General features: G+C 43.5%; 103 protein-coding genes, 1 tRNA gene, 1 rRNA gene and 1 riboswitch (1 of these 106 only partly in view). Of the genes, 27 read left to right on the plus strand and 78 right to left on the minus strand.

The genetic code is table 11. From position 1 onward, the window contains the following. Window positions 1–104 precede the first annotated feature (104 nt). The 14 genes from ENLAB_RS07600 to pth form a co-directional block, all read right to left on the minus strand. Window positions 105–177, minus strand: a tRNA-Ala gene (locus ENLAB_RS07600). A 76-nt stretch (window positions 178–253) separates the two neighbouring features. Then, window positions 254–1,813: ribosomal RNA gene (locus ENLAB_RS07605) — 16S ribosomal RNA — on the minus strand. Between the two features lie 662 nt (window positions 1,814–2,475). After that, complete coding sequence (lysS, locus tag ENLAB_RS07610; RefSeq protein ID WP_244353312.1) at window positions 2,476–3,969, minus strand: lysine--tRNA ligase; 1,494 nt, start codon at window positions 3,967–3,969, stop codon at window positions 2,476–2,478. A gap of 96 nt (window positions 3,970–4,065) precedes the next feature. Continuing rightward, on the minus strand, window positions 4,066–5,079 hold the full coding sequence (gene dusB / locus ENLAB_RS07615; RefSeq protein ID WP_077452381.1) for a tRNA dihydrouridine synthase DusB: 1,014 nt from the start codon (window positions 5,077–5,079) through the stop codon (window positions 4,066–4,068). After that, a complete protein-coding gene (gene hslO, locus ENLAB_RS07620) occupies window positions 5,080–5,961 on the minus strand; it encodes an Hsp33 family molecular chaperone HslO (protein WP_244353314.1) in 882 nt (293 codons plus the stop codon). Between the two features lie 142 nt (window positions 5,962–6,103). Next, window positions 6,104–8,212, minus strand: coding sequence for an ATP-dependent zinc metalloprotease FtsH (gene ftsH / locus ENLAB_RS07625; RefSeq protein ID WP_244353316.1), 2,109 nt, complete (start codon window positions 8,210–8,212; stop codon window positions 6,104–6,106). A 73-nt stretch (window positions 8,213–8,285) separates the two neighbouring features. After that, window positions 8,286–8,831 carry a hypoxanthine phosphoribosyltransferase gene (hpt, locus tag ENLAB_RS07630; protein WP_005230750.1) on the minus strand — a complete coding sequence of 182 codons (546 nt, stop codon included), beginning with the start codon at window positions 8,829–8,831 and terminating at the stop codon, window positions 8,286–8,288. Window positions 8,832–8,850: 19 nt separating this feature from the next. Beyond that, window positions 8,851–10,251 carry a tRNA lysidine(34) synthetase TilS gene (tilS, locus tag ENLAB_RS07635; RefSeq protein WP_244353318.1) on the minus strand — a complete coding sequence of 467 codons (1,401 nt, stop codon included), beginning with the start codon at window positions 10,249–10,251 and terminating at the stop codon, window positions 8,851–8,853. 100 nt (window positions 10,252–10,351) lie between these two features. After that, window positions 10,352–10,795 (minus strand): S1 domain-containing RNA-binding protein, encoded by a 444-nt coding sequence (locus ENLAB_RS07640; RefSeq protein ID WP_005233352.1) that lies wholly within the window; start codon window positions 10,793–10,795, stop codon window positions 10,352–10,354. Between the two features lie 74 nt (window positions 10,796–10,869). After that, the gene (locus ENLAB_RS07645) at window positions 10,870–11,316 is read right to left on the minus strand and encodes an FtsB family cell division protein (RefSeq protein ID WP_086291578.1); all 447 of its coding nucleotides are present in this window, start codon (window positions 11,314–11,316) and stop codon (window positions 10,870–10,872) included. 83 nt (window positions 11,317–11,399) lie between these two features. Further along, window positions 11,400–11,666: an RNA-binding S4 domain-containing protein gene (locus ENLAB_RS07650; protein ID WP_005230745.1), complete on the minus strand. Its 267-nt coding sequence runs from the start codon at window positions 11,664–11,666 to the stop codon at window positions 11,400–11,402. Then, the gene (locus ENLAB_RS07655; protein WP_244353320.1) at window positions 11,653–13,284 is read right to left on the minus strand and encodes a putative polysaccharide biosynthesis protein; all 1,632 of its coding nucleotides are present in this window, start codon (window positions 13,282–13,284) and stop codon (window positions 11,653–11,655) included. The genes ENLAB_RS07650 and ENLAB_RS07655 overlap by 14 nt, the downstream gene beginning before the upstream one ends. Before the next feature lie 15 nt (window positions 13,285–13,299). Continuing rightward, complete coding sequence (gene mfd / locus ENLAB_RS07660) at window positions 13,300–16,818, minus strand: transcription-repair coupling factor (protein ID WP_077452387.1); 3,519 nt, start codon at window positions 16,816–16,818, stop codon at window positions 13,300–13,302. Between the two features lie 11 nt (window positions 16,819–16,829). After that, window positions 16,830–17,390, minus strand: coding sequence for an aminoacyl-tRNA hydrolase (gene pth, locus ENLAB_RS07665; protein ID WP_081119262.1), 561 nt, complete (start codon window positions 17,388–17,390; stop codon window positions 16,830–16,832). 355 nt (window positions 17,391–17,745) lie between these two features. Here pth and ENLAB_RS07670 point away from each other — a divergent pair, with 355 nt between their 5' ends. The 3 genes from ENLAB_RS07670 (at window position 17,746) to ENLAB_RS07680 (ending at window position 20,852) form a co-directional block, all read left to right on the plus strand. After that, complete coding sequence (locus ENLAB_RS07670; RefSeq protein WP_081119261.1) at window positions 17,746–18,729, plus strand: L-lactate dehydrogenase; 984 nt, start codon at window positions 17,746–17,748, stop codon at window positions 18,727–18,729. Window positions 18,730–18,998: 269 nt separating this feature from the next. After that, a complete protein-coding gene (locus tag ENLAB_RS07675) occupies window positions 18,999–20,396 on the plus strand; it encodes a L,D-transpeptidase family protein (protein ID WP_086291575.1) in 1,398 nt (465 codons plus the stop codon). Window positions 20,397–20,552: 156 nt separating this feature from the next. After that, complete coding sequence (locus tag ENLAB_RS07680) at window positions 20,553–20,852, plus strand: hypothetical protein (RefSeq protein WP_194195615.1); 300 nt, start codon at window positions 20,553–20,555, stop codon at window positions 20,850–20,852. Window positions 20,853–20,915: 63 nt separating this feature from the next. On the opposite strand, the gene ENLAB_RS07685 is transcribed toward ENLAB_RS07680, so the two are convergent. Beyond that, on the minus strand, window positions 20,916–21,284 hold the full coding sequence (locus ENLAB_RS07685; RefSeq protein ID WP_077452389.1) for a winged helix-turn-helix transcriptional regulator: 369 nt from the start codon (window positions 21,282–21,284) through the stop codon (window positions 20,916–20,918). Between the two features lie 97 nt (window positions 21,285–21,381). On the opposite strand from ENLAB_RS07685, the gene ENLAB_RS07690 reads away from it, so the two are divergent. The 3 genes from ENLAB_RS07690 (at window position 21,382) to ENLAB_RS07700 (ending at window position 23,272) form a co-directional block, all read left to right on the plus strand. Then, on the plus strand, window positions 21,382–22,260 hold the full coding sequence (locus ENLAB_RS07690; protein WP_279612849.1) for an aldo/keto reductase: 879 nt from the start codon (window positions 21,382–21,384) through the stop codon (window positions 22,258–22,260). Between the two features lie 39 nt (window positions 22,261–22,299). Then, window positions 22,300–22,782 (plus strand): VOC family protein, encoded by a 483-nt coding sequence (locus ENLAB_RS07695; RefSeq protein WP_005233337.1) that lies wholly within the window; start codon window positions 22,300–22,302, stop codon window positions 22,780–22,782. A 160-nt stretch (window positions 22,783–22,942) separates the two neighbouring features. Continuing rightward, window positions 22,943–23,272 (plus strand): SdpI family protein, encoded by a 330-nt coding sequence (locus ENLAB_RS07700; RefSeq protein ID WP_244353324.1) that lies wholly within the window; start codon window positions 22,943–22,945, stop codon window positions 23,270–23,272. 33 nt (window positions 23,273–23,305) lie between these two features. Here ENLAB_RS07700 and ENLAB_RS07705 read toward each other — a convergent pair whose 3' ends face one another. From ENLAB_RS07705 to arcA, 8 genes are all read right to left on the minus strand, one after another. Then, the gene (locus ENLAB_RS07705) at window positions 23,306–24,001 is read right to left on the minus strand and encodes a YoaK family protein (protein WP_244353326.1); all 696 of its coding nucleotides are present in this window, start codon (window positions 23,999–24,001) and stop codon (window positions 23,306–23,308) included. Window positions 24,002–24,065: 64 nt separating this feature from the next. Next, window positions 24,066–24,581, minus strand: coding sequence for a VanZ family protein (locus ENLAB_RS07710; protein ID WP_081119254.1), 516 nt, complete (start codon window positions 24,579–24,581; stop codon window positions 24,066–24,068). Window positions 24,582–24,948: 367 nt separating this feature from the next. After that, window positions 24,949–25,452 carry an arginine repressor gene (locus ENLAB_RS07715; protein ID WP_244353328.1) on the minus strand — a complete coding sequence of 168 codons (504 nt, stop codon included), beginning with the start codon at window positions 25,450–25,452 and terminating at the stop codon, window positions 24,949–24,951. An 81-nt stretch (window positions 25,453–25,533) separates the two neighbouring features. Beyond that, entirely contained in the window at window positions 25,534–26,985 is a 1,452-nt protein-coding gene (locus tag ENLAB_RS07720; RefSeq protein WP_086291568.1) for a YfcC family protein, read from the minus strand. A 44-nt stretch (window positions 26,986–27,029) separates the two neighbouring features. Continuing rightward, window positions 27,030–27,719 carry a Crp/Fnr family transcriptional regulator gene (locus ENLAB_RS07725; RefSeq protein ID WP_096741861.1) on the minus strand — a complete coding sequence of 230 codons (690 nt, stop codon included), beginning with the start codon at window positions 27,717–27,719 and terminating at the stop codon, window positions 27,030–27,032. A gap of 42 nt (window positions 27,720–27,761) precedes the next feature. Further along, window positions 27,762–28,697 (minus strand): carbamate kinase, encoded by a 936-nt coding sequence (gene arcC / locus ENLAB_RS07730; protein WP_244353329.1) that lies wholly within the window; start codon window positions 28,695–28,697, stop codon window positions 27,762–27,764. Between the two features lie 17 nt (window positions 28,698–28,714). Further along, window positions 28,715–29,734: an ornithine carbamoyltransferase gene (gene argF / locus ENLAB_RS07735; RefSeq protein WP_244353330.1), complete on the minus strand. Its 1,020-nt coding sequence runs from the start codon at window positions 29,732–29,734 to the stop codon at window positions 28,715–28,717. Between the two features lie 19 nt (window positions 29,735–29,753). After that, window positions 29,754–30,977, minus strand: coding sequence for an arginine deiminase (arcA, locus tag ENLAB_RS07740; protein ID WP_200126665.1), 1,224 nt, complete (start codon window positions 30,975–30,977; stop codon window positions 29,754–29,756). A 391-nt stretch (window positions 30,978–31,368) separates the two neighbouring features. Here arcA and ENLAB_RS07745 point away from each other — a divergent pair, with 391 nt between their 5' ends. After that, window positions 31,369–33,174, plus strand: a complete 1,806-nt coding sequence (locus tag ENLAB_RS07745) for a M3 family oligoendopeptidase (RefSeq protein ID WP_194195619.1) — start codon at window positions 31,369–31,371, stop codon at window positions 33,172–33,174. A gap of 46 nt (window positions 33,175–33,220) precedes the next feature. Here ENLAB_RS07745 and ENLAB_RS07750 read toward each other — a convergent pair whose 3' ends face one another. From ENLAB_RS07750 to ENLAB_RS07790, 9 genes are all read right to left on the minus strand, one after another. Continuing rightward, entirely contained in the window at window positions 33,221–33,688 is a 468-nt protein-coding gene (locus ENLAB_RS07750) for a TspO/MBR family protein (RefSeq protein ID WP_096741865.1), read from the minus strand. A gap of 126 nt (window positions 33,689–33,814) precedes the next feature. After that, window positions 33,815–35,170 carry a PTS cellobiose transporter subunit IIC gene (gene celB / locus ENLAB_RS07755; protein WP_244353331.1) on the minus strand — a complete coding sequence of 452 codons (1,356 nt, stop codon included), beginning with the start codon at window positions 35,168–35,170 and terminating at the stop codon, window positions 33,815–33,817. A gap of 7 nt (window positions 35,171–35,177) precedes the next feature. Next, window positions 35,178–35,681, minus strand: a complete 504-nt coding sequence (locus tag ENLAB_RS07760; protein WP_244353332.1) for a hypothetical protein — start codon at window positions 35,679–35,681, stop codon at window positions 35,178–35,180. A gap of 15 nt (window positions 35,682–35,696) precedes the next feature. Beyond that, window positions 35,697–36,011 carry a PTS cellobiose transporter subunit IIA gene (locus ENLAB_RS07765; RefSeq protein ID WP_096741867.1) on the minus strand — a complete coding sequence of 105 codons (315 nt, stop codon included), beginning with the start codon at window positions 36,009–36,011 and terminating at the stop codon, window positions 35,697–35,699. Window positions 36,012–36,033: 22 nt separating this feature from the next. Beyond that, window positions 36,034–38,058, minus strand: a complete 2,025-nt coding sequence (locus tag ENLAB_RS07770) for a BglG family transcription antiterminator (RefSeq protein ID WP_244353333.1) — start codon at window positions 38,056–38,058, stop codon at window positions 36,034–36,036. Window positions 38,059–38,112: 54 nt separating this feature from the next. Then, window positions 38,113–38,430 (minus strand): PTS cellobiose transporter subunit IIB, encoded by a 318-nt coding sequence (locus ENLAB_RS07775; RefSeq protein ID WP_096741869.1) that lies wholly within the window; start codon window positions 38,428–38,430, stop codon window positions 38,113–38,115. A 314-nt stretch (window positions 38,431–38,744) separates the two neighbouring features. Then, window positions 38,745–39,569, minus strand: coding sequence for a glycosyltransferase family 8 protein (locus tag ENLAB_RS07780; RefSeq protein ID WP_244353334.1), 825 nt, complete (start codon window positions 39,567–39,569; stop codon window positions 38,745–38,747). A gap of 224 nt (window positions 39,570–39,793) precedes the next feature. Then, a complete protein-coding gene (locus tag ENLAB_RS07785) occupies window positions 39,794–40,315 on the minus strand; it encodes an NADPH-dependent FMN reductase (RefSeq protein WP_077452405.1) in 522 nt (173 codons plus the stop codon). A 35-nt stretch (window positions 40,316–40,350) separates the two neighbouring features. Next, complete coding sequence (locus tag ENLAB_RS07790; protein WP_244353336.1) at window positions 40,351–40,956, minus strand: NADPH-dependent FMN reductase; 606 nt, start codon at window positions 40,954–40,956, stop codon at window positions 40,351–40,353. 199 nt (window positions 40,957–41,155) lie between these two features. Here ENLAB_RS07790 and ENLAB_RS07795 point away from each other — a divergent pair, with 199 nt between their 5' ends. Both ENLAB_RS07795 and ENLAB_RS07800 read left to right on the plus strand, forming a co-directional pair. Continuing rightward, the gene (locus tag ENLAB_RS07795; protein WP_244353338.1) at window positions 41,156–41,968 is read left to right on the plus strand and encodes a winged helix DNA-binding protein; all 813 of its coding nucleotides are present in this window, start codon (window positions 41,156–41,158) and stop codon (window positions 41,966–41,968) included. 59 nt (window positions 41,969–42,027) lie between these two features. Next, window positions 42,028–43,779, plus strand: coding sequence for an ABC transporter ATP-binding protein (locus ENLAB_RS07800; RefSeq protein ID WP_244353341.1), 1,752 nt, complete (start codon window positions 42,028–42,030; stop codon window positions 43,777–43,779). A 54-nt stretch (window positions 43,780–43,833) separates the two neighbouring features. Here the strand turns inward: ENLAB_RS07800 and ENLAB_RS07805 are convergent, their stop codons facing one another. Continuing rightward, window positions 43,834–44,199 carry a hypothetical protein gene (locus tag ENLAB_RS07805; protein ID WP_081116429.1) on the minus strand — a complete coding sequence of 122 codons (366 nt, stop codon included), beginning with the start codon at window positions 44,197–44,199 and terminating at the stop codon, window positions 43,834–43,836. A gap of 163 nt (window positions 44,200–44,362) precedes the next feature. On the opposite strand from ENLAB_RS07805, the gene ENLAB_RS07810 reads away from it, so the two are divergent. After that, window positions 44,363–44,695 (plus strand): helix-turn-helix domain-containing protein, encoded by a 333-nt coding sequence (locus ENLAB_RS07810; RefSeq protein ID WP_005230670.1) that lies wholly within the window; start codon window positions 44,363–44,365, stop codon window positions 44,693–44,695. A gap of 5 nt (window positions 44,696–44,700) precedes the next feature. Continuing rightward, the gene (locus ENLAB_RS07815) at window positions 44,701–45,177 is read left to right on the plus strand and encodes an ImmA/IrrE family metallo-endopeptidase (RefSeq protein WP_034858679.1); all 477 of its coding nucleotides are present in this window, start codon (window positions 44,701–44,703) and stop codon (window positions 45,175–45,177) included. Window positions 45,178–45,246: 69 nt separating this feature from the next. Here ENLAB_RS07815 and ENLAB_RS07820 read toward each other — a convergent pair whose 3' ends face one another. From ENLAB_RS07820 to ENLAB_RS07840, 5 genes are all read right to left on the minus strand, one after another. Beyond that, window positions 45,247–46,059, minus strand: coding sequence for a metallophosphoesterase family protein (locus ENLAB_RS07820; RefSeq protein ID WP_244353343.1), 813 nt, complete (start codon window positions 46,057–46,059; stop codon window positions 45,247–45,249). A 4-nt stretch (window positions 46,060–46,063) separates the two neighbouring features. After that, window positions 46,064–46,846 (minus strand): phosphonate ABC transporter, permease protein PhnE, encoded by a 783-nt coding sequence (gene phnE, locus ENLAB_RS07825; RefSeq protein ID WP_200126667.1) that lies wholly within the window; start codon window positions 46,844–46,846, stop codon window positions 46,064–46,066. Beyond that, entirely contained in the window at window positions 46,843–47,622 is a 780-nt protein-coding gene (gene phnE / locus ENLAB_RS07830) for a phosphonate ABC transporter, permease protein PhnE (protein ID WP_010748971.1), read from the minus strand. Before phnE (ENLAB_RS07830) ends, phnE (ENLAB_RS07825) begins: the two co-directional genes overlap by 4 nt. Next, window positions 47,594–48,385, minus strand: coding sequence for a phosphonate ABC transporter ATP-binding protein (gene phnC, locus ENLAB_RS07835; protein ID WP_005230661.1), 792 nt, complete (start codon window positions 48,383–48,385; stop codon window positions 47,594–47,596). The genes phnE (ENLAB_RS07830) and phnC overlap by 29 nt, the downstream gene beginning before the upstream one ends. 160 nt (window positions 48,386–48,545) lie before the next feature. Continuing rightward, complete coding sequence (locus ENLAB_RS07840; RefSeq protein ID WP_016620312.1) at window positions 48,546–49,478, minus strand: phosphate/phosphite/phosphonate ABC transporter substrate-binding protein; 933 nt, start codon at window positions 49,476–49,478, stop codon at window positions 48,546–48,548. Window positions 49,479–49,674: 196 nt separating this feature from the next. Here ENLAB_RS07840 and ENLAB_RS07845 point away from each other — a divergent pair, with 196 nt between their 5' ends. Further along, window positions 49,675–50,346, plus strand: a complete 672-nt coding sequence (locus ENLAB_RS07845; RefSeq protein WP_005233292.1) for a cyclic nucleotide-binding domain-containing protein — start codon at window positions 49,675–49,677, stop codon at window positions 50,344–50,346. A gap of 187 nt (window positions 50,347–50,533) precedes the next feature. Here ENLAB_RS07845 and ENLAB_RS07850 read toward each other — a convergent pair whose 3' ends face one another. From ENLAB_RS07850 to ENLAB_RS07900, 11 genes are all read right to left on the minus strand, one after another. Then, a complete protein-coding gene (locus ENLAB_RS07850; RefSeq protein ID WP_244353346.1) occupies window positions 50,534–52,405 on the minus strand; it encodes a beta-glucoside-specific PTS transporter subunit IIABC in 1,872 nt (623 codons plus the stop codon). Window positions 52,406–52,542: 137 nt separating this feature from the next. Further along, entirely contained in the window at window positions 52,543–53,385 is an 843-nt protein-coding gene (gene licT / locus ENLAB_RS07855) for a BglG family transcription antiterminator LicT (protein ID WP_005233287.1), read from the minus strand. Between the two features lie 278 nt (window positions 53,386–53,663). Next, on the minus strand, window positions 53,664–54,569 hold the full coding sequence (gene rarD / locus ENLAB_RS07860) for an EamA family transporter RarD (protein WP_005230654.1): 906 nt from the start codon (window positions 54,567–54,569) through the stop codon (window positions 53,664–53,666). Window positions 54,570–54,892: 323 nt separating this feature from the next. Beyond that, the gene (locus ENLAB_RS07865) at window positions 54,893–57,508 is read right to left on the minus strand and encodes a calcium-translocating P-type ATPase, PMCA-type (RefSeq protein ID WP_220426987.1); all 2,616 of its coding nucleotides are present in this window, start codon (window positions 57,506–57,508) and stop codon (window positions 54,893–54,895) included. 146 nt (window positions 57,509–57,654) lie between these two features. Continuing rightward, window positions 57,655–58,002 carry a 2-dehydro-3-deoxyphosphogluconate aldolase gene (locus ENLAB_RS07870; protein WP_220426986.1) on the minus strand — a complete coding sequence of 116 codons (348 nt, stop codon included), beginning with the start codon at window positions 58,000–58,002 and terminating at the stop codon, window positions 57,655–57,657. A gap of 35 nt (window positions 58,003–58,037) precedes the next feature. Further along, complete coding sequence (locus ENLAB_RS07875; protein ID WP_244353347.1) at window positions 58,038–59,321, minus strand: SLC13 family permease; 1,284 nt, start codon at window positions 59,319–59,321, stop codon at window positions 58,038–58,040. A 109-nt stretch (window positions 59,322–59,430) separates the two neighbouring features. Next, on the minus strand, window positions 59,431–60,339 hold the full coding sequence (dapA, locus tag ENLAB_RS07880; protein ID WP_220426985.1) for a 4-hydroxy-tetrahydrodipicolinate synthase: 909 nt from the start codon (window positions 60,337–60,339) through the stop codon (window positions 59,431–59,433). A 103-nt stretch (window positions 60,340–60,442) separates the two neighbouring features. After that, complete coding sequence (locus ENLAB_RS07885; RefSeq protein WP_439711694.1) at window positions 60,443–61,624, minus strand: sialidase family protein; 1,182 nt, start codon at window positions 61,622–61,624, stop codon at window positions 60,443–60,445. A 43-nt stretch (window positions 61,625–61,667) separates the two neighbouring features. Then, window positions 61,668–62,699 carry a 4-hydroxythreonine-4-phosphate dehydrogenase PdxA gene (gene pdxA, locus ENLAB_RS07890; protein ID WP_439711698.1) on the minus strand — a complete coding sequence of 344 codons (1,032 nt, stop codon included), beginning with the start codon at window positions 62,697–62,699 and terminating at the stop codon, window positions 61,668–61,670. 25 nt (window positions 62,700–62,724) lie between these two features. Continuing rightward, window positions 62,725–63,882 carry an iron-containing alcohol dehydrogenase gene (locus tag ENLAB_RS07895; protein WP_244353348.1) on the minus strand — a complete coding sequence of 386 codons (1,158 nt, stop codon included), beginning with the start codon at window positions 63,880–63,882 and terminating at the stop codon, window positions 62,725–62,727. After that, window positions 63,876–65,126, minus strand: a complete 1,251-nt coding sequence (locus tag ENLAB_RS07900) for a four-carbon acid sugar kinase family protein (protein ID WP_201690543.1) — start codon at window positions 65,124–65,126, stop codon at window positions 63,876–63,878. The genes ENLAB_RS07895 and ENLAB_RS07900 overlap by 7 nt, the downstream gene beginning before the upstream one ends. A gap of 173 nt (window positions 65,127–65,299) precedes the next feature. Between ENLAB_RS07900 and ENLAB_RS07905 the strand changes: the two genes are divergently transcribed. After that, window positions 65,300–67,075, plus strand: coding sequence for a sigma-54-dependent transcriptional regulator (locus tag ENLAB_RS07905; RefSeq protein WP_220426983.1), 1,776 nt, complete (start codon window positions 65,300–65,302; stop codon window positions 67,073–67,075). Between the two features lie 166 nt (window positions 67,076–67,241). Here the strand turns inward: ENLAB_RS07905 and ENLAB_RS07910 are convergent, their stop codons facing one another. The 4 genes from ENLAB_RS07910 to ENLAB_RS07925 all read right to left on the minus strand — a co-directional run bounded on the left by ENLAB_RS07910 (window position 67,242) and on the right by ENLAB_RS07925 (window position 70,919). Then, complete coding sequence (locus ENLAB_RS07910; protein WP_244353349.1) at window positions 67,242–68,678, minus strand: MDR family MFS transporter; 1,437 nt, start codon at window positions 68,676–68,678, stop codon at window positions 67,242–67,244. Further along, complete coding sequence (locus ENLAB_RS07915) at window positions 68,675–69,115, minus strand: MarR family winged helix-turn-helix transcriptional regulator (RefSeq protein ID WP_005230651.1); 441 nt, start codon at window positions 69,113–69,115, stop codon at window positions 68,675–68,677. The genes ENLAB_RS07910 and ENLAB_RS07915 overlap by 4 nt, the downstream gene beginning before the upstream one ends. Before the next feature lie 150 nt (window positions 69,116–69,265). Next, window positions 69,266–70,252: a tRNA dihydrouridine synthase gene (locus ENLAB_RS07920; protein WP_015510528.1), complete on the minus strand. Its 987-nt coding sequence runs from the start codon at window positions 70,250–70,252 to the stop codon at window positions 69,266–69,268. A gap of 106 nt (window positions 70,253–70,358) precedes the next feature. Then, window positions 70,359–70,919, minus strand: a complete 561-nt coding sequence (locus ENLAB_RS07925) for an LOG family protein (RefSeq protein ID WP_200126671.1) — start codon at window positions 70,917–70,919, stop codon at window positions 70,359–70,361. A gap of 86 nt (window positions 70,920–71,005) precedes the next feature. On the opposite strand from ENLAB_RS07925, the gene ENLAB_RS07930 reads away from it, so the two are divergent. Beyond that, entirely contained in the window at window positions 71,006–71,347 is a 342-nt protein-coding gene (locus tag ENLAB_RS07930) for a MazG nucleotide pyrophosphohydrolase domain-containing protein (RefSeq protein ID WP_015510530.1), read from the plus strand. A gap of 149 nt (window positions 71,348–71,496) precedes the next feature. Here the strand turns inward: ENLAB_RS07930 and ENLAB_RS07935 are convergent, their stop codons facing one another. The 9 genes from ENLAB_RS07935 to ENLAB_RS07975 form a co-directional block, all read right to left on the minus strand. Beyond that, on the minus strand, window positions 71,497–72,510 hold the full coding sequence (locus tag ENLAB_RS07935; protein WP_086332738.1) for an ABC transporter substrate-binding protein: 1,014 nt from the start codon (window positions 72,508–72,510) through the stop codon (window positions 71,497–71,499). Next, window positions 72,503–73,285 carry an ABC transporter ATP-binding protein gene (locus ENLAB_RS07940; protein WP_010748955.1) on the minus strand — a complete coding sequence of 261 codons (783 nt, stop codon included), beginning with the start codon at window positions 73,283–73,285 and terminating at the stop codon, window positions 72,503–72,505. Before ENLAB_RS07940 ends, ENLAB_RS07935 begins: the two co-directional genes overlap by 8 nt. Before the next feature lie 4 nt (window positions 73,286–73,289). Next, on the minus strand, window positions 73,290–74,363 hold the full coding sequence (locus tag ENLAB_RS07945; RefSeq protein ID WP_005233272.1) for a FecCD family ABC transporter permease: 1,074 nt from the start codon (window positions 74,361–74,363) through the stop codon (window positions 73,290–73,292). A gap of 471 nt (window positions 74,364–74,834) precedes the next feature. Beyond that, complete coding sequence (gene ribH, locus ENLAB_RS07950; protein WP_244353350.1) at window positions 74,835–75,308, minus strand: 6,7-dimethyl-8-ribityllumazine synthase; 474 nt, start codon at window positions 75,306–75,308, stop codon at window positions 74,835–74,837. A 21-nt stretch (window positions 75,309–75,329) separates the two neighbouring features. Continuing rightward, window positions 75,330–76,541 carry a 3,4-dihydroxy-2-butanone-4-phosphate synthase gene (ribB, locus tag ENLAB_RS07955; RefSeq protein WP_439711695.1) on the minus strand — a complete coding sequence of 404 codons (1,212 nt, stop codon included), beginning with the start codon at window positions 76,539–76,541 and terminating at the stop codon, window positions 75,330–75,332. Then, window positions 76,519–77,106 carry a riboflavin synthase gene (locus ENLAB_RS07960; protein ID WP_008380232.1) on the minus strand — a complete coding sequence of 196 codons (588 nt, stop codon included), beginning with the start codon at window positions 77,104–77,106 and terminating at the stop codon, window positions 76,519–76,521. The genes ribB and ENLAB_RS07960 overlap by 23 nt, the downstream gene beginning before the upstream one ends. Next, window positions 77,091–78,167: a bifunctional diaminohydroxyphosphoribosylaminopyrimidine deaminase/5-amino-6-(5-phosphoribosylamino)uracil reductase RibD gene (gene ribD, locus ENLAB_RS07965; protein ID WP_244353352.1), complete on the minus strand. Its 1,077-nt coding sequence runs from the start codon at window positions 78,165–78,167 to the stop codon at window positions 77,091–77,093. Before ribD ends, ENLAB_RS07960 begins: the two co-directional genes overlap by 16 nt. Before the next feature lie 112 nt (window positions 78,168–78,279). Next, window positions 78,280–78,418: riboswitch (FMN riboswitch) on the minus strand. 193 nt (window positions 78,419–78,611) lie between these two features. Then, entirely contained in the window at window positions 78,612–81,260 is a 2,649-nt protein-coding gene (locus ENLAB_RS07970) for an HAD-IC family P-type ATPase (RefSeq protein WP_244353354.1), read from the minus strand. Window positions 81,261–81,605: 345 nt separating this feature from the next. Then, window positions 81,606–82,241 (minus strand): NAD(P)H-binding protein, encoded by a 636-nt coding sequence (locus ENLAB_RS07975; protein ID WP_244353355.1) that lies wholly within the window; start codon window positions 82,239–82,241, stop codon window positions 81,606–81,608. A 599-nt stretch (window positions 82,242–82,840) separates the two neighbouring features. Here ENLAB_RS07975 and ENLAB_RS07980 point away from each other — a divergent pair. The 4 genes from ENLAB_RS07980 (at window position 82,841) to ENLAB_RS07995 (ending at window position 88,033) form a co-directional block, all read left to right on the plus strand. Further along, a complete protein-coding gene (locus tag ENLAB_RS07980) occupies window positions 82,841–83,842 on the plus strand; it encodes a bile acid:sodium symporter family protein (RefSeq protein WP_244353356.1) in 1,002 nt (333 codons plus the stop codon). Next, entirely contained in the window at window positions 83,778–84,878 is a 1,101-nt protein-coding gene (locus ENLAB_RS07985; protein ID WP_244353357.1) for an iron-containing alcohol dehydrogenase family protein, read from the plus strand. Before ENLAB_RS07980 ends, ENLAB_RS07985 begins: the two co-directional genes overlap by 65 nt. Before the next feature lie 169 nt (window positions 84,879–85,047). Continuing rightward, window positions 85,048–86,931 carry a glycosyltransferase family 2 protein gene (locus tag ENLAB_RS07990; protein WP_244353358.1) on the plus strand — a complete coding sequence of 628 codons (1,884 nt, stop codon included), beginning with the start codon at window positions 85,048–85,050 and terminating at the stop codon, window positions 86,929–86,931. A 352-nt stretch (window positions 86,932–87,283) separates the two neighbouring features. After that, on the plus strand, window positions 87,284–88,033 hold the full coding sequence (locus ENLAB_RS07995) for a SagB/ThcOx family dehydrogenase (RefSeq protein ID WP_244353359.1): 750 nt from the start codon (window positions 87,284–87,286) through the stop codon (window positions 88,031–88,033). A 141-nt stretch (window positions 88,034–88,174) separates the two neighbouring features. Here ENLAB_RS07995 and ENLAB_RS08000 read toward each other — a convergent pair whose 3' ends face one another. Then, window positions 88,175–88,612, minus strand: coding sequence for a MerR family transcriptional regulator (locus ENLAB_RS08000; protein WP_005230594.1), 438 nt, complete (start codon window positions 88,610–88,612; stop codon window positions 88,175–88,177). 164 nt (window positions 88,613–88,776) lie between these two features. Here ENLAB_RS08000 and ENLAB_RS08005 point away from each other — a divergent pair, with 164 nt between their 5' ends. Together ENLAB_RS08005 and ENLAB_RS08010 are read left to right on the plus strand one after the other, a co-directional pair. Continuing rightward, the gene (locus tag ENLAB_RS08005) at window positions 88,777–89,517 is read left to right on the plus strand and encodes an SDR family oxidoreductase (RefSeq protein ID WP_008380252.1); all 741 of its coding nucleotides are present in this window, start codon (window positions 88,777–88,779) and stop codon (window positions 89,515–89,517) included. 362 nt (window positions 89,518–89,879) lie between these two features. Continuing rightward, window positions 89,880–90,086 carry a hypothetical protein gene (locus ENLAB_RS08010; RefSeq protein ID WP_008380254.1) on the plus strand — a complete coding sequence of 69 codons (207 nt, stop codon included), beginning with the start codon at window positions 89,880–89,882 and terminating at the stop codon, window positions 90,084–90,086. 65 nt (window positions 90,087–90,151) lie between these two features. Here ENLAB_RS08010 and ENLAB_RS08015 read toward each other — a convergent pair whose 3' ends face one another. From ENLAB_RS08015 to ENLAB_RS08035, 5 genes are all read right to left on the minus strand, one after another. Continuing rightward, window positions 90,152–91,468, minus strand: a complete 1,317-nt coding sequence (locus tag ENLAB_RS08015) for an MATE family efflux transporter (RefSeq protein ID WP_244353360.1) — start codon at window positions 91,466–91,468, stop codon at window positions 90,152–90,154. A 331-nt stretch (window positions 91,469–91,799) separates the two neighbouring features. Then, complete coding sequence (locus ENLAB_RS08020) at window positions 91,800–92,060, minus strand: metal-sensitive transcriptional regulator (RefSeq protein WP_005230585.1); 261 nt, start codon at window positions 92,058–92,060, stop codon at window positions 91,800–91,802. Continuing rightward, window positions 92,057–92,356 carry a rhodanese-like domain-containing protein gene (locus tag ENLAB_RS08025; protein ID WP_081119226.1) on the minus strand — a complete coding sequence of 100 codons (300 nt, stop codon included), beginning with the start codon at window positions 92,354–92,356 and terminating at the stop codon, window positions 92,057–92,059. Before ENLAB_RS08025 ends, ENLAB_RS08020 begins: the two co-directional genes overlap by 4 nt. Continuing rightward, window positions 92,349–94,007, minus strand: coding sequence for an FAD-dependent oxidoreductase (locus tag ENLAB_RS08030; protein WP_244353361.1), 1,659 nt, complete (start codon window positions 94,005–94,007; stop codon window positions 92,349–92,351). The genes ENLAB_RS08025 and ENLAB_RS08030 overlap by 8 nt, the downstream gene beginning before the upstream one ends. 2 nt (window positions 94,008–94,009) lie before the next feature. After that, window positions 94,010–94,324, minus strand: coding sequence for a rhodanese-like domain-containing protein (locus ENLAB_RS08035; protein WP_086316654.1), 315 nt, complete (start codon window positions 94,322–94,324; stop codon window positions 94,010–94,012). Window positions 94,325–94,748: 424 nt separating this feature from the next. On the opposite strand from ENLAB_RS08035, the gene ENLAB_RS08040 reads away from it, so the two are divergent. Beyond that, window positions 94,749–95,222 carry a DUF3955 domain-containing protein gene (locus ENLAB_RS08040; RefSeq protein ID WP_077454102.1) on the plus strand — a complete coding sequence of 158 codons (474 nt, stop codon included), beginning with the start codon at window positions 94,749–94,751 and terminating at the stop codon, window positions 95,220–95,222. Between the two features lie 60 nt (window positions 95,223–95,282). Here the strand turns inward: ENLAB_RS08040 and cls are convergent, their stop codons facing one another. Continuing rightward, window positions 95,283–96,812, minus strand: a complete 1,530-nt coding sequence (gene cls, locus ENLAB_RS08045) for a cardiolipin synthase (RefSeq protein WP_244353363.1) — start codon at window positions 96,810–96,812, stop codon at window positions 95,283–95,285. Window positions 96,813–97,161: 349 nt separating this feature from the next. On the opposite strand from cls, the gene ENLAB_RS08050 reads away from it, so the two are divergent. After that, a complete protein-coding gene (locus tag ENLAB_RS08050; RefSeq protein ID WP_077454100.1) occupies window positions 97,162–98,583 on the plus strand; it encodes a cryptochrome/photolyase family protein in 1,422 nt (473 codons plus the stop codon). A gap of 413 nt (window positions 98,584–98,996) precedes the next feature. After that, window positions 98,997–99,395 carry a YxeA family protein gene (locus ENLAB_RS08055; protein ID WP_325811560.1) on the plus strand — a complete coding sequence of 133 codons (399 nt, stop codon included), beginning with the start codon at window positions 98,997–98,999 and terminating at the stop codon, window positions 99,393–99,395. Between the two features lie 295 nt (window positions 99,396–99,690). Here the strand turns inward: ENLAB_RS08055 and ENLAB_RS08060 are convergent, their stop codons facing one another. From ENLAB_RS08060 to ENLAB_RS08085, 6 genes are all read right to left on the minus strand, one after another. Next, a complete protein-coding gene (locus ENLAB_RS08060) occupies window positions 99,691–101,139 on the minus strand; it encodes a helix-turn-helix domain-containing protein (RefSeq protein ID WP_244353367.1) in 1,449 nt (482 codons plus the stop codon). A 535-nt stretch (window positions 101,140–101,674) separates the two neighbouring features. Further along, a complete protein-coding gene (gene gad, locus ENLAB_RS08065) occupies window positions 101,675–103,069 on the minus strand; it encodes a glutamate decarboxylase (protein ID WP_220426970.1) in 1,395 nt (464 codons plus the stop codon). 29 nt (window positions 103,070–103,098) lie between these two features. After that, window positions 103,099–104,508 carry an amino acid permease gene (locus ENLAB_RS08070; RefSeq protein WP_244353369.1) on the minus strand — a complete coding sequence of 470 codons (1,410 nt, stop codon included), beginning with the start codon at window positions 104,506–104,508 and terminating at the stop codon, window positions 103,099–103,101. 25 nt (window positions 104,509–104,533) lie between these two features. Further along, the gene (locus ENLAB_RS08075) at window positions 104,534–105,175 is read right to left on the minus strand and encodes a hypothetical protein (RefSeq protein WP_244353371.1); all 642 of its coding nucleotides are present in this window, start codon (window positions 105,173–105,175) and stop codon (window positions 104,534–104,536) included. A 1,133-nt stretch (window positions 105,176–106,308) separates the two neighbouring features. Further along, entirely contained in the window at window positions 106,309–107,571 is a 1,263-nt protein-coding gene (locus ENLAB_RS08080) for a radical SAM/SPASM domain-containing protein (protein ID WP_244353372.1), read from the minus strand. A gap of 10 nt (window positions 107,572–107,581) precedes the next feature. Further along, window positions 107,582–108,850, minus strand: a complete 1,269-nt coding sequence (locus ENLAB_RS08085; protein WP_142425244.1) for a radical SAM protein — start codon at window positions 108,848–108,850, stop codon at window positions 107,582–107,584. A gap of 96 nt (window positions 108,851–108,946) precedes the next feature. On the opposite strand from ENLAB_RS08085, the gene ENLAB_RS08090 reads away from it, so the two are divergent. Both ENLAB_RS08090 and ENLAB_RS08095 read left to right on the plus strand, forming a co-directional pair. Then, the gene (locus ENLAB_RS08090; protein ID WP_244353373.1) at window positions 108,947–110,554 is read left to right on the plus strand and encodes an ATP-binding cassette domain-containing protein; all 1,608 of its coding nucleotides are present in this window, start codon (window positions 108,947–108,949) and stop codon (window positions 110,552–110,554) included. Between the two features lie 62 nt (window positions 110,555–110,616). Then, entirely contained in the window at window positions 110,617–110,775 is a 159-nt protein-coding gene (locus tag ENLAB_RS08095; protein WP_008380281.1) for a hypothetical protein, read from the plus strand. Window positions 110,776–110,905: 130 nt separating this feature from the next. Here ENLAB_RS08095 and ENLAB_RS08100 read toward each other — a convergent pair whose 3' ends face one another. Beyond that, complete coding sequence (locus ENLAB_RS08100) at window positions 110,906–111,358, minus strand: GNAT family N-acetyltransferase (RefSeq protein ID WP_244353374.1); 453 nt, start codon at window positions 111,356–111,358, stop codon at window positions 110,906–110,908. A 390-nt stretch (window positions 111,359–111,748) separates the two neighbouring features. Here ENLAB_RS08100 and ENLAB_RS08105 point away from each other — a divergent pair, with 390 nt between their 5' ends. After that, entirely contained in the window at window positions 111,749–112,168 is a 420-nt protein-coding gene (locus ENLAB_RS08105; protein WP_244353375.1) for a MerR family transcriptional regulator, read from the plus strand. A 75-nt stretch (window positions 112,169–112,243) separates the two neighbouring features. Next, entirely contained in the window at window positions 112,244–113,110 is an 867-nt protein-coding gene (locus tag ENLAB_RS08110) for an aldo/keto reductase (RefSeq protein ID WP_244353376.1), read from the plus strand. 1,193 nt (window positions 113,111–114,303) lie between these two features. On the opposite strand, the gene ENLAB_RS08115 is transcribed toward ENLAB_RS08110, so the two are convergent. Further along, on the minus strand, window positions 114,304–114,555 hold the full coding sequence (locus ENLAB_RS08115) for a hypothetical protein (protein ID WP_244353378.1): 252 nt from the start codon (window positions 114,553–114,555) through the stop codon (window positions 114,304–114,306). A 565-nt stretch (window positions 114,556–115,120) separates the two neighbouring features. Beyond that, window positions 115,121–115,343: the 3' portion of an acetolactate synthase AlsS gene (gene alsS / locus ENLAB_RS08120; protein WP_244353380.1), read on the minus strand. Its footprint extends 1,454 nt past the window's final position; 223 of the gene's 1,677 nt are visible here — the last part of the coding sequence; the start codon falls outside the window, past its right edge; its stop codon occupies window positions 115,121–115,123.

Consider the following 115,343-nt stretch of genomic DNA (forward strand, 5'->3'; position numbering starts at 1 on the left):
TTAAAAAACTCTTTTAACATTTCAACTCGGTGTGTGTTACTTGTTTTGATTTTTCTTCGATATCCAGTTTTCAATGAACAAAGCTTAACGACCATTGTCGTTAATGGAGCCTAGCGGGATCGAACCGCTGACCTCCTGCGTGCAAAGCAGGCGCTCTCCCAGCTGAGCTAAGGCCCCGGGTATTTACTTGAGAGTAGACCTCTCAAAACTGAACAAAGGCAAACGATGTGTAGTCTTCCGAAATATTCCTTAGAAAGGAGGTGATCCAGCCGCACCTTCCGATACGGCTACCTTGTTACGACTTCACCCCAATCATCTATCCCACCTTAGGCGGCTGGCTCCAAAAAGGTTACCTCACCGACTTCGGGTGTTACAAACTCTCGTGGTGTGACGGGCGGTGTGTACAAGGCCCGGGAACGTATTCACCGCGGCGTGCTGATCCGCGATTACTAGCGATTCCGGCTTCATGTAGGCGAGTTGCAGCCTACAATCCGAACTGAGAGAAGCTTTAAGAGATTAGCTTAGCCTCGCGACTTCGCAACTCGTTGTACTTCCCATTGTAGCACGTGTGTAGCCCAGGTCATAAGGGGCATGATGATTTGACGTCATCCCCACCTTCCTCCGGTTTGTCACCGGCAGTCTCGCTAGAGTGCCCAACTAAATGATGGCAACTAACAATAAGGGTTGCGCTCGTTGCGGGACTTAACCCAACATCTCACGACACGAGCTGACGACAACCATGCACCACCTGTCACTTTGCCCCCGAAGGGGAAGCTCTATCTCTAGAGTGGTCAAAGGATGTCAAGACCTGGTAAGGTTCTTCGCGTTGCTTCGAATTAAACCACATGCTCCACCGCTTGTGCGGGCCCCCGTCAATTCCTTTGAGTTTCAACCTTGCGGTCGTACTCCCCAGGCGGAGTGCTTAATGCGTTTGCTGCAGCACTGAAGGGCGGAAACCCTCCAACACTTAGCACTCATCGTTTACGGCGTGGACTACCAGGGTATCTAATCCTGTTCGCTCCCCACGCTTTCGAGCCTCAGCGTCAGTTACAGACCAGAGAGCCGCCTTCGCCACTGGTGTTCCTCCATATATCTACGCATTTCACCGCTACACATGGAATTCCACTCTCCTCTTCTGCACTCAAGTCTCCCAGTTTCCAATGACCCTCCCCGGTTGAGCCGGGGGCTTTCACATCAGACTTAAGAAACCGCCTGCGCTCGCTTTACGCCCAATAAATCCGGACAACGCTTGCCACCTACGTATTACCGCGGCTGCTGGCACGTAGTTAGCCGTGGCTTTCTGGTTAGATACCGTCAAGGGATGAACATTTTACTCTCATCCTTGTTCTTCTCTAACAACAGAGTTTTACGATCCGAAAACCTTCTTCACTCACGCGGCGTTGCTCGGTCAGACTTTCGTCCATTGCCGAAGATTCCCTACTGCTGCCTCCCGTAGGAGTCTGGGCCGTGTCTCAGTCCCAGTGTGGCCGATCACCCTCTCAGGTCGGCTATGCATCGTCGCCTTGGTGAGCCGTTACCTCACCAACTAGCTAATGCACCGCGGGTCCATCCATCAGTGACGCAAAAGCGCCTTTCAACTTTCTTCCATGCGGAAAATAGTGTTATACGGTATTAGCACCTGTTTCCAAGTGTTATCCCCTTCTGATGGGCAGGTTACCCACGTGTTACTCACCCGTTCGCCACTCTTTTTCTTTCGGTGGAGCAAGCTCCGGTGAAAGAAAAAGCGTTCGACTTGCATGTATTAGGCACGCCGCCAGCGTTCGTCCTGAGCCAGGATCAAACTCTCATAATGATTTGTTTGAATGACCATACGGTCATTAAGCTCATAAAAATTAACTTTGCTAGCTATTGCTTGCATGTATTTGTTTCAATAAATTGAAACGTCCTACACATTGGTTCGTTTGCTTGCTTTGTTCAGTTTTCAAAGGTCTACTGTGCTGTGTTAGCAACTTTTATATCATATCAGAGCGACGTTTGATTGTCAACTCTTTTTTTAAAAGTTTTTTTCGCCCGTTGTTTTTCAACTTCGCAGCGGCTGCCTCAGCGACTTTATTAGAATAACAAATGATTTGTTATTTGTCAACAACTTTTTCCAATTAATTTTGTTGATGTATCAACATCAATTAACTTTTTTAAAATTGCGACTTCGTTATAATATCATCTGTCGAGCTGTGCGTCAACTACTTTTTTCAATTCTTTTTAGGAATTCATTTAGTCATTTGGCACATGTAATAATATACCAACTAAATCCCTTGCGGTCAATCATTTTCTATGGCTTTTTTTAATTTTTACAAACCCGTCTAATCGCATTGGATCCAGCTTTTATCGTTCGCATTTAATCCGTTTTCTAGCATCTGCCCTAACGTATTTCCCTCTATTTCCTCGCTGTTTTTCTCCCTGATCCAGCAGACAAGAAAAAAACCGCCCATCTCTTGCGAGTGGACGGAGTTTTTTTTATCTCATTGTTGGGAATAATAAAACGTCGCGAATCGATTGCGCATCGGTCAACAACATCACTAAGCGATCGATCCCGATCCCTAATCCACCAGTTGGCGGCATACCGTATTCAAGCGCTTCTAAGAAATCTTCATCCACCCCATGGGCTTCATCATTTCCTGCTTCGCGCTCTTTTTCTTGCCCTTCAAAACGTTCTCTTTGATCGATTGGGTCATTCAATTCCGTGAAGGCATTCGCAAATTCACGACCAACGATAAATAATTCAAAGCGGTCGGTAAAGCGTTCATCTTCTGGATTCTTTTTCGCTAATGGCGAAACTTCCACTGGATGACCAAAGACAAAGGTTGGCTGCTGTAACGTTTCTTCAACAAATGTCTCAAAGAATTCATTGATGATATGGCCAACAGTCATGGCATCAGTGATTTCAACATGATGTTCTTTCGCTAAGCTGCGAGCTTCTTCAACGGACATTGGTTGCCAGAAATCCACACCTGTTTGATTTTTGATTGCATCGACCATATGGATTCGTGCAAAGTCGCTAGCTATATCGACTTCTTGTCCATCGTATTGGATCGTTGCTGTATGCAAGACTTTTTCAGCAGCATTACGGATAATGCCTTCGGTTAGATCCATCACATCTTTAAAATCTGTATATGCCGTATACGCTTCTAGCATCGTAAACTCAGGGTTATGGGTCGTATCGATTCCTTCATTTCGGAAAACGCGGCCGATCTCATAAACTTTTTCCATGCCGCCCACGATCAATCGTTTTAAGTGAAGCTCAAGAGCGATCCGTAAATACAGATCCATATCTAAAGCATTATGGTGGGTAATGAAGGGCCGAGCCGCTGCACCACCTGCTTGATTATGCAATACTGGCGTTTCGACTTCGATATACCCATGACCGTCAAGGTAACGACGAATTTCGCTGATGATTTGGCTTCGTTTCATGAAACGATCAAAGCTTTCTTTATTACTGATCAAATCCAAGTATCGTTGACGGTAGCGTTGTTCTACGTTCGTCAAGCCATGGTATTTGTCAGGCAATGGACGCAATGCTTTTGATAAAATCACGATTTCTTTGGCTTTGATGGTCACTTCGCCGGTATCGGTCTTCATGATCTCGCCAGATACGCCGAAGAAATCACCTAAGTCTGCGTGTTTGAATACTTCGTAAGGTTCGTCCCCTACTTGGTCTTTACGTACATATATTTGAATACGGCCTTCGCGGTCTTGTAAATGCGCAAAACCAGCCTTTCCTTTTCCACGTTTTGTAACGATTCTTCCTGCAATGCTTGCTGAAAGATTCATTTCGGCTAATTCTTCTTTGGTTCTTTGATCAAATAACTCATGTAACTCGGCAGAATTATGGGTGCGTTCGAATCGCTTGCCAAAAGGATCAATGCCTTCTTCCCGTAGTTTTTCCATCTTTTCACGGCGAACCAACATTTGATCATTCAATTCTTCTTGTGTTTGTCGTTCCTCTGTCACGAGTTTTCCTCCATTCTTAACTTGGGTTTCCTTCTTATAATGCCAATGATGACGCAAAAAATCAAGCCGAACTTTCGAATCGACTTGATTTGTTTCTTATTCCTTAAGAGTTGCTACCGGCTGTTTTTCGGTCTTTTCCACAAATGCATCTAATAAATCAAAAATCGTCTGCTTATCTTCTGCTTGATTGATAGCTGCCTTCACTTTGGCTGCCCGCGAAATACCTTTTAAGTAGTACGCAGCATGTTGGCGGAATTCTCGCGAAGCGATTTTTTCCCCTTTTAGATCAGCCAACCGTTCTAAATGAAGTTTCGCTGTCGAAATTTTTTCTCGTGGTGTTGGTTCCGGCAATAACTCGCCTGTCTCTAAGTATTGCTTGGTGCGGTGGATCATCCACGGATTGCCTAAGGCTGCCCGTCCGATCATCACTGCATCGGCGCCGACTTCTTCCAACATTCGTTTCGCATCTTCAGGGGTTTTGACATCGCCATTGCCCATAAAGGGAATCGTGATACTTTGCTTCACTTGTTTCAAAACGTCCCAATCAGCCGATCCTTCATACATCTGTACACGGGTTCTGCCATGCATACCGATTGCTGCGGCACCCGCTGCTTCTGCGGCCTGGGCATTCTCAACCGCAAAGACGTGCTGCTCATCCCAGCCGATCCGCATTTTGACGGTAACGGGCTTGTCGATCGCACTGGAAACAGCATGAACCATTTCATAAACCTTGTCGGGATCTAAGAGCCACTTCGCACCAGCTTCTGCTTTGATGATTTTGTTTACAGGACACCCCATATTGATATCAATGATATCGGCAGTTGTGTTCTCTGCGACAAATTGCGCTGCTTCTACTAAGGATGCTTTATTCCCACCAAAAATCTGAATACTAAGAGGATGCTCCGTCTCGTCAATAAACAGCATCTCAAGGGTCTTCTTATTACGCAGTTGAATCCCTCGATCACTGATCATCTCACAGACGACTAAACCCGCGCCAAATTCTTTGACTGTCACACGAAACGCAGAATTGGTGATCCCTGCCATTGGCGCAACGACGACGCGGTTAGGAATCTCAACCGAGCCGATCTGCCATGTCTGTCTATCTTTCACTTACGCTTCCGCCTCTTTCTTCAACGTCGCCAGTTCCGTTTCATCAAAATGATACTTGTTGCCACAAAACGAGCAGACTGCCTCTGCCCCATGGTCTTCATCGATCATCGCTTGGATCTCGTCAGCCCCTAAGGTGATGATCGCTGTCGCAAATTTTTCTTTCGTGCAATCACAATGGAACTGGACTGGCATTTTTTCTAGTACTTCGATCGTCGTGTCTGGCAACAATGTCGCTAAGATCTCTTCTGGTGATTGGCCGTCATCGATCAAGGTTGATACTCGAGGCAATTCTCCCAAACGTTTTTCGATGGCATCAATGATCTCTTCACTGGCACCAGGCATGATCTGTAGCATAAAGCCACCGGCTGCCCGAATCGAATCATCGGTTTCTACTAATACACTCAGACCAACAGCAGAAGGAATCTGTTCTGACACTGCTAAATAATAAGTAAAGTCTTCCCCAAGTTCCCCCGAGACGATCGGTGTTTGTCCAGAGAAGGGTTCTTTTAGCCCTAAGTCTTTGATCACGGTAAAGATCCCTTGGTCACCCACTGCGCCCCGAACATCCAATTTCCCTTGAGGGTTCAACGGCAGACTGATCTGCGGATTTTTTATGTATCCTTTTACGTCCCCACGACCATTGCTGTCTACGACGATTGCCCCAGCAGGACCATTTCCTTGAATTTTGACGGTCAATTTGTCTTCCCCTTTTAAGGTACTGCCTAATAACAAACTTCCCACCATCGCTCGCCCTAAAGCAGCGGATGCCGTATTCCATGTTTCATGGCGTCGTTGTGCTTCGGCGATCGTCTCTGTTGCCGATACGGCGTATGCCCGGACGAAGCCGTTATATGCTAGTGCTTTTACTAAATAATCCTTCATCTTGATTCTCCTTTTTATTCATTAATGAATCATACTAGGAAGCGCCGCTTTTTTCAACTGAATGTGTTTGAATTTAAGGAAAGTCTTCTTAAATAGAAACAAAAAGGCACCGAGTTTCCTCGGTGCCTTGATACGTCTTGTTTTAGGCGTTATCATCTTTGTTTTCTTGATCAGTCGGTTGGCTTTCGCTGTTGCGGCGAACGTCTTCCAATTGTTGATCAAAATCGTTTGATGGTGCATCTTCACTGTGTTTTTCTGCAGCTTGCTTCTCTGCATCTTTTTCTTCCAGCGCACGTTTTGCTTCTTCAAACGTTTGGGCTTTTTCACTAGGATACTCAGAGCTTTCGGTTCCTTCAGGCATTTTGCCTTCTTCAAACAAGGATTTGATTGCTTTGGCATCTAATGTTTCATGTTCAAGCAGTTTTTCAGCGATCAATTTGTGCTGTGCACGGTGTTCTTCAATGATTTCATGGGCTTTTTGATGGGCATCCATTAAAATCTTGCGAACTTCTTGATCGATTTCAAAGGCAACTTGTTCAGAGTACGCTTTTGTTTGACCATAATCACGACCGACAAATACTTGATGGTTTCCTTCATATTGAACTGGACCTAATTTGTCGCTCATGCCATATTCTGTCACCATACTTCTTGCAAGCGCAGTTGCTTGTTCAAAGTCATTAGAAGCACCCGTTGATTGTACCCCGAAGATGATTTCTTCAGCCGTACGTCCTCCAAGCAACCCAACGATTTGCTCAAACATATCTTCTTTGGTCATCAAGAATTGATCTTCTTTCGGCAAGGCGATCATGTAACCACCTGCACGTCCCCGAGGAATGATCGTTACTTTGTGTACCACACGGGCACGACTCAAGACTAACCCAACGATGGTATGTCCTGCTTCATGGTAAGCAACCATTTCACGTTCGCGTTTGTTGATGACCCGGTCTTTCTTCGCAGGACCAGCGATCACGCGGTCTTCCGCTTCATCAATATCTGAAGCATCGATTTTTTTCTTGTTACGACGAGCAGCAACTAATGCCGCTTCGTTCAAGACGTTTTCCAGATCCGCACCGGCAAACCCTGGTGTTTGTTGGGCAACGACTTTCAAATCAACATCATCTGATAAAGGTTTGTTGCGGGCATGGACACGGAGGATCGCTTCGCGACCTTTCACGTCTGGACGACCAACTAAAATCTGACGGTCAAAACGACCTGGACGTAGCAACGCTGGATCTAGAACATCCGAACGGTTCGTTGCGGCAATGACGATCACGCCTTCGTTTCCATCAAAACCATCCATTTCAACCAATAACTGGTTCAATGTTTGTTCCCGCTCATCATGTCCGCCACCCATACCGGCACCACGTTGGCGACCGACAGCATCGATTTCATCGATAAAGATGATGGCTGGTGCATTTTTCTTCGCTGTTTCAAATAAGTCACGCACCCGGCTTGCACCGACACCGACAAACATTTCAACGAAATCTGAACCAGAGATCGAGTAAAACGGTACGCCAGCTTCACCGGCAACGGCTTTGGCTAGCAACGTTTTCCCGGTTCCCGGAGGTCCCTCAAGCAAGACACCTGCTGGGATACGAGCACCTAACTCAACGAAACGTCGAGGATCTTTCAAGAATTCCACGACTTCGACAAGTTCTTGTTTTTCTTCTTCTGCACCGGCTACGTCTGAAAAACGTACGCGGTTGGCTTTTTTGTCCGCTTCTTTGGCTTTTGATTTGCCAAAGTTCATCACACGGCCGCCACCGCCACCGCCGCCGCCTTGTTGGCTCATCATCATATAGAAGAAGAAAATGATGATCACAAGTGGTAAGAAGCTAACCAAAAGCGATAACCAAACACCACTGTTGGATTCTTCTTCGATGGTAGTTTTGACCCCTTGTGCTGAGGCCAGACTGGTGACTTCGCTCAGCGTAGAATCATTTGGTAAAATGATCGTTGAAAAGCGGGTCGAACTCGCCTGTGTATTGCCTAAAACAGACAAGCTGTTGTCATTGCTGACAGTTTGTTCTTCATTGTATTCACCCACGATTCGATAAACACCGTTAGCGGGTTGGACAGTAAATTGTTTGACCTTCCCGTCTTTCAGTTGTTCTGTAAACGTGGAGTACTCGATCGTTGGGGTCTGCTGATTGCCATTTCCAAAGATGAAATAAACGACCATGACCATTGCCAACAAGACAAGTACATAATATAAGGTATTTTTTACCATACCGTTATTTTTCTTATTCATGCGTACCTCCCTGGCTATTTTGTTTTATCAATCCTGACCATTTAATTGTATCACAATTGATTTAGAACAGTCACTAATTTGACTGATAAACACTAGGTTTTAAGACGCCAACGTAAGGTAAGTTTCGATATTGCTCTGCATAGTCCAGTCCATATCCAACAACAAACTCATTTGGCACATCGAAGCCGACGTAATCAGCATCGATCTCAACAACACGGCCTTCCGGCTTATCTAATAACGTCACGATTTTCACTGATTTCGCTTTACGGTATTTGAATAGATCTACCAGATAAGCCAACGTGCGACCGCTGTCAATGATGTCTTCAACGATCAAAAGATCGCGGCCCTCAACATTTGTATCTAAATCTTTGATGATTTTGACTTCTCCAGATGAAATCATGGCATTGCCATAACTTGAGACATCCATGAAGTCTAACTCCAAGTAACAATCCATCTCACGAACGATGTCTGCCATGAAAGGAACGGCACCTTTCAGTACACCTACGACTAGAGGATTTTTATCCGCATAAGCCGCCGTTAATTCTTGACCAAGTTCCACACAACGATTTTTGATTTCGTCACGGGAAATCAAAATTTTCTCAATATCTTTATCTAGCATAAAGTTCTCCTTCCAACTCTTACTTCTGATATTTATAAAGAAGTATGTAGTGTATTTTATCAGTTTCTGGCGCAATACTCAAATAGGAAAATGCATGAGGTAGTAAGGCAATCACCTGTTTATCAAGGTTTGTGACGACCCAACTTTTTTCTCGCTCTTCATTAGGAATTTTTGAATCGATAAAAAAACGACTGATCTTTTTGGTCAGGCCACGCGCCAAGCGGATTCGGTCTCCTGGCTGACGCTTACGTACGATCAGCTCAGAGGAATAGTTTAGCGGTAAATCTTGGGAAAACTCTGACCAATTTGTGATTTTTTTGGGAATATGCTGTTCATTTATCGGAAAATACCCAATCCATTCCTTTTCAGAAAGATAGATCCCCTCCCCTAAAACCAGACGCTGACTGACTTCTGTCAACGGCGTTGCAGGCTTTTGGGAAACAGCTACAGGTTCCAATAATAATTGGTCATAACTGCGCCGCAACTGCCACTGTTTGTGCAATGCCAATTGCCATTGCCCTTTCTTTTCGTCTAGCAGACGCAATAACTGCGGCAGCTGTTTTTGATTGAGTGGCTGCTTTGTAAAAGCTTCTGCTTGCTGCAAAAACCCAGCATAGAAAAAATAGCGCTGCGCCGGCGAAAACTTCGGCAGCTGTTGCAGATCGATCACTAAGCGAGCAGCTTGCTGTTGAACGAACGCAGACAACCATTGCTGCTGCTCTTGCTGGATCAACTGATTGGCTAACTGCATTTCTACAGAAAGCTGTTGAAAATGTGGCAGCAGTTGCGGATTTTCCGCTTTTAATGCCGGCACTACTTGCTGGCGTAGTCGATTTCGCAAATACAGCGGTTCGTGATTGCTTTCGTCTTCAAAGTAGGGAATCTGCTGTGCTTGCGCATAGTCGTAAATCGCTGCCTTACTGACACTAAGCAGCGGCCGCAACAGGACTCCTGTGTGAAAAGGCTGCTGCTGCTGCATCCCGCCAGCCGATTGCAAGCGGCCTTCTCGCATCATCTTCATCAGCATCGTTTCTACTTGGTCATCATTGTGATGGGCAGTCAGCAAAACATCATAGCCTTCTTGGGACATGACATCGGCAAAAAACGTATAGCGAAAGTCGCGAGCGCTAGCTTCTACGCCGGTTTCTGGCGGATTTTCCCAACTCCGCTCATAAAAAGGAATGCCGCGTTCCTGGCAGTACTGCCGTAAAAAAGCCGCTTCCTCAGCAGATGCTGGACGCAATTGATGGTTCACATGTGCCACGCCAAAACATGGCTCTTTTTGCATTTCGGGAAATAACTGACAAAAGACCTGCAACAAGACCATCGAATCGACGCCCGTCGATACCGCCAGCAAAAAGCGGCGTTTTTTTTCCGGATCGATAGCAGCGAGTTGCCCTCGAACGGTTTGAATGACCATCTTATGACCTCCTTTTCCTTCGGTAGACCCACAAGAAAGAAAGCTGAAACAAAACGAACCAACAGTTTTGTTCCAGCTTTTTCCAACTTGCTATTCATGTTTAGTTACGGCGTCCGCCGCGGCCACCGCGTTTTCCTTCTGTATTTCGACGTAATGATGAAAGACGATCATCACTATCTTTTAGAAAAGAACTCATCAATGAATCGAAGTCTTGTTTATTTACGTTAGTAGTTTGATTGCGTGAAAAAGATTTTTTCGGATTTGGTCGATTGAATTCTTTTTTCGGGTATTCACGTTTTTCTTCCGGCTTATCTTCTGCCTTGCGGATCGATAGTCCAATTTTCCCATCGTTGCCGATTGCCGTAACAAGTACTGTCACTTCATCCCCAACAGACAACACGTCGTGAATGTCTTTGACGAATCCGTTTGATACTTCACTGATATGCACCAAACCAGTTTTCCCTTCACCAAGATCAATGAACGCACCAAAATTTGTAATACCAGACACTTTGCCCTTTAGTTTCGCTCCAACTTCGATTGACATATAAAAAATGTTCCTCCTAATTTTTACCCATTTAAAATAATTCAAACTACTGCGCTGAGTAGGTATGACATTGCTTAATCTTGTGACTCTGTGGATGATGATTCTTGCTCGCTTTGTGAAGAGCCTTCATTCGTGCTCTGAGAATCCGTTCCGTCCGGCAAGACCGGATAGATCTTTTCCCCATCTTTTGAATAGAAGAATCGGCTCCGGGCCAATTTTGCTACATATTCATCGTCTTTCAGTAAGGCAACATCCCGCTCCAACGAAGCCACTTTTTGTTCAGCTTCTTTTTGTTCAGCGACTGTTTCCGCCTTATATTCCTTTAGCTTTTGCAGGCGCATTTGATCGTTGAACATCTGAATGCCTACGATCGCAAATATCGCTAATGCCGCTACGAAAAACGCCACCAGCCGACGTCGGCGAAACACGACTTGCCGCCGCTCTTTTTCAAACTTGGCAAATTGCTCTTTCGCATAATCGGTCTGCAATAGTTCTATTTTTTTATTTGATTCTTTTGCCACCTGAACTCGCTCCCGTCGCTGTCTTTGTTTTTTACATTATACCAACATCCGCAAAGCTTGTCTAACTGAAAATGCCGTAAAAATCAAGCATTTTCTGAGATTCTTTCCTCTGAAACGATCTCATACATTTTTGCAGCGTCTTCTTTTTTCGTCGATTCATGCAATTCATTGACTTTTACTTCCAAGACCTTATTCCCGAACTGAATGCGCATGGTATCGCCTACTTTGACGTCACTGCTTGACTTGGCTAACTTGCCGTTGATCTGAATACGTCCCTTGTCTGCCACTTCTTTGGCCACAGAGCGACGCTTGATGATGCGGGAGATTTTAAGAAATTTATCTAATCTCATGTTTTTCACCTCTTCTTAATAGTTTCTTTCCAAATGGAACTAACAGCCATTCGCGAATCGTTAACAATTTGATTTTGATCGCTGCCCCGATAAAGGCTGCTCCTCCCAGACCGACACCGCCTAGGCAAAAAAGCAGCGCCTGTAGTCGATGGGTCAAAGGACCGTTCAATAAGATCGCTACGAAGCTATAATATAAGAATAGCACGCTTGCCATGATCCCTAAACAAATAAATAATTTTTTTCCATAATTTCCTTCATACCAAAAGCGATTGATGCTACTTTGTGCTCGACGCTGTTCGGAAACCACAAAACAGCATAAGGTCGCTCCTAACCCCAACAGCGTACTGATACTTGCTCCTGCAGTCCCATAAGAAGCAGTCAGCGGCCACATCGATAGACATTTGACCAAAAGACCGATCCCCGCAGCGATCAAGCCGAAGGTATAGGTACTGCGGCTTTGTTGAATGCTTTGATAAGCTTGGATCGTCGCCATCAGAGCGATGGAAAAGACAAACAATACTAGCGCCGCATTGCCAGATCCGTCTTTGAATAAGGCAAAGTTGATATAAGGCAGCAAAATCGCTAAGCCTACGGCGGAAGCCGAAGCAATCCCGATCGTTAGGCGTAAATACATTTTTGCCGACTTTTCAAACAGCTGCTGATTTTTTACCATCAAATACTTGGTCAATGTTGGCAAAAACGTCGAACTCAACGCCATCGCCACCACAAGACCTAGTTGGACGAGGGGTTGTCCTCGATCATAGATCCCTTTCGAAATCCGAGCTGCTTGTGCCGTCAACCCACCTGCTTCCAGTGCATTGGTCAACAAAAACGAATCCGCTAACTGGAACAAGATCAAATAGCCGCTATAAATCGTCAACAGACCGCCTTCTAAGAAGAACCGTTTTTTCAAGGAGGCTGATAAAACAGCAGTGTTTTCTCCTGTACTAGTGACTGGTTTATGCCATAACGATAAGCGTTTGCCGTTGATTTGTCGGCTATAATAACTTAAAATCCACCACGCCGCAAGCCCCCCGACCAAGGCACCCATCATGGCGACAGTTCCCGTTTGATAAACCGTCCAACCCAATTGCTGGAAAGCTGCCGCAGCACCTAAAATCACCCCGACTCTAAGGAGCTGCTCTACGACTTGGGAAACTGCGGTTGGCACCATTTGTAAATTCCCTTGAAACATTCCTCGATAAAAGGTCAAAGGTGGGACAAACAAGAAGGTAAAGGAAACGACTCGAATCAAGTCTGACAGTTGGTCGTCCCCCATCACTTGCGCGATTGGACCGGCAAATAAAAAGGTCATAGCCCATAAGCCGATCGCCGACCAAAGCACATAAGGCGTCAAAGCTTGCAGCCGTTCCTTGCTTTTCAAAGGATCGGGTTCTTCAGCGACAATACGGGAGATAAACTGTGGCAAACCTGACAACGCCAAAGTCATTGCCAATCCATAAATCGGATAGACTTGTTGATACACATAAAACCCTTCGTCCCCTACCAGGTTCTGAAAAGGGACCCGATAAACGGCACTTAAGATTTTTGCGATAAAGGAAGCGATCGTTAAAATAAACGCCCCTTCCATCGTACGCTTCAATTGTGATTTCGGCATCCCTCTGGTTCCTTTCTAGCCTTGACTGGCGTATTTTTGTTCCCGTAATGCTTTGACAAAATCTTGGATTTCTAATAGCCAGGTGCTTTCTTTCATCACTGGCGGAATCTGTAATTTGATGGTCATTTGCTCATGATCGACACCCATCGTGGCTTTTAATTTAGTGGCTTTTAATGCTTCAAACAGCTGCTCCACCGAATAATTTTTCGTGCCGACTTTACTCAAAGTAAACGACACCGTCTGTTGCTGCTTGCGGATAGTTTCTAACAAGGCACGATCGCCGTTCATCTTGATCTCACCCACCGTTAAGAGGTGCGCCACTTCAACAGGGTATTCTCCGAAACGGTCTAACAAATCATCTTGAAGTTCATCGACTGCTTCTTGGGATTCCAGCTCACGAATTCGTTTGTAGATCTCGATTTTTTGCCGTTCATCTTCAATATACGAAGTCGGTAAGTAGGCATCGATCCCCAGATCGATCTCAACGGTCGTTTTCTCTGTTTGGGTATTTTTCCCTTGCTTACGGGTAACTGCTTCCGACAGCATTTGCGAGTACATATCAAATCCGACTGCATCGATAAAGCCGTGCTGTTGCGCCCCCAATAGATTTCCCGCTCCCCGAATTGAAAGATCGCGCATCGCGATTTTGAATCCTGAACCTAACTCCGTAAAGTCCTTAATGGCTTGTAGTCGTTTTTCACTGACTTCGTTCAACACTTTTTGCTGTTCATACATGAAATACGCATAGGCGACTCGATTGCTCCGTCCGACACGGCCGCGCAACTGATACAACGTCGAAAGCCCCATGTAATCGGCATTTTCTACAAACAACGTATTAGCATTGGGAATATCCACACCGGTTTCAATGATCGTCGTTGTCACCAACACATCGTATTGGCCTTCAATAAAGTCAAACAACGTATTTTCCAATTGGATCTCAGTCATTTGCCCGTGGGCATAAGCGATTCGTGCATCAGGCACTAACGCCTGCAGTTCTTCGACTTTTCGCTCGATCGTATCGACACGATTATAGAGATAAAACACTTGCCCTCCCCGGGCCATCTCCCGTTGGATCGCTTCTCGCACCGCTCCTGGATTCATCTCCATCACATAGGTTTGGATCGGGTAACGATTTTCCGGTGGTGTCTCGATCACAGATAAATCCCGCACACCCAGCATCGACATATGCAATGTTCGTGGGATCGGCGTTGCCGTCAACGTCAACACATCGACTTGCGAACGCAGTTGTTTCAAGCGCTCTTTGTGTTTGACCCCAAAACGTTGTTCTTCATCGATCACCAACAAGCCTAAATCGGCAAACTCAACATCTTTTGACAATAATCGGTGGGTCCCCACCAAAATATCGACTTGCCCTTTGCGCACTTGCTCGATCGTTTCATTCTGCTGTTTTTTCGTCCGAAAACGACTCAGCACCCCAACATTGACGGGGAATCCTTCAAAACGATCGACCATCGTTTCATAGTGCTGCTGCGCCAAGATCGTTGTCGGCACTAAGAAAGCCACTTGTTTGCTTTCTTTGATCGCTTTAAAAGCAGCCCGCAGCGCCACTTCTGTTTTCCCAAAACCGACATCTCCGACTAACAAGCGGTCCATCGGTTTTTCTTTTTCCATATCCCGCTTGATCTCTGCCGTACTGCGCAGTTGATCATCGGTTTCCGAATACGGAAAAGCATCTTCAAATTCTTTTTGATAGGCATCGTCTGGTTGAAAGGCATAACCTTTTTCTGATTCGCGTTTGGCATACAATAAAATCAAATCATCCGCGATATCTTCAATTTTAGCCGTCACTTTGCGCTTGGTCTTCGCCCACTCACTGCCGCCTAATTTATTGATTTTCGGTGTTTTCGATTCGGAAGCCACATATTTTTGAATCAAATTCAATTGGGTGACTGGAATAAAGAGCTTGTCTTCGTTTTGGTACAAGATCGTCATGTAATCTTGATGGACGCCATCGACTTCTAAGGTTTCCATGCCGATGTACTTCCCAATCCCATGATTCGCATGGACGACATAATCGCCGGCTTTTAACTCATTGTAGCTTTTGAGACGTTCCGCATTGGTGACATTTTGCCGGCGGGCTCTTTTTTTGTTCATCTTTTGGAAAATTTCTTTTTCCGTAACCACCACTAGCTTGTCTTGCGGCATTTCAAAGCCGCTTTGCAAACGTTCCACCACGATTTGGGTACGTCCCGTAAACAGACGGTCTTGTTGCGTCTGCACGGCATAGATATCATGATCTCGCAGATCTTGCTCTAACTTCTTAGCACGTTCTTGGTCACTGACCAGAAAAATCACCGTTTGCTGTTGCTTCTCCCAGCGATCGATCTCAACTTTCAAGAGACCCATTTGGCTGAAAAACTGCTGCATCGGCCGGTATTGGAATTGATGGATCGCTTGGAAGCGAATGTTCCCCATTCCTTTTTGGAATAATGAAAAGAAGCTGGTGACAAAGGTTTCTTTTTGCAGCAATTGATGGACATCGATCCCGAATTGCTGTTCAGAAAAGACCCGCAGTTCCGCTAATTTTTGGGTATGCCACTCCGCTTCTTCCCGTTCGATCTCACGATTGGTCTCCATGATCCGGGCATAATCATCGATCATTAAAAAGGCATCTTCAGAAAAATAATCTAAGACACTTGTTTGCTGACGATAAAGCAAATCCGTGTAATAACGGGCACTTTCACCAGGAATCCCCGCTTGCCACTGGGAAGCCAATTGGCCGAAATAGTCTTCTAAAAAGGCACGATCGGTTGCTTCTTTGGTGACTGCCAACCGCTTGTTCAATAATTCTTGCAGCTGCTTTTGCCCCGCAGCTAAATCTTCCGCTGAGAAAACTAATTCAGTAGTGGGTAAAATAGCCACTTGTTGCAGCGTTTCCACTGAGCGTTGCGTTTCCACGTTGAAAGAACGCATCGAGTCGATTTCCACATCGAACAACTCGATCCGTACGGGGTATTCGGCATTTAATGGGTATATATCGAGGATGCTTCCACGAATACTGAATTCGCCGGGTTTGCCAATCATTGACTGCCGTTCGTAACCCATCAAGATCAATTGTTGCGGCAAACGCTCTAAATCGATCTCATCGCCGATCTGCCATTGGAATTGGTTGGCTAACCAGGTTTTCTTTTCAGGCAAATACTTTCGCAAAGCCGCCACCGGCAACACATAGATCCCGGTTTTCCCTTGCGAAACAGCATTCAGCGCGGCCACTCGTTCTTCTCGTGCTTCTGGTGAAGAAAAAGCCATTTCGGCTGACAACACTTCATCCACTGGAAAAACATAGACATCTTCCGTCACATTACGCAGATCTTCGGCTAGTTGATTTGTATAATAGAGATTTGGTGTCACCACGATCACTTGCTTTTGAAATGCCTGATACACACCGGTGATCGCTAATGTTTTTGCCGATCCAGCTAGACCGGTCAGTAATTGCCGGGGGGCCTGTTCACGTAAACCTGCATGCCAAGCCGCCACTGTCGGCACTTTATTTATTAATTCAATTAAATCCATTTCGGCCCTCCTTAGTTAAATCGATTCATTGTGGCAAGAAAGTCGCCGTTGGTCAAGTAATCACTACTTGCCTCGACCGCTTTATCAATACTTTGTAAAACGATCGGCAGATCGTCTTTTGCAAAAGGACTCAGCACATGATTGACCACGGTTTGTCCCGGACGCGGCCGATCGATCCCAATTTTGATCCGGTCAAAGACTGTTGAATCCAAGTGAGCGATCAAACTCTTGATCCCATTGTGGCCACCTGCACTGCCTTTTTGGCGCAAGCGGATTTTCCCTAATGCTAAATCAAGGTCATCATAGACCACCACTAATTCTTCTTGGTAGATGCCAAAATAGGTCATCAACGGACCTACCGCACGACCCGATTCATTCATGAAGGTTTGCGGTTTGACCAAAAGAATTTTTTCACCCTTCAAGAAAATCTCTGCCACCTCTGCTTCAAAAGCCGACTTTTTAAAGGTTGCTTGGTACTTTTGTGCCAACGCATCCACTACCATAAAGCCAACATTATGTTTGGTTTTTTCATATTTTTTGCCGGGATTTCCCAAGCCTACAATCATTTTCATTTTTTAGTTACGCTCCATTATTTCTAGTTTCAAGCTGATTCTTCATCTATTTTATCGGTTTTCTTATCCAAACACAAAATACTGGGCACACAAATGCGCCCAGTTCTTTTGCTTAGATAATTATAACACGAAATGGACTGTTATGGTGGCGTGCTCTTGCTCAGTTTTTATCTTTCTTAACGAATCTTAATAAAACGTTGGTATATCTTCTTTTTGACGTAATAACAAAGAAAGCATTTACAACTGAAACAGTGATATTTTGTGTAATATTGTTGTGCAAATCACATGACAAATATACTTGAAAATGGTAGGATGATAGCGAGTAAAACAATTATGCGGAAGGAATGATACACAGATGACTGCAAAAACGAACAAAAAAGATCACCAAAAGGTAATTCTTGTTGGAGACGGTGCGGTTGGTTCTAGTTACGCGTTTGCGCTGGTGACCCAAAACATTGCGCAAGAAGTCGGAATCATTGATATAAATACAGCAAAAACAGAAGGCGACGCAATTGATTTGTCCCATGCCTTGGCCTTTACTTCCCCTAAAAAAATCTATGCCGCTTCTTATGAAGACGCACATGATGCTGATTTAGTTGTTATTACTGCTGGTGCGCCTCAAAAACCAGGCGAAACCCGCTTAGATTTGGTTCATAAAAACTTAAAAATCAACCGGGAAGTAGTTACCCAAATCGTTGATTCAGGGTTTAACGGAATCTTCTTGGTAGCAGCAAACCCAGTCGATATTTTGACTTATTCGACTTGGAAATTCTCAGGCTTCCCGAAAGAACGCGTCATCGGTTCAGGTACTTCATTAGATTCTGCCCGTTTCCGTCAAGCATTGGCTGAATTGGTCGATGTTGATGCCCGTAACGTCCATGCCTATATCTTAGGCGAACACGGGGATTCAGAATTCCCTGTTTGGTCTCATGCCAACGTAGCCGGCCTACAAATCTATGAATGGGTCAAAAATAACCCAGACATCGATGAAGAAGCCATGGTCAACATTTTCTTCAGCGTTCGTGATGCAGCCTACACCATCATCGAGAAAAAAGGTGCGACTTTCTATGGGATCGCAGTAGCTTTAGCACGAATCACTCGTGCGATCTTAGACGATGAAAATGCTGTCTTACCACTATCTGTGTATATGAATGGCGAATATGGTTTAAACGACTTGTACATCGGTGCTCCTGCAATCATCAATGCCCAAGGGATCCAAAAAGTAATTGAGATTCCATTGACGGATGGGGAAAAAGACCGGATGGCCGCTTCTGCAAAACAATTAAAAGACATTCTTGATGAAGCTTTTGCGAAACTAGATGCAGAAGACAATCAATAATTTCTTTCACTTCGTTTAGCTAATCAACCATGCAACTGAACGAACCTTACAGCTTACTCTTTTTCAGAACAATTTGATCAAGATGACCTGCTGCCGGTTCGTTCAGTTTTTTTATGCAATGAAATGCTTTTCTACAGCTTAGCTAAAGATAGTTTAAGAATTTTCTATTTTTCATGGAAGTTTCATTTGCCATATTCGCTTTCCTGGGGGAATATGGTATGATTTAAGCGTTATTATCTATTATGCCATTAGAAAAAAGGAGTAGTTGAATGACTCGTTCAAACAAACATACTGACGCCAAGAACAATACCAAGAAAATTGTTCTGATCGTTGTGGCTGCTTTATTAGTAGTGATCGCTGGCGGCTATACCTACCGAAGTACATATTATGCAAACCGTTTTTTACCAAAGACTGAAATTGAGGGCATCGATATCAGCAACAAAACCGTTGCTGAGGCCAATGCTCTGCTGCATGACCGCTATTCGCAAGAAGATTTCACCATCAAAGAAGGCGATAGCGAATGGAAGACAATCAACCTTGCTCAATTTGGGTTACAGACGGATTTCACCGATGAGCTACAATCGTTAAAAGATGAACAGAACCAGTGGAGTTGGGGAATGGCTTACGTTTCTGCTGCAGAAGAAAAAACACTGGATAATCTCTCGGTAGATCAAGATACGCTAAATAGCGAAACAGACACGATTCAAAAGGAACTAGAAACTTTAAATGAGGATCGCACCAAGTCTGCCGATGCAACATTGGAAAAAGGCGAAGACGGTTTTTCTATCAAACCAGAAGTTGACGGCGATGCCATTGATGTGGACAAAGCAGTGGCTGACTTACAAGAAGCCATCGTCAGCGGCGAAAAGGAACTAAATCTCGGCGATTACATCACAAAACCAAGTGTGACCGCTGATGATCCTGATCTAACCAAAGAAATGGATTCGTTGAATAAAATCGCCAAAGTAACCGGCAATTATACGATCAACGGAAACACGTTTCAAATTCCAAGAGAATCGATCATGGATTGGCTCTCTTACAAAGATGGCAACACCACGATCGACGAAGACAAAGTACGAAGCTATGTCGCTTCGATCGGTGAGCAATACAACACCAGCACCAATTCTTCGACCTTCAAGAGTACCAAACAAGGCGAAGTAACAGTTCCAGCCGGCACCCTCAGCTGGACGATCCAAACCGATGCGGAAACAGAAGCATTGATCGAGGCGTTAAAAGCCGGCGAAGACTTCACCCGCACACCGATCGCTCAAGGAAGCACCGATGCTGGCAGCCCGTTATTTGGCAACACATATATTGAAGTTGATTTGAAAAACCAACACATGTGGTATTACAAAGATGGCGAGCTGGTGCTAGATACGAAAATTATCTCTGGGAAACCAGCTACACCAACGCCAACTGGTGTCTTCTATGTCTGGAACAAAGAAGAAGATGCAACCTTGACCGGTGAAGATTATGCGTCCCCTGTTGATTACTGGATGCCGATTGATTGGACCGGTGTCGGAATCCATGATTCTGATTGGCAAACGGAATACGGTGGTGATCTTTGGAAAACCCGCGGCTCTCACGGCTGTATCAATACTCCGCCAGGCGTCATGAAAGAATTGTACAGCAAAGCCGAAGTCGGGACACCCGTGATCGTGATTTAACCGAAAAAAGAGTCAGACCTTTTTATAGATGAACCAAAAGCTGCAAAAGAAAATTCTTTTGCGGCTTTTTTTGTTATTTCCCCCATGTTCCTATTTACAAAGCGTCATTTAATTAATATACTTAATTAACTATATTAATTAATAAGGAGAATCATTTTGGAAAAAGTCGTCTTCATCGATCGTTCTACTTTGGCTGGAAGTTTGATTAAAATTTTTGCCCGCAACATCCAAATGCTTTCTGAGGATCAAATCAGCGTGACGGTTCTGACACCGGAACGACTAGCAAGTTATCGTTTTTCGCAAGAAAAAATCGTTTTGGTCGACCCCTTGCTTTCTTTAACAGATCCAATGATCCAACAAGCTATCCCACCGCGCATCAAACGCCTGTCGTTTCCCGTCAATCATTACAGCGGCATGAATACTGAAGGCATTCTAGAATTGATCCAACAAGCATAACCTAAAAAGGCCGACGGAAACCAATGGTTTCTGCCGGCCTTTTCTCATGCCACTTGCCCTTTGCTAGACCATCGCTTCTTCTTGTTCTAACAAAGTAACTTGCTCTCCTTTGTCTTGCAGCGCAGCAACGTGCATCGTGCCCCACTGGCAAAGAGTATCCAATAAGCCGCCTAAGGTTTCTCCATATTCACTCAAGGAATACTCAACTTTGGGTGGTACTTGGTTATAGGACTTGCGAGTAACGATGTCAGACTCTTCTAATTCCCGCAATTGCTGGGTCAACATTTTTTGACTGATGCCAGGAATTTTCCGCCGTAAATCACTAGGACGCAATGCCCCATGGCGTAAATTACAAAGAATGATTGGTTTCCATTTCCCGCCGATGACATCCATTGTTGCTTCTACACCTATATTATAAATTTTTTCTTCCATTTTTTTCACCTCATCATGTTTGCTAACATACAAAAGTTACCAAAAGGTGTGTATCAAACAAAAAAGTACGTACTATACAACCTTACCTCCTCATTATATGATGATTACAGAAAAAAATAAAGGAGATGTTTTTATGATCGAAAAATTATCGGATACCGTTACACTGAACAATGGCAGTAAAATCCCTGGTTTGGGGTTAGGTGTCTTTCAAATCCCTGAAGCTGAAACAGCAGAGGTCGTGAAACAGGCCATCGTCAATGGGTATCGCCTGATTGATACGGCGGCTATCTATGGCAATGAAACAGGAACAGGGAAAGGAATCAAACAAGGCTTACAAGAAACGGGGTTGCCTCGTGAAGAACTCTTTGTCACTTCCAAACTTTGGAACGACCATTTAACTTATGATGAAACGATCCACGCCTTCAATGAAAGTTTGGCCCGCTTAAACCTCGAGTATCTCGACTTGTACTTGATCCATTGGCCGGGAAATCAGGCATTTCAAGAGTCATGGCGCGCATTGGAAGACTTGTATGCCGCAGGAAAAATCAAAGCAATCGGGGTCAGCAACTTCCAGATTCATCACTTGGAGCAATTATTGGCCGTTGCTAAGGTCGTTCCTGTCGTCAATCAGATCGAACTGCATCCCAAACTGACGCAGCAAGACCTGCGGGACTTTTGTGCTGAAAAAGGGATTGCGATCCAAGCTTGGTCGCCTTTGATGCAAGGCAAACTGCTGACAGATGACACCGTCTTGGCGATCGCCGATGCACAGCAAAAATCAGCGGCACAAGTGCTTTTACGCTGGGCTATCCAACAAGGAATCTTAGTCAATGTCAAATCGACACACCCTGAGCGAATGATCGCCAATGCAGCGATTTTTGATTTCCGTTTATCAGAAGAGGAAATGGACCGCTTGAACACATTAAATGAGGACCTGCGAGTGGGTCCAGATCCAGACACATTCGATTTTCATTAATCACACTATATACTAAACAAAACCTTAGGAGGAAGTAAAATGACAAACACAAACACAGGATTTTCAATGGTGAACCACGTGGGAATCACCGTCAGCAATCTCGAACGTTCCATCCAATTTTATGAAGCATTAACTGGAAAGAAAATCGCCAATCAAGATACGATCGGTGGCAAACGAATGGCGCAAACGCAAGGTTTAGAGGATACATTGATCAAATACGCCAATCTTCATTTAGACAATCTCAACATCGACCTTTTAGAATACGTCGAACCAAAATCCAACAAAGCTAGCTATTCCAATGAGCAAATCAGTGCCATGCATCTTTGTTTTGAAGTCGAAAATATTGATGAAGCCGTTGCTCGTCTAAAAGCCATCGGGGTTGAACCTGACGGTACCCCAATCGTTTTTGAAGAACAAGATGGTTTAAAAAGCGGTTTCGGGACAGGTGTTGCCTACTTTACAGATCCAGATGGCACCAATCTTGAACTGATTGCACCAAAAGGACCATTTCAACGGGGATAATTGAAAAAGGGATGGCGACTTATAGCGCCCTCCCTTTTTGTTTACGCAAAACTATCTATTTTTTCAATAGTTCCCCTTCATAGAACTCTTTACAGCGAGTACAATAAATAGATAATCCTCTTTATTCGCTGATTTCCCAACAAACCTCGCTTGAAAGGAAGTGATCTCGATCGATATTGGCCTTTTGTTGTTGATTTTTACGGGGATTTTTTTCATCGTCTTCCTGTTCTTTTACCGAGAAGAACCCAATTATATCTTCGGCTTTCGCACCAAGCGCAGTACAGCCAGTGTCAGCAATTGGCGTTTTTCCCAGCAGTGGTTCTCCCTGTTGGCGATGCTCTTTCTAGGTGGGGTCATTGTGCTGCAGCGCAACGAGCTGATGGAAGAGAAATTTTACCAGCTAGCCGTCCTTGGCAGCTATCTTCTAGCAGCATTGCTGGTAGAAATAGCGCTTTATCTCAAAGATTCACGCGCGAGCACCAAAAAGTAAGACAAAAAAGACATTCCGGGGAATGTCTTTATTCTATTCTTTATTTTGACTGTGGATCGTGATTCCCAACACCAGGGCTAAAATTCCTGAAACCACCCAGATGGTCCGGTGGAATAAGAAAATTCCTAGCAAGCTGCTTAAAACCGCCCCAAAAAAGAAACCTCCGATGATCAAGGAAATAGAAATGATCTTGGGTGTCACTGATCGGTCCTGCTTAAACCAGCGCAAATACAAGTAATCAGCCAGCGAACGTAAATTGCCAGTGGTCATCGTGGTGGCATAGGGCATCCCTGCCAAGCGCCGATAGGCGGCATATTGAATCGCTGCAAAAAAAGATAATCCGGAATCAACCAGGACATTGGGTAAAGAACGCGCAAAAAAGCCCAGAACCAAAATACCGATTGCTTCAAAGATCAACGCAGCATTTTGCCAAACGATCCAACCACCAATCGGAAAATGATGCTGCAGATAATTCGTCACCACGATCCCCACTAAAAACATACAGATTGGTGGCAGATACCGAAAGGCTTGTTCAAACTGCCCCGTTGAAAGATTGATCCCTAACAAAATAACATTCCCCGACTGCATGCTCGCAAACACTTCACCGTGAAAGAGATAGGTATAGGCATCTAAAAAGCCGCCAGCCATTGCGAGAAGAACCCCCACCGGCAAACTTTCATGCACGACAAACTCGGTTTTGCCTTTGACACTACTCAAACTTTTTTCCATTGGTTTCGCCTCTTGTTTTTTTATACTTTCTGACAGCTTAACGCTTAAAAACGCCGACAACTCGTTATGTTTTGCGGCGTTTAGGTGACTTTTTCGATAGCTGACAAATCAACCACCCCAAAAGAACGGCGGTCAGTGCTCCAGCTGAATCCAGCATGACATCTTGAAAAAGCGGCGTCCGTCCTCCCGTCAGCATTTGATGGTATTCATCGATCCCTGCATAGCCAGTGGCTGCCAACCAAGCAAAAAAAGCGGCTAGCCAATACGGCATACGGCGATAAACGAGCACGAAAAACAAACTGCCCCCTAGGACAAAATAGGTAAAGAAATGTGCGCCTTTACGGATGAAAAATTCCACAAAGGAGAAATAGCCTTTTTCCGCAATACTGATCTCCGAACCAGCATAGGAAAAAGAAATCTTCTCTAGCCACTCTTTCAATGGTTCATTTTTTAAGATTCGTGAAAGCAACCCAATTTGCGATTGCTGCTCATAGGTTTGTGAAGAACTGATAAAGAGGATGACCATGACCGCAACTGCGATACAAAAGTAAAAATTCGGTTCTTTCAGTAATTTTTTCATAATTTTCACTCCTCATTTTCCTATCTTACCATTTTCATTTGGTGATGCAACTGTTTTTCGAGGCTGCTCTTTTTAGAAAAATAGCTTGCAGTTGCTCCACTTCCCTATCAAAACGCCAGCCGCCTCACTGTTTTCAGCTGGCATTCGCATTAGAGATCAAGAACCAGTTACTTTACGTCCCCTGACAAACGCGCATAAAACTCAAAAAGCGTGTTTCCCTTATCAAGGAGAAACACACTTTTTGAGTTAATCAAACATACGAAAAAATCCACAGAGTTTACGCCGTCTTTGCAGAATCAACGCCTTCCCCCCTTCTTCGGTTAAAAGGACGAGCTGATTCCGTTTATGTTCTTCTAAAACAGGACGTTCACTGATTCATTTGCTCCTTTCCACCAAATAAAGAAGTACCTATCTCATAGCCCTCGACATAATGATTTAAGCGGCGAACGACGGCTTCAGCAGCAGCTTTTGAAGGGGTAATGATCAATAGGATATCAAAACCTGCGATGGTACCGGCGATCTCTGGTAGCTCCATCTCATCTAGGTAGTTGGCGATGACATCTGCTCCATTTCCCGCAGTATGCACCACCACCATAAACTCGACTTGCGTGATCGCTTTTAAATATTCATACATAGAAAAAGCAATTTTGTCCTCCAAATTGCGCTCTTTTGATTCAAAAATCGAATAATAAGGACGACCATTTTTCGCATAGGTTTTGGCAATATTCATTTCTCGCATATCACGAGAAATCGTCGCTTGGGTTGCTGTAACGTTTTCTTGTTTTAATAAGTTCATCAATTCTTCTTGAGATTCGATACGGTGTTCCGCAAAAAGACGTTTGATGATCACTTGACGCTCTTTTTTCTTCATTTGTTCAATCAGCTCCTCTCAGATCTTTTTAAATAAGCAGAACCTCTCACTCAGTGGGGGAGCAGCAAGACAGATTGCCTATCATAGGAAGAGCATCGAGAAGATCAAGATCAGTAGATTCGAAACCCCAATCACAAGTAACGGTTTGCGCATAAAGCGGGTCCAAGTGGAATAGTTGACCCGAGCCAGCTCCAATCCCCCCATCACGACGCCAGAAGTTGGTGTGATCAAATTCACTAATCCGCAACCAGCAGTAAAGATCATCACCATAACGTTCGGATTGAGTCCGATGCTTTGCGCCAAGGCCCCCATGATTGGGATCGATACATACGCTAGTCCGGAAGTTGATGGAATCAAGAACGATAAGAGCAAATACAAAATGTAGGCGCCAATCACGAACAGGACGGGCGATAAGCCTTCTAAAAGATGAGAAGCCCGATCCAAAATAAACAGATCCAAGTAGGTCGTCTGCATAATATAGGAAGCACCCCGTGCCACAACGATGATCAAGACCACTGATAAAATGTCTTTGACCCCATCAATAAAGTTGGTCACGATTTCTTTTTCTGAGAACCCTTGAATCAACGCGATAATGATACTGATGTAGAAGAACCACATGGCCAAATCACCAAAATACCATTCACCGAAGCTATTGCCGGTCAAAAAGGCGGTCCAACCGTCAAACACATGGATATCAAAGTCGCCCCAAGGAATCAAGGAAACCACCATGATCACAAAGGATAAGCCAAAAATCGTCAAAATCAGGCGATGTTTTTGCGTAAACACCAAGGCTTCGTTCGTGTCTTTGACAAAATGTTCTTCCATTTCTTTTTGCTCTTGCAGCGATAAGATCGTCGACCCTTTGTCAGCTTTGACTTTTTTGGCATAAGACATCACTACAAAGATACAGTATGCGGTCGTGACTAACCAAAGCATTGCCCCGACTACTAAGATCGTGCCGTTGTTTGGGGCAATATCGATGCTTCGCAAGGCATCCATCGCAACGCCGGTCGCAAAGGGATTGACGGTGGAGCCAATCACGCCAGCTCCAGCACCCAGCATAACGGTTCCTGCTGCGACGATCGTATCAAAACCTGATGCCACCATCGTGATTGCTAATAAGGAATAAAAAGGAATCGTTTCTTCCGCCATTCCATAAGTGGAGCCGCCGATCGAAAACAGGATCATTAAAATCGGAATCAAAATCAACTCATTGCCTTTGAGTTTTTTGACCAAATGTTGAATCCCGGCTTCCAAAGCGCCTGTTCGCGTGACGATATTCAAAAAACCACCTAAACAGAGAATAAACACACAGATCTCGATCGCATCACGAAATCCGTTAAAAGGCGCCATAAAGAAATCAGAAAACTTGGCACCTACCACTTGGCTGACCATCTCTTCTTGGCCTGCTGGTAAAGAAGGCGCAAAAGGCTGCCCTGCTAAAAGCCAGGAAGCGACCGTCAAGGCGATAATGATCAGAAATAAGATACTGAACGATGTCAGCGACTTTTTTTCTTTTTGCTTTTTTTTCATCTGTGTTCCCCCTTTATTGAATCAATCCTATTTGCTGCCAGCCATTATTTGGCAACATGAGAAAAATAATCCTGGTCATAAATAATGAGTTCTTTGTAGCGATAGTAAATCTTTCTTTTATGCACGAGCGCCTTGAGCGTTTGACTGACTGTCTCTCGGGTCGTTCCGCTGTACTTGGCTATATCATTGATAAAAACGGGAAAAGGAATGCGAATCTGCTCACCTTGTGTCTGCCCATGTTCGATCATCAAAAGACCAATCGTATTGACGACTCTTGTTTGCGCACTGGAGGTGACACAATACTCGACACGGCGTCTTTGTTTTTCCAATTGACGGCTCATTTGCTGATTGAGCCACAGCAACTGACTTGTAGACGAAACAACTAGCGGTTCAAACAGCGACATCGCTGCAAACTGCACGACAATGTCTGTTGCAGCGAATGCCGATACATCATAGTTGTCTCTTTCAAACAAGCCAATCAAAGGAAATAACTGATCAGGCCCAACAAAATCTACATAACAATAGGAATCAGTTCCGTCGGTTTTTTCGATCCGCACAAGTCCTTCTATCACGAGGAATATCCGATCTCTTACGTCGCCTTCATAAAAAAGTACCTGGCCTTTTTTGTACGTACGGCAGTAAATATGCTCTTTCAACCGCTGCTGATTTTCTTCTTCCAGCCATTGAAAGCTGTTCACTCTTGTTGATGGATCTTTTATTTGGTGGTCGATCATTTTTCTCACTCCAATGTTTTGGGTCTTGCTTTGCTGCTTCGCTTATTTCCAGGTGATCTGCGTACCAGCGTCTTCGATGTCCGCCAGCTTGTCTAAAGAAGTAATCACTGCCTGTTTTTCCGCCCCCATTTTGACAAAGTTCAAAGCGGCTTGCACTTTCGGCAACATACTACCTGGTGAAAAATGGCCTTCATCGACATAGGTTTCCAATTCAGCGGCGGTCACATGATCCAACCACTGCTCATTTTCCTTGCCAAAGTTCAAAGCGATTTTTTCTACGCCCGTTAAAATGATCAGCTGATCCGCATCGACCAAACGAGCCAATTTTTCAGAAGCAAAATCTTTATCGATCACGGCTTCAACACCCAGGCCATTGTCTAACACGGGAATGCCGCCGCCTCCTGCACAAATGACGATCGTGTTTTGTTCAATCAGCGCTTTGATGCTGGCAACTTCTTGGATCGCTTGTGGTGCAGGACTGGCTACGACTTTCCGCCAACCACGACCAGCATCTTCACGATAGATGGCATCTGTTGCCGCCATGGCTTCTTTGGCAGCCGTTTCCGTTAAGAAAGGCCCGATCGGTTTTGTCGGATGGGCAAATGCTGGATCTTGGGCATCGACTGTAATTTCCGTGACCACAGTCACCACCGGCTTCGCTATTTGAGCTGCTTTCAACTGGGTTCTCAGCTCATTTTGCAACCAATAGCCAATACTGCCTTGGGTCATAGCGACACAGGTATCTAAAGGCATCGCTGGATTTTTACTAGAATCGCTCGCTTGCTGCTGCAAAACCAAATTTCCCACTTGGGGACCATTCCCATGAGTAATGATCAAATTGACGTCTTTTCGGATCAAGGGAATTAAATACTCGACCGTCTGTTTAAGCCGTTCTTTTTGCCCTTTGGCACTGGCATCTTCTGCTAAGATGGCGTTGCCGCCAAGGGCGACAACGATCGTTGGTTTCTTTTCACTCATCTGCTCACTGCTCCTTCTTACACTCTAGGAATAAATAGATCGCCTAAGGTTACTGCCATGATCGCTTTGATTGAGTGCATCCGGTTTTCAGCCTCTTCAAATTGACGACCCCAGTGACTACGGAAAATATCGTCTGTGATCTCCATTTCAGAAATGCCAAATTTTTCTTCGATCATTTTTCCATACGTCGTATTCGTATCATGGAACGCTGGCAAGCAGTGAAGCACGATCAAGCCATCGTCTTGTTTTCCGGTAGCCATCACCATTTCGCGGTTGATCTGGTAATCTTTCAACAGCTTCACCCGCTCTTCGAACTGGTCTTCTTCCCCCATTGACACCCAAACATCGGTATACAAGACGTCTGCATCTTTGACGCCTTTTTGGATATCATCTGTTACCATCAACTGACTGCCAGATTCTTTAGCAAATTCGTTGGCATAGTCTGTCACTTCTTGCACTGGGAAAAGTTCTTTTGGTGCACAGATACGAACGTTGACCCCTAAAATCGCCCCCGTCACTAACAAACTATTCGCCATATTGTTCCGACCGTCACCCACATAAACTAGCGTAATGTTTTCCAAGGTACCGAAGTTTTCTTTGATGGTCATAAAGTCAGCGATCATTTGGGTTGGGTGCCATTCATCGGTTAAGCCATTCCAAACAGGAACACCGGAGAATTTGGCTAAATCTTCAACGACTTGTTGGCTGAACCCGCGGAACTCAATGCCATCAAACATGCTGCCTAAAACTTTTGCTGTATCTTCGACGGATTCTTTTTTGCCTAGCTGAATATCATTCGCGCCTAAAAATTCTGGATGGGCACCAAGATCGATGGCAGCTGTCGTAAAGGCCGCCCGTGTCCGAGTCGACGTTTTTTCGAACAAAAGGGCAATGTTCTTGCCTTCCAAATAGCGATGAGAAATATTTTGTTTTTTCAACTGTTTCAAATAGATTGAAAAATCAATGAGGTATTCTAACTCGGCTTTCGTAAAATCTTTTTCTGCTAAAAAACTTCTTCCTTTAAATACTTGTTCCATCGATGATTCCTCCTCTGATTTAAATATCTTCTCTAACAAATGGCATGCTCATGCAACGAGGGCCGCCACGACCGCGAACCAATTCACTGCCGGAGATTTTGTGCAATTTGATGCCGGCTTCTGCCAACTTCTGATTGGTGATGGTATTGCGGTCATATACGACGACTTCGCCAGGTGCGATCGTTAAAGTATTCGAACCGTCATTCCACTGTTCCCGAGCCGCTGCAATCAAATCGCTGCCACCGCAACGAATCAATTCAACCGCATTTAGTTCTAGATAGCGACATAAAATATTTTCCAACGTGTCCTTTTCTTCTTTGATCGTCACCCCATCACCTGCTCGTGAGATTGAATAAACCGTCAGCTCTCCTTCGATTTCTGGATGAATCGTAAACTTGTCATGATCGACCATTGTAAATACCGTATCTAAATGCATGAATTTGCGCTCTTGACCAATGTCAAACGCTAGGACATATTCAAAGCTTGGCTCATTTTCGAACACTTTGCGGGCCAGCTGCTCAATCGAAGCGGCATCCGTTCGTTGCGAGATACCAATCGCCAGCACATGTTTTGACAGAACTAATTCGTCGCCACCTTCGATGCGGGTTGGTTGGGCGCGATCATAAAGCATATGAGGCGGATTTTGCTGAAACATTGGATGATGAGCAAAAATATATTTGCCGTATAACGTTTCGCGCCGTCTTGTTTCTGAATACATGCGATTCAACGAAACGCCGTTTCCAATCGTCGCAAAGGGATCGCGCGTAAAATACAAATTCGGCATTGGATCGATCAGAAATGGGTATTGATCATCCACGGTCCCAGCGAGGCTCTTGGTGTTTGGCAGCTCCAGTTCATTTTTGGCTAAACCAGCCATGGTTTTGTCGATCAGTTCCCGATCATTGTCACAAGACAGAAAATAATCCGTGACTTCTTTGATGATCTCGGGACTTTGGATCGTTGTTTCCGCTAAATAATCCTTGAGAAATTGCTGTTTGATTTCTGGTGACGTGAGCGATTCAGCAGCTAAATCTTCTAGGTACAACACCTCCACATCATTTTGACGTAGGACTTCCGCAAACCGATCATGTTCTGCTCTGGCTTGTTCCAAAAAAGGAATATCATCAAATAGCAGGCGGTTCAAATGATCAGGAACAAGGTTCTCCAATTCCCGACCAGGGCGGTGAAGCATGACTTGCTTCAAGCGTCCAATCTCTGAAAAAACATGAATAGCATTTGGCATTTTTCTTCCTCCTTCTTCTGTTTACGCCTCTATGCTACCTAATTGTATACGCTTTCGTAGTGGTATATTTCGTGTTCTTTTCGCAAAGGATTTGGCATTATGCATGAAAAAGCGAATATCGCTCTTCAGACGTTTTTTTACTCGCTGTTTTTTTTCATATGTAATATTTATCCATCGTTTTTTTTCTAAGAATTTGATGAGGATGTAATAGTTTTTTTATTTTTGACGTTTTTCCGCCCTATCAATAGATCAAGGAGATATACATTCCATTTTTTGTTTTTGGTACAGTTTCATCAAAAACCCTTATTTCATAAGGATTCTGATGGTTGCGACCAAATTTCGTTATGCTATACTTAATAAGATCGAAGGAAAAGAAAGGGGTTTGATAGGAATGACCTATTCAATCAATTGGGATCTAGAAACAATCTTTCCGGGAGGCAGCGATTCTGTTCAATTAAAAGAACGCATGAGCCAACTGGAAGAACAAATTGCAAATTACCGAACAACAGTCGATGCATGGTCGCCCAACAGCGAAGACGATGCAGCAAAATTAGGAGAGTTACTTGATTTATCCGCAACTATCAGTCAAGGATTTTCACAATGTGGCAGCTTTATCAATGCCTTGCTTTCAGCCAATGTCAATGACAGCAAAGCCAAAATCCTGACGGGTGACCTCTATGCAAAATTGCCAGCACTGCAAGCAGCACAAACCGTTTTTTCAAAAAAATTGACAGAAATTTCTGAGGATGATTGGACAGCACTAGTTAAAGCAGAAAACTTAGCATCTGTCGCTTTTCGTTTAAGCGAGATTCGCCGCGACGGCAAAGAGTTGTTATCCGAGGCAGAAGAAACCATCATCAACACTTTAAATTTAGATGGCTTGAATGCTTGGAGCCAACATTACGATACAATCGTTGCCTCAATCGAAATTCCTTTCCTGCAAGAAGACGGCACGACGATCAAGTTGTCAGCTGGTCAAGCCTTCAATAAAATGATGGGCGATCCTGATCCGGAAGTTCGTGCGCGTTTATTCGATACTTGGGAAAAGACGTGGGCAGAAAAAGAAGACCTCTTTGCGGATACCTTGAACCACTTAGACGGTTTCCGCCTCTCTACCTTCAAACTTCACGGTGTCACTGATTACTTGAAGGAACCATTAGAATACAATCGTCTGCAAAAAGCGACATTGGATGCTATGTGGGGCACGATCCAAAAAAACAAACAGCCGATCGTTGATTTCTTGACCCGCAAAGCCCAGCTTTTCGGCAAAGAAAAAATGGAATGGCAAGACCAAGATGCGCCAATCATTCTTGGGGACATGGAAGAAAGAACCTACACCTTTGATGAAGCAGCTGACTTTATTTTGACCAACTTCCGTAAGTTCAGCCCGAAAATGGCTGATTTTGCCCAAGTTGCTTTTGAAAAAAGCTGGATCGAAGCAGAAGATCGTCCGGGCAAACGTCCTGGCGGCTATTGCACCAGCTTGCCAGAAACCAAAGAATCTCGTATTTTCATGACCTACAGCAATTCAGTCAACGAAGTAGCGACGCTCGCCCATGAGCTCGGTCACGCGTTTCACAGCAGCGTTCTTTGGGAGCTGCCGGAATTAAATCGCAACTATGCCATGAACGTTGCCGAAACAGCAAGTACCTTTGCTGAATTGATCGTTGCGGATGCAACCCTTAAAGAAGCAACAACAAAAGAAGAAAAAATCAATCTATTGGATGCCAAAATGCAAAATGCGATCGCAATGTTCATGAACATCCACGCACGCTTTATTTTTGAAAACAGTTTCTATCAAGCTCGTCAAAAGGGCTTGGTTTCAGCGGAACAAATCACGGAAATGATGACAGCGGCGCAAAAAGAAAGCTATGCCGATGGGTTAGCGACTTATCACCCACATTTCTGGGCAGCCAAATTGCACTTCTTTATTGACGATGTGCCGTTCTACAACTTCCCGTATACCTTTGGTTACCTCTTTAGTATGGGGATCTACGCGTATGCCAATGAAAAAGGGTCTAGTTTTGAAGAAGAATACATTGCGTTATTGCAAGATACTGCTTCAATGACCACCGAAGAATTGGCACAAAAACACCTTGGTGTCGATTTAACGAAACCAGACTTCTGGCAAGCAGGGATCGACATGGTCCTAAAAGATGTTGCCAGCTTTATGGAATTGACTGAAGACTATATCTAAAACAAAAACCCTCTTCCAAACGTGTCGTTGGAAGAGGGTTTTTCTATCAGGTATTCAATAAAGTTAAGCCGATCGTTAAGTAGCCTGCGTACAAACACCAAATCAAATAAGGAATAAACAAGTACATCGCTTTTTTGTCGATACGGGCAAAGAGGATCATACAGATAATCACTGATAACACTAACAAGACAATAATGATGGTTCCAGCCCAGTAAGCATTCCAGCCAAAGAAAACAATACTCCACAAGAAGTTTAATACTTGCTGGATCGCAAAAAAGATATAGGCATTCTTTTTAAGCGCTGGATTGACTTTGGCTACGATCAGTAGATACAACGCCGTTCCCATAAAAGCATACAAAATCGTCCAAACAATCCCAATGATCCCGCCAGGAGGGGCCAAAAAGGGTTTTTCCATTTGCGCATACGTTCCGGCAATGTCCCCTGCAAACAAACTCGAGATGATTCCTGTTGCTTCAATGCCGATCACACAGACCAGCCAAATTAAAAATTTCATGTTCTCCACTCCTTCTTTTTTTCATGACTCTCTCGTTTCATCGTACCATCGAATCGAAAAAAAGCAGAACAGAACGCTTAAAAAAAGAAACGCCCGTGTGGACGTTTCTTTCTTGTTCCTTTCAATTTATACTGCTTGCTCCCCTTCTTGGGCTTCTTGCTTGACTAGGCCTGCATCATAAGAACGAGCGAATGGGAAGTAGATCAAAAAGGCGACGCCTGCACATAAGAAAGCACAAACTGCAGCTTTCCAATCGCCACCACTTCCAATAAATGCGCCGATACCAATTGGGGACGGCCAAGGCATTTGGGCGATCATCGGCCGAATGATTTCCAATTCGATTGCAAAATAGGCAATCGATGCAGACGCCATCGGTGCTAAGAAAAAGGGAATCGCCAAGAAAGGATTGTAAATCAAGGGAATCCCAAAAATCAACGGCTCATTAATATTGAATAACGCTGGAATGATCGAAGCTTTGCCTAACACTCTCAATTGTTTTGATTTCGCTAGATAAACCAAGAATAAAGCAAGTCCTAATGTTGCCCCAGAACCGCCAACAGTCACATACGCATTGTTAAACTCGCCTGCTAATGCAAAGTTGGCGCCTTCGGCATTCGCTGTCAAATTTCCTAAGGTGATCGGTGTCAAGACAGAGAAAATGATATTTGCACCATGAATCCCTACTAACCATAATGCACTGACTAAAAAGTAAATCACCATCAACCCTAACCAACTGTTGGTCAAATTGGTAACAAACCCAAAAGGTACCGCAATGATTTGGAAAATATCCGTTCCTGCTGCAACTAATGCGCCATTGATGATAAGGACCGTGAAGGCCACAACAAAGGCGGGAATCAATGCTGTAAAGGCACGGGCAACCCCTAATGGGACTTCTTCAGGCATTTTGATGACCCATTTTTTCGTCACACATAAACGGTACAACTGAACGGCCAACACCGCCATAATGATACCGGTAAAAATCCCTGTCGTCCCTAATCGTTCCACCCCATCGCCACCGATCGCCCAACCATTGATGATGGCATTTTCTTGATCGGTGATCCGTGACATGCTACCGTCCACGATCATCAATTGCGGGATCGACATGAAAAAGGCAAACATCGATAGTAACGCCCCACTCATAGGCGCAAGATCCAACTCTTCTTCTTCCGCATAGATCTTGGTGTATTCATAGCCGAGAACGATACAAAAATATAAGGCCAAAAGTCCCATTGTCGTGCTGTTTGCCAGCATATACAAATCACTGACTCTGAAAAAAGTATTATTGAAGAAATCTTCTAAAAAGGTAAAGGTCTGCGGCAGCACATTGATAACTAAAAACATCGAGCCAACGATGGTAAAAGGAATCGAAGCCATCCCAGCAGCCATGATGGCACGTACGATTTTGAACTGTGCCACTTTTCCTAACGGACCCATGACGGCCGTTTCTAAGAGACTGAACAACTTGCTATTTGATTGTTCCATATTGTAACTACTTCCCTTCAATGAGTTTTTTGTATTCTTTGATATATCCGTAATACATATCTTTTTTGCGGCGGATCTTATTTACACGTTGTAAACATAACGCAGCTAATGCCAATCCCACACCCAGCCAGAGCGCAAGAACCCCTCGATTGACCAGTGTATTATCAAGAAAAGGAAAAACGAATGAAAACAGAGGAGAAAAGAAACAAACGGCGTATAAAAGGAGATTCATCGTCAGTTGACAAAGATAAAACAAGCGCGTCCATCGTAGGTTTTCTGTTATTTGCTCTGAGTGGTTGCCATAAAGACGCACGTATTCTCCAATTGCCAAAATAGCCAAAACCAACAGCGACAGCGGAAGAATCAAGAGTAGGGCATTGCTGGCAATCGCAGCCAATAACCAATAAAGATTTGCAAAGAAAAACACTGCTAATACATACCTTAGAAATAAAAAGCGATTAAACCGAAAATTTTTTTCTGCCATTTTTTTCTGTTGTTCTTGATTGGTCATTTGTTCCCTTCCTTTCTACCGCTCTCGCTGGTATAACGCCAGCATTTCAATCGCCACTTCTCGTAAAGTCATCGTTGTCATCAGGTGATCTTGTGCATGGACCATGATGATCTCCATGTCGATTTTTTCACCGCTAGCATATTCTTGTAATAAGCCAGTCTGCGCTTTATGAGCATCAACTAACGCTTCATTTGCTTGATCCAGTTTTGCTTGTGCTGTATCAAAAGTCCCTTGGCGCATCGCTTGAAAGGCTTCATGAACGATCGTCCGGGCATCCCCGCTGCTAAGAATGATTTGAAAAGCGGTCTCTTGTAATTTTTCTGATTCCATTGTTCTTTCTCCCTTACATGTGCTATATATGTGCTTCTAGGTGATACCCAATAAAACATTTCATAAAATGTTCAAAATCACCACTTGCTATGAGTGCATCTCTAAATGACTCATTTTCAATAATTGGTACTAACAGTTGACTGATTTTATTCAATTCTACTTGCCCCAATCGATCTGGAGAAAGCAAGAAAATCAGCTGGATCTGGTCATGCTCGTCATCCCATTTTATGCCCTTCTTCACAATAGCAACGGCCGCATATGCGTCATTGGTAATTGGTTCAATGGGGTGTGCCACCGCCAAATGATCAGAAAAAGCGACTGAACTATACGCTTCCCGCAAAGCAAGCTGCTTACCTAGCGCTTCTTTCACTGAGCGTTTTTCCAAGTCTTCAATTTTCGTCAGCAACTGATCCATAACAGTCGATTTGTCAGTCTCTTCCTCTATCCGCAGAAAAAGTTCTGAGTGAAAGCTGGTCTCAATCAATTCCCGCTCCTTGTCAGATAAAGATTTCGACTGTTGTTTCAATATGCTGCCATACTGTTTTTTGATTTTATACTGCTTCAACTGGCGATTGATTTTTTGGATATCTTTTTTATCTAAAAAAACACTGACGGTGACGATGGGGATATTTAAAACCACATCTGGTACTTTGATGGACGAGATGATCAAATCGATCCCTGCTAGTTTTTGTTCACTGATTTCGTAATAACTGATCATATCTTCAATCACGATTTTTGAACCAAGTTCATGTTCTAAACGGTTTTTTAGCATCTGTGAACTACCGATCCCCGTTGCACAGATCACTAATACCTTGGCTTTTTGTTGATTCGCTAAGCGTTCCATCGCAGCAGTTAAATGGATCGTCAAATAGGCAAGCTCTCCTTCGGTCACTGTATAAGGGGCAAAGAAGGGGACATCTGAAAAATACCGAATTGTTAGCTGAAAAAAATCATTGTAGTCTTTCTTGATCGTACCTAGCAAAGGATTCTCCATACTCGTGCCGTTGTTCAATCGTTGCAATAAGGGGGTGATATGCATCATCAGCCCTTCTATCAACAATGGATCTTCGGCTAAGCAAAAGCCGGTTTCTTGATCGATTTTATGCAAAACAGCTAAGAGCTGCTGCTTGACCTCATTGTCATCTAAATCGATCTGTTCGCGGATAGTTTCGGAAACTAGCTTATTTTTTAAGTGAATGGCGATATAAAAAGCCTCTTCTGGTGGCAAAGCAATGCCCATTTGTTGTCGAATCTTCTCAACGATCTCTATAGCCGACTGGTATTCTGCTTCTTGTTCCAATTCAGGATCCTGTGGATGCAACTGGATCTCGAAGCCCGACTGCAGCCGTTTTATCGCTAAGCCTAAATGCAGGACGATCGTATAGATCATAAAATCAGAGAGTTTCAAAAAGTATTTACGACAGGTGTCCAAGACGATGATCACGATCTCCTCGATCGCTATACCTTCTAACAGATGTTTGTACATCGAGAAAGCATAAAGATTGTCTTGCAGGCGATTCATGAAAAAGTAATTCATGATGAAATGCCGCAGACTATTTTCAGATCCTTCAACATAAATGCCTTGACTGGTTCGATGTTTCAACTCGATCGTATAAGGCTTTAATAATTGCTTGATTTCAACGATATCATTTGAAATCGTCGAGCGTGAAACACATAGATCCGCTGCTAAATCATCAACAAAAACGGGCTTGTGGCCAAATAATAATTGATTTAGCAAAAAATATTGCCGGTCATTGGCTTCATTGATTGTGGTTAGATCATCAGCTGTTGGCCTGAGGTTAGTCTTCTCTGTATAAAATCGATCAAAGGAACGCTGGTCAGTGATATTCAAGCGATACCCCTGTCCTTGCTTGGCACAAATTTGACCTATCTTATGGTTCCTCAGGATAAGTCCCAGACCTTGAACGTACTTGCGAGCAGTCCGATCCGAGACCCCCAGTTGATTTGCGATCTGTTTGCTGCTAATGTAGGTGTTACGGTTTTGGTAGAGCATCTTTAGCATGATGATTTCTTTTTTACTCAACATTATTCATCAACCTTTTTCATCAACCTATTTTCATCTGGCTACTTGTTTGAACTGCTATTTGATATTTTGTTCTACCACAGCAGCTAATTTTTCAATGCCCATCGGTATCGGTACGTAGGCTTGAGGCGGAATATTCACGATTGGCCGCTGGTGCTTGATGGCAGCTTTTTCTAGATTCGCAAAATACATTTTGGTTTGCGGGCTGACTAAGTATAAGTCGTAGTCATCTTTGGCGATCGTGGCTGCTCCTTGTGATGCAGAAGTGGCATCTAGTTCGATCGCTTTTCCTCGCTCTCTAAAATATTCCGTCGTTTTTTTGGCAATGACAGATGAAGACATGCCTCCTGCACAAATGATCAATGCTTTTTTCATATTGTTTTCCTCCTTAACGAATACACTCATTTTCATTATCTATGTTCAGTAGCTGCTAAATAATGGTGTAGGACTGCTTTTCCTTACGTTGAATAAAACAGTTGCTCACCTGATTTAGCATGGCAATGGGTTGATAATGCCATCATAATAGATAGCGCTTTCTTTTTGAACACAAGGTGTTTCCTTATCGATGCGGAAGCAAATTAGATGCTACTAGTTTCATTCTATAAGAACCCCATTCAAAAAATGACCGAAAAAAATAGCTTTACTTGTCTTTTCTCCAAGTAAAGCTTTCTTCCTCACACTTTATTTGATTACTGCTCTTCAAACTTCCGCCGTTCATTTTCTACATATTTGTATAACGAACCGTAGCGGCTGCGATAGCCTTTCTTCCACGGCTTCTCTTTGCCGCAAAAATGCAGCAGAACGGTATGTTCGATGACCCAATCCAAACTCCATTCCCCTAGGCTGATCGTCTCATACGTACGGTTTTTCCGTACATCATAGTTATAGAGCTGATCAGAAATCGCCAGCACCCGATCGCCATATAACCCATTCAAAATATCTTGATCCGGCAAAAAGAGGTTCAAATGATTTTTCTCAATGAAGGCTGCGATCTCTGTTTCTTTGACCTCTTGCCGTAGCTGATGCACGTTCATCAGCAAAACGCCTGAATTATAGTAGCCTTCCGACTCATAATTGCGCAAACGGACTTTATTGATGACTGTTGTCACTTCTGTCAGTTTAGAATGGCTGGCGGCGGCATACAGAAAATCCCCTAACGTCAGCTCATACAAGGGGCGCAAATCATTGATGCACAAAATATCCGCATCTAGATACAGGATCTTTTCCACCTGCTGCGGCAAGTAATTTTGTGCCAACAATCGATAGTAGATCGACTCTGGGTAGCGGTCACTAACTGGTGCCGTTTTAAAGATCGAACCAGAACCGATGACGACGGGATGATAGGTCATCGCCAATTTTTGACAAAAGACCTCTAGCTCTGCACCTTGTCTCAATTCTTTTTCTTGTAAAACATAGACATCGAAAGATGCTGCTGTCGTATGACGTTTGATTGAATATAACGTTGTTTTTAATTGTTCACTGAATCGATCATCAATCGCAAAAAGTAGATTCATGCTCTTGTTCACTCCTCTGTTACTGGTTGCGTGCTCGTTTTTGGAAAAATCGAACGCAGTTGCCCGCATCTTCTGCTCTTCTAGTATACCCGATTTTTAGTCATTCTTTCAGTGAAATAGCCTTTCCAGTGAAAACCGTCCCTTGGAAACGCAAAAAAATGCTGTTCCATCCAATGAATGAAACAGCAAATGATCGATGATAAATGGTGACATCCTAAAACAGATCAGCGAATCGTGGCAAAAGCCGTTGACCACAACAACAATTCATCTAGCATGTCATTGACACCTGCAGCCATGTGCGCACCTGGTTTGAAGGTACTGAAATTTTCAAAATCAGTGAAGAGATTGAAGGCTGGGTTAGTCCGCACGGTGGCAACTTTTTGTTCAGCTAATACGTTGCGCAATTGTTCAGCGGCCCGAATCCCACCGCCAGAACCATAACTGACGATCCCAGCTGCTTTATCAAACCATTCTTCCCGAGCAGAATCTACGGCGTTTTTCAAGGAAGCTGCAAAACCGTGGTTGTATTCTTGCACGATGAAGATATAGCCATCTAACTCAGCGATTTTTTTGTTCCATGCCATGTTTGGCTCAGCCGTTCCCATAAACGGTAAATCAAATGCTTTTACATCCACGATCTCAAACTGATGCTCTGACCGTTGAGTAGCAATTTCTTGAATATATGCTCCGACTTGCGGACTAACGCGTCCTTCTCTTGTACTGCCTAAAATAATACCAAATTTCATGATAGGTTCCTCCTAAGATTGTTTTCGTTTGTTTTTTAACGATTGGCAAATGTGTCTGCCCAGTCCAATAATTCCGTCAACATATCGTTCATTCCTGCCGTCATATGTTCGCCAGGAGTAAAGGTGGCAAAATTTTCAAAATCAGTAAATAAGTTGAAGGCTGGATTAGTGCGCACCGTGGCTACTTTTTGTTCCGCCAAAATCAAGCGAACTTGCTCAGCGGCCCGAATCCCTCCTGCTGAACCATAGCTGACGATTGCTGCTGCTTTGTTGAACCATTCCTCGCGGGCGCTGTCCAACGCATTTTTCAAGGAAGCCGAGACCCCATGATTGTATTCTTGCACGATGAAGATGTAGCCATCTAATTCAGCGATTTTTTCGTTCCACGCTTGGTTCGCTTCGCCTGTACCCATAAAGGGTAAGTCGTAGTCTTTGATATCAATGATTTCAAACGAGCGGTCGTTATGTGCTCGTGCTGTTTGTAACACGTAATTGGCTACTTGCGGACTCACGCGGCCTTCTCTCGTACTGCCAACGATGATTCCGATTTTTTGCGCTTTTTTCTTTTCTGGGATACGATACACCTCTTTAATCACTTCTTTTTCAATTATTTGTTCTTTTTTCCCAAATCCAAAGACCATTCTTTTGTACTCCTTATATTGTGTTTTCTTAAACGATGGACTCAGCATACCAAACTTACTTTTAGTAAGTCAATCCTTTTGCTTACTTTTTGTTAGAAAAAAACAAACTATTTTCTCTTGACATTCGTTCGGCACCGAACTATAATCAATCCATCGATATCGTTAGGTACCGAACGATAATCCAAAAGGAGTGTTCTCAATGAGTACAATGACCGATCACTTAATGAAACAGCTTCGTTTTATCAGCGAAGCCAGCAATGCCTTTATGAGCCAAAACAACCAACGCCTTTCTGGACAGCAACGCGTCCTTGCCGTTTTAAACTTAGAAGATGGCTTGGTGCAAAATTACCTCGCAGAAGTTTTAGATTTACGGCCAAGTTCCTTGGCAGAACTATTGAAGAAAATGGAAAACAGTGGGGATATCCAGCGCAAAGAAGATGCAGCCGACAAACGGATCAAACGAATCTATCTGACAGAGACTGGACAAAAAAAAGCAGAAAAATTACTGGCACAAAAAGAAGCCGCCAACAGTCAAACATTTTTTGCTGGGTTAACAGAGGAAGAACAAACCGAATTTGCCCGTCTGCTTGAAAACATTGCTGCTGGATGGGAGGCTGACTTTCAGCAACAGACGCAACGCTTTGTTGATCCCATGGATCGTCTGCAAGCCATGCAGGAGATCCGGGAACAAATGATGAAGCAATGGGGTGGAAATTGGCAGGAAATGACGAATGAGGATCGTCGAAAGATGAGCCAACAAATGAAAGCTGCTTGGCAAGACATGGGCGTTGACGAGCGGCGCCAAATGAAAAAACAGATCAAGGAAGCCATGCGGCAAATGCCATTTCCTGGACATCGCGGCATGCCATTTGGTCGCCATCGCCAAGACGAGGGATGGCAAGCATGGGCACCAAAAGATTTCTTTGACCCTTTCAGCAGACAAGACCACAAACCAAACCCTACTTCAACTTCTAAAGACGAAACAGTCGAGGATGATTGGCAGGATTTCTAATAGCACTTAATTAAAAAGAAAAAGCGGTAAGCCCTCTTGCTTGCTATGGAGGAAAACGAATGGAAACAACGACACCAACAGTGAACAAAAACAAATTTAAAATGAAAGACTTTATCCACCTGATCATCAGTGTCAATCCCAAGAAAGGCTTGTTTCTTTTAGGGATGCTCTTCAGCCTGATCACAAGTGCCGCCAGTTTGGTCGTGCCGCAGCTGACGAAAACGCTAGTCGATGCCAGTGGCACCCCCACGTTCAGCACCTCCATGCTGGTCGTTTTGATCCTAGCCTTTGTGCTGCAATTAGGCGTAGGCACTTTAGGCGGCTTTCTCTTGCGCTATGTGGGAGAAAGTGCCGTGAAAACATTGCGGGAACGTCTTTGGAAACATCTGCTGCATTTGCCAGTCAGTTATTTTGATGACCACAAGTCGGGGGAAAGCAGTTCGCGACTCGTCAACGATACTTCGGTGATCAAAGAACTAGTCACCTCGCAATTTCCCAGCTTTGTCACTGGCTTGATCCAATTGGTTGGTTCGATGATCATCTTGTTTTTGATGGATTGGCAGATGGCGGCGATCATGTTCAGTGCGGTGCCTTTGATCACCTTGATCATGTGGCCGATCGGCAAGATCATGTCGAAACTAGGACGCCAGCTGCAAGCAGCGACCGCCGATTTCAATGCGGATGCCAGCGAAAAGCTCTCAGAGATCCGTTTGATCAAAGCCAGCAACGGAGAAGCCAGTGAACAAGAAAACGGTCGGCGCAACATTGGGGCAATTTTTACCCTTGGGGTCAAGGATGCGAAAGTTAGTGCGATTTTGCAGCCAATCATGACGACGGCCATGCTGGGCTTACTCGTAGGAATCCTCGGTTATGGCGCGATCCGCGTCCAAGCCGGCACCTTGACGAGCGGCGCATTGATCGCTTTTCTACTGTATCTCTTTAATATTATTGCGCCGGTGACGACGTTTGCGATGTTCTTTTCGCAAGTCCAAAAAGCGATGGGTGCTACGGAACGGATCCAAGAAATTTTGGATACGCCGCTAGAACCAATTCAAGCAGCACCCAAAGCCGCCATCGATGGCGCTGTCTTACGGGCAGAACAGATCGATTTCAGTTACGATCCCAAACGGCCGATTTTGCAAAACATTTCTTTTGAAGCCAAACCCAACACCGTGATTGCTTTTGCAGGACCAAGCGGCGGCGGAAAATCCACGATTTTTGCTTTACTAGAACGCTTTTATGAACCCACCAGCGGGCGCTTGCTGATTGGTGAACAGCCGATAGCTGACATTGATCTGCAGGACTGGCGGGCACAGATTGGCTATGTTTCCCAAGACAGTGCGGTCTTTGCCGGTACGATTCGGGAAAACTTGCAATACGGATTGGGACGGACGCTGTCAGAGGAGGAATTGTGGCAAGGACTGGCATTGGCTTATGCCGATCAGTTCGTCCAAGAGTTCCCCGAAAAACTAGAAACACAAATCGGCGAACGCGGCGTCAAACTATCTGGCGGGCAAAAACAACGGATCGCCATCGCACGAGCATTCTTGCGAGACCCCAAGCTGCTGATGCTGGATGAAGCGACCGCCAGCCTAGATTCTCAGTCGGAAGAAAAGGTCCAGCGGGCGTTAGATCATTTGATGGAAGGGCGCACGACATTAGTGATTGCTCATCGCTTATCGACCATCGTGGATGCCGATCAAATTTACTTTATAGAAAAAGGTACCATTACCGGTCAAGGTACCCATGCAGAATTGATCAGCAATCACCCGCTTTATGCTGCCTACGTGAATGAACAAATGATCAATTAAAGAATAAAAACTAGAAAAAAAACTGCTTATTGACGGATAAGCAGTTTTTTTCTATTAGCCAACGGCTGAATGTTGCTTCTCTTCACGCGTCCCAGGCACTTGATTTACTCGCTGTAATTCTTTCAGCACCTGATTTTCTGCCCGCAAAAAATCCCGTTCGCTTTGGGCAGTAGCAAGCTTTCCTTGATAGACCAAGACTTCTTCTTGGTAGGTTTTGGCGGTCTTTTGGACTTCTTCTTCTAACTGGTCGATTTTATGGGTCAATTCTTGATTGATCTGTTCATATTTCAGGTAAAGCTTTTGGGCATTTTCGATATTCGTTTGTTCCAAATTCGCTTTGCTGGATACTCGGGTAGCCAAATAAGTAAGTACACCAGTAATGAGTGACGGCAAGACAACTGTTACGATCGATGTATCCATGATCCTCCCCCATTCTTTTTGATACGATTCATATCATCTGTTTCCAGTATAAAAGATACGATTCGTATCGTCAACTGATGTGATATTTTTTATATCAAATAATACAAAAATAGATACAAATTATATCCAACGTGCTATACTACAAAAAAGGAGGCGATCACTCATGCTTGGCGAACGGCTAAGAACACTCAGACTACGAACCAATCAAACCCAACAGCAGATCGCAGATCAGCTAGGGATCACCCGCGCAGCGTATTCGCATTTCGAAAATGATCGTAACGAACCCGATGGCGAGACCATCGTCAAACTCGCAGAGATTTTTCAAGTATCCACCGATTTTTTATTAGGCAGACAAGTCCCGGCAGGCTTTACTCCGCCCTCTGCAAAAGTTCAAACCGTTGCGGCCCATATTGATGATGACGTCACCGATGAGCAGATGGAAGATATCCTCAGCTATATTGAATTTATAAAACAGCGGCACGCCCAAAAGGAATGATGGAAATGGATAAAGTAGAAGAACTGATGGCCGCCTACCCAGACTTGCACTTTATTTTCGATAAAAATATGCCTGATGGTCAGCAAGGATTGTACATCGATCACCATATTTACTTGAACCCTGACCAATCACAAGAAGACCTCTTGAGCACCATCGGTGAAGAAATCGGTCATTATCTGACCAGTGCTGGCGACATTACCGCCCAAGACACCAACGAAAAGCGCAAACAAGAACGCAAAGCCCGCGACATTGGTTCTGCGATCGTGGTCACGCCCTATGATATCATCGCTTGTTTTGAAGAAGGCTGCAAAACATTGGCGGCATGCGCTGATTTTTTAGGGGTTCCCCCACAAACCTTCAAAGATGCGGTCACGTATTATGCTCGCCGCTTTGACGGTATCAAAACCGAAGAAAACTATACCTTGTTTTTCCATATCGACGGCACGATTGAAGTTGTCAAAACCTTTGGCAATCAAGGTTAAGCCTTTTTTACACAAAAACAGACGTTCCTTTTCTGCTGCTAAAGGCAGCGTTGACGGAACGTCTGTTTTTTATCCTTGCATGTTGACCCGCATCAATACACGGTTCGGTCGATAGTTTTCTGAGGATTGATGAACCAGCGCACCTTCCTCAAAACGATACAAATTGTATCCATAGCGTTCTTCAAAACGGACCATCCCATCGCCTTCATCTTCCCCGACAAACGACATACTTGCCACAGTATAGTAAGGGATCCCTGCGATCGTTCCCGTAAACGCATGATGGGTATGTCCACTGAGAATACAAGAGATTTGATACTGCTGCAATAATGCTACCAAACGATCGGCACCGGCCCATGCCGGCGTGCTTGCTTGATAAGGCAACAAATGATGGTGCGTCACAAAGGCGATCTTTTTCTCTTTGAGCTGAGCCAGCGTGGCTTGCAGCCATTCAAACTGTCGCTCATCTACGATACCGTCGGCATAGCCATAACAGGAGTTATCGAAAGTCACGACCGCCAATGTCTCCGTTTCATAGACTTGATTAAAAGGCGTATCACTGGCGGTTTCTACTGACTTACCTTGCCAGCCTTGGCGAAAATGCCGTTTGATATCGTGATTACCTAGCGTTACCACGAACGGCACTGAGCCAAAGGCTTTTTCTAAATATCGCTTCAAAGAGGCATAATCGGCAGGCGCGCCATCTTCGGTCAAATCGCCACTGATCACCACCAAATCGATCGCCCCTCGCGCCTTGGCATCCTGGATACACTCTTCCAGAGGAATCAAGGGATTTTGCATGGCTGCCAGCATTCCTTGATACCCTTCTTCACAAGGCAGGTAACTTTCTCGAAAATGGATATCTGATATATGCAATACATTCATAGGTTTATCTCAATTTCTTTCTGATGATTCCAGTCAACTGGTCTAATAAGAAGACGGTCACAACGACGCCCAACAAAATAATACTTACCTTGCTCCAGGTTCTGGTTTGAATAGCAAAAATCAATGGTGCACCGATCCCGCCAGCACCGACTAACCCTAACGTTGCCGCACTGCGGACCGCAATTTCAAAATGATTCAATGCAAAGGAACTATAGATGGGTGCTAAGTAAGGGACCCGCACGAAAAACATCGTCTGCCAAAAGTTGGCCCCAACTGCTTGCATCTCTTCCGTCAAGCGTTCATCCATGGCTTCCATTTCTTCGGTGAACAACTTGCCCAGCATACCGATCTGGTGGACACCGATCGCCATAACCCCAGCGAAAGGTCCCGGACCTACCACACGGACAAAAATAATCGCATAAACTAGCTCTGGAAATGCCCGCAAGATATTGCAGATCATTTTGCCGACCTTCGCGACCCACGGCGCAGAATCCCATAGGTTGGCGGCACTCAGCAAAGTCACCGGTATCGCACAGACTGTTGCGATCATCGTTCCTAGACAAGCGATGCCGATCGTCAGTAACAATAAGCTCCACAAATCCTCCCCGCTACCGTCGTAAAAGAAAGACCAGTCTGGCTGACTCAACCCTTGCAGGACATCTCTTCCCATCGCTAAGGAAAAAGTACTCAATCCGGAATAATCCAGCGTCGCTGCGGATAATACCAGTAAGATAGCAAAGAGTCCCCATAATAGCCAAGTCGTTTTCTTCACTTCTCTGATCATCATAGGAATGACCTCCTTACCCGCTCACTGAGAAAATCAACGATCGCTACCGTCAGCAAAATCGTCAAGATAATGATTGAGACCCGTTCATAATTCAATAATGCCAATGAGGCGTTCAGGATGACCCCGATCCCGCCGGCACCAACATATCCTAACACCGTCGAAGCTCGAACATTGACTTCAAAGGCATAAAAAGTATAGCTGGCAAACTGGCTGATGACTTGAGGTATGATCGCCCAAACAGTCACTTGAAATTTATTTGCCCCTACCGCCGCTGCTGCTTCGATTGGCGCAAAATCAATGGTTTCGATCGCTTGGAACATCAGCTGTGAAACCATACCAAAGGTAAAGACCGCGATGGTCAAAACACCAGTGGCTTCACCGATCCCAAAAATCGCTACGAACAATGCCGCCAACAATAGGTTGGGAATCGTCCGCACCAGCCCTAAGAGAAAACGCATCGGCACAGAGACCCAACGGCTTTCTGTCACGACTGTCGTCGCCAACAGACTCACCGGTATTGCTGCGACTACTCCTAAAACGGTACCTAAAAAGGACATCTGCAATGTCTTGATCAAGGGCATCATCAGTTGCGGTAAATAACTAAAATCCGGATGCAAAAACCGAGCCATGAAAGCCGTCATCTGGCTGCGATTCGACCACACTTGGGCAAAATCAGCCCCCGTGATCCAGGCACTGCTTTGAAAAAAGAGCAGCAATAAAAGAACCAGCAGCAGGTGCTTGTACCAATTAAAATGAACTGTTTCTTTCAGTTTCATCGATTTCTCCTGCCTTTTCTTCAAAAATTGCTTTGCCATAGATTTGTTCTAAACGCTGATCTGTCAAAGCGGCTGCGTTGCCGTCAAAAACGATCGCACCTGCTTTTAAGGCAATGATCCTTGTCGCATACTGACGAGCCAAGGGAATCGAATGCAGATTGATGACAATCGTTTTGCCCATTTCTTGATTGATCTTCTTCAGATCCTCCATCACTTTCTCTGTCGTGATGGGATCTAGTGATGCCACGGGTTCATCAGCTAAAATCACCGGCGCTTGTTGAACCAAGGCACGGGCGATGGATACTCGCTGCTGTTGACCACCACTCAACTGGTCGCTTCTCGTTTGCAGTTTGTCTGACAAGCCGACAGTCGCTAGCGCTTCTTTCGTTCTTTCGTAGTCCTCTTTCGTAAACAACCCTAAAATACTTTTCCAGGTCCCGTAATATCCCAAACGACCAGATAGCACATTCTTTTGGACAGTACTACGTTTGACCAAATTGAAGCTTTGGGAGATCAATCCGATTTGTCGACGAATCAAGCGCAATTCTTTTTTATTGGCTTTCGTAACTGATTTGCCATCTACCCGGATATCTCCTTCAGTGATTGGCACTAAGCGATTGATCGAGCGTAAAAAGGTACTCTTACCAGCACCACTCAAACCAATGATTGCCACAAATTCTCCTTGTTCAATCGTTACATCTATGTTCTGTAATCCTTTGACCCCATTTGGGTAGACTTTGGATACATTCTCAAAAGTTATCATCTGTTTTCTCCATTATGTAGGGACCGCGGCAAAGTTTCCCCAATCGGTCACGGTCTATCTCACTAAAAAATGCACTGATATTGCGTATTCCACCTATTCCCCTAGTAAATCGCTGCACATCTCCGTGTCCCGTTATCCTTCTACCGCAATCCCTGATTTTTTACTCTGCTGCTCGTTGTGTATAATCGCGAATGGTATCGTAAGCAGAATCAGCTGCTTCTTCATACCCTTGGTGTCCCCACAAGCTCATTGCTTCGGCACCCTCTTCATCGTCTGCCATATTCAAGAACACTTCTTTGATCTGCTCTTTAAGTTCAGCGTCCATCGTTGGTTGAACGGCAATGGCGTCATTCGGGATGTCCCCTTCGGTTAAGTAAAGAACTTTTAGATCTTCGAATAAATCGTTATCTGGGAAGCTTGAAGCAAAGACATTCCGTGCCCCTTGAAACACAAAGGCGGCATCCATCTGACCATTCAAGACTGCAGTGATCTCACTTGGAATATCGTTCACCGTCGTTAATGTAGCATCCGTCGTTGGATCAACTCCTGCATCTTTCAACTCGGCAACTGGGTAAATATAGCCGCTGGCAGAGTTCGGACTCAATGTAGCGATTTTTTTCCCTTTTAAGTCCGTCAATTCTGTCATATCGCTATCCGCACGTACCAAGATCTCCCCTTTGAAGGTATTGGTTTTTTCCCCTTCTAATGGCAAGCCCGTCTCTGGATCATAAGCACCTAATTGAGAAGTCAAAATCGCTTCGGCTGCATCCATGTCTTTGGCCTGAACATAAGCGGCTGGCGGCATGATCCCTAAATCAACTTGTCCAGAAGCCATGGCTTCAACGATCGTCGAATAATCCGTTGCTAACGTTACTTCTACTTCACGGTCCAATTTTTTTGATAAATACTCAGCAAACGGTTTTGCTTTGGCTTGCATCGAGCCGTCATTATTGGTCGGTACGAATTGTACCACCAGCTTTTCTTTTTCGGCTGCGGCACTGCTGTCGCTGCTGCTGCTCCCATTCCCACAGCCGGTCAATGCTGCAACTAACGCAATTCCTAACATTCCTTTAACAATTCGTTTCAATGGCATTTTTTCTCCTCCTAATGGTTTGAAGCTTTCTTACATTCAAATCATACCAAGTATCCCTTCAAAATGAAGTGACACATGTCCTATTTTACCTTATTTTTACATACAATTTACATTAGATTTTATTTATCGTTCGTGTTGAGTCAAAAGGGGAACTAAGCTATACTTAAAGAAAACCATTCAGGAGTGGCTGATTTCCATGAAAAAAATCGATGATACCGCACGCCTCAGTAATTACATTGACACATACGATCTGCAATCTTATATGGACAATGATTTGTTAGCGATGGCCACTTTGCATTCCTTTGAAAAAGAAGAGCACCTGATTCGAACGGGTACGCCTTCTGAATACTTGTATTTTCTCGTAGAAGGAACCGTGATGGTCTATTCTTTCTCTTCGGATACCCAAACGATTTGTATTGATTACGCCAAGCCGGCTGCACCTTTAGGGGAAGCTTCCTCTTTATGGGAACTCTTGCCAAAAAGCAGTGTCAAAGCCGCTTCTGCTTGCGTCTGCGTCTGCATCCCTTTGAATCGCTACCGCAGCACCTTGCAACAAGACGTCCGCTTTTTGCAAACCATCTGTCAGTTGCTCAGTTCCCGCTTGAATTCGGGGATCAACTTAGCGAATTCATTGACGGAACCTGTAGAGACACGGTTGGCCAAATTTATTCTTGCCCATCAAGAAAATCAACACTTTTCCTTTCAGTTGACCACCTGTGCCGCAATCTTGAATGTCAGCTATCGCCACCTGCTACGAACCTTTACCAGCTTTCGGGAAGACAAGCTGATTGAAAAACAAAAACAGGGCTATGCAATTCTCGATTTCCCCGCTTTAGAGTCGCTTGCCGAAAATTTAAGCCATGTGTAGGGAGCAGTCCCCAAGAATGTTCGGGTTTTCCCTGAGTAGGCATTCCTGATGTTGGTCTTGCTCTTAACTCGCGCTGTGACAAGCGTTTGCTACCATGTCAGGCAAGCGAGAAGGGCAACTGCGCCTTATTTTCTTACAAAAAACCCGATCCTTGCTGATATTCAGTCGAGGATCGGGTTTCTTTTGCTTATTTCACGATGGCTAAGAAGTCTTCTCCTTGCAAGACATCGGTTTGATTCATATCCATCACATCTAAATATTGCGGGGTGTTCGTCACAACGATCGGTGTGATCGTGGATAAGCCAGCTGCTTTGATCGTATCTAGATCAAACTTCACTAACAAATCGCCGCGTTTGACTTGATCGTCTTGTTTAACAAAGACCTCAAAGCCTTTGCCTTCTAGTTCCACGGTATCCATACCAATATGCATCAAGACTTCGGCTCCATCCGTGGTGGTCAAACCAACGGCATGGCCAGTAGGAAAGAGCGTCGTGATGGTGCCATCTGCTGGCGCATATAAAGCCCCGACAGTTGGTTCGATAGCGATACCTTTTCCTAATGCACCAGAAGAAAAGACTTGGTCTTTGACTTCTGCTAAGGGAACCACTTTGCCTTCTAACGGACTGCTGAGGATCACTCGTTCTTTAGACGAACTCTCTGTGGGTGCTGCTGGCTCTTTTGCTGGTGCTGCACTGGCATCGGTTGCTGGCTGATCTTCAAAACGTAAGAAGAAGGTCAAGACAAACGCTGCGCCAAAAGCGATAGCCGTGCCGATGGAAGCTGCGATCAGACCACTTAGATCTCTCGTATCTTGTGGGATAAAGGACGGCAGACTTAGTAAGCTAACTAACCCAAAGGTATAGTTTTCGACTTGGCTGAAGCCGATGAAGGCACCCCCGAGGGCACCACTGATACACGCGGCGATAAATGGTTTTTTCAAAGGCAAGGTTACCCCATACACCGTCGGTTCTGTGATCCCAAAAATTGAGGTGATCGTTGAAGAAAGGGCCAACCCTTTCAATTTCACATTTTTTGTCATAAAGAATACTGCTAGCGCTGCACCACCTTGAGAAAGGACAGCTGGCAACAGCATCGGCACCATCGTATCGACACCGGTTTGACTGAGATTCAACATCATGATCGGTACAAAGCCCCAGTGCATGCCAAACATCACAAAGACTTGCCATAAACCTCCCATGACAGCCCCAGCGATCAGTGGGCTAAAGTGGTAAATGCTGTCGTAAGCACTACCTAACAAGTTTCCTAAAATCGTTCCTAGTGGACCGACGACAATAAAGGTCAATGGCGCCATGATCAAGAAGACCGCTAAAGGCACACAGATGATCTGTAAGAAGCTAGGAATGACTTTTTTAAAGAAACGCTCCACATAGCTTTGTAAAAAGACCGCTAAAATAATCGGAATGACGGAAGACGTATAAGCACTCGCACCAATAATGACCGGTAAGCCTAGGAAACTCAACGTTTGTCCAGCCAAAGCGGTAATATTTGGATGAACCAATGCCATCGCTAAGGAAACCGCTAGAAATTCATTGGTACGAAACTTCTTCGCTGCAGTAAAAGCCAACATCACTGGTAAATAGGTAAATAACCCATCGGCAATCGCATACAATACAGTGTAAACCCCAGAATCAGCTGCCAGCCAATTCAAGGTGACTGCTAGCGTCAAGAATCCTTTTAAGACCCCGGCACCTGCCATTGCGCCTAAAAACGGCGTGAAGATCGACGAAATAATATCCACCAGTTGATTCAACAGGTTGCCTTTGTCGCCTTTGCTGTCTGCTTCACCATCGAAGTTCGCTACTCCATTTAATTCACGGTAAACGTCGCTGACATGACTGCCGATCACCACTTGGTATTGTCCGCCGCTTTGAACGACTTGGATCACGTCGTCGTCTTGATTCAAGCGTGCCGTATCCGCTTTGTTCTCATCTTTTAATTTGAAACGCAAGCGGGTCGCACAATGCACCACGCTGTTGACATTTTCTTTGCCGCCCACCGCATCGAGGACGCGAACGGCAATTTCTTTATTTGAACTCATTTTTTCAACACTCCTTTTTTAATAAAAAAACCCAGATTGAAAAAACGACCGTCCAACGAGTCTTTTCCTCGCTGACTGTTGTCTTTTCAATCTGGGTATTGCCTGCCTGACAGTAACAATCCGTTAATGATTGAATGTTAATTGGTTTGATCATTGACGACACGTTCGATATGGATCGTTAAGTAGATCATTTCTGATTCACCGATCGATTTGTCGTAGGTTTTGATCAAGTACTCGTTGATCCGTTGGACCGTTTGAAACGCTTTAGGGTACTTCGATTGCACAAGGGCAAATAAAAACTCATCTTTTTCCCCTGAAAGTTCATCGCTTAAATAACGCTGCGCAAAATACTGCAAATGCGTGGTGATCCGTTGATAATTCAAGGAATCTGGGTTAAAGACTCGTCCATAAAAGCGACTGATGATCGCCAGTACGTCACGAACGATCTCTACCGCTTGCATCGTGGTTTCCATCGTACCATTGGCTTGTTCGCTATTGACGATATGAAAGGCGATAAAGCCAATTTCCGATTCCGGCAATGAAATCCCGAAGACTTTTTCAAAATAAGCAACGGCATCTGCTGCAACCGCATACTCTTTCGGATAAAATTTGCGGGTCTCAAACAACAATGGATTCGGCAGCTCAATGCCTTCACGTGCCCGAACCAGCGCATAATGGATATGATCGGTCAGTGTCAAATAAATATTTGGCGACAGTTCGATCCCCAAGGATGCTTCCGCATCATCCACCACTTGCTTGACGGCTTCGACTTCTTCCACAGGAATGTCTGAAAACAATTGCTGAAACTGATTTGCGGTAAACGTATCCTTTAACACAAATTCTTTTTCGACAAAGGCTTCATCCACTGGATCGCCGACCTTCTTCTTAAATGCAATGCCACGACCCATATAGATCACTTCCTGACCGGCATCATTGGTCGAGATGACGACATTATTATTTAATATTTTCCCAATAACCATCGTTTTCCCTCACTCCAAAATAAAAAAACCTAGAATCTCCCCATTAGCGCGCTACGGTCAATTCTGGTTTTGCCTGCCGAACAGTAACAATCCTTGTAACTGAAAGAATAATAACACACCCCTGTGGCAGATGCAACCCTTTTCAATCAGAATTTCTGCAACGTGCTTTTCCTTTGTTATACCATTGAACAATTCTCCTTGCAACATCCTTCACTATCTAAATTGAGTTGTTTTTTAATCAAAAAAGGAACGGCCCAGTTGCAGCCATTCCTAATCTATCAGAGTTGCTTTCTTTGCTGTCCCATGCGCCGCTCTTTCATCGCCGTGCCTAACGTACCATAGGTGAAGACCGCGATCCCCAGCCAAATAAACGCAAAGGCGGAAAATTGGGCCAGTGAATAGGTTTCGTGAAACAAAAAGATGGCCAACAAAAGCATGATCGTCGGATTGACGTATTGAATAAACCCAAGCGTAATGTAAGAAACATTTTTCGCGGCTTCCGCAAACAGCAACAGCGGAATAGCCGTCACGATCCCGGCACCCATCAATAAGAGATTGGTTTGCAAGGGATAATTCATAAAGCCGACGGTTGAAAACCCTAAAATATACACGAGCGCAAAGGGGAAAATCACCATCGTCTCGATCGTTAACCCAGTAACCGAACTAATAGGGATTCTTTTTTTGATCAAGCCATACGTACTAAAGGAAAAGGCCATGATCAGTGAGGCATAGGGAATCGTTCCTGTTTGGATCGATAATAAGATTACCCCGATACTTGCCAGCAGACACGCCAGCATGCCAGTACGACTAAGACGTTCCTTCAAAAAAACGGTTGCTAACAAGACATTGACTAGCGGATTGATGTAATAGCCTAAGCTGGCTTGCATCACGTGGCCCGCACTCACCGCGAAGATAAAAGTGAACCAGTTGATGGAGATCAGCACAGACGCTAAAACGATCAGTCCAGCAAATGCTTTGTTCTTCCACAGCAGACGCGCTTCTTGTAAAAATTGCGTTTTCTTCCCAGAAAGCACGATAAACAACACCATAAAAACAAAGGACCACACGATTCGGTAGCACATCGTGGCTAACGGGGAAACCCCAACGATTATTTTCCAATATAGTGTGACCAAGCCCCACAAGACATAGGCAGACAACCCAAAGTAAACGCCTTTATTCTTCATTTTCTCCCTGATTTTTTTCCATGAAAGCAAGTCTTTCCTGAAAAAAAATACTCCTCCTAAACCATAAGTTATCTTATTATATCGAATTTTTTGGTTTTTCATAGAGTTTCATGAAATAAATCAAGAACATCTGCCATTGGGCGGTTCCAACGCGTATAGCTCTTTCTCCATGCACAGAATTTTTTTAGCATATTGCTGTCCATATAAACTGAGCTTCATTCGCAAGCAGACGGCCAGTTGGGTTTTTCTTAGGAACGAAACAATGTCCCCTCTCTGATTAACTCCTTAGAGAAGGGACCCAACTTTTTATCTTCTAGGGAAATTTACTTAGCAACAGCTGTCTGCACTTCCTTAAAACGAAAAACTTTAGAAATCTCACTAACGATCAGCGGAATCAGTGACAACAAGATGACAATCGTCCATTCAACGCCTGTCAGGCTTTGCACCTTGAAAATATCTTGCAGGAATGGAATAAACAATACAGCTAATTGCAAGACCAAGCTGACCAGAAATGCTTTATTCATTGCACTATTTGAGAAAATTCCAATTCGGAAGATAGAGCGTGTTTCACTGCGAACAGCAAAAGCTCGCGTCAGTTCACCAAAAACTAAAGTGGCAAAAGCCATTGTATTTGCCGTACCATCTGCGATGGTTGGATCAGACAAGACATATTCTCCCAGCCAGTAAGCAGCTAATGTGATTGCCCCTACCAACACACCGTAAAAAATCATATTTGCGGCAAAACCGTCTGCAAAAATACTTTTTCGGGAATCTCGTGGTTTTTGTTGCATGACACCTGGCTCAACGGGCTCCATCCCTAAGGCTAATGCAGGGAGTGAGTCTGTGACAAGATTCAACCAAAGCAGTTGGATCGCAACTAGCGGCATTTGATGGAAATTGAGTGCGGTAGCAACAAAGATCGTGATGATTTCCCCAATATTACAACTCAGCAGATATTGGATAGACTTTTTAATGTTGGCATAAATCCCTCGCCCTTGTTCTACTGCATGAACGATCGTGGCAAAATTGTCATCCGTCAAGATCATATCGGCTGCACCTTTAGCTACATCGGTTCCTGTGATTCCCATCGCACAGCCGATATCCGCAGCTTTTAGTGCTGGGGCATCATTCACCCCGTCGCCTGTCATCGCAACGACCATTCCTTTTGCTTGCCAAGCCTTGACAATCCGCATCTTATGTTCAGGCGAAACCCGTGCATAAACAGAATAGTTGCCTACTTCTTCCTCCAAAATCTCTTGCGGGACCAGATCCAGCTCTGTACCCGTCATCGCTCGATCGCCTGGTCGATAAATAGCTAATTCTTTGGCGATCGCAACCGCCGTCAACTTGTGATCCCCTGTGATCATGACTGGTCGGATTCCCGCCTCATAACACTGTGCGACTGCTTCTTTGACTTCTTGACGCGGAGGATCAATCATTCCTGCTAAACCAACAAAAGTCAGCTCACTTTCGATGTCCTCTGTCTTTAAATCTTGTGGAATTTCAGCGATATCTTTGTAAGCAGCCCCTAGAACTCGTAAAGCTTTTGATGCCATCTCAGCATTCTTCGCAGATATTTGTTCCGCGTCTGTCTCTGAAAGTAGACATCGATTCAGCAAAACATCAGGGGCACCTTTCACCATTACCCGAAAGCCCTGTTCTGTTTGATGGATGGTGCTCATCAATTTACGCTCTGAATCGAAAGGGATTTCTGCCCTTCGCGGAAATTTTGCTTCCAGTTCATTTTTGTCCAGCTTTTCTTCATAGGCTTTCGTTACAAAAGCTGTTTCGGTAGGATCCCCGGATACTTGAAATTCACTAGAACCGCTGCTGACTAGTTTAGAGTCATTGCACAGTGCCCCGATCGTCAACAACCTGTCGACTGTATGGTCATCATAAAGGAAAGTTTCTACGATCGTCATTTTGTTTTGGGTCAATGTCCCGGTCTTATCGCTGCAGATCACTGAAGCTGCACCAAGGGTCTCAACTGCCGGCAGTTTTTTAACGATTGCGTGTCGCTTGACTAGCCGCTGCACACCTAGCGCCAAAACAATCGTTACAATTGCAGCCAATCCTTCCGGAATCGCAGCTACCCCCAGCGAGACTGCCATCATAAAAATATCCAAAATCGGGCGACCGTACAAGATCCCGACAATAAACATTAAAATGCAGATTCCTAAACAGATCATCGATAGCAGTTTTGAGATTTCAGCCATTTTACGCTGTAACGGAGTGATGTTCTCGTCTTCGGAGATCAGTAAGTTCGCGATTCTTCCGACCTCTGTTTTCATCCCCGTATTCGTTACTACGCACACAGCACGGCCATTTGTAATAACCGTTGAGGAAATCAGCATGTTTTTGCGATCAGCTAGAACCGTCTCTTGCGGCAGTCCTTCCAGCGCTTTTTTATTAACAGGAACAGATTCCCCCGTCATTGCTGACTCATCTGCCTTTAAGTTCGCTGCTGAAAGGATTCTGACATCTGCCGGTACCAAGTCTCCGGCTTCCAACTCAATAATATCTCCCGGCACTAGTGATGCGGTATCTACTTGTTCTCGTTTTCCGTCCCGAATCACTTTTGCTAATGGTGCTGACATCTTTTGCAAAGCCTCTAAAGATTTATTGGCATTATTTTCTTGCGAAATCGAAATGATGGCATTGATCACAACAATCAGCAATATGATCACTGACTCGATCCAATCTTCAAATCCGCTAGCAGCATAGGACAAAAATGCTGCAATCAACAAAACGATGATCATCGGATCTTTTAATTGATCGATCACTTTTTTTAATAGACTATCGCCCTTTTTGGCTTCTAATTCATTTCTGCCGAAAGACTGCAGCCGCTGTTGCGCTTCTTGAGTGGATAATCCAGTTTTTTCATTGGTATCCAATGCACGCAAAACTTCTTCTTTCCTTTGAGTAAACCATAAGTCCATTGTCTTCAACTCCTCTTTGATTACCGCTGTTTCCTTTCTTTATCGGCCGCCCTACTTTGAATTTATTAAAAAACGTCATAGCAGAATGTAGATTCAGCCTGCTATGACTTTCACTTGACCATAAAAGAAAATCGAAAAAGAACGTCTTATTTTCTTAAAATGTGAATAGCAAATCCACCAAACTCATCTGCTAAATAAATATTTTTCAGTTTGTTTTCTTCATCGTAGGCTGCTGTATCCATATTAAACGCCAGGCCTTTTGCTTCAAGTTCCGCAACAGCACTCTCCAAATCAGCTGTACGCATGGCGATATGACCGTTTGTTCCTAAAAAAGGTGCCTTCATACACTCAAAATAATCGCCAGCAAACTCTGATTTTTGTCCATGACGGGGGATTAGATTAAAAATCATGCTTAGTTGTTTCGCAAGCTCTTGTGCTTGTGTTTCATTTGCAGTATTGATACCGATGTGTTCTAATTCAAAATTGTTTTCCATTTTCTACACCTCATTCAAAGTAGTTTTTTGCCCTCTTACATTGGGAACATTAAGATCGATCCGACAGTCAAGAAAACCAGTCGAATAAAGTATTGCGGAACGGTAAACTTCCAAAATTGAACCGCCGTGTACTTTCCAGTACCTAATATCATCGCGGGCATACCATCAATCGGTAAGAAATGGCCACACCAGCCAGAGATGACGATAGCACAAGCAGCAGCAGTCGGATCCAATCCTAAACTTGTACAAGTAGCAATTGCCAACGGCGTAAAGACGTAAACCGTACCGATTGTCGAACCCGTCAACGTCGCTAATAGACTGGTCAGAACACAAAAGGCAAAAATCATCACGAAAGGGTTCACGTTTGTACCCAGCATATCTGCTACAGTCGTTCCGACTAAATTCGTTAAACCAGTACTTCCCAGAGCATCAGCAACACCGATGACCCCCGCAGACATTAAGATGATTGGCGCACTGATCGCATCTCGAATTTCTTTGAAATCCAAAACACCGATCAGTAAAATCACTGCAACGGATAGACCGGCCATCGCATACCCTGCATCCCCAATTTGACTTTGCAACAGCATACCAACAACAGCAAACACAAATACACCATAGGTAGTCAATTCTTTCCATCGTGGCAGTTGCGAAGCAGGTACCTGCCCATCATTTGACACCACTGCTTGCGAGTCTTCTGATGTCGGATGGTCAGGAAGAAACTTATATTGGATGATACAGTTGAGTAAGAAGCCGATCGACAAAAATAAATTGACAATTGCAAATTTAAAGACAGAAACTTCCGCCATGATCCCTGCAGCATTTAACACAGCAATGACGATGCCATACTGCAACGCTGTATTAAAAGGAATCAAGGGGTGATTAGTAGCAAAACCGGCAGTCATAATGACTTTTGACGGCGGCAATTTTTTTGAATAGGGCAACGTGGACAACAACCCCAATGTCAGTACATAATACGCAGTTGATCCCGTCCCAAACAAACTGCCACCTAACATCACGACAAGAATGATCAAAAGATAGGATTTGAAGCCGCCTTTGTTGGCCATGGAAAACATCGCTTTTTTAAAGACGACGATGAAACTAGTCTTCTCCAATGCGGCGATGATGGCCATAAACTCCGCCAACATGATGATCGTTGAATTTGAGAAACCCGCAAAGGCACCTTTGATATCTGTAATACCGAAAATAACTAATAATAAACAAGCAAATAAGGGCGCCGCCCCGAAGGGAATTTTTTCAGTCATGATCAAAATAATCATGACTACGGTAATAGCTAGTGCAGTCATCATTTGAATAGTCATAACATCCTCCTAATTTTTAATTTTGCTGCAAGCTGTCGGATAAGCGGCTGATTCGTCCGCCTATCCATCATGCTTACATTTGCAGCTAAGAGCTGCCGTTTTACGCCTGTTAACACAGACCTTTTTCTTTGTCTTCTGCTAATACTTTTTTCAATGCAGCGATCCCTTCGTCCGGGATCTGATTGAATGGTGCTCGGCATTTTCCAACGTTGCTACCAAGTAAAGCAGTGGCTGTTTTGACAATCGTATTCGGGTTACCATATTTGAAGCAGTTTCTGAAGTTTTGAATGCGTTCATTTGCAGTTTTCGCCTCTTCAATCTTCCCTTCTACAAAAAGATCGTAGATAGAAGCCATTGTCTTCGGATACACATTCGCGCATCCAGCGATGCCACCGGTTCCGCCTGCTAATAACGTCCAAATAATCAGCTGATCATTCCCCGACAACGTATAAAACGTTCCGTTTATTTTTGCTTTACCAGCTTCGATATAGCCTAGAATATTAGCAAAATTCCCACTAGAATCTTTGGCACCAATGATGTTGTCAATTTGTGCCAAACGGGCAACAGTGGCTGGAGCAATGGCATTTCCCGTCCGAGCTGGAATGTTATACAGGACGATTGGCAAATCTACAGCTTCAGCAACCGTCTTGTAATGGGTATAGATTTCTTCTTGGCTTGCTGCTGCAAAACTTGGTGTAATGATCGATAAAACATCTGCTCCAACAGCTTGCGCCATCTTGCTCTGTTCAATCGTTTCTTTCGTAGAAATCGCGCCGGAACCAGCGTAGATTGGTACCCGACCGGCAGCTTGGTCTACAACGACTTCTAATACCTGCTTTTTCTCCTCTGCAGATAAGATGTAACCTTCGCCGTTTGTTCCAAACGGGAAGATGCCATGAATTCCGTTGTCGATCATTCGATCTACTTGATGACGCAACTCCTCAAAGTTGATACTCTCATCTTCGTACATAGGTGTTAGGATAGGGCTGATAATTCCTTTTAATTCAATTGATTTCATTGTGATTACTCCTTTTCTTCCTTCAGAATACGTTTTCATTTGAATAGATTGGCTGATAGATGCTTTGCTTGATGATTGGCAACAGCCTAAGACACCTCTATCGTCAACTACTTGCCTCCTCAACCCCTTCACCGGAGGTCGGATTATACACCCCCATCATTTCCCGCTTTTCTCCGAATAGATCTTTAAGAGTAAACCGAATATATTTTACGCAAAGTCGATTTCGATAGGCATAGACTAGATGTAAAAGCCCTTCTTTGTCTTGATAGATCGTTGGGTATTCATATTGTGAATTATTGGTTTTGTTTTCCGTCCCAATATATCCCTCTGCGGCTTCAAAAATCCGGCCAATCGGCCATGTTTTGCCAACGTCTTCACTTACAGAGACAGCCACTGGATTGCGCAGTCCCGGCCAAGCAACTTTACCAAAAGTCGCATTTGGCGCAGAATTAAGATTGTACGCCAATGCAATCTCCCCGCTAGCCAGTTTGATCGCACTAACACTTGCATTATTATTCGGTAGTCCTGTGGCCGCAGGCACGCACCAACTATCACCAAAATCAAAGGACTCACTAATATACACAAAATCGGCAAATCGACTCCGCATAAACGCTGCCAAATGTCCCGGTTCTACCTCTACGACGTTGGCATGGACGCGTCCGCTGCTATCCGGCATTCGTACAGCCCGCCATGTTTTTCCTTGGTCGTCCGATACTTGAAATTCTGTTGGATCATTCGTCAAACCTTCGGCAGAATCTTCACACAGCCAAGTGCTGTATATCCAGCGGCCATTACTCAAAATTTGGATCCCTTGTCGACCAAAGGTGCCTTCTTTCTCAAATAAAACCTCGGGCTCTCCCCAAGTTTGCCCTTCATCATCTGACTTTTGGACCATGATGATCGAAGTAAACTGCATATTGTCTTTACCTTCTTGTCGGCTGAGTTGAGAGGTATAAATCAGCCAGATCTTTCCATCTGGTGCGCGGAAAAAAGAAGGATTTTGTTCGCTTCGGTCGATACCTTTCGAAACAGTGATTGGATCAGACCATTTTTGAGTCGTGGGCTCTAATTTAGAGACCACGATCGAGATATCCCCACTTCCTTCAAAGCTGCCAGCAAACCACGCACACAGCATCCCGTTATCTACGGTTTCGATCAAAGCCGGCGCATGAGCCGTATTGTTGCCGCCGGTAGGAATCAGCCCAAAATCAATATTTAGAAATGCATCTCGGTACATGATCCCATTCGGCTCAGATTGACGAACTTGTTCTAGTTGAATCACCATAATTCTCCCCTTTGTTTTTGTTTATTTTGAATTGTTTGTCCTATTATTTAGTATGCTCAGCCAGGCGAATCGCATAGTCGATGGCATTTTCTAAGCTGGATTCGCTGGCAGTCCACTTGCCAGCTTGGTCGAAGGCAGTCCCATGATCTACCGACGTTCGGATAATCGGAAGATTCAAGGTGATATTGACCCCTTCTACTGCTTGCCAAGTTTGTGCCTCTTGATCATAAACGAACCCTAATAATTTCAATGGAATATGTCCTTGATCGTGATACATCGCTACAACAATGTCATACATCCCCCCATTGGCTTTTGAAAAAAGTGTATCCGCTGGCAGTGAACCGGAAACATTGATACCTTCTGCTTTAGCTGCTTCAACAGCAGGATTGATTTCCTCGATTTCTTCCCGACCAAACAAGCCATTTTCTCCGCAATGAGGGTTTAACCCAGCAACAGCGACCCTCGGGTTTTCAATACCCAAATCTTTGCAAGCTTTGTCTGCGATACGGATCACATCCAATACACGCTGTTTCGTTGCACGATCGCAAGCTTCCCGCAAAGAAACATGTGTTGATACGTGAACGACTCGCAGATTCCCATCTGCCAGCATCATCGTGTACTTGTCTGTATCTGTCAGGTCTGCATAGATTTCTGTGTGTCCAGCATAATGGTGTCCGGCTGCATTCATCGCTTCTTTATTCAGAGGATTAGTCACTGTGGCATCAATCTCTCCGGCTAATGCTAGCTCAATGACTTTCTTGACGTATTGAAAGGCGGCATCACCGCCAGTCTTTGATACCTCGCCAATAAGAAAACTGGCCATATCTACCTTTTTCAAATCAATCAAATCAATTGTGCCGAAGATATACCTTCCTTCTTTGGGCTGCTCGATGGAATTTACTTTTAGTGCTAGTTCCGGATACTTTGCTAAATAATAGTCAACAACACTCCGATCCCCCACTAACAATGGTCGGCAATGATCGTAAAGGGCCGGTTTTGCAAAAGCTTTAAGAGAAATCTCAGGTCCGATTCCAGCAGGATCCCCCATAGTAATGCCGATAATTTTCTTCATAATACTCATCCTCCTTTCCAACACTGACTTATAAGATTTGCTGATAGATCGCTCGAGCATCTTCAGGTGTCACTTCCCGTTTGTTATTGACAAGCAGACGGGTAACTTCCATACCAGCTGCCACTAAACCTTCCAAGTCTTCTTCTGGCACACGGAAGGTTTTTAGGCTTGTTGGGATCTCTAAGATTCGAACGATGTTTTCTAATCTGTTAATCATGAACGCTGATTTTTCATCGATAGAGAGGGTTTGATCCCCATCATGAATCACGCGATCGTAGGCATCAGCCAACAATTCTTTGATAGCAGGTTCATTAAATCTCATCACTGGTGTTAACAGGATCGCATTGGACACTCCATGGGCAATATGATACTTTCCGCCCAACGGATAAGACAGCGCATGGACAGCTGTCGTACCAGACGCCGTGATCGCAACACCGGCGTAAAAGGAGCCTAACAGCATACTGCGCTTAGCTTCAAGCGCTTCTGGATTTGTACAGGCTTCAATGATATGATTCATAATCAAGTCTAGAGCCTCTAGGGCAAAGGTGTCGCTGATTGGATTGGCTTTTGCTGAGGTAAAACATTCGATCGCATGACATAACGCATCCACACCGGTAGCTGCGGCAATTGGTTTGGGTAAATCCTTGATCATTCGCCCATCTAGCAGAACAAAATCAGCAATCATTTCCGGATTGACAATCCCGATCTTTAAGTCTTTTTCTGGTACACCGACAATGGCGTTCGGTGTTGCTTCTGCACCCGTTCCGGCCGTCGAAGGAATCATCAAACTTCTCACGTGTTTTTTAGCCGCTAGCGGATCATCCAACAAATCTTTGATGGTATACTCATCTGTTGCTGAAATCGAAGCAAGTTTTGCTACATCCATGACCGAACCACCGCCGACAGCAACAATAAAGTCCGCTTGCTCATTTTTGAAAGCATCAACCATCGCTTGGGCTTCGTGATAATTAGGTTCTGCTGGAATATCTGAAAGAATTGTATACTCAATTCCAGCTTCTTCGATTAGTTGAATCGGCAAATCGATTAATCCCAAAGCGAGAAGGCTTTTATCAGTAAACAGAACGATTTTACGGATCCCGCTATTGATAATCGGTTTCAGCTGTTCGATTGCATGTTCACCTGCAAAAATCGTTTTAGGCATTTTTAAACTGTAATCTGTTAACATTTCAATTCCTCCTTGATTGTTTCGTACTGCTTGATTTCTTCAAATAATGTTTCTGAGCCAAACCCACCGGATTTTGTAATCACCTGCATTTCTTTGTTATTCCACTCCACTACAGACAAAACCACGCCAGGTTTGAGTTCTACCAAAGGTTTGATACCGGTCACACCTAAAACCCTCATCGTTTGATATAAGGTGTCTCCACCTGTAAATAGAAATGTGTTTTTGTGTTGCTGAGACCAAAGTGTTTTTGTCAATTTCCCCAGTGCCTCTCCTATGCGAAAGCGGCACTCTTTTGCAGTCAGTCCCAGCTCTTTGCTAAGCGTAAGAAGCTCAGCAGTCGTTTGATCACTGCAGGTATCAAAAACGACCAGGGATTCCTTTTTCAACAGCTCATGATAGGCGCTCACCTCTTGCCGTCCCACTTCTTTCTCCCAATAGGTATCATCCAACAATTGCTTTGCCGACAAAGAAATGCGTGGGGAGCGCTTTTGCGCATAAGCAATCTGCTTCTTCGTTATAGGGTTCACACTGCCGCAGATGACCACGATCGGTTTTTCAAGCTGCAACTGGACTTTACTCCCTTCTGGAAACAGTTCATGTGCTAAAGTCTTTGCAAACCCAGCACATCCGACTGTCAGTCCCAGAAGTTTTTTTTCTTTCAGCTGTCTGCCATGTTTTGCCAGCATCTCGTCTGTCTGGGCATCAAAGACTGCTACACCAATGTTTGGCAATTGATCATTTTGTACCAGTACTGCTTCGATGTCAGCTTCCGTCTTTAATCGTTGTATCACACTACTTTCTATTACTGGTTCATATGGGTCATCTGCAAAAACACTTTCTGTAACCAAGACATCATCAATATATAAATGACCATCGATCAACACTCGATTCATTTCGGGGTACGCAGGCAAAAACGGGATGACCGCTTGCTTATGCGTATCTATCATTGCTTTTATCTCAGCACTGATATTTCCTCTCAACGCCGAATCTACTTTTTTATAGATATAGGGAATTCCGGCAGCTTGTGCCTCTTCTAGAATGGCTTTGGTTTTTTCGTAAGCCGTGTCAAAGTTTAAGTGCCTGCTCTCTGTGTTAAGAACCAGCACCTCCATCTCATGCGGAATCTCCTCATAATGAACAACTGCTTCCGTCGAGACCAAAGTTTGAATACCCTGTCTAGAAAATTGAACCCCAGTATCAAGCGCTCCTGTAAAGTCGTCTGCAATAACTAACAACTTTAACATCTACTCACCACCTCGGACTTCTTGGTTTGATTATAGCGACAAAAAATAAGCGGTTACATTCTAAAAAAAAGAAAAATCGTTTAATTTCGAAACAGTTTAAATGAAAACGGATACTTAATCGTTTTTCTGTGTTATTATCGTTTACAAATGAAACACTATTGAAGGTGAAGAAAATGAAGAGGAAAATTTTAGGAATCGCACCTTATGAAGAATTAAATTATTCAATGACTATTATTGGTGAGCAATACCCTGAAGTTGAGACGACTATTTATACGGCCGATTTGGTGGAAGGGCAAAAATTGGCAACGCAACTTTGCAATGATGGATATGATGCGATCATTTCTCGCGGTGGGACTGCCAAACTAATCCGAAGAGTGGTTTCTTTGCCAGTAATTGATGTCTCGCTATCGATTTACGATGTTCATAGTGCCATTCGCTTGGCCGAAAATTACACAGACAACTTCGTCATTGTCGGCTACCCTAGTATTACTGAAAAAGCGCACTTACTTTGCGATCTCTTAGGTTTGAACATTGAAATCTATACCATCGACGAGGATATCAATGCTCACGAGATGCTCGATTCATTGGCAGAAAAAAAATATGAATTGATTTTATGCGATGCAATTACGAATCGTACTGCTCTTTTAAAATCGTTAAACACCCTTTTGATCACGTCAGGATTGGAGAGCATCAAACGTGCCTATGAAGACGCCCTGACGATCATCGATCACGTCAATCAAGTCAAACATAAAAAAGAGATTCTGGAAAAAGGGTTGCTTTGCCTGAAACAAGATATTCTGTTTTGCGACGATGATTATAAGGTTGAATTTTCCACCCTTGACCCGATTTTTGCGTCAGAAATCATCAAAATTTTACAGACGAAATCCGAAAAAAAAGAGCTACAGCACTATTCTCAAGTAAAGAACTGTTTCGTTACAGTTACAGTCAAAACATATATTATTGATCACCAGAAGTATTACTGTTGTTTTATAAACGAGAAAAATACACCACCGATTTCCAATAAACACGGTATCACCTATCAAAAAAAAGCTGAGGTTGCAGCCGTTTTTTCAAAGCAGCTGCTGTTTTCACAATTCATTCCTCAAGAAATCAAGCTGGAACTCAAGAAAAAAGAAGCCAGCTATTCTTCCTACCTAGTATTCGGAGAAAGCGGCACAGCGAAGAAAAATATCGCCTATCAGATTTACTTGTCCCAGACGCAAGACACTAACTATCTGATTACCATCAACTGTGCTTTGATTACAGACAAGTTATGGAAGTTTCTAGTCAATGCAGCCAATGGCCCTTTTGTTGATGTCCACAATACCATTTTCTTCGATCATGCTGAGCAGCTTAAGCCCGCTTCAATTGAACGGCTTGTCTCTTTGATCAAAACGACGAATGTCTTGAAAAACAACCGGCTGCTCTTTACCTATGACAACAATAAAACAAGTGATTCAACAACCTTTACTCGCTTGGCAAGCCAGTTAGGCAGTGCCAAAATCTATGCTCCTACGATTCGTGAGCGAAAAAATGAATTGAGTATTATCACGACACTACTTTTAAATAAGATGAATATTGAATGCAGCAAAGATATCATGGGCTTCGATCCTAGAGCGTTAGAAGCCTTTATGGCCTATGACTGGCCGGGAAATTTTGATCAGCTGCAATACTGTGTCAAAGAACTGGTATTAAATGCGAATTCCCATTATATTTCTGAACACCAGGTTGCAGAATTACTAAATAAAGAACGTTTGATACAAAATTTCACTAATATACAAGACAATTTTACGACTAAAAGCAGCCTCCAACCTCCGACATTGTTTGACTATACAAAAACAATCATTCTAAATGTATTAGAGCAAAACGAGGGCAATCAAACCAAAACCGCTATTCAACTAGGAATCAGCCGAACGACATTATGGCGCTACCTAAAAGAAGACGGTTAAAAAAATCTGCCGGGCCGCAAAGAACGCTTCTTGCGGATCCGGCAGATTTTCTTCTCTCAACCTATATTTTCATCTTCATTGGAGAGGGTGTGTTTTCCTTCGTTTTTCTTGATTCCAAAACTTCGCAAACCTTCTTACGCTTTATGAACTGTACTAAATGATGAGCTTATTCCAGCGGTTCTTCCGCACCTTCCAGCCACACGGCTTCTGGTTTCTGATCACGAATCAAAAATAGCCCCGTTGCAAACAGCAGACCAGAAGCGATCGTCATCAATAAGAAAGAAACATTCATCCCGTGAAGCAGTGCACTCGTCCCCGTTAAGGTCGTGCTGTTTTGCGCCACACTATTCATGATCCCGACAAATAATGCTGTTCCGATGGCGCCTGCCACCGTCCGCAAAGAAGTCAATAACGCTGTTCCATGCGCCGTCAGCTGCGGCGGAATATTTTTATTTCCCCACGTCACAAAGGGCATCAACAAACAGCCGGTGGCGGCACAGCGCAGCATGTTCAAAACCACTGCTACCCAAATCCCCGTGTGCATATGGATGAAATACATGCCGATGTTGCTCAAGACCAGTGAGCCGCCGCCGAAAATCGTCAACAGACGGATGCCGACTTTGTCATAGATTCGTCCAGCCACCGGACTTAAAAAAGCCGAGACCAAGGAACCTGGCAAAACGACTAACCCTGAGATCGTCGCTGATTTGCCTAAAATCGACTGCACGTAAAGCGGCATCAGCATCGCCGAACCCATCAAGACCAAGTAAAGCATGATACTGCCAAAGACACTGATGGCATATTCTTTTGTTTTCAAGACCCGCAGCTCCAAAAATGGGGTTTCCGCTCTTAACTGACGGAAGACAAAGAAGATCCCTGCTACCAAACCGATCCCTAAGGTTCCTAAAACTGGCAAGCTGAAAAAGCCATAGCTGCCGATATTGCCAAAGCCTAAAGTGATCCCACCAAAGGCGAAGGCACTCAAAACAAAAGAGGTCTGATCAAATTTGCTGTTGCTTACTGGTAACACATCATCAAAAACCTTTATGGCCCAAATCAACGAGATCAAAACGATCACGGCAACGATATAAAAAATCGCATGCCAGTTCAAGCGGTCCACGATCAGCCCAGCGATCGTCGGTGCGATCACGGGTGCCGCGGTGATTGAGAGTCCATACCAGCCCATCACCACACCGATGCGATTGATCGGATAGATCGATAAGAGGATCACTTGCGCCATTGCGGTCAAGATTCCATTGCCTACGGCCTGCAAAATACGAGCAAGCATCATGACTAGAAAATTGGGCGCTGCAGCACAAAGCAGCAAGCCCACCAACGCAATTCCTAATGCAGCGAGATAGAGCTTTTTGGTTGGCACACGATTCATAAGATATGCCGTCAAGGGCATAACGATCGCCATCGCCAAGGAATAACCGCTTGTCAGCCATTGTCCCGTAGTGACGGAAATCTGCAGGTCAGTGACGATGGCGGGTAAAGCCGTCGTCAAGGCGGTCGCCAACATGGATACGGCAATACATGTAATCATTAAATTAATAAAAATCAGCGTCCGCTGACGTTCGTTTCGTTGGACTGTTTCACTCAATCAACGTCCGCCTCCTTCTCAAGATAAAACTGTTCGATTTTTGCTAAGGCTTGACCAAAGGCTTGTTTTTCTTCTGCCGTCAAATAGGTCAGCATTTCTTGGTGCGCCTTGCTACGTTTTTCTTTCATTCGCTGTGCCTCTTCCTTGCCTGCTTCTGTCAGCGAAATCAAATGGCTGCGTTTATCTTTCGGATCGACTTCTTTTTGGATCAGCCCTTTTTCAGCCAGTTTCTTTAGTAGTTCGCCAGTGGATGTCGAACGAATCGCTAAATACGCGGCGAGATCTTTTTGAGTCAACGTGCCTTTTTCGTCCAATACCAGTAGGCAATTGAACTGTCCCCGACCTGGCATAAAGCGCCCATATTTTTGTTCCGCATACCGCCGATTTAATTTATACACTTCAAACAATCGTTCCACGATTTCTTGTTCGGAAACCATCGACCTTCAGCTCCTTTCGCCTCTTCACTATTTAGATAGGTACCTAGTTAAAAGTCCGCACTCCATTTTACATAGGTACCTATCTATTGTCAAGGAAGGATTGACAATGAGAGCGGGTACAGCAACCAAAAACAAAAAAAGCATTGAAACTTACGCTTCAATACTTTCCTCGTGGTTCTTTTTCTCCGCAAACTCTGCCAGAAGTTGTCGAACTTCATCGGTTGATTTGGTATTCATCAATTTTGCTCGCAAGTCACTGGCTCCAGGGAAGCCTTTGACATAGATTTTAAAGAAACGATGCAATCCTGCGATCGAGCGTGGCACCATTTTGGCGTAATGGTCCTGCAAGTCTAATTGCAACTGCAGCAAGCCTAATAGCTCTTCTGAGGTATGCTCTTTCGGTTCTTTTTCAAAGGCATAGGGATTCTTGAAAATGCCCCGACCGATCATGATTCCGTCCACGCCATATTTTTCTGCTAGCTCTAAACCTTTGGTACGATCAGGGATATCGCCGTTGATCGTCAGCTTCGTTTGTGGGGCGATTCGGTCCCGCAAGGCAACCACTTCAGGAATCAATTCCCAATGGGCATCGACCTTGCTCATTTCTTTGCGGGTTCGCAAATGGATCGAAAGGTTGGCGATATCTTGTTGCAGGACATGGGTCAGCCAGGCTTCCATTTCCCCTAGTTCGGTATAGCCCAAACGCGTCTTGACACTGACCGGCAGACCGCCAGCTTTGGCTGCTTGGATCAGCTCAGCCGCAACGTCCGGTCGCAAGATCAAGCCGCTGCCTTTGCCTCGTCCGGCAACGTTTGGCACTGGACAGCCCATATTTAAGTCAATCCCTTTAAAGCCCATCTCGGCTAATCCGATACTCATTTCACGGAAATACTCTGGCTTGTCTCCCCAAATGTGGGCTACCATTGGTTGCTCATCTTCGGTGAAGACTAAACGTCCCCGCACACTGTCGCGTCCTTCTGGATGACAGTAACTATCGGAGTTGGTAAATTCCGTAAAGAAAACATCTGGTGCGCCGGCAGCTTGAACGACATGCCGAAAAACGACATCGGTGACATCTTCCATTGGTGCTAGAATAAAAAAAGGCTTCGGCAATTCAGCCCAAAAATTTGTTGTCATGATTTACGCTCCATTTCTTTGTCCAAGGATCTTCTTTTATGACCCCACTTGCAAAACAAACCCCATTATACTAAGAATGCGTCAAAGAAGCAAAAGAGCAAGACGCTTAATACTGCCGAATAACTGGCGGTTCGTAGGCTTGAATAAAGGCTTCAAGTTCATTCGTTGTTTGCGCAAAGCCGATTTTTTCGCGATCGGCCTGCGTCAAGAACTCATTTTCCACCATGTTGTCATATAAGGCTCTCGTTGCGTGGTAAAAGTTGTTCACATCATAAAAAGCACAAGGATTCGGGTTTTGACCGATTCTTGACCACGAGATCATCTCCGTGATTTCTTCCAGCGTACCCGGACCACCTGGCAGTGCGACAAAGGCCTGCGACAATTCGAACATTTTTCGTTTTCTTTCTGACATCGTCTCGACGACATGGAGTTCGGTCAATCCAGGATGTGCTAGTTCCCGATCCTTTAAAAAGGTTGGGATCACCCCGATCACCTGACCGCCATTTTCTAAGACAGCATCTGCCAGCACGCCCATCAAGCCGGCTTTTCCGCCGCCATAAACTAGCGTATTTTTTCTTGAAGCGATCCACTGCCCCAATTCTTGGGCGGCTGTTGCAAAACTAGGTTCATTACCGACACTGGCACCACAATAGACTGCAATTTTCATAAAACTCTTCATCATCCTTCTCAATCATTTTGAAATAGTATATCATGATTCTGATAAAGGTTCTGGGAAAGGATGAGAAAAAATTTATGAACATTGAGGAATATCAACGATTTATCAGTGACTTCTACAAAGCCCGCAACTGGTATCAATATGATCCGTTTATTCGGGCGAATTTTTTAGCAGAGGAAGTCGGGGAAGTGAGCCGTGCCATTCGGACATTGGAGATCGGTCGTGACCGTCCCGACGAACAAGAAGGCTTGCCAGAAGAAAAACTGGCAAACCTGACGGAAGAATTGGGCGATGTACTGGATAACTTATTTATTCTCGCCGATAAATACGATATTTCTCTCGAGACGATCATGCAAAAACACAAAGAAAAGCTGTTGTCTCGCTATCAAATGGACCACGTGACAGAAAAAAACAGCTAACGGGCTACTTGTTGCGGAACGGGCAGCGGCAAAGGGTGCTTTTCTTAAATACAAAAAACCAACGTTTCTGTGGTCGATTGGCCAGTGAAACGTTGGTTTTCTTCTATTATATAAAAAGTTGGTTCTCCTTTTTATGGGAATAGGGGTGTTTATTGTGCCATTTGCTCTACCAGTTCTTCCAAACCAGTCAAGGCTTGGTAGCCGTAGCCAAAGAGATAATTGTAGTCCATGCTGTAGACTTGTTTGTTTTTGATGGCTTTCATGCTAGAGAGTTTGTCGTTTTTGTATAAGCCTTCAATGATTTCTTGACCGGAAACACTGCCTTCGATCGTTGACCAGTCGCCGACGATCAAGACATCGGGATCCGTTTCGATCAAAGTTTCGACACTGACTTCCCCTGAATAGTCTTGAAACACATTGTTCAGTTTGATCATATCAAAGTTGCTATTGAAAAAAGACTCATCTTGAGCGGCATAGACACTGACCACACTTGGATCGGACATAAAGAGATGGGCAAAGGTTTGCTCTTCTTTGTCTGCTACTTTTTCTTCCAAGGCACTCTGACGATCCTTTAATTCTTTTTCAAAAGCAGCGGCTGCCTCAGGGACATTGAAGAGCTTACCAAGGTTTTCAATGTCTTGATAAACAGAATCAAACGTCGCCCCAGTGACAGAGGTTTCTTGGACATAAGTCGGAATGCCCATCTCGTTCAAGGAATCAACGGTGCCGACGCCCCAATCTTGGTTATCGAAAAGTCCCCCGCGGCCAAAAATCAAATCTGGATCCACACTTAAGGCTGTTTCTTTACTGATATAGTCGCTGCCCAGGTCGTTGAGTTCTGCGTAATCAGCAGCAACTTCCTCATCAGCGGCACCAAAGGTTGCACCGACACCCGCAATCTGATCCTTGAGGCCGAGATGCAGCAGCAATTCCGCTGCTGGTCGTGTGTTGGCAACGACTTTTTTCGGTGCCTCATTAAAGGTTTGGTCCTTGGCAGTCCATTGCGTGCCGCCCTCTGCTTTGGTGTAGTTGCTGATGGTTAAAGGATACGTACTTTCTGCCTGTGAGGAAGAAGCCGAAGTTCCTTCATCCTTCGCATTGCCGCAAGCGCTTAATGTAAAGACTGCCAATCCTACCCCAATCATTTTTCCCCATTTATTCATCTGTTTGCTCCTTTTCAAAATAATAATGAAACCCTAATCCGCCTGTGATCGGATGATGGTAAATACTGCATTTCACGCCATAGATCTCTTCGATCAGTTCTTCTGTCAGCAACGTTTCTGGTTCGCCATACCCTACGACCCGCCCATCTTTTAAGGCATAGATAATGTCGCAATAATTGGCTGCTTGTTCCAAATTGTGCAGCGCCGCCAACAAGCCAATCTTCAGATGCTTGACGGTCTCTAAGATTTCCAGTTGATATCGGATATCCAAATGATTGGTCGGCTCATCGAGAATCATAAATTTCGGTTCTTGGGTGATGGCACGAGCAAGGACGACCCGCTGTTTTTCGCCTCCTGATAATGAGAGGTAACTGCGTTTTCTATAGGCACTTAGCCCTGTTTTGGCTAAGGCTTCAGTGACCAGCTCATGGTCGGCTTTGGTGTCTTGTTCCAATAGACCCTTGTGGGGCGTGCGGCCTAAAAGTACCATCTGTTCTACTGTTAAATCAAAGCTCAACTCATTGAACTGACTGACGACGCTGACTTGCTGGGCGACTTTTTTTTCGGAACTTTTCAAAATATTCATCTCACCCAAATAAATGTCGCCGCTGTCAGGTTTCAACGTTTTGTAGATAGCTTTTAACAATGTAGATTTGCCGCTGCCGTTGGACCCAATCAAGCCGACAAATTGCCCTTGTGCGGTTTGGACGGAGATGTCTTTTAGTATCTGCTGATCCCCGATCGTCAGATTGAGCTTTTCAACTGCTAGTTTCATTCCGTCACCCCCCAAAATTGTATTGCCGTTTGACAATGATATAGATAAAGATCGGTGCGCCAATCAGCGCTGTAATGATCCCGATCGGCAGTTCGACTCCTTGCAGAGTCGAGCGGGCGATCACATCCGCCCAAATCAAAAACAACGCGCCTGTCAAAGCGGTCAAAGGCATCAACAGGCGATGATCCGACCCACTGACTCCACGTACGATATGAGGAATGATCAAGCCGACAAAGCCAATCATCCCAGAATTCGCAACGATGATACTGGTTAACAGCGCTGCTAGCAGCATATAAAAACGACGATAGAAGGTCAGCTTGACCCCTAAGGTGGAGGCAACTTCATCTCCCAGCAAAAGCGTATTCAAAACACGGTATTGCGTCAGGAAGAAGAGCGTGATCAAAGAAACCAGAACCACGATAAAGCCCAATTTGTTCCAAGAAGCCGAGGCTAGGCTGCCCATCGACCAAAACGCTACGGTCTTCATCCCTTCTGCATTGCTAGCCAGATAGATGATCAAGTTTGAAACAGAGCTGCATAAGGCACTGACGATCGTCCCCGACAGCACAAGTTTTGTGGAAGTCATTTTCCCACCGATACTGGCAAGCAGCAGCACCAAAATAGTCGCAATCCCCGCTCCTGCAAAGGCGCCAAACGATAAGCCCAGCTGCAAGACTAGAGCCGAGCCGCCAAAACCGACTAAGATGGCGAAGGTCGCCCCTAAGGATGCGCCGGAAGAGATCCCTAGAATATATGGATCTGCCAGCGGATTTTGGACCACCGCCTGCATCACTGCCCCGCTGATCGCTAACCCCATGCCCACAAAAATAGAAAGCAAGACCCGCGGTGCCCGAACAAACCAGACGATATTGATGTTTGCGTCTGAAATGCCTGAAAGATCACCAACCAACCCATGGCTGATTTTATAGAAGAGAATTTGGTAAACTTCGCCAAGGGTGATATTGGCTTGTCCGTTTGCCAAAGCAACTCCTGCAGATAAGAGAATGGCGACAACTAAAACACAGCAAATGATTGTCGACACCATCCAACGATTTGATTTAATCAACCCTACCGACATGTGATTCTCCTTTATTCAGCACGATCCTCTCCTGATTTCACAGCAAAAACAACATTGACTGTTGCCTCGCCGCCATCATAAAAGAAGCATCTGTGCGTTTTTTCGCTTATAAAAGTTCGTCTCATGAAAAGCGCCCAAGCCATGTGCTGCTTTGACATCTATTTGCAAATGAGAATCACTCTCAATGAATAGAGTCATTATAAGGAACCTTTTGTGAAATGTAAATAATTTTCTGAAAATTTCCTTAAATAAGAGTTATTCTAATGTTCGTGATTGATTGGGCATTTTCCTCTCCATTGACCTATCGAAAACACGGTACCCGTGAAGAAGCGAATCCTTTGGCAAAATGATCCATTTTTTTTAATGATGAAAAAAAGACAGACTTCATTTCGTACGAAGTCTGTCTCCAGTCTGATGCCTATGCTTAGGCAGGCTTTTTCTTGCTAGCTTCCCTTTGTTCGAACGTGAAACCTATGCGTTGCCAAGGATTTGCTGATTCAACGAAATCATCTCCAAAAGACCTTGAGCGGCTTCGCTGCCTTTGTTGCCAGCTTTGGTTCCCGACCGTTCAATGGCTTGTTCGATCGTTTCAGTCGTCAACACACCAAACATGATTGGAATGTCGGCATTCAGACCAATTTGGGCTACGCCTTTCGCCACTTCATTTGAGATCAATTCATAGTGGGTCGTTGCTCCGCGAATCAAGGCACCTAATGTCACGATCCCATCGTATTGTTTGTGGTCAACGATTTTTTTGGTAATATACGGAATCTCATAAGCACCTGGAACCCAATATACATCGATGTTTTCTGCTTTGACTCCATGACGCAGCAAATTGTCTTTGGCGCCTTCCACTAACTTGGAAGTGATAAACTCGTTGAATCGTGAGACTACGATCCCTACTTTGACTGCCTCTCCCTGAAACGTTCCTTCAAATACTGTCATCGCTCATTCTCCTTTGGTTGATTAAATAGATAGGTAATGGTGAAACTTTTCTTTCTTCGTTTTCAAATAGCTGCTGTTTTCTTTGTGCGCAGGCATCTCCAGCGGTACTCGTTCTGCTACCTTGATCCCTAAGCTTTCTAATTCCTTCACTTTGTCAGGGTTGTTGGTCATCAGTTGAATCTCCTGCACTTCTAAGGAACGTAAAACATCGGCGGCAAACGTGTAATGACGAGCATCTGCTGCAAACCCTAATGCAATATTTGCTTCATACGTATCCATGCCTTGTTCCTGCAGCTGATAGGCACGGAGCTTGTTCCGCAAGCCAATACCGCGGCCTTCTTGGCGTAGATACAAAATCGCACCGCGACCTTTTGCTTCGATCTGCCGCATCGCTTCTTGCAGCTGTTCGCCACAATCACAGCGATGAGAGCCGAAGACGTCGCCTGTTAAACACTCTGAATGGATCCGTAGTAACAGCGGCTCGGTAGTATGTTGAATCTCGCCTTTGGCTAGTAAAAGGTGTTCATTGCCGAATTCATCTTCAAATAAGGTCAATTGGAACGCCCCATAAGCCGTTGGCAGATCCACCGTGATAGGTGCAGTTCCTCGTAGATATTCCGCCAACTCATCAATGGTCAAAAACGGCAGCTGCCATTTTTCTGCTAATTTTTTCAATTCTGGAACCCGAGCCATCGTGCCATCTTCATTTAAAATCTCACAAATGTAGGCTGCTTCCACGCTGCCAGCAAGCTTCGCTAAATCCACAGCCGCTTCTGTATGTCCTCTGCGTTCTAACACGCCGCCAGATTGAGCGGTCAATGGGAAGATATGTCCAGGACGATAAAAATCCGCTGCTTGTGACGCAGGATCAGCCAATTTTTCAATCGTCACTGCCCGGTCTTTCGCAGAAATTCCCGTACTCGTGGTCACGTGATCGACACTGATGGTAAACGCGGTACCAAAGGCATCCGTATTATTGGCGGTCATCTCAGGCAATGCCAGCTTTTCAGCGATCGCTTGTGAGATGGGTGCACAGATCAAGCCACGGCCATAAGTCGCCATAAAATTGACGGCTTCTGGCGTTGCGTATTCAGCGATCCCAATCAAATCTCCTTCTGATTCCCGATTTTCATCATCGGCGACAATCACTAAGCCGCCTTTTTTTAACCATTCCACTGCTTGTTCTACTTTATGCATCGTCTGCCTTCTTTCATTTTCGTTGGTATTTGACATATTTCCCGATCATATCCGTCTCGATATTGACCCACTCCCCTTGTTTCAACTGCCCCAGCGTCGTCTGGTCTTTGGAATGGGGGATCAAGCTAACGGAAAAGGCCTGTGCCGTCGTCTGGGTAACCGTCAAGCTGACGCCATTGATCGCAATCGACCCTTGCGGAATGATTTCCCCTTGCACACTGACAGGATAAGCAAACGTCAAGATCAAGGCTTTTTCCAACTGCTTTTTCTGGATCAAACGGGTCGTTACATCAATGTGGCCTGCGACAAAGTGGCCTTCAAAACGCTGCGTTGCTGCCATCGCTCGCTCCAAATTGACTTCGGCACCCACCGAGAGTTGTTTAAAGGTGGTTCGTTGAAAGGTTTCTGGCATGATATCCACCGTAAACGTTGTCGCTTGTTTGGCGATCGCCGTCAAACACGTCCCGTTGATCGCCATACTGTCTCCGATCTGGTAATCCGCCAGCAAGCCTTCCGACGCACTGCAGGTTAGCTGGATCGTGCGGCTTTGCTTGCGGATCTCTTTGATGCGGCCTTTTTCCTGAATCAATCCTGTGAACATTCCTCTGGTCTCCTTCCTCGGATGCAAACATCTTCTCCAACTGCCGTCACCGTCACCTCTGTTAGCTGCTGCAGCTGTTTCGGGGTACGCTCACTGGTAAAACTTGCAAGACTATTGCCCCCAAGAAACTTTGGCGCCACATAAGTAATGCTTTCTTGCCACAGTCCGCTGGCTAAAAAGGCATCATGGATCGCAGCACCTCCTTCTACGTAAAGCGATTGGACCTGTCGTGCGGCAAGCTCCTTCAGCAGTGCAGCGATCGTCAACTCTTCCAGCTGGATCACTGACACATGCGCTGGCAAGTCGCTGACAGCTGTCTGCTGCGTAAAAATCCACACGGGTGCTGAATCATCGGCAAACAGTGCCAAATGGGGTTGCGACAGCGTTCGCCCCCGACGGTCTACCACGATGCGATTCGGCGGAAAGCTGGTTTCAACCGTGGTCAATAACGTGGGATCATCCGTCAACACCGTCTGACTGCCCACTAAGATTCCTTGATAGTCCCCACGTTCTTGATGAACCTTTTGCCAAACCGCTGAACCAGTGATGGCACTGCGGGTCAACGCATCATGAGCGATCCGGCCATCTAAAGTGATCGCTTGCTTCAACGCCACGTAAGGTCGCTGATGCTGATGGTAAAAATTATAGTGTGGATTCAAACGGCGCACCGCTGTTTCTTCGATGCCCACCAACACGTCGATGCCCTGTTCTTCTAAAAATTGCTTGCCTTGTCCAGCCACGATCGGGTTAGGGTCTAACTGGCCGATGACTACCTTTTTGATGCCGCTGTCGATGATCAGCTGGGTGCAAGGCGGCTGTTTTCCTTGATGGTTGCAAGGTTCTAACGTCACGTATAAAGTCGAATTGATTAGGTCTTCGGAGGAATGGCATTGTTCGATGGCGTTTCGTTCCGCATGGGGCTGCCCATAGACTAAGTGAGCCCCTTTGGCAATGACCCGTTGCTCTTTGACGATCACGGCGCCCACTAGCGGATTGGTAAAGGTTTGGTAACGCCCTTTTTTGGCTTCTGCGATCGCCAAACGCATGTATTCGTTATGCATCTTCCTTCCTCCTTTCAATAAAAAAATGCCTCGTGAGAATCTCACGAGGCATAGACAAACAAGACCGGCAAAAAATCAATTTTAGACGCACTGCGCCCCTTGAAATTTTGTGGTTTTTCTTCTCCCATCCAGACTTTCACTGTCGGTGCCAGATTCACACTGGCTCCACCGCATAGCTATGCGGGTCACGGACTTCAAGCATTGCGCTTGTCACCGTCGGTCGGGAATTACACCCTGCCCCGAAGAATACTATTCAATTCATGTGCATTTTAGCCCGACCATTTTTGTTTGTCAATAGGCCTGATTACGAGCCGAGAAGAATTCCTCTTGGCTTTTTCTTTTGGCAAACCCAAATCAGCGACAGCAGAAATCCCTTGTCGTTCCGCCATTTTCCTGAGCTGCAGCAAGGTGATTTTGCCTGTAAAAAATACGAGAAAACCTAGGTTAAATATTTTTTCTCGAACGAAGCCATTTATCGAACTCCGTCACGAGTAAGACGACCATCCCAGAAGCTGCTGAGATGACCCAGCCAATCAAGGACATGTCCTCAGTATGAAAAGCACTTTGCATAAATGGAACATAGGTCAATAACAGTTGCAGAACCAGCATCACCCCAATGATCACGAACGCTTTTGGATTGGTGAAGGAAGCTTTAGAAAATGCTGGTGCACTGGTACGGATGTTGAACAAATAGAAAATCTTACTCAAGACCACGATATTGACCATCATGGTACTGGCAACGGCTTCGCTGACGCCTTGCAGCAAGAGCCAGTCATGGGCGATCAAACTGATGACTGCCATCAAGATCGATACATACGCCATCTGCCAAATATCGTGGCGATTCAACAATTTATTGCCTGTCTTTCGCGGTTTGCGGTTCATGATCCCAGACTCTGCTGGTTCAAAGATAAACGCAAACTGGATCGTAATAGCAGAAACCATGTTGATCCACAGCAGTTGTGTCGCCTGCAGCGGCAATTCTTTTTGCATCATGATCGTAAAGGCAATGATCAGCCCTTCGGCAAAAGATGTCGGCAACAGAAACAGAATGCTCTTTTTGATGTTGTCATAGATCCTGCGTCCTTCGCGAATCGCTAAGGACATGGTACCGAAATTGTCATCGGTCAAGATCATATCAGCAGAGTCTTTGGCTACATCCGTGCCGCTGATCCCCATCGCTACACCGATATCCGCCCGCTTCAACGCAGGGGCATCGTTAACCCCGTCCCCTGTCATCGCCGTGACTTTGCCTTTGGCTTGTAGCGCTCTGATAATGTCCAATTTATTTTTCGGCGTGGTTCGTGCAAAGACTTGATTCGTCAAGGCAGCATCTTGAAATTCGGCTTCACTCATCTGATCCAACTCGGCACCAGTCACGACGTGAATCTCATCAGCTAAACCAAGCTTTTCCCCAATCGCTTTGGCAGTCAGAGGGTGATCCCCCGTGATCATTTTTACTTGAACACCGGCTTGGTTCATTTCCTTCAGGGAAGCGATCACTTCTTCTCGCGGCGGATCGATGATCCCGGCGATCCCTAGTAATTGCAGCCCTTGCTCAAAAATCGTTTCATCAATGTGATCGATCGAAACTTTCTGATAGCCCACCGCTACCACTCGTTTGCCTTCTGCCGACAAGCGGCGGACATGGCCTGTCCAATAGGCTTCATCAAAAGGCGCCGCTTGTTTTTGCACCATTTCAAACAATTTATCTGGGGAGCCTTTAACAAATAACAAGCGCTCCCCCGCAGGGTTTGCCACTAGTTTCGCCATGTAGCGGTTGTCCGAATCAAAGGGCAGCATATCCAGCTCTTGGTAAGCGGGTGCTTGCGGATAGGCAAATTGCTTATGATACAGCGTTAAAAAGGAGCCGTCTGTTGGTTCCCCATTGATCGTCCAGTGATTTCCTTCTGGAACTAATACCGTATCGTTGGCTTCGTAGCCGGCTTCCAAAAACAACTGCAAGATGTCTTGCGTGTATACGTCCTCCTGCTTTGGACGAATCACGCCCACCGGCGCATAGCCGTCACCCGTCACTTCGTATTCCTGCTCAGCCAATACGATGTCTTTAACTGTCATTTCATTTTTGGTCAGGGTACCGGTTTTATCCGTCGCGATCACATCCACTGAGCCTAGCGTTTCAACCGCTGGCAGTGTTTTGATGATGGTGTGCTTGTTTTTTGCCATATCACTGACACCCATCGCCAAAACCACCGAGGTCGTTGCGGGCAATCCTTCTGGGATCGAGCCGACGATCACGGTGACGACGGCTAAGGACAGGACAGAGATCGCATAGGTTTGCTGGAACAAACTAACGATAAACAGCAAGACCGCCACGCCCATGATCACATAGGTGATGCCTTTCCCCAGTCCATCGATCTCTTTCATTAACGGCGTTTTTCGTTCTTCTGTTTGATTGACTTCTGTGGAGATTTTCCCGATCTCAGTATTCGCGCCAGTAGCGATCACGATCCCTTTCCCACTTCCTGACGTCACGGACGTCGAAGCAAATGCCAAATTCCGTTGTTCCGCTAATGGGGTTGCTTCATCCACTAAGGTATCTGTTATTTTTTCCACCGAATCGGCTTCACCAGTCAAGGCGGATTCTTGGATCCGCAAGTTGTCGGCTTCGATGATCCGCAGATCCGCAGGCACATTGTCGCCGGCTTCTAAGAATACGACATCCCCCGGAACGACTTCAGCAGCTGGAATATCTTGCCGAATCCCATTCCGATAGACCGTGGCTTCTGCTGATAGCATCTCTTTGATCCGTTCTAACGCATCGGAAGCATTGGCTTCTTGGTAATAACCGATCAACGCATTGACCAGTACGACGATGCCAATGATCACGGCATCAGAGAAATGCCCCATCAGCAGCGTTAAGATGGCGGAGAAAATCAAAATGTAGATGATCGTGTTATGAAATTGTCGCAGCAGCAACCGCCACTTGGCGGTTTTTTTGACCGCTAATTGGTTCAATCCGTAGGTTTCTAACCGCTCGGTTACTTGCGCCTCATCTAATCCTTGATCGATAGAGGGCACCTGATACTGTTCGATTGTTTCTGACACTGATAATTGAAACTCTTTTTTATTCATTTATTCTTCTTCCTTTTCTTTTTTCATTGATGGATAACACAAATAAGCCCCTTATTTAGAAACTGCTCCTAAATAACGCGCTGTTGTTGGTCTCCTATTCAATTAAAAAGTAAGGTAAGTCAAAATAGTGTTTCTGCTCACCGTCACTCGAGTCGCTTGACATTCGTTTACCACCCCCTCTAAAGTTAGCAATAAGCGTAACAAACTATTTTTCCAAAGTCAAGAGTCATCGCTTTCATAGCAATGAAGGGGCATCTCAAAGTTTTTACGAAAAAAAGCCGCACGACAACGATTCATTGCCGTACAGCTCCTTCAGTACATTCTCTTCAAGCCCAAAGGCTCGCCTTAAAGCTGATCCAGTGCCTCACTGATGGGTGTTTCTCCTGCTTGGACTTTGATGACTTTTTGATAGGTTGCTGGACGTTCCAGCATTTCACCTAACAAGACGGCGACATCCTCGATGGGGATCGCACCAGAGGTCGTTTCACTGATCTCGATCAAACTAGATCCTGGAGTTTCTTTCAACGCACCCGGCTGCAAAATCGTATACTCTAGTGCGGTATTGTCGATCAGCCAGCGATCAGAGAAAAACTTGGCGATCGTGTAATCCATCAATGACGCCATGCCTTCCCTTTGCCACTGTTCAGGTTCTAAGGCATAGGCTGAGCTAAGGTGGATGTAGCGTTTGATTCCTTTTGATTCGGCGGCTTGCATCACTTTGACCGCACCATACAGATCGGATTGCAGCAAGTCTTTGCCTCGGGAACCCGCCACGAAGTATACCGCTTCCGCATCGGCGAATTTGGCTGCCATCTCTTCCGGTTCCGTGTGTAAATCAAAAAACACGGGCTTGATCGTCTCCGTTTCTGTGATTTTCTCACTGCTGCGCGCACCAGCATAAACGATGTGTCCTTGTTTTTCTAGAAAGTCGATCAATTTTTGACCTACTCGTCCAGTAGCACCAACGACAAAAATTTTCATTTTCTTTGCTCCTCTCGTTTCTTTTTCCAACTCTTGCTAGTATCATCGTAGGACAAAAACCAAGATCCAACAACTATTCTGTTTCTAAACGAAGGGGAAAAAGGCACAGCACAAACCAATTCTTGCTGTTTTTCCCCATAGAAACCCATGTTTTAAAAAAAACACCCAAAAAAATGAAAAAAATTTTCTCAAACGATTGACAAAGCCTTGACTCTTTTGTAGACTAGGTAGAAATAATTTAAATATTTAGAAAATTCCAAATAAAGAAAAGGACGGTGGCGTATATGACCCGCACCAATGTTAGCAAACGAATTATTTTATTATTATAGCCGGGACTGTTTGATTTTATACATTCAAAGAGTCCCTATTCACATTGCATCCAAAAAGAAGATCAGCTTCTTGAGATGGAGTGTTTTTTTATACCCATTTTCAAGGAAGCGGCCTTTTACAAACTGACACATTGATGTCAGATAGATCCCAAACGCTCGTTGAACAACTGCTGCCGATTCCCCACGGTTATGCACTGCACTTATTCTAAAGACCCCTTCTGTTTGAACACTTGATTGGTCATGCAGAAAAAGGAAGGATGATTTTTTCTTATGAAAACCGTCAACACGATCGCTGCTTTTGTAAACAAGTATTTGATCTATATCATGATTTTATTGATGATCGTCTCTTATTTCTTCCCGCAACCCTTCTTATGGATTCCGCCTCGTACAACGATTCTTTTGAGCATCATCATGTTTTGTATGGGGATGACTTTAAACGTTGCTGCGTTTAAAATGGTCGTCTTACAGCCTAAAGCATTCATCTTAGGAGTGCTTTTCCAGTTCACCATCAGTCCTTTGGTGGCTTACGGCTTAGCGCAGCTGTTTGGTCTTTCTTCCGGTTTGATCATCGGGTTTGTCCTACTAGGTTGCGTTTCTGGTGGAACCGCCAGCAATGTCATGACCTTTATTGGCAAAGGCGATGTCGCCCTCACCGTTTCCATGACCACGGTATCGACCTTGTTAGCGACCGTCGTTACCCCCTTTTTGGTTTACATCTTGGCTGGTCAGTATACTGAGATCTCCTTCTGGGAAATGCTCTTGTCTGTCTTGCAGATGGTGCTTTTGCCAATCATTTTAGGGGTGATCGTCCACAAACTCATTGCCAAGCACATCGAGCGATTTCTGCAATCATTTGTCTTGATTTCTTCCGTTAGTATCTTATTGATCGTTGCCGGAACTGTCGCTCGCAACGGTGCCGTCATCGTCCAATCTGGCTTGATCGTGATTTTCTTAGTCTTGCTCCATAACTTGATTGGCTACGGTGCAGGCTATGGTCTGAGCCGTGTGATGGGCGTCAGTGCCACCCAAGCCAAATCCATCATGTTTCAATTAGGAATGAAAAATACCGGCCTAGCGATCTCGTTAGCCAATGCCCACTTTGCCGCCATTGCTGCAACCGTTACCCCTGCCGCAGTCGGCATGGTGATCCATCAAATTACCGGACCAATTTTAGCCAATCTCGTGGCCAAGAAAGAAGGAAAACAGTATGAGTCAAAGTATCTTTTTGCCAAACTACACAATCGGGGCGGACGCCTACGAAAAAGTAAATGACATCGTAAAACCATACGGCACCAATGCCGTGATCATCGGCGGAAAAACCGCCCTTGAAAAAGCCGAAGACAAGATCAAAGCCGGTTTAACGTCGGCAGTCAAAGTGACGGATACCTTGTGGTACGGCGGCAACTCGACCTATGAAAACGTCGATCAGCTGTTAGCCAATCCAAGCGTCCAAGCCGCCGATGTTCTATTCGCCGTTGGCGGCGGCCGCGTTTGCGATACCGTCAAAGTGGTTGGAGAAAAAGCAGGCAAACCAGTCTTCACCTTTCCAACGATCGGCTCCAACTGCTCACCAGTCACCGCGGTTTGTGTCATCTATAAAGAAAACGGCGAGATGCAAGGGTTGTTTTTCCCTTCGCAACCGCCGACCCATGCCTTTATCGACAGTGAGATCATCGCCCAAGCCCCCGACAAGTACTTATGGGCAGGAATCGGCGATGCCCTCTCCAAAGAGATCGAATCGACATTTTCAGCGCGGGGCGATCAGTTAGATTACACCGATGGGTTAGGCATCCAAATCGGCAAAATGTGCACGGAACGCTTATTGCAATACGGCACACAAGCCTTGAAAGACAGTGCCGCCAATCAGCCGTCTTATGCCATTGAGCAAGTCGTCTTGGATATCATCGTAACCACCGGCTTAGTTTCCGTCTTAGTCATCAATGATTACAACTCCGCCCTTGCTCATTCCTTTTACTACGGAACGACCGTTTTGGAAAAAATGGAAGACTATTTACACGGCGCATCCGTTAGTTACGGCGTTTTGGCCTTGTTGCAGCTCGATCAGCAAGATGCCCTCTTCCAGCGCATCTACGCCTTTATGAAGGAAAACAAACTGCCGGTTTGCCTAGCGGATATGGGCCTTAACGACACCAGCGACCTTGAGGCAATCTTAGACAAAGCAATGACCACCAATGACATCGTCCACGTGCCTTATGAGATCACGCGAGAAATGTTTAAACAGGCAATACTAGACGTGGAAGCCTATCATGCCAAACAAAACCAAGCAGCATTGGCAGCTGCCAATTAAATGAAGCCCTCCAGCAATTCGTTGCTGGAGGGTTTTTGTATGGCCTTTTTCTCTTCTTCGTACTTGTCCTCCTTCTTCTTTCTTATATGTTAAAAAACATGCAATCGTTTACTTTGATTTATTTTTAAAAACTTATTACTATTTTAGTATAACAAAGGAGGAGATTGGTTTGGAATTGGTTTATTTATCTGGGTTGTTTTTGGTCATTTTCTTGTTGTATTTCCTGGCAAAGAAAAATAATCGCATCAAACAGCTGTTTTCGAAGATCACGATTGCTTTTCTGCTTATTTACTTGGTTTGGCGTTTATTTTTCACGATCCCGATTGATAGTTCTGCTTCACTAGTATTTGGGATCATTCTCTATATTGCGGAAGTCATTGGTTTATTTGTCTATGGCTTTTTTGTTTACCTTTTTTCCAATAAGCTCTCAAAAGAATACCGCTACGAGGGGGATGAAGCAGAAGAATTCTTGCCAAGTGTCGCCGCTTTTATCTGCACTTACAATGAAGACATCAAGCTGGTGATCGCCACAGCATTAGCTGTCAAAGCCTTGAAATACCCCAATAAAAAAATCTATATCTGCGATGATGGCCATCGAGAGGAACTAAAAGAAATGGCCGAGCGAATGAATCTCGGCTATTTGACCCGCGAAGGAAATGCCAATGCCAAAGCTGGGAATATCAACTATGCCTTGTCCCAAACTAGCAGTGACTTGATTTTGCTTCTGGATGCTGACTTTATCGTAAAAAAGAACATTATTTTTGAAGCTGTCGACTATTTTCGCAATCCTAAAGTTGCATTGGTGCAATATCCACAAACATTTTATAACAAATATCCCTTTCAATTACTGCGCAAATCCATGTACAACGAACAGGAATTATTCATGCGCTTTCTAGAACCAGCACTTTCTCGTGAGAATGCTTTGATCCATATCGGTACCAATGCCATCATTCGTCGCAGTGCCCTTGAAGAGATCGGCGGCGTTCCTACCAGCAGTATCACCGAAGATATGGCGACCGGGATGCTTTTACAAGACGCTGGCTATGAAACGATTTTTATCAATAAAGCCTATGCCTTGGGGATCACTCCTTACACTGCCAAAGAGCTGACCTCACAACGGACTCGGTGGGCGCAAGGAACAAAACAAATTTTTGACCACTTCAAACCGCGCCGCTTAAAAGGGTTGTCTTTTATGCAAAAACTTTGTTATTACAACTCCTATTTGTATTGGTTTACCTCTTTCCAAAAAATCATCTTTTTATTGGCACCAACCTTATTTATGGTTTTTGATATCTTTATCGTCAGAAGCAACAATCACCAATTATTGTTGTTCTTTTTACCGCCTTTCATTATGATTTCCCTGTCGTTTCGGCTGTATGTCCCTAAGATCAGGAACCTGACAAGTTCCCACACCTATGATTGCTTTGTCGCTCCTATCCACACTGGGGCATTGATCAAAGAATTTATGAAATCACAGAAAAAATTCAACGTGACCAAAAAAGAGATCGTCGGCAGCAACGCCTTTGATTGGCGAACCGTCTTGCCCCACATCATCCTCTTTACTTGGATTTCCTTTGCCTGTCTGGTAGCTGGGTATCGTTTGTACCGAGGAGAAGGCTATGAATTCGGCTATATCGTGACCTTGATTTGGTCGATCTATAACCTCTATGGCTTGTTTTATGCCATTTTGATCGGGAAAAACCGTTTTATCGAAAGTGATAGTGAAGCCTTGAGTATCGCCATCAATCGTCAGCTTTCTTATGATGCCAAGACGTTCGAAATGTATCAAATGAGTTTCAATGGCTTCCGTGTCCGGACTCATCCCGAGCAAATCTTCGTACCAGGTGAAAGTTACGTCTTTTACGATGATAAGCGTCGCTTCACTATCAATTCGATTTGTCTAGAGGATCATGGCTCCTATGTGACTTTTGCCTTCAACAATCTAACACCGCAATCTGCTGAAGAGCTTGCCAGCTACTATAGCGACCAGCTTAATGCTGCCAAACAGTTAGATTTTGATATGGAGGAAGAAGTCGCAGAAATGAATAGTTAGTCCCGCCCCCTTTGTCGCAAGAGACAAGGGGGGCTTTATTTTTTCCAGAAAGCTCCTCGAAGGGTTGTTCCCCATCTTATGATGCTTGTCTTCCTTTAGATAACACTCTGGCATTTGCTACACTCTTTTCCAATGATCATTGATTGAAAGAGCCAGAACAGAATCTAGACGATTTCTCGATGGCAATACTTTTAAAGCCTTTAGAAAATATTAAAAAATCTGCTTTCCCTATGACCTGATTGAGCTGATGCGGTTGCCACTGCTCACACATTTGTGAATAAAAGCGCATGAAAAAGCAATCCTTGTTATACTTATAAATAACACGAAGTCCTTAGAAAAAGGAGGAATCCTCATGACCCGTTACAAACGATTTCGCTTTGCTCGTTTAGGCGCTCTTTTGGTGTTGGGCTTACTCCTCACTGGCTGCAGTGCGGATAAGGCACCGATTGAAGAACAACCGACTACCGACACGGTCACTCCTTTTGAACCAGCGGTTTCCTATGAAACTTTTCCATTGCCGCAACCGATCTTAGATGGGGAAACCAGTGTGGCGGAAGCTCTCTTCGAGCGGCGCTCGCAACGGGATTTTCAAGACACCGAGCTAACACAAGAACAGCTGGCACAGCTTTTATGGGCCGCTGCCGGTGTCACTACAGAAGATGGTCGCCGGACAGCGCCTTCGGCTGGTGCCTTGTATCCCTTAGACCTCTATGTCGTGGTTACACAGGTAACGGGGCTTGAGCCAGGGCTTTATCTGTATCAACCTGAGCAACATGCCTTAGCAAAAGTTCTTGCCGGCGATTTTCGGACCGCATTGGCGGAAGGTTCGTTGGATCAGCAAGCGATCCAACGAGCACCTGCTACATTGCTTTATACAGTGGTTTATGAACGACTGATCGAGCGCTATGGGGACCGAGGAATCGAACGTTATGCCTATATCGAAGTCGGACATTCCGCCCAAAACGTCCTTTTGCAAGCCCAAGCGTTAGGATTAGGCGCTGTGCCGATCGGCGCCTTCACGGATCATGAACTCAAAGAATTATTACAACTGCCGACGGAAAATGAACCCCGCTATTTGATTCCAGTGGGGGTTATTGAGTAGGGCTACTGAATAACAGAGCCCATTTTCGTGGGATTGTCAGTCTTTCATTAGAAAATGGCAACTGGCAAGGTTGATTTTCCCAGCAAAACTAGTACAATCGAAAAACCACCTGCAAAAACAGCAGGTGGTTTTTCTCTTTGCTTACAGTTTGTATGCCCGGACTTCTTCTGGTATTTCTTCTAGCGGTAGCTCTTTTACTACCGCTTCGGTGCCTGCTGCCATTGCTGTATCGTAGTACCAGCATTTGTATTTGATCGTATTCATGGTTTCTTGCAAGGCTGCCATTTGCTTTGTGACTTCTTCCAAGCGTTCATGAAACAGCTGCTGCCGTTTCTGCAAAGACGCATCGCCTTCCTCGCCCCAATCCAAGAAATTCTTGATGTCTTTGATGGGCATGCCGGTATTCTTCAAACAATCGATCACTTTGATCGTCGCTACTTCTTTTTCTGAAAACACCCGAATGCCGCCATTACTGCGGGCCAACTTCGGAAACATCCCTTCTCGATCGTAATAACGCAGAGTCGAGATGGGGATATTGGTCGTTTGTGATACTTCGCCAATCGAGTAACTCACTTGCATCGCTCCTAAAAAAATGTTGTTTATCGCTTGACCTAAACCTAACTTCAGGTTCTACAATTAAAATACACCGCAAGCACTGAACTGTCAATCACCTATCGTCTCATAGGTTCGCCATTGGCAATATCAGGATTCGATGAAAAAATCATTCACTGGAGGAAATACAAATGACAGAAATCAAAGAAAAAGTTATCGTAATTATGGGAGCATCTTCAGGAATTGGGGAAGCAACCGCCGTTAAACTAGCCGAACAAGGGGCAAAAGTAGTGATCGCTGCCCGCCGTGAAGAGCGCATCAAAGCACTGGCTGAAAAATTAGGAGAAAATGTCTTGTATCAAACAGCCGATGTCACCAATCGCGAACAAGTCCAGCAAGTCATTGATTTAGCCATGACCTCCTTTGGTCGGATTGATGTCCTTTTTAATAATGCTGGCATTATGCCTCAAGGAAACTTAGCAGAGTTGAATTATGACAGCTGGCAAAAAATGCTGGATATCAATATCATGGGGGTATTGAATGGGATCGGCGCTGTGCTGCCTATCATGCAAAAACAACAAGACGGTTTGATCATCGCCACTGACTCAGTTGCCGGACATGTCATTTACCCGGGTTCTGCCGTGTACAACGGGACAAAGTTTGCAGTTCGTGCAATCATGGAAGGCTTGCGCCAAGAAGAACGTGAACATGGCATTCGCTCCACCATCGTCTCTCCAGGAATGGTCTCCACGGAATTGTTTGAAACCGTCGGCAATGCTCAACTAGAAGCAGCCTTGAAAGAAACCTCTCGCGTAGAAGGCAACAGCCTAACGCCAGAAGATGTAGCAAATGCAGTGGTTTATGCCATTCAACAGCCCAAACATGTGGCGATCAGCGAAGTCTTGCTACGCCCAGCAAAACAAACCGTTTAAGCTATTTCTACTAGCCCGTGAAACCTGCTTCCGCTTGATGTGGCCGCAGGTTTTTTTGTCGTCAAATCCCGCCGTTTCCCAGGACAAAATTGCTTGGTTTTCTTGTGACACCCACTTGTCCAAAGAATGTAAACCAATCGTTGCTTTATGTAAACGACTACGTTCTGTTGCTACGGGGGAAATTTTTTTATACTTAGTACAAAGCTTCCGTATAAAACGATCAATCAGAAACGAACCTGTCGTTCTCCTCTTATTTACAAATAGCTGACCATGATCGTTTTCCCGCCTTCACCGTTGACTTGCAAGTATTATCAGCTGTCCTCTTTTAGTACTTGCTTTTTATAAAAGAATGGAGTGAGTGTATGAATGTGAAACAGCTGCTCGTCATTGCCGAGCAACGAAGAAACATCACGAATCAGAAATTGACCTATGCCGAAAACTTCTTGGCTGCCGGCTACTCTGCTGCCGAATTGCTGGCAGACGAAACCTTTCTTGAATTAGAGCGAAGGGAAACCCAACTGATTGCAGAACGCAACGCCATTTTTTACGAAGAAGTCAGCCACAATTAATCCCCCTGTCCAATTGTAGGCGACGAAAAAGCGAAGGCTCAGCAGCACCTTCGCTTTTTTAACCCTCAAAGGCGTCCTTTGCCCTGAGGATCACGCTGCTTGATCGTCCAATAAAACAGCCCTGCAAAGAAACCACCGAGAATCAGGAAATTCATGCCGTATAGACAGTATAGGAAGAAAAAGTTCAGCTGCCCACTGCGCCAAAAGCCCATGATTCCCACTAAAACAAGACTGTTGACGCATCCTGTCAACACACAAACCGTGCGACTGCACTCCAAGCTTTGTAATAGGTATTTTGTGATTTCATATAACGGACTGACGAGCATTATCCCCAGCATAATTGGTAGAATAGCTGGCAACAAGTCTAAAACAACGACATCTGTAGTAAACAACTGAAAAAAAGCAGGACGAAAGACCCAGATCAGACTGGCGATTCCGACATAAGCCACGAAAGAAGAAGCGAAGGTACTTTTTCCCACTGCTAAAATCTTCTGACGATTTTTCTGACCATTCGCCTCACTCGCAAAGACGGTCACTGCGTTGCCATACATCAAAGCAGGCAACCGTGCGATCATCAATCCTTGGCTGCCGATCGCATAGGCGGCCAGCGTACTGACACCCAATCGTGAGACGAAAGCTTCAAAAGCAATAATAAAGACTAAACCCTCAAAGCATTCCTGAATCATTAAGGGAACCGATTTTTTCAATAAAAAGGCACGTTTTCGTGGTCTTTGTTTCAGCCCTCTTGCTAGACTTTCTCTTAAAAGAACCCCATAACTCCCCAGTAAGCACAAAGTCGCAAGCATATTTGCGATGCCACTGCCTAAGACCCCCATGGCGGGAAAACCGAGATTGCCGTTGATCAATAGATAGCTAAGCAACACCTGTACCAACGCACTAATGATCGAAACACCCAGAATGTAGTTCGTTTTCTTTTCAATTTTTAAGAGGCTAGTAAAAACAAACGTGACTAACGTAAGTAAAAGGTAGGGAGACATGATTGCAAGATACAATGTCGCAGTTCCTAGTAAATCCTCACTAAATCCGTAGACAACCTGCAAGATACCCCGTCCAAAAAGCAGAAAAATCAGCAAAAAGCTCACACCGATCGCGACTAATAGAAAAAGAACCGACGACAGATAATCATTTAACTGCGTCTCTTCTCTTTGCCCGACTGCCTTTGCGCCATAAATATTAAAAGCCAGCCCAATCGCACCTAAGATACCCACAAAAGCATAGAGAAACCCGTCGATCAGTGCGATCGCCGCCAGCGCTTCCGTGGATCTTCTTGAAATAATCGCTAATGAAACTTGTGCAATAATGATTTGAAACAAATTGGAAGCAATCAAAGGCAATGTAAAAGACTGTATTTTTTTGTTCAAGAAGCTCTCCTCTCTCCTTCGCCATAACTGCGCAACGCCCACCCGCTAATTGTGATTAACGTCACAATGCAAGCGATCGTTAATAGTCGCAAATACTCAACGACCCATCGGGCGTTTTGACGTTTCTCCCTCCATTTAACCATACAGCCTTCTCGGTGTATATTCCTTCATAATTAAAAAACAAAACATACCGACAATCTCCGCTTGTTTCCTCTATTGGTGTCGACAAGCAATCACTGATGAAGAATAAAAAGGTCCAGAAGAACATACTGCTCTTCTGAACCTTTTCCATGGGATGATAAAAAACGCGATAAATCTTTCAAAAATTCCGTTATTTCTTCACGATCAGCTGAACGGCTTGATCGATTTTCTGCTTTTGGGTTTCCGTGTCGCTGTCTGGATTTTCCAAACAATTTTTCAAATTTTCAGCGACAATGATCCCCATAATACGGTTGACGCTGGAACTGACGGCGGACAATTGCGTGATGACATCGACGCATTCTTTCTCGTCTTCGATCATTTTTTGAATCCCCCGCAACTGGCCTTCGGTTCGTTTTAACCGATTCAAAATATCTTTGTTGCATGCGGTCATCGTTTGATTTCTCCTCTCCATGCTGACATGCCACCGAGGACATTGGTCACTTGAAACCCTTGCTGGCTCAAAAACTCAGACGCCATTTGCGAACGAGCCCCTGAATGACAGATGACATAGTAATTTTTATCCTTCTCTAAGTCGCTGATTTGTTCCGTAAGCTCGCTCAACGGTAGGTTTTGTGCTGTTTTGATGTGTCCTTGTGCAAACTCATCAACTTCTCTAACATCAAGGATCTCAAGTGGTTCACGTTTTTCTTTTTGGGTAAATTCCTCCATAGATATGGCTTTAATCATGAATAATCATCTCCGGCTTAATAGTATTATACAACGAAAAGGCACCATCGAGGTTTTGACAATTGATGCCCGCTTGTTTTAAGATGCGTTCGGCAATGTAGCTTCTCAAACCGCTATGACACATAACGACATACGAAACGCTTGGATCCAATTCAGACAACCGATCCCTCAATTCATCCAACGGAATGTGGAGTGCCTGTTGAAAACGCCCATTATTGGTTAATTCCATCTCTGAACGAACATCCAACAACTGCTTACCGTTTTCTAAGGCCTCCGTCAATTCGTGCCATTGGATATTCTCACTGATTCCTTCTGCCAGATTGATCGCCGCATAGCCTATCATATTCACTGGATCTTTGGCTGAGCCAAAAGGCGGTGCATAGGTGAATTCCAGTTCAGGCAAGTCAAAGATCGTTAAGCCGCCTTTGATCGCTGTTGCCAAAATATCGATCCGTTTGTCGATCCCTTTGGCACCGATGCCTTGCGCACCGTAGATTTTTCCAGTATCTGCATCAAAAATCAGTTTCAAATAAATATCCGTCGCATCAGGATAATACCCAGCATGGTCTTTGCCTGAAAGATGAACCACCTGAGGATTTAGCCCCGCCAGTTTGGCGCTGCGCTCACTCAACCCAGTGGACGCTGCGGCAAGACCGAATACGCGCACGATCGCCGTCCCAATACTGCCTTTGTTTTTGCGAGTCAGTCCTCCCAATACATCCGCAACTTGCCGACCTTGGCGATTGGCTGGTGACGCCAAGGAGATCAGCGTGTCTTCGTTGGTGATTTGTTGTTTCACAACGATGGCATCTCCCACCGCGTAAATGTCTTTCTTGCTAGTTTGGTATCGATCATCTACCAGGATACCCCCCCGGTGTCCCAATTCAATACCAGCACGTTTCGCCAAATCCGTTTCTGGTTGGACACCTACCGAAAGAATCGTGACGTCTGAAGCCAGGACCGTGCCATCCTCCAGAACGATTTCTTGCCCTGCTTTTTCAAAAGCGGTCGCTGACTGCGAGGTCAAAACATTGACCCCTTGCTTGATCAATTCATTTTTGACATACGCCGCCATCTCTTCATCCAAAGGTGGCAATACGTGGGGTGCTTTTTCTACGATCGTAACTTCGAGGCCTTTTTTATGTAAATTTTCAGCGACTTCTAACCCAATAAACCCAGCGCCAATGATCGTCGCTTTTTGAGGCTTTTTGTCTTCAAGATGCGCCATGATTTGGTCTAAGTCAGGAACATTGCGCAAAGAAAAGGCATTGGTTGCTTCTTCTAGCCCTTTGATCGCCGGTACTAGCGGTTTTGCCCCCGGTGATAAAATCAACGCATCATAAGATTCAGTGAAAATTTGCTCGCTGTTTTTGACTGTCACCGTTTTCTCCTGCGGATCGATCGCCAGTACCTCATGAAAAGGCCGCACATCTAGGTTAAACCGTTTTTTTAATGCTTCAGGTGTTTGGACCAATAAGGCGTCTCGCTCTTTAATCTCACCAGAAATAGCATACGGCAGCCCACAATTCGCAAAAGAGACAAAAGGACCTTTTTCAAAAACAATGATCTCCGCTGCTTCTTTAAGTCGACGTAAGCGCGTGGCTGCCGACATTCCCCCTGCTACCCCACCGACAATAACTATTTTTTCCATCGTTACTTTCCTCCTTTGGTTGTTCCCCGCCATTGATTCATGCCACCGCGAACATTGACCACATCAAAACCCTTTTTATTTAGGATTTTGGCTGCTTGTTTGCTTCGCATCCCTGATTGGCAAATGACTGCCAGTTTCTTGTCACCTTTTTTAGTAAATCCAGCAATCTTATTTAACGGTACATTTTTGGCGTAGGCAATGTGTCCGCTGCGGTACTCCGCCGGCGTGCGTACATCCAAAACCGTCCATTCTTTGGCTCCTTCTTTTTGTAAATCTGCTGTTGACATACTTGGTATGCGCTTAAATAGTGAAAACATTTCTTGCTCCTTTCGTATACCCCTTGGGGTATATTAAACAAGATGTTTTGCGATTTGTCAACTAAGTGATTTTCTTTAAGAAAAGAACCTTGCTGTTGCGCTGCTCCCCGCTCGATAAACTGTCATATATCGGACATGTACCAATCAAGGAAGAGGAAAAAAAGCCACATATTTCCTTCCCCTTAGCCTCAGTGCTATAATAAACAAAAAGATATGCAGTAAAAAATAACACACTACAAGGTCACTTCGTCAAAGACGTTTTTCACGACCTCAGAATAAAAACGATGCTCCTCTCAAAAAAACAGCAGATAAAAAACGACGCAAGCACCACTTTCCCTTGATTTATCAAGAAGCAAGCCCTGCTTTCTTGGAATCAGCGTGGGTTTCGACTATGCTTAAGTCACATCAGCGAAAGGAAAAAAAGATGGAATTTGGCGAAAAAATCAAAGAAGTACGCACAAGAAATAACTTGACCCAAGAACAATTTGCCACTCAACTACACGTGACAAGACAAGCCGTTTCGAACTGGGAAAACAATCGCAATCTACCAGATTTAGAAATGTTGATTGCCATCGCCACAATTTTTCAACTCTCGCTTGATGAATTGATTTTAGGAGGAACTCAAGTGAACAAGATCACTGAAAAACTAATCAAAGACGGCAGCGAGACTCGACGCGCCAAACTCAATTTGATCACGACCTTGATCGGAACATTTTTACTACTATTCGGCTTTGCCTGCTTCTTCATCAAAGCAAGCGCCGTAGAATACATCGATCAATCCGGCATTTTACATGAAAATTTCTATCTAATCCCCGTAGGATTTTTGTTCCTATTGGCTAGTTTCGTAGTATTTGCAGGAACCGGGATCAATTATTTTCGAGCTGCTAGAAGAAAATAACGCAAAAAACTCGATTCCAGATGATGGAATCGAGTTTTTTCTTTTGTTCACTATCTTCCTTCAAAGAATCGGAACAAACAAGCCACTGATTTTTTCTTTTGTTTTCGTCAAAAGGCTTCTGGCTTGCCATTCTTCTTTTTCTACTAATTTTGCATGAGCTAAGTCTTCCATAAATTGCTGATTTAACTCTGTGATTATTTTAGACGGCCCATAGATAAACATCGATAACTCATGGTTAAGGTAAAAACTACGAATATCAAAATTTGTTGACCCGATCGTTGCAGCAAACTCATCGACGATCATATATTTACAGTGAATAAAAGCAGTCTCATCATAGGTGTAGACTTCGACGCCGGCAGATAATAGGTCATCAATAAACGAATTCGTGCCATGAAAAGAAATTCCTCGATCCCCTTTTCCCGGCACGATCAATTGCACGTTGATCCCGCACCGTGCTGCTCTTCTAAGCGCACCTAAACTTTCTTCATCAGGAATAAAGTAAGGCATGGCGATCTTAATCGAATCCGTTGCCTTTCCAATGAGATCATTAAAGGAATCCTTAATGATTCGCTCGCTATCATAGGGTCCGCCGTAGATTACCTGAACGATTTCCGAACCGCTTTGAACGTCGGTCTTCAACGGAAAATACGTAGCTGTCTGTGTCAAAAAATGAGTGACCGTTTCTTCCGTCTCATCAAGAAAGAGCCAATCATAAATAAAGCACTCTTGAACTTCTAGAACAGCAGGTCCTTCTATCCGGAAGTTTGTGTCTCGCCAATAAGAAAACTTACTGCCTCGCCCACTATATTCATTTCCAATATTCATGCCTCCTGTATGTGCAATCCCCCCATCAATAACGACCATTTTACGGTGATTGCGCCAGTTCGCTTTATTACTTAGCCAAGGCGAGTTCAACAAATCATACGTGCGTACCTCTACCCCATTCTTTCGCATCATTAATAACAATTGATTAGGAAAGGCGATCGACCCCACGCTATCATACATAAACCGAACTTCCACCCCTTGTTTGGCCTTTTCGACCAAAATATTTGTCAGCTCCTCCCCTGTTTCATCCCCTTTAACGATATAAAAAAACACATGCACATGATGCTTGGCTTTTTTGATATCTTCTAACAAAGAAGCGAACGCCTCAGTGCCTTCGTTTAATAGGGTCAGATGATTATTAGTTGTGGGATACTTGCCCGAAAGATGAAAAATCTCATTGGAGAGATCATGTTTCTCATGAATGATCTCTGAATGTTCTTGCAGAATAGCCGAAACCGTTCGCTGTACTTCCCGTTCATTTTGTATCTGCTGTTTGGGCAATTTCCTTAATCGAGGTTCGCGGCCAATTAAATAATACAACATGACTCCTACAATCGGTAAAAACAATAAAGCTAAGATCCAAGCAATCTTCGAAGTTCCATCCCTTTGATCAAAAACCACTAAGTAGCCACAAAGAAGAATCGCCAAAATTTCAATGGCCTGCCAAGCATAAATCATTTGATTTAAAAAGAGAATTAATCCAACCGTCACAAGTATCAGTAAAATCGTTAAAATTTTATATTGCTGTAATTTGTTTTTGATCATCCTTCACTCCATCCAAATATGCGCTTATTAATAAATGCTAAAGCAAAAAGCCTCACTATATACTATGATTATATACGTTCTCGTTACGCAAATGTAACTCATTTCATCCCCTACTACTCATTTTTTACCTATTATTTATTAAGAAGAGACGATTTGCAGAAACGATACAGTAAATGACAAGCGCCTATTCAAATCGGCGTGCCAACTAAAGAAAAACCTGTAAGTCCCTCGACTTGTTGCAACAGCAGTTTTCTTTGCGTAATCGCCAAATTTGAATAAATCCCATCTTTCCATTACTATAAACGAAATCCGATCGTTTTTGCACGGTTATACTATCAAGGAGGTTTGTATGGCAATTCATGTGATGTGGTTTAGAAAGGATCTGCGCTTAGAGGACAACACGGCACTGACTGAGGCGCTTGCGTCTCTTCAAGCAAACGACCAATTGTTGTGTGTGTTTCATCTCAATGAAAAGCAGTTTCTCCCCGATGCACCAAGCCATGATTACTTTTTTAGCGCGGTTGCTCACTTTATCGAGGCTGCCAAAAAACAAAATCTGACGATCCACCTCTTGACGGGGACTTTGACAGAAGCCTTTGATCAGTTGTTCGCTTGCTATCCAGAATGGAGCCAACTGTACTTCAACTTTGATAACCGTGGATATGGTCGTAAACGCGACCTCTACATAAAAGAATTGGTCGAGAAAAAAGGCGTCACTGTCCATTCCTTTGAAGAACATCATCTGCACCAACCAACGGAAGTCACCAAAGAGGACGGGACGTATTACAAAAAATTTACGCCCTATTATAAGAAATGGATCCAGCTGCCCAAACCGGTCTATCAAAAGCAGGCCCTTGATTTTGAAAAAGCCGTTGATTTTGATGATGCATCTCACTTTAAAGCAGGGACAGCGTTGCTTGCTAAGCTGCTAAAAAATAGAAAGACCGATTTTTCAACGATCGTTGGGGAAGACTATGCGCATAAACAATTGCAGGCCTTTGTGCAAAAGCGTTTGGCCGCCTATGAAAAAGATCGAGATCTCCCTTCAATCAAAGGAACCAGCCGCCTGTCTCCTTTCTTGTCTTTTGGACAACTCTCTATTCGGAAGGTTTGGGCCGCTTGCCAAGGAATGCCACCCAGCACTGGCAAAGCGACCTTTTTAAAAGAACTGGCATGGCGAGATTTTTATCATATGATCTACTTCACTCATCCGGAGCAAAAAAACTATGAACTCATTGAGAAATATCGAAATATGGATTGGCAAAAGGATGAAGAGGCGCTAAACAAATGGCAAGCAGGGCAAACCGGCTATCCGATCATTGATGCCGCGATGCGGCAGCTGAATCAAACCGGTTGGATGCATAACCGTCTACGGATGATCGTCGCTTCCTTTCTAACCAAAGATCTACTGATCGATTGGCGGCAAGGAGAAGCCTATTTTGCTCGACAATTGATCGACTACGACGCTGCCAGCAATATCGGCGGCTGGCAATGGGCAGCTTCGACCGGCACCGATGCCGTTCCTTACTTTCGAATTTTCAACCCCATCACTCAGGGGAAAAAATTCGACAAAGAGGGGACGTTTATCAAACAATTTGTTCCCGAACTCGCCCAATTGCCGCTAAAATTCATCCACGAACCTTACCTGATGACTGACGAAGAACAAGCCGACCTAAAGGTAGTTTTAGGCACCAACTATCCGTTGCCTATAGTTGATCACAACGAAGCCAGAAAAAGAGCCCTCGATTTGTATAGTAAAATCGAGCCGTAAGCAGCTGTCATGGCCTGCGCTCAAACATTTTCAGTAGAAAAAAACCAGCAAAGACGGTCCTCTTACGGAGCGCCTTTGCTGGTTTTTTATTAAACTGGTGCGCCATTTTTCGCCTTTCAATAGTGAAAAAACAAACGGCACGTCTCATCAAATAGTCTGCTGGTGAGCATACAAAAAAGAAACATTTTACATGCTGTGTTTTTTTATTAAGGTCTTTTCGCCTGATTCCGCACTTATTTCTAGTCACTCTAAGCAACAATCCCCTGACGATTTATAGATAGAACCCTTTATTAGCGACGTTCCCCACCTTTCCTAGACTGGCTAGTAACGTTTCTCCTTGCAAAACTGTTCGTTTGATGAAAGGTCATCTATAGAACCATTCTGTTATAATAGCTCCATATTTGAGGATAAGGATGGTTTATATGAAAAAAATAATCGGATTCGTCTTAGTCGTACTTTTAGGGTTTGCCGGATACAAAGGCTATGAATATTATCAATCCACCTACTCAGGACAAACAGCTTACGCGTATGTCCCATCTGAGATTCCGCCTAAGGTAGAGCATGAAAGTAAAAGTGGCATCGGCGACCAGTCGCCTTGGTATTCTTACGATTACACGTTAAACTTTGTAAAAGAAGATGGTAGCACACAAACACTCGAGGTTTCATTATCAGAAGATAACGCAAAACCCTTAACCCCAAATTCTTATGTAAAAGCGGTGATCAGTGAAAAGCGTACAATAAAAGGCCCGAATGGCGTTGAAAAAGACACAATTCCCAAAAAAGTTCTAGAGAAATTAGAAAATCAGAACTAACGACTGCAGACTCACATCTTTATGTGGGTCTTTTTTTACATCCTTCCAAAACCCGCATTTTGAATCCCTTCTATTATTTTCACGCTTGATGTCTTCTGCTCTGTTGCGATACGTTATACAAGGATACTGGACACATTTATCTAGCAGAAAGCCGCTTGACTGACTCTGTTTTCATCTCGGCATCAATGACAAGAGCAATTCAAGCGCCTTTTCCTTTCCCTACTTCGCAGATAATTGAAAAAGCAGCGAATCACCTATCCGTTGACTCGCTGCTTTTTAACTAACAAGTGATGGCTCACACCACAAAAGAATGATATTTAGAATAAGCAATTTGATCGACGATCGCAGAAACCTGATTGACATCTAAATCGGCACCAATGGCGGTCACTTGATAAAATTGGTCATAATTGTTCCCTAATTGGGGGAGATTGGCATTGGAAATCAACAAGTCAAATGTCTCGTCCGGAGTATAGGGTAAAACAACAACATTTTGCTTGCCTTTTAGTTCATTTTTTAACAAGTAAATCGAAGCATCCGCCAAAAGACTGGAGCACATATTTAAGACCCCGATCCGTACCCGATATTCTTCTTTAGGTGATAACATATAAATTAAAAAGACTAGGCGTTTCTTGAGATAGTTGAGTTTCGTAGGCGTAAACAAGTTGGTCGGTGCAATAATGTGTTCCAGAATGTCTGAGATCACTTGATCTCGCAAGGAATTATGAAACATTTTGTGGTAATAATTTAGCGTGACTCGATCGATGGAATAATTCACTCCATGAAAGTAATAAACTTGTGCGATTAAGGAAAAGACATTGGCTTTGATGTCGATCGTCGTATGCGAGGCATCAAGACGATAAATGGACTGGATTGCTGCCATGACTTCATCGGTGATCTCAAAGACGGGATTTTTATTAGTGTACAGTCCTAAGCGAAGTTCCTCGTAAGGAATCCCGCCCACCGTAATGAGGAAGAGACAGATAAAGAATGGCACGATCTTCGCTTCATCTACTGAGCAGATACATTTTTTAGAAGCATAGATCTGTCGAATAAAGTGACAGAGGGGCATCTCTTGGCAACGCTCGATTTTGGTTTGTTCTTCCGGACTTAAACTTCCCAAGGTCGTGTGAGACGTGACTTTTTTCATAATCACATACAACCACATCTTCAGCTGCTTTTGTTGGGCAATCGATAAGGTTATTTTTTTCGCTAACTCCGCAACCAGGTCATCGATCAAAACAGAATCGATCGTTGTTGCACCCATTTTGAAAAAATTATAGTAAAAATAAATGCGTTGTGTCATCGTTCCAACTAGTTTTTTGTTTCTGATCTTTAATTCAAAATGCTGCAACAACTGATTGCACTCAGCAATCAATCGATTGAGGGTCCCCACACTTATGTTTAATTCATCAGCCAAGACGAAGGCATCATAGCCTGCATGTTGAAACAAATAATGGATGATTTGATATTTAGCAGATTTTTTCAATAGCGTGTCGGTCAAATCATCCAGTGAGACACTATCGGTTACTTTCAGTTCCAACGTATAACGATTGATGATAAATGAGACCTTCTCATTTTTTAGTTGCCGTTGAAGGCTCTCTGATAATTTCGTCAAGGTCGGCATCGTAATATCTAATTCCCGACACGCATCACTTTTTTTGATATGACCGGTCGATAAATACAAAAATTTGAGCAAGATATACTCTAATTTCAAGTCCTTATCCAGTAAGTCTTCTTTATACATGACTGTTTTTCCTCCAGTGTAAATCTATATTCATTCAGAATAGTTACAACCAATTTACAGAAAAAGATAGCAGTACGTTACTCATGAAACAAACAAGCGCAGTAAAAACAGGCCCTTTCTACACATACTTTTCCTTCACTTACTCCCCAACAAACCGTGACTGACAAACAAAAACCCTCGATGCAAGACGAATTTCCCTAAGAATTCCCTCACGACAACGTTCTAAGATTTCCTTTTTGTTTATGTAAAACGTTCTTCTCTAAAAAAATATATTTAGACCATAATAATTAATACTATCACAAGCCAGAAATGTCAATAAATGAAATTATCAAGCGCCATTTTTTTACTTACTCTTAAAAAAGACACTATCAAGTGCTTACCCGTTCTTACAAACAAAAAAATCAAAGGCAGTCGATGCAACCGCCTTTGATTTTTCTATAAACCAATGTTCATTCAGTCTTGCAAAAAACGTTTCATAAAGGGACTTTTTATTCATTGAAAAAAGCAATGAAAGGGTTTCTAGCGATACCGTTTCTTAATGTGAAAAGCCATAGGTTTGATCGGATGAAACATGACGGCTTGGTCGCTTGTTCAAGCGCTCGATTCCTTCTTTCATGTCTTGCACCAGATCCATTGCCATTTGCATACTTAAATCTGCCCGACAGACAAAGCGTTGGATATTGATATGTGATAGATTATCAGGTAATGGATAGGTAGGGACTTGCCAGCCTTTCATCGCAAATTCATCCGTCAAATCATACAGATTCCAAGAAATATCGGCATCTTCTTTTAATTTGTAGCAGACGATCGGCAACCGTGAACCATCATTATAAATATCGAAGTAACCCATGTTTTCAATCTCTTTTGCTAAATATTGAGCAACATCACTGGTCTTTTTGTGGATCAAGCGGTAGCCTTCAAACCCATTACGGATAAAGGTGTAATATTGTCCGATGATTTGGCTGGCACTTCTTGAAAAGTTGATGGCCATCGTTGGCATTTCACCGCCAAGATAACTTACTTTAAAGACCAGCTCTTCTGGTAAGAAATCTTTTTCTTTCCAAAGCACCCAACCGATACCAGGATAGACTAACCCATATTTGTGTCCAGACGTACTGATGGAACGAACGTTTTTCAAACGGAAATCCCATTCAAGTTCTGGTTCCATAAATGGTGTGTACAATCCACCACTAGCCGCATCCACGTGGATGTAGACTTTGTAGTCGGTGTGTTTGTTGTATTCCTCTAATTTCTTATCTAGTGCTTTGATATCATCGTATCGTCCAGTGTAAGTGATCCCTAAAATACCGACGACTCCGATCGTATATTCATCTAAATAGTCCGTGACCTTATCGACATTGATGCTGCCATGTTCTTCATCGATAGGGATCGTCCGCATTTCAATGTCCCAGTAGACACAGAATTTTTCCCAAACGACTTGATAGGCAGAAGAAATCACTAAGTTTGGTTTTTGTTTATTGATATCTAAGCCAAGTTTTTTTGCCCGATTGCGCCAAGCAAATTTTAAGGCCAATCCACCTAGCATACACGCTTCACTTGAGCCTACCGTTGATGTACCGATAAAATCGGACGCTTCTGGGGCATGCCATAAATCAGCGATCATATTGACACAGCGGTTTTCAATTTCTGCTGTCCGTGGGTACTCGGTTTTATCGATGGCGTTTTTATCAAGGGTTTCACTCATGATTTTGACTGCTTCTGGTTCCATGTAGGTTTGACAAAACGTCGCCAAATTTTGTCTTGAGACCCCTTCATCGATCAATTGATCTTTGACTAATTCATAGGCATCCCGCGGTACCAAGGACTCTTTTGGTAATTTGTACATAGGGATCGCTTGATCCATTGCCTCATTCCCATAGATAGGCTCCAAATATTGGGCTTCTTTTCGATTTTTTTTACTAAATAACATGCAGCTCTCCTCCTCATAGGTTGTGCTTTTTATTTTTTATCGCTTGCTTTTTCACCTACATATTTATAGATGATAAACGGTATCACGACAATAATCAGCCAACTGATGATCAAGATGGCTAAATAGGTTCCGCCCTTTCCGGAGCCGATATCGCTCGGTGGAAAGAAGGAAATAAAGAAAGAAAAAATAGAAACAAGCAAACCAACCATCGCAACACCAATTTTCACATTTTTCCCACCAGGAATATGATACGTTCTTGTTAAGTCGTCTTTTTCTTTGACTAATTTAATATAGGAAAGAAACAAGAGGACATAAGCCACCAGATAGATGCAGACCGTCAAAGCCATCGCAACGAAGAAGGATAGATTGGCGCCTCCACCGCCTAATGTCAAGACAACCGCCCAAATGGAAACAATAATGCCTTGTACCAATACGATATTGATTGGAACATTGTGTTGATTGACTTTGGCCATTTGTTTTGGTAGCAAGCCATTTTCAGCTGCTTCAAGCATCGCCGTCGATGGGCCGACCACCCAAGCAGCAATTTCTGCAATGACACCTAAACAGATGACCACGGCAATCAAACGAACCAGCCATTCTCCGCCGCCAAAATGATGGATCAAATAAGAATAGGCTTGAATCACGCCAGTATCAAGAGACAATTGATTTTGGGGAATCGTGGCAGCCACCGTTGCCCCACCTAACGTATCCAAAAGAATCGTTGCTACAACTAAAATCAAAATAGCTTTCGGGTAATTCTTTCCAGGATTGTCCATATCTTTTACGTGACTGGCAGAAGATTCAACCCCTGCATAGGCCAAAATAAAGGAAACAAAAACGACCAGCGTATTGATTTTCGTGAAATCAGGAATCCAAGCGCCTGATCCAAAAGAAACTTTGACGGGGTTCCCTTGAGCAATGTAGACAATTCCTAAGATAAAAAGAATGATCCCTGTTGCGACGATCCCCACAAAGAACCCTACTTTGGCAATCTTCGCAGTATTTTTTGTTCCGCCAAATTGCGAGATCGTAATCAGCCAAAAGATCACTAAAGTGGCAATCAGCTTCAGCCAAACATTCGTATTAAGAGCCGGCCAATTTAGGGCATAGGAAAGCGCCCCGACAATAAAGTAAATCATCGTAATAAAGCCTACCGTGATTTGGAACCATTGGAAGAAAATGGCAGCAAAGCCCCATTTTCTCCCTAATGTTTTTGAGACCCAGGTATAGAGTCCCCCTTTTTCCCATCCCTTTACAGTAGCCATCTCCGCAGAGCAAAGGGCTACAGGGATAAACCAGAGGAAACCGCCGACGAGTAAATAAAAAACTAAATTCATCTTCGATGTCGCAAAGGTTGGATACTCATATACCGTCATCACCATTGAAGCAGTTATTGCAAAAAAACTCAACAATGATAGTTTTTTCTTGCTAGTATCCATTTTTTTTACCTCCTATCGTTAGATACTATTTTTCAGCAGCGGAAGATAGATCAATATGGTACGTATGTGTCAAATCTCCATCTGCTTTAAATTCGATTTCGACCGCTTTGATCGCTGGCAAACTTTGTTCTTGCGCCACTTTAAAATGAATAAAGCCATCTTTATGTTTGTCATGGGTCAAAATCTCATCATCTAAGTAGTCCACAAACACTTCCGCTTCTACTTTTTTGCCATCATTCAACACCAAATAGGCTTTGTCAGGTTTGATTTTTTTGTCTTTCGAATCTTCATTAAACAATTGATATTTCAGTGAGAGCAATGTTTTGTATTCTTTGTCTTTGTGTTTGAACGCTTCTACATTCACGATTTTTACATGATCCACTAAAAAGCGAATGTGATCCCAACCAGCATTTTCATAATTCGTTTCATACCAAACGACGTCTTTGATTTTCGGATCGATTCCCTTAGTTACGATTTCTTCAAAATACCCGTCATCACTCAATTTTTCACTTCCCACAACTACTTCATCTGACGAATCGCTGATCAACGTTTCCGTTCCAGACCCAGAGACCACTTCCCCTGATTCTTCCACTGTTGAGCATGCACCTAGAGTAAACAAAACGCCTACACCTAAAACGAAACCTGCAACTAATGATGTTTTCTTCATTGTAAATCCTGTCCTTTCTTTTATTATTTTTATTCCATCTCAGGTATACCATTTAACCCAAAAAAGCGAATACCTAATTTTTTATTTTAAAAACAAAAAAACGCGAAAAATAATTCGCGTTTCGGTGCTATCATGAAGTGCAGATAAGAACAATGACCATTGAAAAGAAAGGACTGAGTTTTTTTGAGAGCGCTTGTGGTCGTCCTAACTGCCGTTTTGTTAAGTATCAGCCCTCTTTCAGCTGACTTTTATCTGGAAAGGACGGACAGACATACTTCTAACGCAATGTTTTCTCGGATAGAAGTTGCCCAAAATGAGTGGGCGCCTACTAGGTCACAAAGATTCGTCGGAACGCTGATGCTTCCTGATGCAAAAGACAGCTTGCTTACAGCTGACGGGCATTTTCTGAGAAGACCTTCCAAGCTTGCGACGAATAGGCGAGGAGCAATAGCAGCTTGTAGGGTTCAAAAAACACCCAAAACCGCACGGGGCAGTCATCTTTCTCAGCGCTGTAGCTCTTTAGCCGCTACGACTTTACGGTTAGAAAAAGCATGTCAGCCACGGGCTATCAACCGTCCTTAGCTCTCAGCCGAGTATCTGGTGTTGTACACGACGCCTTCATCCACAGGGTTTCCGCAGTGATGGCACATAGGTAAGTCAAAAACAAATGATCCTCAAACGTTTATCCTCACGCGTATCCTAGACAAATCTACTTCCCCATCCTGAACACAAAAAATAGCCACTACCTACTTTCTACTTACTTGTGCCATCCTCTGCTTGATAAAATGAACAAAATTTTTTGATCGAAAACAAAAAAATTGCCTATTCTGTTTTGATCATTTTTTAGTGATCGAGCATTGCTTAGCTAGCTAAGCCCCCAAACCTCAAGCAGCCCCCGAAAAACAGTTTCGGAGGCTGCTTGAGGTGAGCTTTGCTCACTATTTAGTTTTCTTATAAAAATTTTAATATGAGAAATCATTTATTACAATATGAATGAGAAAATTGAGTTACGCTTTCTATTTTCATAAGTAAGTATAGATTCTATTCACAATGTAACATAGTAACCTTATTTAACTAAGCTATTTTTTTAAGAAGACCTTATCAATCTTCTGAAGCAAAAATATTCCACCAGATTATATTAGTCTTGCCGAAGCCATTTTTATATGCTCTTCAATATTGTACTTATAGCTAACGCACTTCGACTCACCTGTATTCATTCGAATTAACGGACAGCCTCCTAAACACAAAGGTTGAACTTTACAACTTGAACATTTCGCTTTCGAAAAAAATTTGTACTCTGTAAATGTTTTATGCACACTGTTCAATTGTATTCCTGTATAGATATCTCCTACTCGTCCAATCGTTTTACCAATATGAACCCAGCATTTATATAAAAATCCATTAGGGTCGATTACATAGTCGTCTCGATTGATAGCTTCGCAGAACCCAATCGTTGTCCGTGGTATGGCAACAATATTTATCCCTCTTTCCAAAAGACTTTTATAAACCATTATTTCTTCTTTCGAAAACTCTTGGGATGTATAACATGTGGGTGTTTTGTAGGTATCAAAATCCTCTACCGGCGCAAGATAAAAGCCAACTTTCTTAAGTAAATTAAAATTATCCAGCGAGTTCATCAAACGAATAACATCTTCATGATTATTCTCCCTATCTATATTTACTCTTACAGTTACTGGAATATATTTTAGAGTTTTAACTATATTCTGTAATATTCTTGCAAATGTCCCTTTCCCATTTGTTAAACATCTTCTAGAATCATGATTTATCTGATCCCCATCCAGAGTAATTTGAGCATAATTAACGTGATAACTTTTTAAAAGTTGTGCAACTTTTTCTGTTAGCAAATAACCATTGGATACAATTTCTGCGTTGAAATTTTTATATTTTTTTTCGTTTTTCATTATTATTTCACTTATAACTTTAATAGAGTTCAATCCCATCAAAGGCTCTCCTCCATACCAAATTACTTTCAATGACTGATGGGGTAATACATTTTTAAGAATAAACTCGGCTGTTTTCTTAGCAGTTTCAGTAGTCATAGTATGTTGTCTAAACCCTTGCTCGTAACAATAAAAACAGGAGAAATTACAGTTCATCGTAGGGGCAATTGTGAAAGTTACTTGACTAGGATTATATCGTTTTTCATTTGCCACAGACACTAATCTTGCTTCTTCATCAATCTCATCGGAAACAATGATATTTTGATTTTCTAAATAAGAGAATAATTCTGTTTTCTCCAAGTTATCGTTATTAATAAAACTCTGTAGATCATGGAACTCGCTTTGAGTTAGTAAAACGATAGCAGAGTATACCGAATTGTACAAAAGTATTTCATTATCCACTTCTTCAACAATCGTATATTGCGATAATTTCATAAAATCACTCCTAATTAAATTGGGTAAAAAATTTCCTGTTACCTAGATTTGTATGCTTTACAAAAGAACGTATGAATGTTTCTCTATCAATTGAATAGTTGGGGTTACATGAAGTATCACACTGTACCTTTCCTCGACACACTGCAATTAATTCACATGAATTACACTGATTGTTGCTTTTCGGAAGAACACTCTTTTGGTCATAAAGGCTATATTGAACATCTTCTGCAAAAGAAGATGATTCTGTAAAACTTTTTATTATTCTACGTTCATAAAAATTTGTTGCATTACATAACCCTATAGATCCATCAGAGAAAAACTTTACAGACCAAGGATTATACGCATCGCACTCAAAGCGATACGAAGAAAATGGAGAGATATTCACCAGGAAACCGTTTTCAATTAGATGATCAATTGCAGTTGAAGATACCCACTTTAGATATTTTTCATAGGATAATGCATTGAAATAATTTTCATTAAACTCATAGTTATTAATGTAATAGCAATTGATATGGGCTTTGATATCACTTTGGCGGATCGTAACGAGAAAAGACTGAAACTCTTCTGTATTTTTATCAGATGTATTATAACCAATATGGATTTTAACACGTCCGCTCTTAGATGCTACCGCTAGATTTTCAAAAATCTTATCATACGTTCCGCTTCCACTCTTAAGAGATCTATTTCTATCATGATCTTTTCTAGATGTTAGTGTAGTATCGACAATTAAAGAATCAAAATGATTTATAAAATCTGGAGTGAGTAGATAGGCGTTTGTTCCTAAACCATAAGAAATTGAGAGTGATTTCTCTGACGCAATTTGATCAATCTTACTTTTAATTGCGAGAATTCTTTTTTTATAAAGAAGTGGCTCGCCCCCGAAAAAATAGATATATAGTCTCCGAACGCCTAGCTGAGCAATGTCTAAAATGTATTGCATTATATTATTTATCGTCTGATCAGTAATAACATTTTTAGAAAGGAAATCATTCTGGTAACAATAAGTACACGAAAAGTTGCAATCTTCTGTGATATTTATAGTGATAGTAACTAAGTCTCTCTTTAAATTGATTGTTTTCTGTTTATAACTTTCCAAATCACCGTGTATAAATCCATTTTCAAATAAATATTTTCGTTCATCTTCACTTATTTCGCTCGAAATCTCCGTTTTACTTTTCATTTTTTTTGAATCAATAGTAACTATTTCTTGCGTTAATGTATTGCAAAGAATAGTCTCGTTACCGTTCTCAATGATATCGACATACCGTGAAAAACGCATCACCTAACCCCCCTTTTTCAATAATTATACATTTCACAAAATAATATTTCAATTTTTTTTTAATTTGTGATATAGTTTTTACATAGGAGGGAGAGAATGAAAAAAATATTAAAAAGAAACCGCTCACTTTTCTTTTTGCATGTGATTTTATGCGCAATTGCAGCGCTCATTCAAGTTGGGGTTGCTTTGGTGTATAGACAAATCACCGAGGTTGCTATGTCAGGAGATGTAAAAAGACTTTTATTTATTGGTATATTCGCCTTCTTTTACATCTTATTGAACACGATGAGCGATTTTATTCCAAGAAGAAGTAAATCCGTCTTAGTTCAATCAATAATGAATCAACTGAGAGAGAGTCTCTCGCAGAAAATCGTTCGAATGAATCCGGCACTATTTCTTAAAAATGAGAAAAACGAGTATCTCTCAAAGTTGGCAAATGAAATGAAAGTCGTTGAATTAGAATTTTTAAAGCCCGGATTTGGACTGATTTTAAGCATTTTTACCTTTCTATTCTCTCTTTTATTCACACTAAAATTAAACACTTCTTTTTCATTGATTATGCTGCTCTTAGCTTTTAGTCCTTTGCTAGCCCCTTATTTCGCTAAGCGAATCCTTAGTGATCGTCGCAAGTCCGTTGTTCTGGAGCAAGATCGTACTCTTAGTTTATTTGACCAACTTCTCTCAGGATACCTGACCTTACGTGTCGGCAAAGGTTTTCCAACATATACGAAAATTTTTACTAACAGTAGTGAACGATTAAAAAAGGAAAGTATCACTTTTGAAACCTTACAAGGACTGACTTATGCAATTTCTTTTGGACTTGGGGATCTTGCCTATTCAGGGACATGGATCGTTGGTGGTTTCTTTGTTGCTGCCAAAATAATCACCATTCCCGATCTTATTGCGATGACTACACTAATGAGTACGATTGCCGGTCCGTTAGAGTATTTCAGTACTTCAGTTACAGATATTTTAGCGAGCAAGAAGGTCGCGGACGATCTTATAGCTTTCATTGATGGTACCGATGATGATGAGCCCAATCGCTCACTTGAACTTGCAGAACCAATAAATACTTTATCGATTGAAAATCTGCATTTCCATCATGGAAATCGTTTGATTTTCAATGGTTTTACTCAAACATTTGAGCGTGGAAAAAAATATGCTATCACTGGCGCAAGCGGTAGCGGGAAGTCGACACTATTGAATATTTTAGCGGGAATTTACCCTATCGACGATCATCAAGTATTGGTTGACCAGCAAGAGATGAATCAGCTATCTAGAGACTCCCTTTATGAGAAAGTTGCACTTGTCCAACAAAAAACTGCTATCTTCCAGACGAGTATTGCTTACAACGTTTCTATTTTTAGTGAATACGAACTTGAAAAAATCGTTGATGTTTTAAAACGAAGTGGATTAGATGATCGTTTTGATAACAATGATTTAACCGATACGCAAGATAATACATGGATAAACTTTCTTTCTGGCGGCGAGCTTAGACGGCTTGAGATTGCTCGGGCAATCTTTAAAGATTCCGATGTTATTCTTTTTGACGAACCAACATCTGGTCTAGACAGTATAAACGAGATGATTATCAGTGACTTAATCTGCTCACTTACAGATAAAATAATCATTGTCGTTACTCACTCAACAAATCAGGAATTTCTAGGTTCATTTGATGAGCTAATTCAGTTAAATAAATCATGAATTTAGATGATATAGGCCTACCTTATGTCATCTGGAAATATAAAAGAAAGGAGAGGTATACAATGAAAGTAATCTCTGAAGCTTCAAAAGAACAAATCATCACCATGTGTGGAAGTAATCAGCATTCCCATCATCCACCAATCATCTTACCTGAAGAGACTGATACACCATTTTCAAATCAGAAAAAAGAAGAGATAAAAAAAGAAGAGAAAGCTAGTTAAGAGAAAATCATTTGATCCTTACTTTACTTATTAATAAGGATAATAGCAATCAAAGAAGGGGTCGTGACTAGCTATATATGTCTCGACCCCTTCTTACATAGTTCCCGCAAACGCAAATAATTTTTAACAGCTACTTGTTATCAACTTTCTTCATATACAGAATTGGATAAGGGTTTCCTTGTTCGTCTAACTCGCTTCTTTTGTATACCTCAAATCCCATATGCTCATAAAATCCTTTCGCCTGAGGATTCTGTTCATTTACTCCCAGTTCATTTACAGAATAGTTTTCCATCCCGTACGCCAAGAGTTTTCTTCCTAGTCCCTTGCCTCTTTGTTCATTTGCTATAAAAAGCATTTCAAGATTTCGATCCGAGATCCCCATGAAGCCAGCTGGCTCTCCTTGCTCACTTTCTACGACAATCAAATGCGGCACATGATGCAATGCCTCTGGAATGTATTGCTTAATGGCTTGGATTTCGGCCTCTGACAAAAAGGTGTGAGTGGCCTTAACAGAACTCTCCCAAACTTCAATTAATTGTTGCTCTAGCTTTTGATTCATACTACTTACTTCTTTTATATTCATGAATAGTCACACTCTCATCAGCTTATTTTCGTTTTGCATAACAAGAACCGATTGTTTCCTTGATCCAAGTTAAAAATTTTCATCATCATCATAACATGAGACGGATTTATTTAAAATCTATGGATAAAAACTGCCGCGCTCAAATAGATAACGAAACAATCAATTCTAAGAGAGTATGACTTGCTTTGAAACATACTAAAAAAGGAGCTTTCAATATTGATAATTTCTCAAATCATTCTGTTGAAATAAAAATACTTGTAGCTTTTTCTTCCCGAATAGTCGCCATAACGAACAAAATATATTCTTTTAAACAAACGATTTTAAACCACTTGCCCTAGAGTCCACTTCAGGGTTTATGATTACTTATAGAAAAGATAAGGAGAACCAACGATGAATATAAAAAAAGCAGCGGAAATGTTTGATTTGAGCGTAGACACATTGCGCTATTATGAACGAGTCGGTGTGATTCCACCTGTCCAACGCAATGAGAGTGGCTATCGGGTGTACACAACAAATGATCTAAACTGGATCTATTTAGCAAAACATTTACGAAATGCAGGATTGTCGATCGAATCCCTAATTGAATTTGCTCAATTGGCACAAGTACGTGAAAGTCAAAACGTCGAAACAGCTCAGAAACAGATTTTAGCCGATCAACTCGAAGAATTAGAGAAAAAGTTAGCAGCAATGCAGGAAGTAAGAGACCTACTTATTTATAAGATAGAAACGTATGATGAGCATATCGCAAAATTTAGAGCAGGAAATATGCCCCCTGATAAAGTGGAAAAATTATGGGAACGAAAAAAGTAACATCTTTCACTTGCTATGGACTTAACTCCAAGGTTTAGGATAGAACATGCAATGAAAATTAGAGGAGGAAACATTATGCAAACAATCACACTCAATAATGGTGTCACCATGCCGCAACTAGGATTTGGCGTTTATCAAATTCCTTTGGAAGAAACAGCAGAAGCTGTTTACCAAGCAATCAAAGCTGGGTATCGACTGATCGACACCGCTTCTATTTATGGAAATGAAACAGAAACAGGCGAGGGAATCAAGCGCGCCATCACTGAAGGTCTAGTCACTCGAGAAGAACTTTTTGTTACCTCTAAATTATTTATTCTCCAAGCTTCCGAAGATAAAGCGAAAGAAACGATTGAACTTTCGCTTGAAACAATGGGATTAACTTACCTCGATCTTTACCTTATTCACCAACCATATGGAGATATTTATGGTGCTTGGCGCTCCATGGTTGCTGCTCAAAAAACAGGGAAATTACGTGCAATTGGCGTTTCAAATTTCAAATCAGCTAAGATGATCGAGTTTGTCGGCTTGAATGAGGTGAAACCTCAAATCAATCAAATCGAAGTGAACCCTTGGAATCAACGAGTGGAAGATCAGGAATGGCATGATAAATATGACGTCCAAGTTGAAGCTTGGGCACCTTTTGCAGAAGGACGCCATGACCTATTTACCAATCCGACATTAGCAGAAATTGGCAAGCAATATGGCAAAACGGTTGGCCAAGTTGTTCTTCGCTGGTTGATGCAAAGAGGGATTGTCGCTTTAGCAAAAACAGTTCGTCCAGAACGGATGGCTGAAAACATTGCTATTTTTGACTTTGAGCTTTCCCAAGAAGACATTGAAAAAATAGCCGCTTTAGATAAAAAAGAGTCCGCATTCTTTGACCACGATGCCCCCCAACAAGTGGAATGGTTTATGGAGCGGATGCTAGATACTGAAAACTAATAGGTTTTTATTGAAGAAAACCAATACAAGTCCGCTCACATTGCAAAAGGAAGCGGACTTGTATTAGTTCTTACTGAATTGTATGTCGTCACTTTTCTTTGTCAGTATGACAATGTTCTTGGAAATAGGGCCAGTGGGTCATCTTTGAACAAGGAGTTGCTTTTCATATTTAGCAGTGGAACCTAAATGATGACCTAAAAAATGACGAAGGACAGACATCCGTAGATAAGAACTGTACAAAACAACATGCCTAAGACGCTTATCTGGCCTCTCAAATTAGCTTCAGCCAATCAAACTTTAGAAGTTCTACGCACATTTCTACGGTACCATAGATTTATTTTACGCTTATGGCTATCGTCAAGAAATAGTAATCTTTAAATGAACATAACAGCTTCCAACACAGCACAAGGATAGACAACATGTAAGCAAGAGATTCCCCCAATTGTTCCTGCATAAAAAACCCATCTTTTCTATCTATTAATTGAAAATGATAAAAAGACCGATCAACGCAATCCCAAAAGTGATACCATCTAAAACAAACCATTTTTTTTTACCATAAGACGCCTTGGTAGCAAAAAAACAACTTATTCCATAAAGAATAAATAGGATTCCTACTGCTATAGGAAACGTTAACCATTCTGTCCAGCCATTAATAAATAAAAGAAGAATCAATGGTAGAATATAAGACAATACATACCACTTTTTTAAATAGTGCGGCAACTTCTGGTAATTTGAATACATCTATTTATCCTCACAATTTGTTTGATATTGGTTGTTTGTTTACTTCAATTTTTTCTTATATGAGCAGTAAGTACCTTCGTTATAAAATGAGACATAATAAAGCTTAGGGCGATAATGCCAAAAGTAATAGCAAAAGATAAAATCGTGTTCTCCAGTAAATTCGCAAATAAGGGCAGTTTAATATACAAATAACACCCAATTGCCGCAATGATACTCCCTACTGAATAGAAACAAAGCAACTCAGTTACTGTTTTTGAAGGATGAACGTTGCGATCAACTGATGAAAAGTCACCACTTTGAAAAGGTATTGGTGATCCGCTTTGTGATAGATCTGATTTTGTATTCATTACGTTAAAGAAATTACTCGATAGATTATTAGTCGAACGTTGTTTTCTATTCTTTTCGTGATTGTTCATAGCTATTCAGACCTGCTTTCTTTACAAAAATATTTATCACATACGCAATTTATTTTTAAAATAACAATAAACCAAATAACCACTCGAGCATACTAACAAAGGAAGTCCGACATAGAGCATACCAATTCCTAACGGATAATTAATAGCAAGGTCAAGTTGGATATTCTTAAGTTCTTCTTGACTGATTGTGTCAAAATCTTGAATAGGGATCAAAATCGTTTGTAAAAAAAGGCCAACGACCGTGATAAAAAGACTGAAACAAAAAACGCCGAGTGCAAATTTTTTCATAAGAGACCTCTTTTCAGCATACACTTTATTGCTTTATCATCTTATTATACACACTATTCATTAAAAAAAGAAGCTTAAAATATTTTTACACATTACACTTGCATCAATTAACAAGGAAACCATTCTACAGAAGTCATTCCTTAGCTGGGTAAAGGAGTCTTCTCACTAATAATCCTTCCATCAAACAACATAGGAAGTGCTTAATTTCCTTCATTCGACTTACTTGAAATCTGCCTCTATGAAGACTAGAAACGCGTATCCAAATCACCGCTATCCACCGTATTTAGAGTATCGATGTGCTTTTTTGAGACAGTGCCGAAATGGCAGACCTTTTCTCCGAAAAAATCAGAGGGGATGCTAAAAAAAACCGCTAGCAGTAAACGAATCATCGTCCTTACCAACGGCATTTTATAAAAGATTCTGTTCTAGCTTCTCTAAAAATTCCACTTCATATTTTTAGTCAGGCACTGTTTTTATTGTAAAAAGAACTTTCTTTTCTTTAACGTAGTAAAGTTGGATTGCCATTCTTTTCTAACACATGTTTTGTGGACCGTAGTAAAAAGATTCAGTACTTTTTAAACGGTTCTTTGTCTCGTAAATGAATATTCTCATGATTGTCTTCGATCATTTCAATCACTCTTGGTTCACTCGTAGCATACGCTTCCTTCAACGCAGCATCTAAAGCTTCTTTGGAGCGTACACGGACTGCTTTAATACCGTAGCTTTCAGCCATTTCTTTATACCCAATATAATCGATATCGACCCCTTCTTTTTGTCCGTTATAGTCT

Origin of the sequence: Enterococcus innesii, from assembly GCF_022846515.1 — a bacterium.
Lineage (GTDB): Bacteria > Bacillota > Bacilli > Lactobacillales > Enterococcaceae > Enterococcus_D > Enterococcus_D innesii.

Excerpts from the sequence above, each read along its gene's own strand:
- mfd (WP_077452387.1), bottom strand. The coding sequence starts at position 16,818 with ATGGATTTAATTGAATTAATAAATAAAGTGCCGACAGTGGCGGCTTGG.
- ENLAB_RS07920 (WP_015510528.1), bottom strand. The coding sequence starts at position 70,252 with ATGACAACAAATTTTTGGGCTGAATTGCCGAAGCCTTTTTTTATTCTA.
- ENLAB_RS08105 (WP_244353375.1), top strand. The coding sequence starts at position 111,749 with ATGAATATAAAAAAAGCAGCGGAAATGTTTGATTTGAGCGTAGACACA.
- ENLAB_RS07935 (WP_086332738.1), bottom strand. The coding sequence starts at position 72,510 with ATGAATAAATGGGGAAAAATGATTGGGGTAGGATTGGCAGTCTTTACA.
- phnE (WP_200126667.1), bottom strand. The coding sequence starts at position 46,846 with ATGATGATCAGAGAAGTGAAGAAAACGACTTGGCTATTATGGGGACTC.
- ENLAB_RS07750 (WP_096741865.1), bottom strand. The coding sequence starts at position 33,688 with ATGAAATTTTTAATTTGGCTGGTCTGTGTGATCGGCATTGAAGCAACA.
- pth (WP_081119262.1), bottom strand. The coding sequence starts at position 17,390 with ATGAAAATGATTGTAGGCTTGGGAAATCCCGGCAAAAAATATGAAAAA.
- ENLAB_RS08060 (WP_244353367.1), bottom strand. The coding sequence starts at position 101,139 with ATGTATAAAGAAGACTTACTGGATAAGGACTTGAAATTAGAGTATATC.
- ENLAB_RS07995 (WP_244353359.1), top strand. The coding sequence starts at position 87,284 with ATGACCCGTTACAAACGATTTCGCTTTGCTCGTTTAGGCGCTCTTTTG.
- ENLAB_RS07780 (WP_244353334.1), bottom strand. The coding sequence starts at position 39,569 with ATGAATCTACTTTTTGCGATTGATGATCGATTCAGTGAACAATTAAAA.
- ENLAB_RS08005 (WP_008380252.1), top strand. The coding sequence starts at position 88,777 with ATGACAGAAATCAAAGAAAAAGTTATCGTAATTATGGGAGCATCTTCA.
- ENLAB_RS07650 (WP_005230745.1), bottom strand. The coding sequence starts at position 11,666 with ATGAGATTAGATAAATTTCTTAAAATCTCCCGCATCATCAAGCGTCGC.
- ENLAB_RS07975 (WP_244353355.1), bottom strand. The coding sequence starts at position 82,241 with ATGAAAATTTTTGTCGTTGGTGCTACTGGACGAGTAGGTCAAAAATTG.
- ENLAB_RS07745 (WP_194195619.1), top strand. The coding sequence starts at position 31,369 with ATGACCTATTCAATCAATTGGGATCTAGAAACAATCTTTCCGGGAGGC.
- ENLAB_RS07925 (WP_200126671.1), bottom strand. The coding sequence starts at position 70,919 with ATGAAAATTGCAGTCTATTGTGGTGCCAGTGTCGGTAATGAACCTAGT.
- ENLAB_RS07720 (WP_086291568.1), bottom strand. The coding sequence starts at position 26,985 with ATGAAAAAAAAGCAAAAAGAAAAAAAGTCGCTGACATCGTTCAGTATC.
- ENLAB_RS07785 (WP_077452405.1), bottom strand. The coding sequence starts at position 40,315 with ATGAAATTTGGTATTATTTTAGGCAGTACAAGAGAAGGACGCGTTAGT.
- ENLAB_RS07915 (WP_005230651.1), bottom strand. The coding sequence starts at position 69,115 with ATGGTTTCCGAACAAGAAATCGTGGAACGATTGTTTGAAGTGTATAAA.
- ENLAB_RS07820 (WP_244353343.1), bottom strand. The coding sequence starts at position 46,059 with ATGAATGTATTGCATATATCAGATATCCATTTTCGAGAAAGTTACCTG.
- hslO (WP_244353314.1), bottom strand. The coding sequence starts at position 5,961 with ATGAAGGATTATTTAGTAAAAGCACTAGCATATAACGGCTTCGTCCGG.
- arcC (WP_244353329.1), bottom strand. The coding sequence starts at position 28,697 with ATGAGTGAAAAGAAACCAACGATCGTTGTCGCCCTTGGCGGCAACGCC.
- ENLAB_RS08025 (WP_081119226.1), bottom strand. The coding sequence starts at position 92,356 with ATGATTAAAGCCATATCTATGGAGGAATTTACCCAAAAAGAAAAACGT.
- rarD (WP_005230654.1), bottom strand. The coding sequence starts at position 54,569 with ATGAAGAATAAAGGCGTTTACTTTGGGTTGTCTGCCTATGTCTTGTGG.
- ENLAB_RS07845 (WP_005233292.1), top strand. The coding sequence starts at position 49,675 with ATGAAAAAAATCGATGATACCGCACGCCTCAGTAATTACATTGACACA.
- tilS (WP_244353318.1), bottom strand. The coding sequence starts at position 10,251 with ATGGTCATTCAAACCGTTCGAGGGCAACTCGCTGCTATCGATCCGGAA.
- ENLAB_RS08080 (WP_244353372.1), bottom strand. The coding sequence starts at position 107,571 with ATGAAATTATCGCAATATACGATTGTTGAAGAAGTGGATAATGAAATA.
- ENLAB_RS07980 (WP_244353356.1), top strand. The coding sequence starts at position 82,841 with ATGAAAACCGTCAACACGATCGCTGCTTTTGTAAACAAGTATTTGATC.
- ENLAB_RS07970 (WP_244353354.1), bottom strand. The coding sequence starts at position 81,260 with ATGAATAAAAAAGAGTTTCAATTATCAGTGTCAGAAACAATCGAACAG.
- ENLAB_RS08090 (WP_244353373.1), top strand. The coding sequence starts at position 108,947 with ATGAAAAAAATATTAAAAAGAAACCGCTCACTTTTCTTTTTGCATGTG.
- ENLAB_RS07800 (WP_244353341.1), top strand. The coding sequence starts at position 42,028 with ATGGAAACAACGACACCAACAGTGAACAAAAACAAATTTAAAATGAAA.
- ENLAB_RS07690 (WP_279612849.1), top strand. The coding sequence starts at position 21,382 with ATGATGATTACAGAAAAAAATAAAGGAGATGTTTTTATGATCGAAAAA.
- ENLAB_RS07945 (WP_005233272.1), bottom strand. The coding sequence starts at position 74,363 with ATGTCGGTAGGGTTGATTAAATCAAATCGTTGGATGGTGTCGACAATC.
- ENLAB_RS08070 (WP_244353369.1), bottom strand. The coding sequence starts at position 104,508 with ATGGATACTAGCAAGAAAAAACTATCATTGTTGAGTTTTTTTGCAATA.
- ENLAB_RS07895 (WP_244353348.1), bottom strand. The coding sequence starts at position 63,882 with ATGTTAACAGATTACAGTTTAAAAATGCCTAAAACGATTTTTGCAGGT.
- ENLAB_RS07685 (WP_077452389.1), bottom strand. The coding sequence starts at position 21,284 with ATGGAAGAAAAAATTTATAATATAGGTGTAGAAGCAACAATGGATGTC.
- ENLAB_RS07790 (WP_244353336.1), bottom strand. The coding sequence starts at position 40,956 with ATGGTCTTTGGATTTGGGAAAAAAGAACAAATAATTGAAAAAGAAGTG.
- ENLAB_RS07905 (WP_220426983.1), top strand. The coding sequence starts at position 65,300 with ATGAAGAGGAAAATTTTAGGAATCGCACCTTATGAAGAATTAAATTAT.
- celB (WP_244353331.1), bottom strand. The coding sequence starts at position 35,170 with ATGGAACAATCAAATAGCAAGTTGTTCAGTCTCTTAGAAACGGCCGTC.
- ENLAB_RS07760 (WP_244353332.1), bottom strand. The coding sequence starts at position 35,681 with ATGACCAATCAAGAACAACAGAAAAAAATGGCAGAAAAAAATTTTCGG.
- ENLAB_RS08110 (WP_244353376.1), top strand. The coding sequence starts at position 112,244 with ATGCAAACAATCACACTCAATAATGGTGTCACCATGCCGCAACTAGGA.
- ENLAB_RS07900 (WP_201690543.1), bottom strand. The coding sequence starts at position 65,126 with ATGTTAAAGTTGTTAGTTATTGCAGACGACTTTACAGGAGCGCTTGAT.
- ENLAB_RS07770 (WP_244353333.1), bottom strand. The coding sequence starts at position 38,058 with ATGTTGAGTAAAAAAGAAATCATCATGCTAAAGATGCTCTACCAAAAC.
- ENLAB_RS08050 (WP_077454100.1), top strand. The coding sequence starts at position 97,162 with ATGGCAATTCATGTGATGTGGTTTAGAAAGGATCTGCGCTTAGAGGAC.
- ENLAB_RS08075 (WP_244353371.1), bottom strand. The coding sequence starts at position 105,175 with ATGAAGAAAACATCATTAGTTGCAGGTTTCGTTTTAGGTGTAGGCGTT.
- ENLAB_RS07710 (WP_081119254.1), bottom strand. The coding sequence starts at position 24,581 with ATGAAAAAATTACTGAAAGAACCGAATTTTTACTTTTGTATCGCAGTT.
- ENLAB_RS07765 (WP_096741867.1), bottom strand. The coding sequence starts at position 36,011 with ATGGAATCAGAAAAATTACAAGAGACCGCTTTTCAAATCATTCTTAGC.
- gad (WP_220426970.1), bottom strand. The coding sequence starts at position 103,069 with ATGTTATTTAGTAAAAAAAATCGAAAAGAAGCCCAATATTTGGAGCCT.
- ribB (WP_439711695.1), bottom strand. The coding sequence starts at position 76,541 with ATGTCAAATACCAACGAAAATGAAAGAAGGCAGACGATGCATAAAGTA.
- ENLAB_RS08115 (WP_244353378.1), bottom strand. The coding sequence starts at position 114,555 with ATGAAAAAATTTGCACTCGGCGTTTTTTGTTTCAGTCTTTTTATCACG.
- phnC (WP_005230661.1), bottom strand. The coding sequence starts at position 48,385 with ATGATAACTTTTGAGAATGTATCCAAAGTCTACCCAAATGGGGTCAAA.
- ENLAB_RS07985 (WP_244353357.1), top strand. The coding sequence starts at position 83,778 with ATGAGTCAAAGTATCTTTTTGCCAAACTACACAATCGGGGCGGACGCC.
- ENLAB_RS08100 (WP_244353374.1), bottom strand. The coding sequence starts at position 111,358 with ATGAATATAAAAGAAGTAAGTAGTATGAATCAAAAGCTAGAGCAACAA.
- ENLAB_RS07725 (WP_096741861.1), bottom strand. The coding sequence starts at position 27,719 with ATGATCGACCACCAAATAAAAGATCCATCAACAAGAGTGAACAGCTTT.
- ENLAB_RS07875 (WP_244353347.1), bottom strand. The coding sequence starts at position 59,321 with ATGACTATTCAAATGATGACTGCACTAGCTATTACCGTAGTCATGATT.
- ENLAB_RS08055 (WP_325811560.1), top strand. The coding sequence starts at position 98,997 with ATGGTTTATATGAAAAAAATAATCGGATTCGTCTTAGTCGTACTTTTA.
- arcA (WP_200126665.1), bottom strand. The coding sequence starts at position 30,977 with ATGCCAAATGCTATTCATGTTTTTTCAGAGATTGGACGCTTGAAGCAA.
- ENLAB_RS07865 (WP_220426987.1), bottom strand. The coding sequence starts at position 57,508 with ATGGACTTATGGTTTACTCAAAGGAAAGAAGAAGTTTTGCGTGCATTG.
- ENLAB_RS07795 (WP_244353338.1), top strand. The coding sequence starts at position 41,156 with ATGAGTACAATGACCGATCACTTAATGAAACAGCTTCGTTTTATCAGC.
- dapA (WP_220426985.1), bottom strand. The coding sequence starts at position 60,339 with ATGAAATCAATTGAATTAAAAGGAATTATCAGCCCTATCCTAACACCT.
- ENLAB_RS07815 (WP_034858679.1), top strand. The coding sequence starts at position 44,701 with ATGGATAAAGTAGAAGAACTGATGGCCGCCTACCCAGACTTGCACTTT.
- ENLAB_RS08095 (WP_008380281.1), top strand. The coding sequence starts at position 110,617 with ATGAAAGTAATCTCTGAAGCTTCAAAAGAACAAATCATCACCATGTGT.
- ENLAB_RS07810 (WP_005230670.1), top strand. The coding sequence starts at position 44,363 with ATGCTTGGCGAACGGCTAAGAACACTCAGACTACGAACCAATCAAACC.
- phnE (WP_010748971.1), bottom strand. The coding sequence starts at position 47,622 with ATGAAACTGAAAGAAACAGTTCATTTTAATTGGTACAAGCACCTGCTG.
- ENLAB_RS08010 (WP_008380254.1), top strand. The coding sequence starts at position 89,880 with ATGAATGTGAAACAGCTGCTCGTCATTGCCGAGCAACGAAGAAACATC.
- ENLAB_RS08035 (WP_086316654.1), bottom strand. The coding sequence starts at position 94,324 with ATGTTTTCACTATTTAAGCGCATACCAAGTATGTCAACAGCAGATTTA.
- ENLAB_RS07885 (WP_439711694.1), bottom strand. The coding sequence starts at position 61,624 with ATGGTGATTCAACTAGAACAAGTTCGTCAATCTGAGCCGAATGGGATC.
- ENLAB_RS08040 (WP_077454102.1), top strand. The coding sequence starts at position 94,749 with ATGGAATTTGGCGAAAAAATCAAAGAAGTACGCACAAGAAATAACTTG.
- ribD (WP_244353352.1), bottom strand. The coding sequence starts at position 78,167 with ATGCATAACGAATACATGCGTTTGGCGATCGCAGAAGCCAAAAAAGGG.
- cls (WP_244353363.1), bottom strand. The coding sequence starts at position 96,812 with ATGATCAAAAACAAATTACAGCAATATAAAATTTTAACGATTTTACTG.
- ENLAB_RS07930 (WP_015510530.1), top strand. The coding sequence starts at position 71,006 with ATGAACATTGAGGAATATCAACGATTTATCAGTGACTTCTACAAAGCC.
- licT (WP_005233287.1), bottom strand. The coding sequence starts at position 53,385 with ATGGTTATTGGGAAAATATTAAATAATAATGTCGTCATCTCGACCAAT.
- ENLAB_RS08030 (WP_244353361.1), bottom strand. The coding sequence starts at position 94,007 with ATGGAAAAAATAGTTATTGTCGGTGGGGTAGCAGGGGGAATGTCGGCA.
- ENLAB_RS07640 (WP_005233352.1), bottom strand. The coding sequence starts at position 10,795 with ATGTCAATCGAAGTTGGAGCGAAACTAAAGGGCAAAGTGTCTGGTATT.
- ENLAB_RS08085 (WP_142425244.1), bottom strand. The coding sequence starts at position 108,850 with ATGCGTTTTTCACGGTATGTCGATATCATTGAGAACGGTAACGAGACT.
- ENLAB_RS07705 (WP_244353326.1), bottom strand. The coding sequence starts at position 24,001 with ATGGAAAAAAGTTTGAGTAGTGTCAAAGGCAAAACCGAGTTTGTCGTG.
- ENLAB_RS08020 (WP_005230585.1), bottom strand. The coding sequence starts at position 92,060 with ATGACCGCATGCAACAAAGATATTTTGAATCGGTTAAAACGAACCGAA.
- argF (WP_244353330.1), bottom strand. The coding sequence starts at position 29,734 with ATGGAACAAGTATTTAAAGGAAGAAGTTTTTTAGCAGAAAAAGATTTT.
- ENLAB_RS07870 (WP_220426986.1), bottom strand. The coding sequence starts at position 58,002 with ATGGAAAACAATTTTGAATTAGAACACATCGGTATCAATACTGCAAAT.
- ENLAB_RS07775 (WP_096741869.1), bottom strand. The coding sequence starts at position 38,430 with ATGAAAAAAGCATTGATCATTTGTGCAGGAGGCATGTCTTCATCTGTC.
- ENLAB_RS07655 (WP_244353320.1), bottom strand. The coding sequence starts at position 13,284 with ATGCCGAAATCACAATTGAAGCGTACGATGGAAGGGGCGTTTATTTTA.
- ENLAB_RS08000 (WP_005230594.1), bottom strand. The coding sequence starts at position 88,612 with ATGCAAGTGAGTTACTCGATTGGCGAAGTATCACAAACGACCAATATC.
- ENLAB_RS07850 (WP_244353346.1), bottom strand. The coding sequence starts at position 52,405 with ATGAGTTCAAATAAAGAAATTGCCGTTCGCGTCCTCGATGCGGTGGGC.
- hpt (WP_005230750.1), bottom strand. The coding sequence starts at position 8,831 with ATGCTAGATAAAGATATTGAGAAAATTTTGATTTCCCGTGACGAAATC.
- ftsH (WP_244353316.1), bottom strand. The coding sequence starts at position 8,212 with ATGAATAAGAAAAATAACGGTATGGTAAAAAATACCTTATATTATGTA.
- ENLAB_RS07670 (WP_081119261.1), top strand. The coding sequence starts at position 17,746 with ATGACTGCAAAAACGAACAAAAAAGATCACCAAAAGGTAATTCTTGTT.
- ENLAB_RS07805 (WP_081116429.1), bottom strand. The coding sequence starts at position 44,199 with ATGGATACATCGATCGTAACAGTTGTCTTGCCGTCACTCATTACTGGT.
- ENLAB_RS07715 (WP_244353328.1), bottom strand. The coding sequence starts at position 25,452 with ATGAAGAAAAAAGAGCGTCAAGTGATCATCAAACGTCTTTTTGCGGAA.
- ENLAB_RS07960 (WP_008380232.1), bottom strand. The coding sequence starts at position 77,106 with ATGTTCACAGGATTGATTCAGGAAAAAGGCCGCATCAAAGAGATCCGC.
- ENLAB_RS07840 (WP_016620312.1), bottom strand. The coding sequence starts at position 49,478 with ATGCCATTGAAACGAATTGTTAAAGGAATGTTAGGAATTGCGTTAGTT.
- ENLAB_RS07940 (WP_010748955.1), bottom strand. The coding sequence starts at position 73,285 with ATGAAACTAGCAGTTGAAAAGCTCAATCTGACGATCGGGGATCAGCAG.
- ENLAB_RS07675 (WP_086291575.1), top strand. The coding sequence starts at position 18,999 with ATGACTCGTTCAAACAAACATACTGACGCCAAGAACAATACCAAGAAA.
- ribH (WP_244353350.1), bottom strand. The coding sequence starts at position 75,308 with ATGACAGTATTTGAAGGAACGTTTCAGGGAGAGGCAGTCAAAGTAGGG.
- ENLAB_RS07695 (WP_005233337.1), top strand. The coding sequence starts at position 22,300 with ATGACAAACACAAACACAGGATTTTCAATGGTGAACCACGTGGGAATC.